The sequence below is a fragment of the Sporichthya polymorpha DSM 43042 genome, assembly GCF_000384115.1.
In the GTDB taxonomy this organism is placed as follows: domain Bacteria; phylum Actinomycetota; class Actinomycetes; order Sporichthyales; family Sporichthyaceae; genus Sporichthya; species Sporichthya polymorpha.
This window is the reverse complement of record NZ_KB913029.1, coordinates 2,915,130-3,028,222: the sequence shown is the minus strand read 5'-3', so window position 1 is coordinate 3,028,222 and position 113,093 is coordinate 2,915,130. Positions and strand designations below refer to the sequence as shown.

The window sequence follows — 113,093 nt, the reverse complement described above, 5'->3', positions numbered from 1 at the left end:
GGGCAAGGGCTACAACCTGCCGGACTACCCCGACGATCCGAAGACCGACGAGGAGAAGGCCGTCCGGGCCGCGTACGACAAGGTCAAGGGCAGCGCGGTCAACCCGGTCCTGCGCGAGGGCAACTCCGACCGCCGCGCGCCCGCGTCGGTGAAGAACTACGCCCGTAAGCACCCGCACCGCATGGGCGCGTGGAGCTCGGACTCCAAGACCAACGTGGCCACCATGAGCGCCGACGACTTCCGTTCGAACGAGAAGTCCGTCGTGCTCCCGGCCGACGACACCCTGACGATCGAGCTTCACGGCGCCGACGGCTCGGTCACCGTGCTCAAGCAGGGTCTCAACGTCCTCGCCGGCGAGGTCGTGGACGGCACCGTTCTGCGGGTCGCCGCGCTGCGCGAGTTCCTGACCGCGCAGGTGCAGCGCGCCAAGGACGAGGGCGTGCTGTTCTCGGCCCACCTCAAGGCGACGATGATGAAGGTCTCCGACCCGATCATCTTCGGCCACGTGGTGAAGGCCTACTTCGCCGACGTGTTCGCCCGGTACGGCGACGACCTGGCGGCGGCCGGCCTGAGCCCGAACGACGGTCTCGGCGGCATCTACGCCGGGCTGGACAAGCTCAGCAACGGCGCCGAGATCCGCGCCGCGTTCGACGCGGCGCTCGCCGACGGTCCCGACCTCGCGATGGTCGACTCCGACCGCGGCATCACCAATCTGCACGTGCCGAGCGACATCATCGTGGACGCCTCGATGCCGGCGATGATCCGGACCTCCGGCCACATGTGGGGCCCCGACGGCAACGAGCACGACACCCTCGCCGTCCTCCCCGACAGCAGCTACGCCGGGATCTACCAGGTCGTCATCGACGACTGCCGCGCGAACGGTGCCTACGACCCGGCCACCATGGGCTCGGTGCCGAACGTGGGCCTGATGGCACAGGCCGCCGAGGAGTACGGCAGCCACGACAAGACCTTCGAGATCCCGACCGACGGCACCGTCCGCGTCAAGAACAGCGCGGGAGAGACGCTGATCGAGCACGAGGTCAGCGCCGGCGACATCTGGCGCGCCTGCCAGACCAAGGACGTCCCGATCCGCGACTGGGTGAAGCTCGCCGTGACCCGCGCCCGCGCCACCGGTGCGCCGGCGGTGTTCTGGCTCGACGAGAACCGGGCGCACGACGCCCAGCTCATCGAGAAGGTGCAGGCCTACCTGCCCGAGCACGACACCGCGGGCCTGGAGATCAAGATCCTCGCGCCGGTCGACGCGATCGCCTTCAGCCTCGAGCGGCTCCGCAAGGGCGAGGACACCATCAGCGTCACCGGCAACGTGCTGCGTGACTACCTGACCGATCTGTTCCCGATCCTCGAGCTGGGCACCTCGGCCAAGATGCTCTCGGTCGTGCCGCTGATCAACGGCGGCGGCCTGTTCGAGACCGGCGCCGGCGGCTCGGCCCCGAAGCACGTGCAGCAGCTGGTCAAGGAGAACTACCTGCGCTGGGACAGCCTGGGTGAGTTCCTCGCCCTCGCCGTCAGCTTCGAGCACCTCGCGAACGTGACGGGCAATGCGCGCGCGCAGATCCTGGCCGACACCCTCGACCGCGCCACCGGGACGTTCCTCGACGAGAACAAGTCCCCGGCCCGCAAGGTCGGCTCGATCGACAACCGCGGCAGCCACTTCTACCTCGCGCTGTACTGGGCGCAGGAGCTCGCGAACCAGAGCGAGGACGCCGAACTGGCCGCGGCGTTCAAGGGCCTCGCCGAGACCCTGGCGAGCTCGGAGGAGACGATCAACTCCGAGCTGCTCGCGGTCCAGGGCTCCCCGGCCGACATCGGCGGCTACTACCGCCCCGACGACGCCAAGGCCTCCGCGGTGATGCGTCCGTCGGCCACGTTCAACGAGGCCCTGGCCGGCCTTTAAAGCCTTACGTCCGAAGAAGTGGCTGCAATTGCAGCCACTTCTTCGGACGTTGTGGGGTGACTAGAGGTTCGCGACGTCGCCCTGCTTGGCGCGGACGGCCTCGGCGGCCTCCTTCAGCGCGGCGAGCTCGGTCTCGGTGAGGTCGCGCTCGACGACCTTCTTGATGCCGCCGGCACCGAGCTCGGCCTCGACGCCGAGGTACACGCCGGAGATGCCGTACTCCCCGTCGACCCAGCAGCAGACCGGCATGACCGCGCCGGAGTCCTCGGCGATGGCCTTGACCATGCGGGCCGCGGCGGCCGACGGGGCGTAGTACGCCGAGCCGGTCTTGAGCAGCGCGACGACCTCGGCGCCGCCGTTGCGGGTGCGCACGACGAGGTCCTCGATCTCCTCGGCGGAGAGCAGCTCCGAGAGCGGCTTGCCGTTGACGGTGCAGGCGCTCGGGACCGGGACCATCGTGTCGCCGTGCGAGCCGAGGGTCAGCGTGGTGACCGCGCCGACCTCGACGCCGAGCTTCTCGGCGACGAAGTTCGTGAAGCGCGCGGTGTCGAGCATGCCGGCCTGGCCGATGACCTTGTTCTTCGGCAGACCCGAGGCGAGCTGGGTCAGCGCGGTCATCTCGTCGAGCGGGTTCGAGACGACGACGATGACGGCGTCGGGCGAGTGCTTGACGATGTTCTCCGCGACGCCGCGCACGATCTTCGCGTTGACCTCGATGAGGTCCATGCGGCTCATGCCGGGCTTGCGGGGCAGGCCCGCGGTGATGACGACGATGTCCGAGCCGGCGGTCTTCTCGTAGCCGTCGCCGTCCGCGGTGGTGGTGGCACCGGTCAGCTTGGTCTCGAAGCCCTCGATCGGCCGGGACTGGTTCATGTCGAGCGCGAGGCCCTCGGGCTTGCCCTCGACGATGTCGGTGAGCACGACCTCGTCGAAGATGTCGTACTCCGCGAGGCGGAGCGCGGTGGTCGATCCGTAGAAGCCGGCTCCGACGACAGTGACCTTGCCCTTGCGCGCCATGACCAGCACTCCTTCATCAAACGGGGGCGACAACTTCGGGGACAGCACTCGACGACGCCCACACTTATTGTCTTGGCGTCAAGAGATTGCTCGGGAAAACCCTAGCCCGGCGATCAGGTGACCCCTCAGGCGGGGGGCGGGACCACCAGCGCCGCGAGGAGGACGCCGAGGCCCAACGCCGCGAGGGTGATGACGTCGACGAGCCGGCCGCGGACCACGAGCAGCCCGGCCGACTCGGACGGGAGCAGAGCCCGCAGCCCGGCCGCGAGGACCAGTCCCCCGGCGAACAGGACCGTCCCCCGCCGGAAGTGCTCGGAGAGGACGACGAGCACGCCCGCGGTGCAGACGGCGAGCACGCACACCAGCGGCCACTCCGCCGCCACGACCCGGCGCACGACGGACCGCGGCACCGGGCGCGGACTCGGACGGCCGGGGGTGCTCACGCCCGTCGGCTCAGATCCCGGCGGCGCGCTGCGAAACCGACTGCTCCGCGGCGAGCACGACGTTGTCCACGAGCATCGCGCGCGTCATCGGGCCGACGCCGCCGGGCATCGGAGCGATCCAGCCGGCGACCTCGGTCGCGGCGGGGTCGACGTCACCGACGAGCTTGCCGTCCTCCGAGCGGGAGGTGCCGACGTCGAGCACGACCGCGCCCGGCTTCAGCATGTCGGCGGTGACCAGGCCCCGGACGCCGGCGGCGGCCACGACGATGTCGCCCCGGCGCACGTGGGCGGCCAGGTCGCGGGTGCCCGTGTGGCACAGGGTCACGGTCGCGTTCTCGGACTTGCGGGTCAGCAGCAGCCCGAGCGGCCGGCCGACCGTGACACCACGGCCGACCACGACGACCTCGGCACCGGCGATCGGGATGACGTAGCGCGTGAGCAGCTCGACGATGCCGCGCGGCGTGCACGGCAGCGGCGCCGGTTCGCCCAGCACGAGCTTGCCGAGGTTCACCGGGTGCAGGCCGTCGGCGTCCTTGTCCGGGTCGATCAGACCGAGCACCCGGTTCGCGTCCAGACCCTTCGGCAGCGGCAGCTGGACGATGAAGCCGGTGCACGCCGGGTCGGCGTTCAGCTCCGCGACGGCCTGCTCCACCTCGGCCTGCGTCGCGGTCGCGGGCAGGTCGCGGCGGATGCTGGCGATGCCGATCTCCGCGCAGTCGCGGTGCTTGCCCGCCACGTACGAATGGCTGCCCGGGTCGTCGCCGACCAGCACCGTGCCGAGTCCGGGCGTGATGCCGTTCTCCGCAAGCTTCGCCACCCGCTGGGTGAGCTCCGCCCGGATCGCCGCCGCGGTTGCCTTACCGTCCAGGATCTTCGCCGTCACGGCCTCGATCCTAGGGGCGCCGCCCGCGTCAGCTCTTCTTGGCGTCGAGCGTCAGCAGGCCGAACGGGCTCGGCGCGTCGAAGCGGAGCTCGAGCGCAGGAACGCCGTCGACTGCGTGCACCCCGGCCCCGTCCGGGCGGTACACCCCGGTGGACGCGGCGAGCAGGTCCTTGACGGACTTCACGCCCTTCGACCCGTCCGAGACCGCGACGCCGTCGATCTTCGAGATCGCGACCGAGCGGTGCAGGATGCCGGCGTCCGTCTCACCCGGCAACGCCGGGAACGAGGCGATCGTGATCTTGTGCTTCAGCGCGACCGCGACGACCGCGAGCAGGACGCGGGCGTCGACCTCGCCGTTCTGCAGTTGCGTCTTGGCGGCGTCGGACAGTCCGACCTTCCCGGACGCGATCAGCGACTTGCCGGTGGCGACGAGCGCGTCGTGGTCGGCCTTGAGGTCGGCCGCGACCTTCGCCGCCGAGCCGGGCAGCACCTGGCGGACCTGCGTCCAGCCGCCGTCGGTGGTGAACACCGCGGCCGGGCGCGAGCGGTCGTACAACGCACGCACCGAGTCCGGCACGCCGGCCCCCGGCTCCTCGCCCGGGCCACCGACCAGCACGAGGAACGAGCAGCAGTTCTTGCCCAGGTCGAGCGGCGCGGTGCTCTCGTCCGGGTAGGTCGTCAGTGCGTCGGAGTCCTGGCCGTTCTGGATCAGCGTGTCGACCAGCGAGGCCGGGACCGCGACCGACCCGGCGCCGGCGAGGTTGTTGAGCACCCAGGCGCTCGCCTCCGCGGTCGGCGGGTTCTCCTTGACGCGGTTCTCCAGGAACCCGAGCCCACCGGCGGCGTAGGTGCCGACGGTCGCGCCCACGGCGATGATCGCGGTCGCCTGCGCGAGCCCGATCCACCGGCGGCGGCGACGCTTGCGCTCCGCCTCGGTCTCGTCCGTGCTCTTCGCCGGAGGCTCGGCCGGCGCGTCGGCGCCGCCCGCAGGGGCGGTCGTCGTCGCGTCGGTGCGCTGCGCCGGGACCAGCGGAGCCGGGCCGACCGGGGCCACCGACACCGGCGCCGCGGCGACGGGCGAGCCGTCGACCACGGCCGGGGCCGCGATCACGACGCGGTCGGCGGGCAGCGGCTTCCGGCGCCGGCGCGGGGCCGGCACGCTCTGCGCGAAGGTGGGGACGGCGACGGGCTCCGGGGTCCGGTCCTCGACGGTCTCAGCCGCCGTGGCGGCCGCAGCGGTGACCGCCGGGACGTCCGGGGCGGCGGGCGCGAGCCGGGCCGAGATCGTCTGGCCGGCGAACGGCAGCGCGCCCTCCGGACCGGCCTGGGCCGGGTCGGCCATCCAGGGCGGGAGCGTGGCCTGGGGGCCGGTCTCCGGGAGCTCGACGTCCGGGCCGAAGTCGAAGAGCCGCTCGGCCTCGTCGGCCGCCGGGTCGACCGCGGTGTCGATCGCTCCCGCGACCGCACCCGCGAGCGCACCGTTTCCGGTACTCCCCGTCACGATGGCTCGGCGCTCCGACCGCTCGTTGCTCACGCGTTCCTCCCCCGCCGCAGTTCCCCACCCGGCGTCCTATTCGCATACAAACGCCCAGGTAGCCGGACGGCAAGACAGCCATGCCGGAATGGAACGAACGGAGGATGCAAGACGAGCGGTTCGTCCTAGTCGGGGGGACAAAACGGACGACCCCTCCGGGCCACCCCGTCCCTTCCGCGGCGACGAACGGCCCGGAACCCGTCCCGGCGCGGTTCCCCGGACGGCCCCACCGGCCGGACCTCGCCGGTCACCGTCCGTGACGACCTCCCAACCCCCACTGGAGATGACATCTTCAGTGGGGGTTGGGAAGGCGCGGTCAGTGGGCGAAGTGGCGCGTCCCGGTGAGGTACATCGTGATCCCGGCGGCCCGGGCGGCGGTGATGACCTCCTCGTCCCGGACCGAGCCGCCGGGCTGGACGACGGCGGCGACGCCGGCGTCGATCAGCACCTGGAGACCGTCGGGGAACGGGAAGAACGCGTCGGAGGCGGCGACGGAGCCGGCGGCGCGCTCCCCGGCGCGGGCGACGGACAGCCGGGCGGAGTCGACGCGGTTGACCTGGCCCATGCCGACGCCGACGGTGGCGCCGCCCTTGGCGAGCAGGATCGCGTTGGACTTCACCGAGCGGATCGCCCGCCACGCGAAGGCGAGGTCGACCAGCTGCTCCGGCGAGGCGGGCTCGCCGCACGCCAGCGTCCAGTTGGCCGGGGCGTCGCCGGGGGCGTCGAGCTTGTCCATGGTCTGCAGCAGCACGCCGCCGGAGATCGGCCGGAACTCCGCGGCGCGGCCCGGCTGGATCGGCGCGGCCTTGAGGAGGCGGAGGTTCTTCTTCGACCGCAGGATGTCCAGAGCGGCCGGTTCGAAGTCGGGCGCGCAGATCACCTCGGTGAAGATCTCGGCGACCTGCTCGGCCATCGCCGCGGTGACCGGGACGTTGGTGGCGATCACGCCGCCGAACGCGGAGACCGGGTCGCACTCGTGCGCCTTGCGATGCGCCTCGGCGACGTCCGCGCCGATCGCGATGCCGCACGGGTTGGCGTGCTTGATGATCGCGACGCAGGGGTCGGCGAAGTCGTACGCCGCGCGGCGGGCCGCGTCGGTGTCGACGTAGTTGTTGTAGGACATCTCCTTGCCGTGCAGCTGCTCGGCGACGGCAAGGCCACCGGCGTCGGAGGCGTACAGCGCGGCCTGCTGGTGCGGGTTCTCGCCGTAGCGCAGGACGGCGGAGCGGGTCCAGGTCGCGCCGGCCCAGTTCGGCCACGGGGACTCCGGGTCCTCCTTGTACTGCGAACCCAGCCACGAGGCGACGGCGACGTCGTACTCGGCGGTGTGCTGGAACGCGGCGACGGCCAGCAGCCGGCGCGCCTCGAGCGTGAAGCCGCCCTCGGCGACGGCCGCCAGCACGTCGGTGTAGCGCTTCGGGTCGACGACGACCGCGACGCTCGGGTGGTTCTTCGCCGCGGCGCGGACCATCGACGGGCCACCGATGTCGATCTGCTCGACGCACTCGTCGGGGCTCGCGCCGGAGGCGACCGTGGCCTGGAACGGGTACAGGTTCACGACGACGAGCTCGAACGGCTCCACGCCGAGCTCGCCGAGCTGCGCGGCGTGGGCCTCGAGCCGGAGGTCGGCGAGGATGCCCGCGTGGACGCGCGGGTGCAGCGTCTTCACCCGGCCGTCGAGGCACTCCGGGAACCCGGTGAGCTCCTCGACCTTCGTCACCGGGACGCCGGCCTCGGCGATCCTCGACCCGGTCGACCCGGTCGACACGATGGAGACCCCGGCCGCGTGCAGCCCCTGGGCCAGCTCGGTCAGACCGGTCTTGTCGTAGACGCTGATCAAGGCCCGTCGAACCGGCCGCCGTCCGTCACTCATCTGAGTCTCCATCAGTTTTCAATCAGTTCGATGCTGCCGTGCCGAACCGCACCCGGCGGCCGTCCAGCACGAATCCTTCGCGGGCCATGCGACCGACGATCTCGACCAGCAGGCCGCGCTCGACGGTCTTGATGCGTTCGTGCAGCGAGTCCTCGTCGTCGTCGTCGAGGACCTCGACCGCGGCCTGGGCCACGATCGGGCCGGTGTCGACGCCCGCGTCGACGAGGTGCACGGTGCACCCGGTCACCCGGACACCGTAGGCGAGGGCGTCCCGGACCCCGTGGGCGCCGGGGAACGCCGGCAGCAGCGCGGGGTGCGTGTTCACGCAGCGACCGGAGAACCGGTCCAGGAACGTCGCGCCCAGGATCTTCATGAAGCCGGCGGACACGACGAGGTCCGGCTCGTGCGCCGCGACCGCGGCGGTCAACGCAGCGTCCCAGTCCGACCGCGTGGGGTGATCACCGACGCGGCAGACGAACGTCGGCACGCCGACCTTCTCCGCCCGGCGCAGACCCTCGATGTCGGTCCGGTCCGCGCCCACCGCCACCACGGTGGCGCCGTACGCCGGGTCGGCGCAGGCATCGAGCAGCGCCTGCAGATTGGTGCCGGACCCGCTGACCAGCACGACGAGGCGGGCTGCCCCCGGGGTAGAGCCGGACGCCGAGACTCCCACCTGCGCGACTGCTCCTGCCATCGGGGGTGCGAACTCCACGTTCCGGACGCCGGTCACGATATCCGCCCCCGGTAGGAGGAATTCACCTCCATGGCAAAGCGCCGGACGGAACGGGCCGAATCGGCGCACACTGACGCCGCCAGGATGATCGCGGCCTCCCTCCGGGTCGCGACACACACGCAGCGGCGGCAGCGGAAGGACTCGGCGATGTACGAGCGCGGATCGAACTCCTGGAACGACTCCTACGGATCCGGCGCGTGGAACTCCGGCGGCTCCACCGCCGGGGGCGACACCCGGCTGAACGGCTCGGCCAACGGCTCGGACCACGTCTGGTACCGGTCCCCGTCGGGTGAGGCGACTCCCCCGGCCCCGGCGTATGCGCCCCAGCACACCGCGCCGATCCCCACGCCGGCGTACCCGCTGGCGCCCACGGGTTACGACAGCTACACCGCGGCCCCGCCGGCTCCCCCGGCCGCCGCCACCTACGAGGCGACCACGTACGAGTCGGCCTACGCCCCGGCCTACAGCCCGGAGGCGACCCAGACGTTCGCGGCCGCCCCGGCGCCCGGCATCGCCGACGTCACCACCTACGACCCGGTCACCGGCCTGCCCCTGACCGAGACCGGCGCGCTCTACCCGATGCGCAACGTCGCCGGGCGGATGGCGATGGTCTTCGGCGTCCTGAGCATCCTGTTCACCAGCGTCCTGTTCCCGCTGTTCCCGCTGGCGTTCCTGTTCGCGGTCCTCGCCATCGTGCTCGGTCGCAAGGGCCGCCTGCGCGCCCGCTACGGCTTCGCCAGCAACCCCGGCAGCGCCGGCGGCGGCTTCGCGCTCGGGGTGATCGCCCTGATCCTCGCGACGGTCTGGACCGCGGCCGCCGCCTGGCTGTTCACCGCGTACTCCGCGACCGACTTTCAGAACTGCGTCCAGGACACCCACACCGTCGCCGAGGGCATGCACTGCATGGCCGACGTGGTGGCGGCGGGCTAGTCGCCGCGGGGCTGGTCCTCGGGATTGGCCTCGACGGCGTCGGACTGCGGTCCGGCGCCGTCGTCGTCCGCCAGGTCGTCGACGTCAGCAGCCGCCACGACCTCGATCGGGGTCCCGGCCGAGCCGTCCGCGGTGCGCTCCACCGTCGGCTTCGGCTCGGCCGCGGGCTTCGGCTCGGCCCCGGGCTTCTTCTGGGCCGGCTGCTTGTGGGCCGGCTGCTTCTGGGCCGGCTGCTTCTGGGTCGGGATCCGCGGCATCGGCATCATCGTGCGGCCCGCGACGCGCTCGATCGGCTGCCGGTAGTGCTCCCAGCCGATGCGGCCCGCGGCGAGGACCACGGCCGCGGCGGCGAGCTGCGCGGCGAGCAGGACGCCGACGAGCAGCCCGTTCGGGCCGAACTCGTCGAGGCGGCCCCCGGCGCCACCGGCGGAGAAGCCCGCCAGCACGCCGGCGCCCAGGCCGAGGACGACCCCGGCCACCGCGGCGGTCGCGAGCTCCTCGCGCCACCCCCGGCGCCGGCCACCCGCCGGACGGGCGAACCAGCCGACGACGCCGCCGGCGCCGACCGGGACCGCCACCAGCAGCCACGCGTACCCCGGCAGCGGGCCCGCGCCCGGCAGGGCGGCGAGCAGCGGCAGGGCGGGCAGCGCGTCGCCGTGCATCTCCCCGGTGAGACTGAGCCCGCCGTCGGCGCCGAGCGCGAACCCGGGGCCGGCGGCCAGCGAGATCACCCACAGCACGGCGTTGGGCAGCAGCGCCAGGCAGAGCAGCACGACGCCGACGCCGCCGTTCACGCCGCCGCCGACGAGGCCCAGCACGTCCGAGAACTCACCGGCGTGGACGATCAGCGAGAGCACCAGTGCCGCGGCGCCACCCGCGGCGAGAGCCAGCGCGCCGAATCCCGCGGCCCGGGCGGCGGTGCGCACCCGGTCCCCGACGCGGGCAACGGCGATGGCCCAGGGCCAGGTCTGCGGCACAACGCCGGCGATCACGCACGGGACGCCGAGGATCAGCGCGGCCCGCAGTGCGTCGGACAGGTCGACCCCGGCGCCGGCCCGGGCGCTCACCCAGGCCGCGACCCCGGCCGCGGTGGCGTGCCCGAGCAGGACGCCGCCCCCGACCATCGCCGCGGGGGCGAGCTCGTGGGCCGCGGTGGCGCGGGCGGCCCAGCCGGCCAGGCGGACCGTCAGCACGACCACGACCGCGGTGATCAGCAGCGGCGGCAGCACGAGCTCGTAGGTGCCGCTCTCGATGGGGGCGCGCTGACCCATCAGCCAGAGCGTGGCGGCCCCGCGGAAGGGCGCGGCACTGACGCCGTCGGAGACGATCGGCCCGGCCGCCCAGAGCAGGACGGTGATCGCCGAGAGCAGCGCGGTCCCCACCGCGGCCCCCAGGGCAGCGGCCCCGGCCCCCGCGGCGAGCAGCCAACGCGGGCGGGGCGTCTCCCGACCGGATCCGGGACGGGCGGAACGAAGCCGCGGCCCGGCGTCGAGACTGACCATTCGTCCACTGTGACCGTCGCGGATGTGAAGATCACGCACCGACACCACGTGTTCCGTACTACGCGCTCGGTGATCACCGCACGCGTCCTGCGGAACGGACATCTGTGACCTTGGGGGACGTTCCGACGATCGCCCCTCACCGCCCGTCACCGGTGCCTTCAATGGAAGCGTGGACCATGTCATCGATGCCACCTCCCCAGCGCTGTCCTCCGCGCTGAGCGCCCCGGCCCGCCCGCCGGTGGCCAGCTTCGTCGTCGAGGAGGACGTCGACCGCGAGCCCACGCTCGCCGAGCGCCTGCTGGGCGCCCCGGGCTGGACCTTCTCCGCGATCTGCGGCGCCGGCACGCTCAGCGTGATCTGGGCCGCCAGCTCCCCGACCGGCCTCGACCTGACCGGGGACCCGTTCGCCTGGGTGGGCCTCGCCTGCCTGGTGGCGTTCCTCGCCCGGTTCGTGGCCGCGGTCTCGCGGCGCACCTTGACCACCGCGTTCCTCGGTGTGCCGCTGATGGTCGCGGCCGTGGTCGGCCTCGAGTACGAGGAGCTCCCGCAGGAGCTGCGGTGGATGCAGGCCGAGGGCGGCTTCGAGTCGACCCTGCGTGCCCTCCCGACGGCCAAGAAGTGGGACCAGGGCGTCGCCGACGGTCTGACCCCGGGCCGCATCGGCTCCTACTGGGTCGACGGCGTCACCCGCGACAGCGCCGGCGCCGCCCAGTTCCACCTGGCCGGCCCGTTCGGCGGCACCACCGGCGCCGCGTTCACCTACCTCGTCGACGGGCCCACCGATGAGATCCGCGCTGCCAACCCCGGCGCCTCGTTCGACCACCTCAAGGGCAACTGGTACGTCGTCCGCCCCGCGAACTGACGCCCCGGCCACCCCCTGCGGCCTGGAACGCGCGTGAGCCCCGGTTCCCTCGAGGGAACCGGGGCTCAGTGCTCTGCGGCTGACGGGCGCGGAGCGCGCCGATGTCACAGCGTGGCGACGGCCTCGCGCATGAGGCGGGCGGTCTCGGACGGGGTCTTGCCGACCTTGACGCCGATGGCCTCGAGGGCCTCCTTCTTCGCCTGGGCGGTGCCGGAGGAACCGGAGACGATCGCGCCGGCGTGGCCCATGGTCTTGCCCTCGGGGGCGGTGAAGCCCGCGACGTAGGCGACGACCGGCTTGGTCACGTTGGCGGCGATGAAGTCCGCGGCGCGCTCCTCGGCGTCGCCACCGATCTCGCCGATCATCACGATGGCGTCGGTGTCGGGGTCGGCCTGGAAGGCGGCGAGGCAGTCGATGTGCGTGGTGCCGATGACCGGGTCGCCACCGATGCCGACGCAGGTGGTGAAGCCGATGTCCCGGAGCTCGTACATCATCTGGTAGGTCAGCGTGCCGGACTTCGACACGAGACCGATGCGACCGGCCTTGGTGATGTCGGCCGGGATGATGCCGGCGTTCGACTTCCCGGGCGAGATGATCCCCGGGCAGTTCGGGCCGATGATCCGCGACGCGGCGCCCTTGCTCTGGTTGTAGGCGTGGAAGCTGGCGGTGTCGTGGACCGGCACACCCTCGGTGATGACGACGATCAGCGGGACGCCCGCGTCGATCGCCTCGATGACCGCGCCCTTGGTGAACTTCGGCGGGACGAAGACGACGGAGACGTTCGCGCCGCCGTCGGAGACCGCCTCGGCGACCGAGTTGTAGACGGGCAGCGCCGCGCCGTTGAACTCGACCTTCTGACCGCCCTTGCCGGGGGTGACGCCGCCGACGATGTTCGAGCCGGAGTCGAGCATCCGCTGGGTGTGCTTGCGCCCCTCGGAACCCGTCATGCCCTGAACGACGATCTTGCTGTTTTCGTTGAGGAAGATTGCCACAGCTAGGTCCTTAGATCTGAGGGATCGTCAGCGGGCGGCGAGCTCGGCCACGCGGGCGGCAGCGCCGTCCATCGTGTCGACCATCTCGACCACGGACAGGTTCGCGTCGTTGAGGATGCGGCGACCCTCTTCGGCGTTGTTGCCGTCGAGGCGCACGACGAGCGGCTTGTTCACGGTCTGGCCCTGGCCCTCGAGGAGCGCGATGGCCTGGACGATGCCGTTGGCGACCGCGTCGCAGGCGGTGATGCCGCCGAAGACGTTGACGAAGACGCTCTTCACGGCCGGGTCGCCCAGGATGATGTCGAGGCCGTTCGCCATGACCTCGGCCGAGGCGCCACCGCCGATGTCGAGGAAGTTCGCCGGCTTCACGCCGCCGTGGGCCTCGCCCGCGTAGGCGACGACGTCGAGGGTCGACATGACCAGGCCCGCACCGTTGCCGATGATCCCGATCTCGCCGTCGAGCTTGACGTAGTTGAGGTCCTTCTCCTTGGCCTTCTGCTCCAGCGGGTCGACCGCGCTCTTGTCCTCGAGCGCCTCGTGGTCGGCGTGGCGGAAGCCGGCGTTCTCGTCGAGGGAGACCTTGCCGTCGAGCGCCATGATGACGCCCTCGGTGGTCTTCACGAGCGGGTTGACCTCGACCAGCGTCGCGTCCTCGGAGCGGAAGACGGTCCAGAGCTTCTGCAGCACGGCCTCGACGTCCGGCGCGACCTCGGCCGGGAAGCCGGCGGCCTGGACGATCTCGGCGGCCTTGGCCGCGTCGCAGCCGACGTTCGCGTCGACCGGGATCTTGGCCAGCAGGTGGGGGGTCTCGGCGGCGACCTGCTCGACGTCCATGCCGCCCTGCGTCGTGGCCATCGCCAGGAAGGTGCGGTTGGTGCGGTCGAGGAGGAAGGAGCAGTAGAACTCCGTCTCGATGTCCGCGGTCTGGGCGAGCATCACGCGGCGCACGGTGTGGCCCTTGATGTCCATGCCGAGGATCTGCTCGGCGAGCTGCTCGGCCTCCTCCGCGGTCTCCGCGAGCTTGACGCCGCCGGCCTTGCCGCGGCCACCGACCTTCACCTGGGCCTTGACGACCACGCGGCCGCCCAGCTTCTCGGCCGCGGCGCGGGCCTCCGCGGGGGTCTCGGCGACCAAGCCGCCCAGCACCGGTACTCCGTGCTTGGCGAACAGGTCGCGCGCCTGGTACTCGAACAGGTCCACGGCGGGGCCCTTCCTTCACGTATTCGGGGCAAATCCGCCGCGAGACTAGCCGCCCCTAACGAACCCGACGCGCACAGGGTTCCGCGGAGAGACCCGAATCACCGCCGCACAACGGCGGTGTCGCGACGTGAGCGCGAGCCGCGCGGCTGCGAGCGCTCCGCGGCCGGCGGCCGCGCAGAAGGTGTTTGGGCGGGGAGGAGTCCCTGTGCCCTTGACGGCCGGTGAACGGCGCCACGAGCGAAGGTCGCTGGCGGGCTGAGCCTCCCCGCGCCAGCAGGTTCGTCCGGCGCGGGGGCGGGGTCAAGGCTCTGAGCGATCTCCACGGTCTTTCCACAGGAAACCGGCGCTCCGGGACGTACCCGGACGCGAAGTCAAGAGGACGCGCGGGGCGAGTTGGAGCGGCGTTGACGCCGGCCGCGGACGGTGGTCACAGATCGGATTCGGATCGGCACGGAAAGCAGAGAGTGACCGTCGCCGGCTACGGAACGTGGGTAGATTTCACGGTAGCTCGGCGTGTCGGAACGGGTGGATTTTGCTCTTCTGCACGTCATGTCCACACCACACGGTCATGACTGGGGCCCCGGTAGTCACATCGGGTAACTTCAGCACCGGCCCCTGGTCACTTTGAGCGTTCTTTGCCGGGTGGCCGTGGGTGCATGACCGCGTGACCGTTACCGTTCGGGACTGCTGGAGTCGCAGCACTGCGCTTCAGCGGCACGAGTACCAACACCGAGTGACCGGGAGATGCCTCCGTGGCCAACGGCCGACATGCGCGTGGTGCTGAGCACCTCGACGCGCAGCTCGACCTAGACGCCTCGGCTCCGCTCTCGGTGCCGGCGCCCGAAATGCCGGTTCCGACCGGGCGGCGCCGCAAGGAGATCGCGGAGCCGGCCGCTCTCGTTACCGAGGTACCCCGTTCCGGGGCAGTTGAAGACATCGTCCCGGCCGGATCCGGCCGTCGCCGGCGCGTTCCCCCGGCGCCGGAGACCGTGCCCGCCACTGCGGCCCGCTCCGAGGCGCTCCCGGAGGCTCTGGCCGCCCAGCCGCTGCCGGCCCCCACCGGCCGCCGCCGCAAGGCCGCGGCCCCGGTCGAGAGCCTTGCCGAGATTCCCGCCGTCGCCGCGCTGCCGGTCCCCGAGGTCGCCGTCGCGCCCGGCACGGGCCGCCGCCGCCGGACCACGGCCGCGCCGGCTCCGGTGGTCGAGCCCACGATCTTCACCGCGGCCCCCGCCCCGGTCGTCGTCGCGCCGCCGGTCCTTGAGCTCGCGCTGGAGATCCCCGCCGGGCAGATTCCCGCCGAGCAGATCCTCGAGCCGGTCGTCGAACTGGCCACCCGCGCCGAGCGTCGCGAGGCGGCCCGTAAGCACGCCAAGCGCAGCGCCCGGACCCACGCGTCCAGCCGCCGCAAGGTCGTCGTCCTCCCGGCCGGTACGCCGAGCGGGACGTCGCTGATCGCCGGCGCCGCCGCGGTCGCGGTCGCCGCGGCCGGCGTGGTCGGCGCGGTGAAGGCCGGCGGCGGCGACGCCGACACCAGCGCCACGATGACCGGCGCCTCGGCCCTCGGGGTGACCGAGAGCGGCTCGCTGGTCGAGTCCGCCTCGGTGAACCGCGAGCAGGCCCGCGCCAGCCGCGAGCGCGCCCGCGACGCCCTCGCCGACCGCATCCGCGCCGCCGAGGAGCTGAAGCAGAAGCAGGAGGCGGCGGCCCGCGCCCTGGCCGCCGCGAAGGCTCGCGCCCAGCAGCTCGCGCTGATGGCGAAGAACTACAGCCTGCCGGTCCGGGGCTACCACCTCACCGCGACCTTCGGCGCCGGCGGTTACCGCTGGGCCGCCGGGCACACCGGCCTCGACTTCGCCTGCGGCTACGGCAGCCCGATCCGCGCCGTCGCGGCCGGGACCGTGATCTTCGCCGGCTACGACGGTGCCTACGGCTACAAGACCGTGATCCGGCACCTCGACGGCACCGAGAGCTGGTACGCCCACCAGTCGCAGATCCTGGTCCGCCGCGGCCAGGTCGTCGCCGGCCAGGTTATCGGCCGCGTCGGGATGACCGGCAACACCTCCGGGCCGCACCTGCACCTGGAGATCCGGGTCAACGACCGGCCGGTCAACCCCTACAACTGGCTCCGCTCGAAGGGTCTGCGCCCGTAGCGCACCCCGCGCCGGCACTCAGTGCCGGTGCTGCCCGCCGCTCACGGTGGTGTGGATCCAGCGCTGCGCGGCGGCGAACGACTCCTGCGAGGACCGGACGGCGTTGAGCGCGTGGCCGGCGCCCTTGACGACGTAGGCGTCGACCGACGGCACGTTCGGACCCAGCTTCGGGGCCTCGCTCGCGACGAGGTTCTCCGCCGTGTCGCACGGCGCCCCGAGGTCCCCGGACTCCAGGGAGCAGAACAGCGCGTCGTTGGTGCCGATCAGCAGGAACACCGGCACGCGGATGTCGAGCGGGGCCCGGAAGAACAGCGGGTAGTTGTTCAGCTCGGAGAAAGTGACGGTGCCTTTGGTGGCCTCGTCGGCGGCCAGCATGCGGTCGTCGACATTCGTGTCCGGCGCGTAGTAGGTGTCGTACCGGGTTCCCGGACGGTCCGTCAGATAGCCGGGGTCGTAACCCTTCTGGGCGTATGCCGGGTCGAGGAACGACGGGTAGAGCGGCGCCGACACGATCAGCGGCGTGTGGAACTCGCGGATGCTGTGGGTCGCTCCGGTCAGCACGACGGCGTCGACCTCGGGGTTGGCCGAGGCGGCGAACCAGCTCGTGATCGAACCGTACGAATGGCCGACGAGCACGACCTTCTCGACCGGCACGTTCTTCACCGGCGCCTGCACCTTGCCGGCCCGGAGCGCCGAGATCAGGGCGCGGACGGCCGCGGCGTTGGAGTTGACGTCGACCTGGAAGCTCGGCGGGTGCGAGCTCTCCCCCGCCCCGAGCCGGTCGATCGCGAGCGTCGCGTAGCCGGCCTTCACCGCGGCGGCCTCCCACGAGTACCGCTCGGAGCCGTCGGGGTCGGGCAGGTTCCAGTAGCGGTGGTCGTAGGTGATGCCGTGCACGAGGACCTGGACGGTCCGGGACGGGGAGTCCTTCGGCTGACAGAACCGCACGAAGATCTGCTGGTTCTCCAGCGTCGTGACGGCCGGCTCGGACGCCCCCGGCACGTACGGCACGGAGGTGAAGCTGAGCGGGACGCGGCTGGTGCGACAGACGCGTTCGGCGATGTCCTCGGCGGCGGCAGCACCGTCTGCGGCGTCGGCAGCGGTCGTCGGCAGACCGGCGGCGAGCAGGGCGGCGACCAGCCCGGTGAGCAGGCCACGACGGGACCAGCGAGAATTCATGGGGGCCTCACTCGGGAGCAGCCGCTCGCTCGGCAGGGGAGCGGTGAACTCGGAGGCTAAGGGGAACCTGAGAAACGGTCAATGTCAACCGATGTCGACCGACGTCGACCGATCCGTCCGCCTTCGTCACCGGGAGTTCTCTGTGCGCGCCCGCACGCTCGTCGCCACCCTCGCTCTGCTCGCCCTTCCGCTCGCCGCCTGCTCGGACGAGAGCAACACGCTGCTCGACGGCCCGCGGGGCAGCGTCGAGGCCCCGGCGGAGTCCGCCTCCCCCGCGGCCACCTCGCAGACCTCGGGAACCCGCACCGTCTCGCACGCGAAGGGGTCCACCGAGGTCCCGGCCGCCCCGCAGCGGATCGTCACCCTCGACTCGCCGATCCTCGACGCCACGATCTTCCTCGGCCTCAAGCCGGTCGGCGCGGTGCGCACGAGCGTCGACACCGGCCTGCCCGAGTACCTCGCCGACCGGACCGAGGGCGTCGAGATCGTCGGGGAGATCGCGAAGCCGAACCTGGAGGCGATCGCGGCGCTGCAGCCCGACCTGATCCTGTCCTCGACGCTGCGCGACGACGCCCTCTACGACAAGCTCTCCGCGATCGCCCCGACCGTCTTCACGAACGGTCCCGGTACCGAGTGGCGGGAGGACTTCCTGCTCGTCGGCGAGGCCCTGAACCGCGGTTCGGAGGCCCGGGACGCGCTGGCCGACTTCGATCGGCGCGCGTCCGAGCTCGGCGAGCGGTTGGGGCTGACGGACGCCGACGCGACGATCATGCGGTTCCTGCCCGGCGAGACCCGGGTGTACGGGCCGGAGAGCTTCTCCGGCAGTGTCCTGCGGGCCATCGGCCTCGGGGCGCCGGACCTGGCCTACGACCAGTTCGCGATCGCCCGGCTCAGCACCGAGGAGCTCACGAGCGCCGACGCGGACATCCTCTTCACCACCACCTACGGGGCCGAGGACGAGACCACCCGCGGCGAGGTCACGCCGCTGTGGGACCAGCTGCAGGCCGTGCAGAACGGCTGCCAGTTCGACGTCGACGACGACACCTGGATGGTCGGCATCGGCCTGATCGGCGCGACGGCGATCCTCGACGACCTCGAGGCCAAGCTCGCCGAGGGCGACTGCGGCCGCGACTGAGCTCAGACTCTCAACGACTGACGCGGCGGGAGCTCAGAGCTTCTCGACCGGGGCGTAGCGGAGCAGCAGACGCTTGGGCGCCCCGTCGCCGAAATCGATGGTCGCCTCGGCCTTGTCGGCGACGCCGGCGGTGGCGACCACCGTGCCCAGCCCGAACGTGTCGTGGGTGACCCGGTCCCCCACCGACAGCGCGACGATCGGCTTGCTCGGGCCCGCCTGGGCGCGCCCGGCGGGCCGGGTGGCCGGCCGCGGCGAGCCCGACGCCAGGGCCTGCAGCGGGCTGCGGTTCGCGGTGCGCCGCCAGTCGACCAGGTTCGGCGGGATCTCCTCCAGGAACCGCGACGGCGGGTACCACTGCGGGGCGCCCCAGGCACTGCGGACCTCGGCCCGGGTGACGTAGAGCCGCTCCTGCGCGCGGGTCAGGCCGACGTAGGCGAGCCGGCGCTCCTCGGCCAGTTCGACCGGGTCCCCGAGCGAGCGCATGTGGGGGAAGATCCCGTCCTCGCACCCGGTCAGGAACACGACCGGGAACTCCAGGCCCTTGGCGGTGTGCAGCGTCATCAGCGTGACCTGGCCACCGTCCTCGCCCTCACCCTCGGCGTCGGCGTCCGGCAGCTGGTCGGAGTCCGCGACCAGGGCGACCCGCTCGAGGAAGCCGGCGACCGAGCCGTCCGGGTTCGCCTCTTCGTACTCGCGCGCGACCGCGATGAGCTCGCCGAGGTTCTCGATGCGGGTCTCGTCCTGCGGGTCGGTCGAGGTCTCCAGCTCGTGCAGGTAGCCGGTCTGCTCGAGGATCGCCTCCAGCACCGTGGACGGCCCCGTCCCGGCCTCCACCAGCGTCGCGAGCTGGTCCATCAGCTCGTTGAACGCCTTCACCTGGGTCAGCGACCGGGTCGCGATGCCGTAGGCCTCCTCGCACCGGCGCAGCGCCGCCGGGAACGTGATGCGCTCCCGGCTCGACAGGGCGTCGATGCAGGCCTCGGCGCGGTCCCCGATCCCCCGCTTCGGGACGTTGAGGATCCGGCGCAGGCTGACGACGTCCTCGGGATTGGCCAGCACCCGCAGGTACGCGAGGGCGTCCCGAACCTCCTTGCGCTCGTAGAAGCGCACACCCCCGACGACCCGGTACGGCAGGCCGACCCGGATGAAGACCTCCTCGAACACGCGGGAGGCCGCATTCGTCCGGTAGAACACCGCGACGTCCTTGGGCTTCGCGAGCCCCGCGTCGGCGAGCCGATCGACCTCGGCCGCGACGAAGGACGCCTCCGCGTGCTCGTCCTCGGCGACCCAGCCGACGATCTTCTCCCCGTCACCGGCGTCGGTCCACAGGTTCTTCGGCTTGCGGTCCGGGTTGCGCGCGATGACGGCGTTCGCCGCGGACAGGATCGTCTGCGTGGAGCGGTAGTTCTGCTCCAGCAGGATCACGCGCGCGTTCGGGTAGTCCCGCTCGAACTCGTGGATGTTCCGGATCGTCGCGCCGCGGAAGGCGTAGATCGACTGGTCCGCGTCGCCGACGACGCAGAGCTCGGCCGGGGGAAGTTCTGACGGGACGTCATGTCCGTCCAGCGCCTCGGTCCCGCCGACGAGTTCGCGGACGAGGACGTACTGCGCGTGGTTGGTGTCCTGGTACTCGTCGACCAGCACGTGGCGGAACCGGCGCCGGTAGTGCTCCGCGACGTCGGGGAACGCCTGCAGCAGGTTGACCGTCGTCATGATCAGGTCGTCGAAGTCCAGCGCGTTCGCGGCGCGCAGGCGCTCCTGGTACATCCGGTAGCACTCGGCGTACGTGGTCTCGACCGGGCCGGTCGCGGTGGAGCTGTAGGTGTCCGGGTCGATCAGTTCGTTCTTCAGACCGCTGATCGCGTTGCCGATCGCCCGCGGCGTGAAGCGCTTCGGGTCGAGGTTGAGGTCGCGCACGATCATGCGCAGCAGGCGCTGCTGGTCGGTGTCGTCGTAGACGGAGAACCCGGAGGTGAACCCCAGCCGCTTCGCCTCGAAGCGCAGGATCCGTAGGCACGCCGAGTGGAACGTCGACACCCAGTTCGGCGCGGCCGACCCGACCGCCTCGGCCACGCGCTGCTTCATCTCGCCCGCGGCCTTGTTGGTGAAGGTGATCGCGAGGATCTGCGACGGCCGGACCTTCCGCACCGTGATCAGGTACGCGATCCGGCGCGTGAGCACGCGGGTCTTGCCCGACCCGGCCCCGGCGACGATGAGCAGCGGTCCGCCGGAGTGCTCCACCGCCGCGCGCTGCTCGGGGTTCAGCCCGGCGAGCAGGTCCTCCGCGGTGGGCGCGGGGCGCGCGGCCGGCCCGTCCGAACCCGACGCCGGTTCGCTCCGGTCGGCCGCCGACGGGGTCGCCGCCGCGACCCGGACACGCTTGGCCGGGGTTCCCGAGCCGGGCATCGGGAGGTCGTCGAAGAGCGTGTCCATTGCCCTCACTCTAGGTCGCGGTGCGCGGTGCGGCGGGGCCCGCACCGGGCCGCGGGATCAGGTCCAGGAGTAGGCGATGATCGCGTTGGCCGCGGCCAGCCCGAACGCGGCGAAGAACGCCGGCGGCGGGAGCGGATCCCGCTTGCGCAGCGCGTGCGTCAGGCCGACGACGGTCAGCGCGACCAGCAGTTTCACGGCGACCTTGGTGTGGTTCAGGTCGCGGTCGTCAGCCTCGTTGACCCCGACCAGCGCCAGGCCGGTGAGGAACTGGATCCCGGCGGTGTGGAAGATCACCGGCGAGAACCGGCGGTTCCCGCTCATCACCTCGAGCAGGAAGCCGGCGAGCAGCACGGCCATGCCACCCACGTGCAGCACCAAGAGGATCGCCCGCAGCGCGTCCACCTCGAAAATCCCTTCCTCGGCAGTCGATCGACCCTATGCGGTCGCTCCGACACCGCGGTCAGGCAGCTCGGTCCCTCAGATCAGCCGGCGGTCGGTCGCCCAGCGGGAGAGCTCGTGGCGGTTGGAGAGCTGGAGCTTGCGGAGGACGGCGGAGACGTGGGACTCGACGGTCCGGTCGGAGATGAACAGGTCCTTGGCAATCTCGCGGTAGGTGTATCCGCGCGCGATCAGCCGGAGCACCTCCCGCTCGCGGGACGTGAGCAGGTCGAGTTCGGGGTCGACGGCCGGGGCGGGCCCGGGGGCGCCGGGTCCGGCGAACGCGTCGAGGACGAACCCGGCGAGCCGGGGCGAGAACACGGCGTCGCCGGCGGCCACGCGGCGGATCGCGTCCGCGAGTTCGGGCCCGGTGATCGACTTCGTGACGTAGCCGCGCGCCCCGGCCCGGATCACGCCGATGACGTCCTCCGCCGCGTCCGACACCGAGAGGGCGAGGAAGCGGATCTCCGGCGCCTGCGCGAGGACCTCGCGCAGCACGGTGGCCCCGCCGCCGCCGGGGAGGTGGACGTCGAGCAGGACGACGTCGGGGCGGTGCTCCAGCGTCGCCGCGACGGCGGTGGGGACGTCCTCGGCCTCCGCGACGACGGTGATGTCCCCCGGCCCCCCGGCCGCCCCGTCCCGTTCGGCGTCGAGCTCGGCCCGGACCCCGGTCCGGAACATGCGGTGGTCGTCGACCACCACGACGCGCAGCGACCCGCTCATGCTCAGCTCTCCCCCAACCGCAGTTCGACCTCGGTCCCCTCGCCGGCCCGGCTGCGGACGACGGCTCGCCCGCCGTGGCGCTGCATGCGCCCGACGATCGAGTGCCGGACGCCCGCGCGGTCCTCGGGGACCGCGTCCGGATCGAAGCCCGGGCCACGGTCGCGCACGTAGGCGAGAACGGTGTCGCCGTCGACCTCGGCGTAGACGTCGACGGTCGTGCCGGCGTGGACGGCCGCGTTCACCATCGCCTCCCGGGCCGCGGCGAGCAGGGCCCGGCGCGCCTCGGCGGCCGGGCCGTCGAGGTCGGCGTCGCCGACGGTCACGACCTCGACCGGAACCCGGTGCGCCTCCTCGACCTCCGCCGCCGTCCGCCGGAGCGCGGCGGCGAGGGTGGAGACCTCCGCGTCCGCGTCGCGGTCGCCGTAGAGGAACTCCCGGAGGTCGCGCTCCTGACCGCGCGCGAGTCGGATCACCTCGCGTGGGTCGTGAGCCTGACGCTGGATCAGGGCGAGGGTCTGCAGGACCGAGTCGTGCAGGTGCGCGGCGAGGTCGGCGTGCATCTGGGTCCGGATGCGCTCCGCGCGCTCGTCGGCCAGGGACCGCCAGGTCCGCAGCACCCAGGGCCCGACGAGCAGTGCCGCACCGCCGAGCAGGACCGCGGCCCCGAGCACGCCGCGGCGGACGCCCCCGGGACCCCCGGCCAGCACCACGTAGGTGGCCAGACCCAGCGTGACCAGCACGGCCCCGGCCACGAACCGGACCCCGACGAGCACCCGCCGCCGCCACGACGACGGCGCCTCCGGGTCGGCGGTTCGCGCGGACCGGTCCGCCTCGTCGACCTGCCACCACACGACGGCGAGGCCGGCGACGACGGCCAGCGCCGGCCAGAGCACCATCTCGTCGACGCCCAGCCCGGTCTGCTGCAGCGCGAGCACGGCACCGAGCGCGACGGCCAGGAGCGCGACCAGCTGGCCGATCGACTCCGGTTCCGGACCCCGGACCGGCAGCCGCCGCAGCCCGCGCCGGGACGCGGCGGCCAGGCCGGGCGGCTGCGCCGCCCCGGACGGCTCGGCCAGCGGCACGACGAGCCAGAACGCGCCGTAGAGCACGACCCCGAACCCGGCGATGCCGCTCAGGACCGCGAAGGCGACGCGGACGTGCAGCGGATCCAGGCTGAGGTGGTCGGCCATCCCGCCGGCGACCCCCGCGACGAGTCGGTTCTCCCGGCGGCGGCGGTAGCGCGTGCGGGGCGAGCCGTCGGCCGCCGGACCCAGCGGGGAGCTGGTGTCCAGGCCGAGGGTGCTCGTGTCCACGTCGATGATCGTCACACGCGCGGGCGGGTCCGGGTATCCGGGACGCACCCGGGTCGCCCACGGACCCGCGGGCCCGTCACCCGGGCGAAACTCCGGGTCGGGTCCGGGCAGTTCCGGATACCCGCACGCGAGCCGGGAGAACATGCTCGATGTCATGACCGAACACCTGGGCCCCACGGCCTCCCCGCTGCCTCCGCCGACCGCGTCGGCGCCACCTCCGCCGTCGGGCCCGCGCCGGTTCCGCCGCAGCCGGTCCGACCGCGTGCTCGCCGGCGTCTGCGGCGGCCTCGCCGAGTCGCTCGCGCTGGACCCGGTCATCGTCCGCGTCCTGATGGTCGTGCTGACCTTCTTCGGCGGCGCGGGACTGATCGTCTACCTCGCCTGCTGGCTGCTGATGCCGGAGGACGACCGCGAGACCTCCCTCGCCGAGCGCGTTCTCGCCCGCGGCGGCAACAACCCGTGGCCGGTGCTCCTGCTCGCCGCGGTGCTCGGCCTGGCCGCGGTGCTCAGCCTCGGCTGGGTCGTCGACGACCGGGGGCTCCTGCTGATCGCGCTGTTCGTGATCACCGCGGTCGTCCTCGCCCGCCGCGAGACCCCGCCCGCCGCGGCCGCCCCGCCCGCCGCTTCGGCACCGGCCGGTCCGACGCCCGACCCCGAGCCGTCCTCCCCCACCGGGTGGGGTCCCGCGTACGCCGCCCCGGCCACCGGCTGGGCGCCGACCGCACCGCTGCCCCCGCTCGCACCGGCGCCCCCGGCCCCGCCGAGCGCTCCCCGGGAACGGTCGATCCTCGGCCGGCTGACGTTCTGCCTGGTGCTGGTCGCCCTCGGCGCGCTGGGGATCGCGGACCTCGCGGGGGCCGACGTGCCCGCGGCCGCCTATCCGGCCCTCGTGCTCGCCGGCGCCGGCGCCGGTCTGCTGATCGGCACCCGCTACGGCCGCGGCCGCTGGCTGATCGCGCTCGGCGTCGTGGGCGCCCTCGCGCTGCCGCCGGCGGTCTTCGTCGACGCCTACCGCGGCGGCTGGGTCGACCAGGACGAGCGCGCGATCGTGCCGCTGTCGGCGAGCGAGATCGCCCCCGAGTACGAGTACCGCGGCGGCCGCGTGCGGTTCGACTTCACGCAGGTCGACTTCGCCGGCCAGAACGTGTCCACGCACATCGAGGTGGGCGTGGGCGACGTCGAACTGATCCTCCCGCCGAACGTCGACGTCGTGACCGACGTGGAGCTGGGCATCGGGTCGGCCGAGATCTTCGACTCCGAGAACAGCGGGTTCGGCGTCTCGCGCTCCGGCCGCGACGACGGCCCGGACGGCCCCGGCGGCGGTCTGCTGACCGTCGAGATCGAGCAGGGCATCGGACACGTGGAGGTGCACCGTGCGGCGGCATGACCTGGACCCGGTCTCGCTGACCTTCGGGCTGTTGTTCGTCGGCGTCGCCGCCGGGTGGCTGGCCGTCCGGAGCGACGCGATCGAGGTGGAGGACCTGCGCTGGTTCTACACCGGCCTGCTGCTGATCGCCGGTGCCGCGGGCACCGCGATCTCTCTCCTCCGCGACCGCGCCCGGACCGTCCCGGCGGACCTCGCGCCGGAGCCTGATGCGGACGTGAGCGTCGTGGACAGCCCCGAGGCACAGTCGTAGGTTGCTGGGGAGCGGCCGCCGTCCCGGGGCGGCCTCCTTGCGGCAGGAGTTCCACCTGTGCACGCCCGAATCGCGGCGGCGACCGGTCCGTCCGACCTAATTCCGCAGGCCGACGGCAACGTCCTCGACGTCCTTCTGCTCCAGGCCCACGTTCTCACGGCGGTGTTCTGGCTGATCAGTTGCGTGCTGGTCGCCTTCCTGGCCGTCCCGGCGCTGCGCAAGGTCCCGTCCGCGTCGTTCCTGCACGAGCTCCAGGTCCGCCGGGAGCTCGTGTTCGGCGTCCTGTGGGCGACGTTCGTCCTCACGCTGGGGACCGGCACCTACCTGCTCTTCCAGCACGCGATCTACGACCCGCCGTTCTCCGGCGGCGACTTCAACGGCCTGGAGGCGCAGCCGTACGGACTGCCGTACTACTACGCGCTCTACGGCAAGATCGCGCTCTTCCTGCTGATGGGCGGCGCCTCGCTGATCCTCGCGCTGGAGGGCAGTCGCGCGGCGCAGCTCTCCGAGGCGGCCGGGGGCCCGGTCGAGGGCGCCGAGTCCGACGAGGCGGACTGGCTCGACGAGGAGGTCCTCCCCGAGGGCACCGCGCCGGTCGACGTGTCCGACGGTGCCGGCGGCACCCGGCTCGCGACCCGTCCCCTCCCGCCCGTGCGCTCGATCGCGACGCTGTGGGCCTCCGCCGGGGTCCTGGTCGTCGGGGCCGGGGGCGTCGGGTTCTGCGTCACGTTGATCAAGTACTTTCACGAGCTCGCCCGCGCCGCGGTCGTCTACGAGCAGCTCCGCCTGCGCTGACGCCGTAATTCGGGAGTGTCAGGCCGCTTCCCGGCGTTACGTTGCCCAGGACCCCCCGCCCGGGGTCGGAGACGCAGGGAGCTCGGCATGAGCATGGAGATGGCCGCCTGGACCTCGGCCTGGCGCGCGGCGAACACGGACGGTCAGCAGCCGCGGACGTTCTCGCGGGCCACCGCGCGGCGCATCCTCGGCTTCGCGCGCCCGCACCGGCGGGCCCTGATGGGCTTTCTCGCGCTGTCGGTGGTGCTCGCCCTGTTGACGGTCGCGACGCCACTGCTCGCCGGCTACGTCGTCGACGCGATCATCGAGAAGCGCTCGACCGGCGTCGTCGTCGGCCTGGCGGCCGTGATCGCGGGCATCGCGGTCGCCGAGGCCGTACTGGGCGTCGTGAACCGCCTGCTGTCGGCTCGGATCGGCGAGGGCCTGATCTTCCACCTGCGCACCGCGGTCTTCGACCACGTGCAACGCATGCCGGTCGCGTTCTTCACCCGCACCCGCACCGGGGCGCTGGTCAGCCGCCTGAACAACGACGTCATCGGCGCGCAGCGCGCCTTCTCCACCGTGCTGTCCGGTGTCGTCGCCAACACCGTGACGCTGCTGCTGACCGTCGTCGTCATGGCCCGGTTGTCGTGGCAGGTGACGGTGCTGGCGCTGGTGCTGCTGCCCGCGTTCGTCCTGCCCGCACGGCACGTCGGGCGCCGGCTCGCGGCCATGCAGCGCGAGGCCGCCGCGCACAACGCCGCGATGACCACTCAGATGACCGAGCGTTTCTCCGCCCCGGGCGCGACGCTCGTGAAGCTGTTCGGGCGTCCGCACGTGGAGTCCGCGGAGTTCGCCGCCCGCGCCGGTCGGGTGCGCGACATCGGTGTGAAGTCAGCGATGGCGCAGTGGATCTTCGTCAGCGCGCTGACGCTGGTCTCGGCCCTGGCCCTGGCCCTGGTCTACGGCCTCGGGGGCTGGTTCGCGCTCCGGGGTGATCTGGAGGCCGGCGCCGTCGTCACCCTCGCGCTGCTGCTCACCCGGCTCTACGCGCCGTTGACCGCCCTGGCCTCGGCCCGCGTGGACATCATGAGCGCGCTCGTGAGCTTCGAGCGCGTCTTCGAGGTTCTCGACCTCCCGCCGCTGATCGCCGAACCGGACGACCCGAAGCCCCTGCCGGACGGTCCCCTGTCGGTGGAGCTGTCCGACGTCCACTTCGCCTACCCGGCCGCCGACAAGGTCTCACTCGCCTCGTTGGAGGAGGTCGCGGTCCTCGACACCCGCGGCGGCGTCGAGGTACTCCACGGCGTCTCGTTCTCCGTCGAGCCCGGCGCGATGGTCGCGCTCGTCGGCTCCTCGGGCGCCGGCAAGTCGACGATCGCGAGCCTGATCCCGCGGCTGTACGACGTCGACGCGGGGTCGGTGCGCATCGGTGGCGTCGACGTCCGGGACGTCGCCGCCGCCGACCTGCGCGGCGCTCTCGGCATGGTCACCCAGGACGGGCACCTGTTCCACGACAGCATCCGCGCGAACCTGCTCCTCGCCCGCCCGGAGGCGACCGAGGACGAGTTGTGGGCGGCCCTCGACCGCGCTCGCCTTTCCGACCTGGTCCGCGCCCTGCCCGACGGCCTCGACACCGTCGTCGGCGAGCGCGGCTACCGCCTCTCCGGCGGTGAGCGCCAGCGCCTGACGATCGCGCGGCTCCTGCTCGCCCAGCCCCGCATCGTGATCCTCGACGAGGCGACGGCCCACCTCGACTCGACCTCCGAGGCCGCGGTCCAGGCCGCCCTCGGCGAGGCCCTCGCCGGCCGGACCGCGATCATCATCGCCCACCGGCTCTCCACGATCCGCGCCGCCGACGAGATCCTCGTCGTCGAGGAGGGCCGCGTCGTCGAACGCGGCCCCCACGCCCGCCTCCTCGCCGCCGGCGGCCGCTACGCCGAGCTCTACCGCACCCAGTTCGCCGACCAGGCCGCCTGACCCCTGCACGTGAAGATGACATCTGCACTGGAGATGACATCTGCACTGGAGATGACATCTCCAAGAAAGGGGTTTCGGCTTTAACGCCGAAGGGGCCACCGCCCCCCACGGTGACCCCTCCGGCGAAATTCTTGCTGCGAACCCTCTGCTGCGAACCCTGCGGGCTCAGCCGACCTTCGCGACCTCGCGGTGGACGATCGGGCGGCCGGTGCCGAGGTCGACCGCGATGCGCGGGACCGGGACGGCGACGGTCGGGACCGCGACCTCGGGCTTGCGGCCGGCGGTGCGGGCGACCGTCCGGCCGACGCTCGTGACGCCGGAGACGGTGCCGCGGACGGCGCGCTTGGCGGCGTTCACCATCACGGCGGCGACGTTGTAGGCCGCGTAGAGGCTCAGCACCAGAATGAGGATCGCGCCACCCTGCAGCACCAGCGTGCTGTTGTCGTGCACGGTGCCGTTCTCCGTGGCGAAGTCGTTCCACCCCGCGACGATGCTGGTGATCGTGCCCATGACTGCCCCTGTCCCACTGCCGACTTCCTGTCGGCGAATGGCACTGTGACGGGGCCGGAAGCGGGCCGGTTCCGTGATCGTCCGCGAACCGTCGGTATGTCCGACTTTGCCCTCATCCGTTCGTACGATGGCCGAACGGTAAGTGGCTCAGCCGCTCAGCGGCTCACTCCCACTCGATCGTGCCCGGCGGCTTGCTGGTCACGTCGAGGACGACGCGGTTGATCTCCCGCACCTCGTTGGTGATGCGCGTCGAGATCTTCGCCAGGACGTCGTAGGGCACCCTCGACCAGTCCGCCGTCATGGCGTCCTCGGAGCTGACCGGCCGCAGGACGACGGGGTGGCCGTAGGTCCGGCCGTCGCCCTGGACGCCGACGGAGCGGACGTCCGCGAGCAGCACGACCGGGCACTGCCAGATGTCGCGGTCCAGGCCGGCGAGGGTGAGCTCCTCGCGGGCGATCGCGTCGGCCTCGCGGAGGATGTCGAGCCGCTCCGCCGTGACCTCGCCGATGATCCGGATCCCGAGGCCCGGGCCGGGGAACGGCTGACGCCACACGATCTCCGCCGGCAGGCCGAGCTCCTCGCCGACCCGGCGCACCTCGTCCTTGAACAGCGCGCGCAGGGGCTCGACGAGCTGGAACTGCAGGTCGTCCGGAAGCCCGCCGACGTTGTGGTGGCTCTTGATGTTCGCCGCGCCCTCGCCGCCGCCGGACTCGACGACGTCGGGGTAGAGCGTCCCCTGCACGAGGAACTCGACGGTCTCGCCGTGCGCACCGGCGTCGGCGACGACCTCCCGCGCGGCCTGCTCGAAGACGCGGATGAACTCGCGCCCGATGATCTTGCGCTTCTCCTCGGGGTCGTGAACCCCGGCGAGGGCGTCGAGGAACCGCTTCTGCGCGTCGACGACCTTCAGCGAAACCCCGGTGGCGGCGACGAAGTCGCGCTCGACCTGCTCGGCCTCGCCCTTGCGCAACAGCCCGTGGTCGACGAAGACGCACGTGAGCTGGTCCCCCACCGCGCGCTGCACGAGCGCGGCGGCGACGGCGGAGTCGACTCCGCCGGACAGGCCGCAGACGAGACGCCCGGACCCGACCTTCTCGCGGATCGCGGCGACGGTCTCGTCGACGATGTTCACCATCGTCCACGTCGGGCGGATGCCGGCGACGTCGTGCAGGAACCGCTCGAGCACTCCCTGCCCGTGGGCGGTGTGGACGACCTCGGGGTGGTACTGGACGCCGGCGAGGCGCCGGGCCCGGTCCTCGAACGCCGCGACCGGCGCCCCGGCGGAGGTCGCGAGCACCTCGAACCCGGCCGGGGCCTCGTGAACGGCGTCGCCGTGGCTCATCCAGACGGTCTGCTCCTCGGGCTGGCCCACGAGCAGGTCGCCGGGGGCGGTGACGCGCAGCGGCGTCCCACCGAACTCCGACAGGCCGGTCCGCGCGACGGTGCCACCGAGGGCTTGGGCCATCGCCTGGAAGCCGTAGCAGATGCCGAAGACGGGGACGCCGGCGTCGAACAGCGCCGGGTCCACCCCGGGCGCGCCCTCGGCGTAGACCGACGACGGACCTCCGGAGAGCACGATCGCGGCCGGCTTCTTCGCGAGCATCTGCTCGACCGGCATGGAGTGGGGCACGATCTCGGAGTAGACGCGCGCCTCGCGCACCCGGCGCGCGATCAACTGGGCGTACTGCGCGCCGTAGTCGACCACCAGGACCGGACTTTCCGCGACACCGATCGATGAGTCCAAAACCCCGGTCCTCCCACGAAACTACTGACGCGATCCTTCCACAGCGCGCCGGGAGCGGACCGCGACGGCCACCACCGCGACCAGCGCCACACCCGCGCCCGCCAGGACCGCCGCGTTCCCCGCGTCGGACACCCAGGTGGTGACCGAGCCCGACCAGTCCCCCACCAGCGCGATGGGCCCCTCGGGCGGGTCCGCACCCTGCTCGATGCGGATCTCGTACCAGCCGTAGTACGCGACGTACGCCCCCGCGAGCACCGCCAGCGCCCCGGCGGCGAGGTTCACGTACGGCAGGACGCGGCGGATCCGCGCCAGCATCGTCTGTCGCGCGAGCGCGACGACGACGGTCAGCACGACGAGCACCGACGCCATACCCGCCGTGTAGGCGCCGAACACGACGAGTCCGCCGACGAGGTCGTCGTCGGAGAACGTGCCGACGACCGAGACCAGGAACGCCGGGATCGTGCACGAGAGCGAGACGACGGCGTAGGAGACGCCGAAGGCGAACATCGCGGGGATCCCGCCGTCCGCGCGCACGCCCCGCACGGCGGGCAGGCGAAGCTTGGGGCTCCAGCCGCGCATCATCGCGATTCCGGCCGGCACGAGCGCGAACCCGATCCCGACGCTCAGCCACGGCGTCCACCGCTGGACGGTGACCGCGGTCTGCGAGATCAGCAGTCCCGCGATCCCGAACACCAGCGCGAAACCCGCCGCCACCACCGCCGCGACGACGGCCGCGCGGGCGAGCGTGGGCCGGCCGGATTCCCTTGCCCCGTCGGCGTTCTCGGCGTCACCCGGCCCCGCGAGGAACACCGACAGGTACGCCGGCAGCAGGGCGAAGCCGCAGGGGTTGAACGCCGCGACGGTACCGGCGCTGAAGGCGAACCCGACCGGGGCGTCGAGCACGTCCGACCGGCCCTCAGGTGAGCCGGGCGGCGCGCAGAATGGCGTCGGCGTCGAAGTCCCGGAACCACTTCCGGCTGACCTTGCCCTGCGCGTCGACGACGAGGACGGTCGGCTGGTTCGTCACCTTGTAGTGCAGCCAGGTCTTGCCGCTCGCGTCCCACACCATCTCGAGGCCTTCGGTGCCGGTGTCGGCGAGGAAGCCCCGTGCCTGGTCGACGTCGTCCTGGGCCCCGAGGCCGAGCACCGTGATGCGGTCGCCGTACTCCTGCTCGAACGCGATCAGGTCCGGTGCCTCACCGCGACAGAACGTGCAGTGCGGGGCCCAGAACCACAGCAGCATCGGCTTTCCGGCCGGGGCGAGGCTGCGCAGTGCGACCTTCTCGTTGCGCGCCACGCGCACGACGTCGACCGCAGGCAGCGCCGTGTTCGTCCGGGAACCGGTCTCGGCTTCCGGCGCGGTCGTCATCGGCCCGGTCGCCGGGTCGACGATGGCCGCGGCCGTGGGCATGCCGGACGTACGGTCGCTGGCCTCGTCGGCGTCGTCCCCGCACGCGGCCAGCAGCAGCGCCGTCGCGATCGCCGGTGCGGCCCACCGCACCGTGCGCGTCCTGCCGGCCATCGCTCACTCCTCTCGGCTGCGGCCGAGCCTACGTCGGCGAGCTGAGCGCGACACGCGCGGGAGATCGCCCGGCGTGACCTTTTCGCGCCTGGCTCGTTGCACTGATCACGATCGCCGGCAGCGACACCTCACGGTGACGCCCGGCGACCGGCGGCGAGAGCAGCTCGCGCGCCGCGCGCTCCGCGCGCGCAGGCGCTTCGGTGAGCGCCCGCCGCCGCAAGGAGGTGCCCGACCCCGTCCAAACCGGGGGCGGGCACCTCGTGCTTTGCGGTCCGGGCGACGGCCGGCTCAGGGCGCCGGGTCGGTCGTCGCCTGACCGCGGCGGGACGCGCCGCCGCCGTCGGCGGCGAGCCGGTGCAGGACCGTCACCAGGTGATCGATCTCGGCGCACGTGTTGTAGAACGCGAGCGACGGCCGGACCGTCGCCTCCAGGCCGTACCGACGCAGGATCGGCTGCGCGCAGTGGTGGCCCGACCGCACCGCGATGCCCTCGGCGTTCAGGGCGGAACCGACCTGCTCCGGGGTGTAACCGTCGAGTACGAACGACATCACGCTCGCCTTGTGCGGCGCCGTCCCGATCAGAGTCAGCCCGGGGACGTCCTTGAGCAGCCGCAGGCCGTACTCGAGCAGCGAGTGCTCGTAGGACGCGGCGTTCTCGAACCCGATGCGCTCCAGGTAGTCCAGCGCCGCACCGAGCCCGACCGCGTCGGCGATCGTGCCGGTGCCGGCCTCGAACTTCATCGGGGCGTGGTGGAACAGCGACCGCTCGAGCGTGACGTCGCGGATCATGTTGCCGCCGGTCTGGTACGCACCCATCTCCTCCGCGACGTCGTCACGGACGTAGAGCGCGCCGACGCCGGTCGGGGCGAAGATCTTGTGGCCCGAGAACGCGAAGAAGTCCGCGCCGAGGTCCTGAACGTTCACCCGCAGATGCGGCACCGACTGCGCACCGTCGACGAGCACCTTGGCTCCCGCGCGGTGGGCGAGTTCCGCGACCTCCTTGACGGGGACCACGGTGCCCAGCGCGTTCGAGACCTGCGTGATCGCGACGAGCTTGGTCCGGTCCGAGAGCAGATCGGTGTAACGGTCCATCAGAATCTGGCCGGCGGAGTCGACCGGGATCACCTTCAGCACGGCGCCGGTCTGCTTGACCAGCTCCTGCCACGGGACGATGTTCGCGTGGTGCTCCAGGTGGGAGATCACGATCTCGTCCCCGGCGCCGACGTGCCTGCGGCCCCAGGCCGCCGCGACCAGGTTGATGGCCTCGGTCGCCCCGCGGACGAACACGATCTCGTCGCTCGAGGAGGCCCCGAGGAACCGGGCCACCTTGTCGCGCGCGCCCTCGTACGCATCGGTCGACCGCGCCGCGAGCTCGTGCGCCGCCCGGTGGATGTTCGAGTTCTCGTGCGCGTAGAAGTACGCGAGCCGGTCGATGACCGCCTGCGGCTTCTGCGTCGTCGCCGCGTTGTCGAACCAGACCAACGGCCGGCCGTTCACGGTCTCGGACAGGATCGGGAAGTCCCGCCGGACCGCCTCGACGTCGAACTCGCCGTGGCCGGGGTGCGGGACCGGCCGACCACCCTCGGCCCGGGGCGCGGTGTACGCGAGCGGCGCACCGGCTGCCGACGGATAACCCGAGGCCTCGCCCAGGAACGAGTACGGCGTCGACGGCGCGGGAATCTCCGGCAAGGAAGGCACGACGACGTTCGTCGCGCCGAACGGCGAGGCGAACTCGGGAGCCGGCTCGAGGGCGTGCGGACGCCCGTCCCCGGCGCGCGAGTTCGGGGCGCGCCCGTCGGAGAGCTCGGGGGCCGGGAAGTCCGCCGAGCCCGGCGCGGCCGGGGTCTGCGGCTGGGCTTCCGACGCCGGGGCCGGGGCCGGCTGCCCGAGCGCCCGAGCGGCGAGGGCCGCGAGGCTCGGGACGTCCGGCAGGCCTGGGACCTCCACGTCGGTGTCCCCGAACGGGTTGCCCTGGCGGTGCACCGCGGAGTCGGCGTACTGCGTCCCACCGGTCGTCGAACCGCCCGTGGTGCCGGGCTTCGTCGCCGCCGGCGGGACGGACGCCATCGCACTGCCCGGTAACGCCGGACCACCGACGGGGACCGCCTCGACGGGCGGCGGGACCGGCGACAGCCACGGCGGGGTGTACTCCCCGTGCGCGAGCGGGACCGACGCGTACTGCGCGGCGCCGGTCGTCGAGGCACCACCCGCACCCGGCGGGTCCAGGCGCGGCGGGCTGGGCAGCCCGGCCGCGCTCGGGGTGTCCAACGCGGCCGGGGTCGGCCCGAGGGCGTTGACTTCTGACGGAGCCTCAGCCAGGAGGCCGTCCGGCGCACCGGGCGCTCCGGCGGTGCCGCCGAGTGCACCAAAGAACTCGGCGGCCATCCGGGTCAGCGTCGCCTCGTCGGGCAGGCCGGCCGGCACGGGACCGGGGAGATCCCCCAGACCGGCGGTCACTTCTTGGCGTACTTGTCGTCGTACGCGTGGTACTTGTCGACCGCGACGCCGTCGAGCACGCCGAGCGCGCTCTCGGTCAGAACCGCGAGCGAGCAGTACAGCGAGATCAGGTACGAGGCGATCGCGTCACGGGTGATGCCCATGAATCGCACCGACAGGCCCGGGCTCTGTTCGCCGGTGAGGCCTGGCTGATACAGCCCGACGACGCCCTGGCGCCGCTCACCCACTCGGAGCAGCAGGATCGAGCTCGTGCCGTCGGCCGCGATCGGCACCTTGTCCGACGGCACGAGCGGCAGGCCGCGCCACGTCAGGAACTGCGAGCCGAACATCGAGATCGTCGGCGAGTTCGTCCCGCGCCGGGTGCACTCACGCCCGAAGGCCGCGATCGTCCGCGGATGCGCGAGGAAGAACGACGGCTCCTTCCAGACCTTGACGAGCAGCTCGTCGAGGTCGTCGGGGGTCGGCGTCCCGTTCCGCGAGGTGATCCGCTGGTGCGGCGCACAGTTGGTGAGCAACCCGTAGTCCGGGTTGTTGATCAGCTCGCCCTCCTGGCGCTCCTTGATGGCCTCGATGGTGAGGCGGAGCTGCTCGGCGATCTGGTCGTACGGGCTCGAGTACAGGTCGGAGACGCGCGTGTGGACGTCCAGCACGGTCGCGACCGAGTTGAGGAAGTACTCCCGCGCGTTCTCGTCGTAGTCGACGAACGACTGCGGAAGCTCCGACTCGTCACGTCCGGGGCAGGCGACGTTGACGGTCTCGTCGGTGTTCCGGACGCGGTTGAGTCGGTAGATGCCCGCCTCGACCGGGACCCACTGCAGCAGGTGGACGAGCCACCGCGGCGTGATGAGGTCCATCTGCGCCGGCGTCTTGGTCGCATTCGCGAGCTGCCGAGCGGCGGAGTCGGAAAGGGCGCGGGGTTCGGACACCGCGGTCATCGGCAGGCTCCTGATCTCGACTCGGGTTCGGTGCGCCCCAAGATCATTCACCCGCATCAGGTCCGGACAAAAGAGCCGCACGGAAACGACTGCGTGAACTCCGCCGCCGCGATCCCGTTGACATGTGACCTTTTGGTTACCTATCTTCGAGCCATGGCCGACGACGAGTTGGGCAGCGTCTTCAAGGCGCTGGCCGACCCGACCCGGCGATTCCTGCTCGACCTCCTCTTCGCGCGCGACGGCCGCACGCTCACGGAGCTGGAGTCCGAGTTGGAGATGACGCGCTTCGGCGTCATGAAGCACCTCAAGGTGCTCGAGGACGCCAACCTCGTGGTGACGCGGCGCTCCGGCCGGGAAAAGCTGCACTTCCTCAACCCGGTGCCGATCCGTCAGATCCACGACCGCTGGATCGACAAGTTCACCAAGCAGAGCGTGACCGCGCTCCTCGACCTCAAGACCTCACTGGAGCGACCCACATGACCACTGCGACCGAGACGACCGGCGTCTTCAAGGTCTACATCCGCGCGACCCCGGAAGCGATCTGGACCGCGATCACCGACCCCGAGTGGAGCGTCAAGTACGGCTACGGGGGTTACGTCAGCTACGACCTTCAGCCCGGCGGCGCCTACTCCGTCCGGCCCGACGAGGAGATGCTCGCCGCCGGCAAGGAGATGGGCTTCGCGATCCCCGACGTCATCGTCGACGGCGAGGTGATCGAGGCCAACCCGTACACGCTGCTCAAGCAGAGCTGGCGCATGATCATGGACTCCACGACCCTCGACGAGGGCTTCACGACCCTCACCTACGAGATCGAGCAGCTCTCGGCGGGGTACTGCTCGCTCACGCTGATCCACGAGTGCCCGGCCCACCCGGCCACGCTGCGCATGGTGAGCGGCCTGAACGAGGCCCCGCCGGACCAGGGCGGCGGCGGCTGGCCCTGGGTCCTCTCCGACCTCAAGTCGCTGCTGGAGACCGGCTCCCGCATGTGAGGCCCAACTTCTGCGGCGTGGCGCGCCCTTCCCGTCCTCCGGATGGGCGCGCCGCGCCGCAGAAGTGCGTCCGGGGTCAGCGCACCGGGACGATGTCCGGGGCACCCATGCGGGCGGCGTCGGCGGTGTGATCGTCGGGTTGGTCCTGGGACTCGCGCTCGGCGGCCACCCGAGCGGCGTAGTACGCGACCTCGACCGCGGTCTGTTCCGGGGTCCAACCGAGGTCCGGCGCCATCAGGGCGGCACACTCCTCGGCGGCGCTCAGGCCGCGGTCGAAGGTCTCGACGGAGATCCGCGTCCGCCGGGTGAGGACGTCGTCGAGGTGACGCGCCCCCTCGTAGCGGACGGCGTGGACGACCTCGGCGCGCAGGTGCTCGTCGGCACCGCCGATCGGTTCAGCCAGCGACGGATCGGCGTCGGCGAGCGCGAGGACCGACAGAACGTCGGAGCCGTAGCGGCGCAGCAGGTGCTCGACGCGGGCCACGTGCAGGCCCGCCGCGGTCGCGATGCGCTCGCGGGAGTTCCACGCCGCCTGGTAGCCCGCGGCCCCGAGCAGCGGGATCCGCTCGGTGCACGACGGCGGCACGCGCTCGTCGAGGGCGTGCACCGCGGCGTCGACGGCGTCGCGGGCCATCACCCGGTAGGTCGTGTACTTGCCGCCGGCGACGACGACCAGGCCCGGCACCGGGTGCGCGACGACGTGCTCCCGCGACAGCGCGGAGGTGTTCTCCGACTCCCCCGACAGCAGCGGCCGCAGCCCGGCGTAGACACCCTGGACGTCGGCGCGCTGCAAGGGCGTCGTCAGCCACTTGTTGGCCTCGGCGAGCAGGTAGTCGATGTCGCCGCGACTGGCGGCCGGGTGGGCCTTGTCGAGGGCCCAGTCGGTGTCGGTCGTCCCGATGATCCAGTGCCGCTTCCACGGAATGATGAACAGGACGCTGTTCGCGGTGCGGGCGATGATCCCGGTCGAGGAGTGGATGCGGTCCCGCGGCACCACGAGGTGAACGCCCTTGGACGCGCGGACGTGGAACTGCCCGCGCTCTCCGACCATCGCCTGGGTCTCGTCGGTCCAGACCCCGGTGGCGTTGACGACCTGCTTGGCGCGGACCTTCCACTCCAACCCGGACTCGGTGTCGCGCACCCGGGCCCCGACGACCCGCTCCCCCTCGCGCAGGAAGCCGACGACCCGCACCCGTGACGCGCAGTGCGCGCCGTAGGCGGCCGCGGTCCGGACGAGGTTCACGACGTACCGGGCGTCGTCGACCTGGGCGTCCCAGTACTGGATGGCACCGACCAGCGCGTCGGACCGCAGTGACGGAGCCGCGCGCAGAGCCTGACGCCGCGTCAGGTGACGGTGCCGCGGGACGCCGGTCTCCCCCGGGGCGACGGCCGCCAGCGTGTCGTACAACGCGATGCCCGCGCCGACGTACGGCCGCTCCCAGTGCTTCGTCAGCGGGTACAGGAACGGCACCGGGCGCACGAGGTGCGGCGCGATCTCGGTGAGCAGCAGCGACCGCTCCAGCAGCGCCTCGCGCACCAGGCGGAAGTCGAGCATCTCCAGGTAGCGCAGCCCGCCGTGGATCAGCTTGCTCGAACGGCTCGACGTCCCGGCACCGAAGTCGCGCACGTCGACGAGCCCGACGTCGAGCCCGCGCGTGACCGCGTCCAGCGCCGTCCCCGCGCCGACGATGCCGGCCCCGACGACGAGCAGGTCCAGTTCCCGTCCGGCCAGCGCCGAGCAGGCCGCCGCGCGCTCGGCCGGCCCGAAAGTCGGAGTCCCCACCCGCTCAGCGTAGGCGGTGGACGGCCGCCACCGCGGAGGAGCACTCCGACGTTCCCAGCCGAAGGATCTAGCGTGGACGCCCATGACCCCCGAGCACGCCCGGACGCTGCGCGCGCTGCACCGTCCCGGCGACCCGCTCCTGCTCCCGAACGCCTGGGACGCGGACACGGCCCGACTGGTCGTCGAGGCGGGCTACCCCGCGGTCGCGACGAGCTCCGGGGCCGTCGCGGCCGCCCTCGGGTGCTCCGACCACGAGGCGGCCCCCGCCGACGCCATGCTCGACGCCGCCGGCCGGATCACGGCCGCGGTCGACGTCCCGGTCACCGTGGACGCCGAGGCCGGGTACGGGCTGGAGCCGGACGTCCTCGCCGACCGCCTGCTCACCCTCGGCGCCGCCGGGTGCAACCTCGAGGACACCGACCACAAGACCGGCACGCTGCGCCCGATCACCGAGCAGGCGGCGTTCCTGCGCGCCGTCCGCCGGACCGCCGGCCGGGCGCTCGTGCTCAACGCCCGAATCGACGTCTTCGTCGCGAGCTTCCCGGACCCCGGTGCGGACCAGGCCGAGTTCCTCGACGAGGCGCTCGACCGCGCGGCGGCCTACCTCGACGCCGGCGCGGACTGCGTGTACCCGATCCTCGTCCGGTCCGCCGACCTGGCGGCGCAGTTCGTCAGCGCCGTCGGCGCCCCGGTGAACCTGCTCGCGCACCCCATGACGTTCCCGCCGGACGCCGCCCGCGCCGCCGGCGCGGCCCGGATCTCCCTCGGTACCGGCCTGTGGCGGGCCCAGCGGCTCTGGCTCCGCGAGCAGCTCGGGGAGCTCCGCCTCGGCCGCTTGCCGAACTGATGCCGAGACCGACGCGGACCTGACCCGTCGTCAGGAAGTGACGACGACCTCGACGCGCTGAAACTCCTTGAGCTCGGAGTAGCCGGTGGTGGCCATGGCGCGGCGGAGAGCGCCGACGAGGTTCATCGAACCGTCGGGCTGACGGGCGGGGCCCTGGAGGATCTCCTCGAAGGTCCCGATGGTGCCGACGTGCATGCGGGTGCCGCGCGGGAGAGCGGCGTGGTGGGCCTCGGCGCCCCAGTGCCAGCCCTGCCCCGGGGCCTCGACGGCGCGGGCGAGCGGAGAGCCGATCATCACCGCGTCCGCGCCGAGCGCGAGCGCCTTGGTGATCTCGCCCGAGCTCGTCATGCCGCCGTCCGCGATGACGTGGACGTAGCGGCCGCCGGACTCGTCGAGGTAGTCGCGGCGGGCGGCGGCGACGTCGGCGATCGCGGACGCCATCGGCACCGAGATGCCGAGCACCTCCGCGGTCGTGTGCGCGGACCCGCCCCCGAAGCCGACGAGCACACCGGCGGCGCCGGTCCGCATCAGGTGCAGCGCGGCCTGGTAGGTCGCGCAGCCACCGACGATGACGGGCACGTCGAGCTCGTAGATGAACTGCTTGAGGTTCAGCGGCTCGGCCCGGTGCGAGACGTGCTCGGCCGAGACCGTCGTGCCGCGGATGACGAACAGGTCGACCCCGGCGTCGACGACCGCGCGCCAGTACTGCGCGGTGCGTTGCGGCGAGAGCGCGGCCGCGGTAGTGATGCCCGCGTCGCGCATCGTCTTGATGCGGGCGCCGATCAGCTCCTCCTTGATCGGCTCCGCGTAGATCTGCTGCAACCGCGCGGTCGCCGCGTGGTCGGGCAGCGAGACGATCTCGGCCAGCAGCGCGGCCGGGTCGTCGTACCGCGTCCACAGACCTTCGAGGTCGAGCACGGCGAGGCCGCCGAGGTTGCCGATCCCGATCGCGGTCTCCGGGGAGACCACCGAGTCCATCGGCGCGACCATGATCGGCAGGTCGAAGTGGTACGCGTCGATCTGCCAGGCGACCGAGACCTCTTCCGGATCACGGGTACGCCGGCTCGGCACGATCGCGACCTGGTCCAGGCCGTAGGCCACCCGGCCGCGCTTCCCGCGGCCGATCTCAATCTCAGTCACAGGTCACCGTGAGTGGTAGTTGGGAGCCTCGACGGTCATCTGCACGTCGTGGGCGTGGCTTTCCTTCAGACCGGCGGAGGTGATCCGCACGAACGTCCCGCGCTCGTGCAGCTCGGACACCGTACGCGCACCGACGTACCCCATCGACGTCCGCAGGCCACCGGCGAGCTGGTGCACGACGGCCTCGAGCGGGCCGCGGTAGGGCACCTGGCCCTCGACGCCCTCGGGGACGAGCTTGTCGTCGGAGTGCACGTCGTCCTGGAAGTACCGGTCCTTCGAGTAGGACCGAGTCGCGCCGCGCGTCTGCATGGCGCCGAGCGACCCCATGCCGCGGTAGGACTTGTACTGCTTGCCGTTGATGAACAGCAGCTCGCCGGGGCTCTCCTCGACACCCGCGAGCAGGCTCCCGAGCATCACGGTGTCGGCGCCGGCCACCATCGCCTTGGCGATGTCGCCGGAGTACTGGAGGCCACCGTCGCCGATCAGCGGCACGCCCGCCGGCCGGGCGGCGAGCGAGGCCTCGTAGATCGCGGTCACCTGCGGGACGCCGATGCCGGCGACGACGCGGGTCGTGCAGATCGAACCCGGGCCGATGCCGACCTTGATGCCGTCCGCACCGGCGTCGATGAGCGCCTGCGCACCCTCGCGGGTGGCGACGTTGCCGCCGACGACGTCGATCTCCGTGCCGTTCGCGTCGAGCTCGCGGCGCAGCCGGGCGACCATCTCCAGGACCGCGCGGGAGTGCCCGTGCGCCGAGTCCACGACGAGGAGGTCGACGCCGGCCTCGACGAGCGCCATCGCGCGCTTGTACGAGTCCTCACCGACACCCACCGCGGCCCCGACGACGAGGCGGCCGGAGGCGTCCTTCGTGGCGTGCGGGTACTTCTCGGTCTTCGCGAAGTCCTTGACGGTGATCAGGCCCTTGAGGCGACCGGAGTCGTCGATCAGCGGGAGCTTCTCGATCTTGTGCTCGCGCAGCAGCGCGAACGCCTCCTGCCGATCGGTCCCGACTGGGGCCGTGATCAGCGGGGCCTTCGTCATCACATCGCGGACGATGCGCGAGGAGTCGCTCTCGAACCGGATGTCGCGGTTGGTCACGATGCCGAGCAGCACGCCGTCCCCGTCGACGACGGGGACGCCGGAGATGCGGTACCGGCCGCACAGCACGTCGACGTCACCGATCGTGGCGTCCGGGCTGATCGTGATCGGCTGCGCGACCATGCCGGCCTCGGAGCGCTTCACGACGTCGACCTGCTCGGCCTGATCGCTGATCGAGAGGTTGCGGTGCAGCACGCCGACGCCGCCCTGACGGGCCATCGCGATCGCCATGCGCGCCTCGGTGACGGTGTCCATCGCCGAGGAGATCAGCGGCACCTTGAGCGAGATCCGCCGCGAGAGCCGACTGGTGGTGTCGACGTCGTTCGGCAGGACGTCGGAGGCACCGGGCAGGAGCAGGACGTCGTCGAAGGTGAGGCCCAAGCGCGCGAACTTGGCCGGGTACTGCGTCGAGGGGTCCGAGGGGGAGGTCACGTGGTGGGCACCTTCTCACTCGCAGCGGGGAGTGCCCTTCATGCTACCCGCGCGGATTTGTCCGCCCGGCCGCGCGCGGTGTGCCCTGCCTTACGGGCTACTTACTTGTCCCCGCCGAGGATCTCGTCGAGGATCGGCGCCCACGTCGGCGCGCGCATCTCCTCGATCGGGAGGTCCGGCAGCGGCTCGAGCTTCTGCTCGGCGCGGTCGGCGACCTTGTCCTTGGCCTGCTTCAGGTCGTCCTTCGGGGACGTCGGCAGCTTGTCGGTCGGGTTCACCCGCGGATCGAGGACCTCGCTCGGCTTCTTGTCCGGCGTGAACATGCCCTCGCCCGGAACGACGTCGACGCGGTCGCCGCCCTCGGACTCCGGCGCCGCGACGGCCTCGTCGGACTCGTCGGAAAATGCCTGGTGCCAGCGGTCGCGCAGCTCGATCAGGTTGGCGCGCAGCGACGAGAACTTCTGCGGGTCCCCGGCGCCCTCGATGCCCGTCCGGGCCTTCTCCAACAGCTCACGGGCCTCGCGCAGGTCGTGGTCGGCCAGCGCCTTGTCGGCGTCGGTGAGCATGCGCGAGATCCGCTCGGAGTCCGAGCGCTGCGGCGTGACCTGCTCGGTCACCGAGCCGACGACACGGCGGATGTTCTCCAGCGGGCCACCGTCGCCGGTGACCGCGGCGGACACCCCGCCGAGCCCGAGGACGAGCGAACCGACGGTGACGACCGCGGCCGCCCGGTGAGCGACGAGGAACCTCGCGCGGCCCGCACTCCGGCGCGGCAGGACGAGCGGCTCGGCGATCGGGGGCGCCGGCACGAGGGCAGGTCCGGCGGCGAAGATCTCCTCGGCGTACGCCGGGGTCTCCTCGAGCAGAGTCGTGAGCGGGCCGGGGCGGGCGTCGATCTCGCTGACGTAGGCCGCGAGAAGCCCCGCGATGGGGTCGTCCGCAGTGTCGACGCGCTGCCGGGCACCCAGGGCGTCGAGCAACAGGTCGTCGGCGTGCAGAGCCGCGAACTTCAGTTCCTCGGACATCAGGCCGTGGCCTCCTCAGCGGCGTTGGCGGCTTCCTCGGCCGCCAGGGCGCGCAGTCGGTTGAGGGCGCGGTGCTGAGCGACCCGGACGGCGCCGGGCGTCATCCCGAGCGCACGGCCGGTCTCCTCGGCGGAGAGTCCCACCGCGACGCGCAGCACGAGCAGTTCCTGGAGGTTCTCGGGCAGGCGCGAGAGCAGGTCGCGGGCGTGGGCGGCGTCGGCGGCCGCCAGCGCCGCCTCCTCGGGCCCGAGCGCGGTGTCGGTGCGCTCGGGAACGTCGGCCGTGGGGGTGGCGGCACGCATCGCGGCCCGCTGGACGTCGGCGACCTTGCGTGCGGCGATGCCGAAGACGAAGGCCTCGAACGGGCGGCCCTCGTCCCGGTAGCGCGGCAGTGCGGTCAGCACGGCGATGCAAGCCTCCTGTGCCGCGTCGTCCGCGGCGTACTCGGCGCCGGGCAGGCGACCGAGTCGTCCCCTGCAGTACCGGAGCACCATCGGGCGGATCGTCGCGAGCAGCGCGTCCATGGCGCCGCGGTCTCCCGCAATGGCGGCCGCTGCCAGGTCGCGCAGATCGATCCGATCCGTCCGACTTCCCATCGGATCCGGATCGGACGGCGTTACGCCGGCGACCGCCATGTGACCATTTTGCTACCTCACGAGCCCTCGGCGCAGCGCGATGGCCACAGCGTGGGCCCGATCCGCGGCCCCGAGCTTGCGGAAAAGCCTTCTGGCGTGCGTCTTCACGGTGTCCTCGGACAAATAAAGTCCGCGGCCGATCTCCGCGTTGGACTGCCCCTCGCACATCCCGGCGAGGACCTCCAGCTCACGTTCCGTCAACGCCGGTGGCGGACTGTGATCACCGTCGCTGTCCGTCCCGCTGCCGTTGCTGTGCGGCTCGGTCAATGCCTGGCCGACCGCGACCCGCACCTCGGCCCGCGTGGCGTCCTTCCGCAGATAGCCGCGGGCCCCCGCGGCCACCGCCGCGACGACCGTGGCGTCCGGGTCCTCGGGCCGCGTCAGCAGCAGCACGCGCGCGGAGGGATCGGCCGCGCGGATCCGGCGCACCGCACCCGCTCCCCCGCGCTGTGTCAGCGCCGCGTCCACGAGGACGAGGTCCGGCGGCTGCGCCCGGACGTGCTCGATCGCCTCGTCCTCGGTGGCCGCCATGACCACCTTCTCCACACCCTGAACCCCGTTCACCGCGCGCCGCAGCTGCTCGCGGATCAGCGGGGAACCGTCACACACCAGGACCGTCGACATGGCACCTCCTCGGCGGAACGTATCGCCCGCTTCCCCCGGGACACGGGCTATTGCGCCATTCCGGTTAAGGGGTGTTTCGCGCTCCGCCATCGAGGATCGGGACAACTCCGGGTGAATCCGGACAAACTCGCGTCTGGAATCGGGAGAGTCCGGACTTAACGCAGGCGACCCGGCCCCCGTGCGGGGACCGGGTCGTGGCTGGTGCGTGGGTGGTGCCTGACGGTGCGTCGATCAGTGGCCGTGACCGTGGCCGTGGCCACCGGCGTCGGGGGCCTCCTCGGCCGGCTTCTCCGCGACGAGGGTCTCGGTCGTCAGCAGCATGCTGGCGATCGAGGCGGCGTTCTGGACCGCGGAGCGGGTGACCTTGACCGGGTCGATGACGCCCTGCGCGACCAGGTCGCCGTACTCGCCGGTGGCGGCGTTGAAGCCCTTGCCGGACTCCCGGACCTTGGCGACGACGACGTAGCCCTCGAAGCCGGCGTTCTCGGCGATCCAGCGCAGCGGCTCGTCGACCGCGCGGCGGACCACCTGGACGCCGGTGGCCTCGTCACCGGTCAGGCCGAGGTTGTCGTCGAGCACCGTGGATGCGGTCACCAGGGCCGCGCCACCGCCGGAGATGATGCCCTCCTCGATCGCGGCGCGCGTCGCGGAGACGGCGTCCTCGATGCGGTGCTTGCGCTCCTTGAGCTCGACCTCGGTGGCCGCGCCGACCTTGACGACGCAGACGCCGCCGGCGAGCTTCGCGAGGCGCTCCTGGAGCTTCTCGCGGTCCCAGTCGGAGTCGGTGTTCTCGATCTCCGCACGGATCTGCGAGACCCGGGCGGCGATGTCGTCCTGGTTGCCCTGACCCTCGACGATCGTGGTGTCCTCCTTGGTCACCACGACGCGGCGGGCCTGGCCGAGCACCTCGAGGCCGACCTGGTCCAGCTTGAGCCCGAGCTCGGGGCTGACGACCTCGGCGCCGGTGAGCACCGCGATGTCCTCGAGCATCGCCTTGCGGCGGTCACCGAAACCGGGGGCCTTGACGGCGACCGAGGTGAACGTGCCGCGGATCTTGTTGACGACGAGCGTCGACAGGGCCTCGCCCTCGACGTCCTCGGCCACGATCACCAGCGGCTTACCGGCCTGCGCGACCTTCTCGAGGATCGGGAGCAGGTCCGCGATCGAGGAGATCTTGCCGGAGTTCAGCAGGATGTAAGCGTCCTCGAGGACGGTCTCCATGCGCTCCGCGTCGGTGACGAAGTACGGCGACAGGTAGCCCTTGTCGAACTGCATGCCCTCGGTGAACTCGAGGTCCACGCCCATCGTGTTCGACTCCTCGACGGTGATGACACCGTCCTTGCCGACCTTGTCGAACGCGTCGGCGATCAGGTCACCGACGCTGCGGTCCTGCGCGGAGATCGTGGCCACGTTGGCCATGTCGTCGCGGGTGTCGACGCTGCGCGAGTTCTCGAGCAGACGCTCCGAGAGCGCCTTCGTCGCCGCGTCGATGCCCTTCTTCAGGCTCATCGGGTTCACGCCGGCCGCGACCGTGCGCAGGCCCTCGTGCACCATCGCCTGCGCGAGCACGGTCGCCGTGGTCGTGCCGTCGCCGGCCACGTCGTTGGTCTTGGTGGCGACCTCCTTGGCGAGCTGCGCGCCGAGGTTCTCCCACGGGTCGTCGAGCTCGACCTCACGCGCGACGGTGACGCCGTCGTTGGTGATCGTCGGAGCGCCGAACTTCTTGTCGATGACGACGTTGCGGCCCTTCGGGCCGAGCGTCACCTTGACGGCGTTGGCGAGGGCGTCAACGCCCCGTTCGAGGCTGCGGCGTGCGGCCTCGTCGTACTGCAGGATCTTCGGCATCGCCGGGACTGTCCCCTCTGACTACGTCTGGCTCTGGTGATCGAACGGACCGACCGTCCGACACGACCGCCCCGGGGCCCGGTGTGACGGGCCGACCGGGGCGGACGGGTGTTCGGCGGACTGCTTGCTGCGACTACTTGCTGATCTTCGCGAGCAGGTCGCGCGCGGAGAGGATCAGGTACTCCTCGCCGCCGTACTTGACCTCGGTGCCGCCGTACTTGCTGTAGAGCACGACGTCGCCGACCGCGACATCGAGCGGAAGGCGCTGGCCCTCCTCGAAACGACCCGGGCCGACCGCGATGACCTCGCCCTCCTGGGGCTTCTCCTTGGCGGTGTCCGGGATGACGAGACCCGAAGCGGTCGTGGTCTCAGCCTCGAGCGGCTTGACGACGACGCGGTCCTCGAGCGGAGTGATCTTGGTGGTCATTCCTGCTGACCTTCCCCTTCTTACGAACGTGGGGTCACCTGAATGCGAATGGGTGTCCAGTGGACGCGTTCCGGACTGCCGTCGCGGGGGTCAGGCCGGGGTGCGAGTGTGTTGGCAGACTCCAGGGGAGAGTGCCAACGCAGACCCTATGCAAGCGTTAGCACTCAGTCAACTTGAGTGCCAACAGTCGGGGGGCTTCGCCCCCCGACGGCCCCCCGAAAAGCATCGCGGCTGCTCGCCCAGGCGCGAAAGGCTGGCGGGGGGCTTCGCCCCCCGCACCCCCTCGCGGACGACGGAGGTTCTGTGGACCTAGCGGTGTTCCGGGCGCTGCAGGGCTCGGACGGGGCGACGGTGCTCGCGGAGCTGGCGGGGGCGGGGCCGCTCGACGACGCCGCGGCGCTGCGGCTCGGGACCCGGCTGCGGCGGGAGCATCCGGCCGAGTTCGTCGCGGCGGCGCTGACCCAGGCGCGGCTGCGCGAGCGGGCCGTCGCGAAGTTCGGGCCGGCCGCGGCGCGGATGTGGTTCACCCCCGCCGGGCTGGAGCAGGCCACCCACCCGGTCGTCGCCGCACACCGTGCGGCCCGCGTCGCCGCCGCGCTCGGCCCCGGGGCGCCGGTGTTCGACCTCTGCTGCGGGATCGGGACCGACTCGCTCGCTCTGCGCGCCGCCGGGCTGACCGTCACCGCCGTCGACGCCGACACCCTCACCGCCGCGGTGGCGGCGGCCAACCTCACCCTCGGCTCCCCCGGCACTGGAGATGACATCTCCACTGCCGGGGTCGTGGTGGGAGACGTCCGGGAGGTCGACCTCGGGGGCGCGGCGGTGTTCGTGGATCCGGCCCGGCGCGCGGCGCGGGGCCGCGTGTTCGATCCGGACGCGTACTCGCCACCGTGGTCGTTCGTGCGGGAGCTGCTGCGGCGGCCGGCGACGGTGGCGAAGGTGGCCCCCGGCATCCCCCACAACCTGCCCGAGCCGGGCGTCGCGATCGAGTGGGTGTCCCTGCGCGGCGAGGTGAAGGAGGCCGCGCTGTACTCCCCGGGCCTCGCGGCCGGCCTGGCCGACGGCGCGCGGCGGCGCGCGACGCTCCTGCCGGGAGGGCAGACGCTGAGCGCGGCCGGGCCCGACAGCGAGGAGGAGCCACCGCCGGTCGGCGACCCCGGTCGGTTCCTGTACGAACCCGACGGGGCGGTGATCCGCGCCCACCTGGTCGGCGCCGTCGTCGAGGCGGTCGACGGCCGGCTGCTGGACCCGACGATCGCCTACGTCACCGCGGACACCCACGTGCCCACGCCGTTCGCGACCGCGTACGAGGTCACCGACGTCCTGCCGTTCTCGGTGTCCCGGCTGCGCGCGGTGCTGCGCGAGCGCGGGGTGGGTGTCGTGGTCGTGAAGAAGCGCGGGGTGGACGTCCTGCCCGAGCAGTTGCGCCGCGACCTGCTGCGGGGCGCGCGCGGCTCCGCCGAGGCGACCGTGGTGGTCACCCGGCACGGCAGGGGCCGGATCGCCCTGCTGGTGCGCCCGGTCAGTCCGCCGCTATCGGATCCAGCACCCGGCGCATGATCAGCGCCGCGACGCCGTCGGCGTAGTAGCGCGGCCGTTCGGCGATGCGCTCGAAGGCGCGCTTGGAGTACAACCGGATCGCGGCCGGGTTGTCGGCGCGCACCTCGAGCAGGACCTCGGAGCAGCCGCGGTTCTGAGCCTCCGCCAGCAGAGCGTCGAGCAGGAGGGCTCCGAGTCCGCTGCCCTGCTGGTCCCGGCGGACTGCCACGGTCTGGACGTCACCGGTGCCGTCGATCGCGGCCAACCCGACGTAGCCGACGATCTCCTCGCCCTCCACCGCCGCCCGGTACCAACGGGTCTCGGGGATGCCGGCGAGCTCACCCCAGAACGTCTCCGCCGACCAGGCGTCGACCCCGAACAGGTCGGCCTCGATCGCGGTGAGCGTCTCCACGTCCCACCAGCGGATCGGCCCCAGGTCCGCCACGGGGACCTCAGCCCCCGACGCGCTTGCGGGCCCCGGGTTCGACGGCGTCCGGCTTGCGCAGGTACAGCGGCTCCAGCGGGAGCGTCTCGCGACCGGCGGCGAGGTGCTCGGCGACGATCGCGGCCAGGTCGGCCGGGTCGGGGTACAGCGGCGGGCGCGCGCCGGGGAACGCCTCCGGGTAGAGCACGCCGCCCTCGCCCACCACCGGGCCGGAGTAGGGCACCTCACCCGGCTTGTCGACCGCCGGGCCGGAGACCCGCTGCCCGTCGGCGTAGCCGGCCCAGTAGACCTCCTTGCGCCGGGCGTCCGTGGCGACGACGAACTCGCCGTCGACGATGCGGGCGGCCGCACGGGCGAGGACGTCGAGCGAGCAGATCCCGTACGCCGGGACGCCGAGCGCGTGCGAGAGGGCGCGGGCCGTCATCAGACCGACGCGTAGCCCCGTGTACGGCCCGGGGCCGACGCCCGCAGCGACCCCGTCGAGCTGACGGGGCTTCACACCAGCCCGGGTCAGGACGGCCTCGACGTGGACGGCGAGCAGCTCGTTGTGCCGCCGGGCGTCGACGACGGATTCCGCCGCGAGGGTCTCCCCGTCCCGCCAGAGCGCGACCGAGACCGCGGGGGTCGAGGTGTCCAGAGCCAGCAGCAGCACGCGCGCAAGCGTAGGTCAGGCTCCGGAGGGCACGCACAGCGCCGCCGCGAGGTCGGTCCCGGCCCACCGGTCGCCCACCGCGGTGACGGTCACCGTGCGGATTGCGGCGCTCGGGTCGTCAGGGTCCGCCCCGGGCGGCGGCTCGGCCTGCCGCGTGAGCACGATCTCCAGCCGGTCGGCGGAGAGGTCCTCGACCAGCCCCGCACCCCACTCGACGACCGTGACCGAGTCCGCCAGCGAGTACTCCAGGTCGAGGTCCGCGACTTCGAGGGCGTCGGCCATCCGGTACGTGTCGACGTGGACGAGCGCGGGGCCGGCCCCGTCGGCCGGGTGCACCCGGGAGATGACGAACGTCGGCGACGCCACCCGACCCCGGACACCGAGCGCGGCACCGAGGCCCTGCGTCAGCGTCGTCTTGCCCGCGCCGAGGTCGCCGGTGAGAACGAGGAGATCCCCCGCGCGCAGCACGGACGCCAGCCGCGCGCCGAGCGCCTGCATGTCGGCGGCGGTCGGGATCTCCAGCACCAAGGGGGAGGTCATGACGACGATCCTGACGCAGGCTTGCGCCGCTTGCCCGTCGGGGCGGCGGTCAGGCGCACGCGCTCCAGCAACCGGCGCAGCGCGGCGTTGACCTCCTCGGGATCCTCGAGCTGGACGAGGTGACCGGAGTGCGGCAGCACCAGCAGCTCCGCCTCCGGGAGGATCCGTGCCATGGCCCGGCTGTGGTCCGCGGGCGTGAGCATGTCCCGCTCGGCCGCGACGATCAGCGTGGGGCACGTCTGCAGCACCGGGAGCGCGGCCTCCTTGTCGTGCCGGTCGAACTCGGCGAAGAACTCGGCGAAGACGTCCAGCGGCGTGGACGACAGCAGCCGACCGGCGAACCGCACCAGCGACGTGGGGACGTCGGCGCGCCCGAACGACAGCCGGCGCGTGATCATCAGCCCGATCCCGCGGTCGGCCTTCATCCCGCGGCGCACGGCGAGCGGGTGGGTGGCGACGCGGTTGACGACGGTCGGCGCGACCGGCCACATCCGCTGCACGAGCGCGGCGGGCAGGCCGAGGGTCATCTCCGCGAGCCGGCCCGGCGAGGTGGTGAGCAGCGCGACGCCGACGATCCGGTCACCGAAGAGCTTCGGGTGAGCGTCGGCGTAGCCCATGACGACCATCCCGCCGAGCGAGTGCCCGACGAGGACCACAGGACCCTGCGGGGCCACAGCCTGCAGGACCGCGTGGAGGTCGTCGGCAAGTTGCTCGATCGTGGCGTGCTCGGGAGCCCCGCGCCCGGACCGGCCGTGCGCGCGCTGGTCGTAGAAGACCAGCCGGCCCAGGTCGCGCAGGTCGCGACGTTGGAAGTGCCAGCAGTCCATCGGCAGGCAGAAGCCAGGGAGGAAGACGATCGTCGGGGCGCCGACGGGAGCGCCGTCCGGCTCCTCGACCTCGACGACGAGTTCGACCCCGTCGTTCGCGGTCACGAGAATCGGGTCGGTGTGCAGCGCGCCGAACGGCTCCTTGCGCAACGGGTCCGGGCGGGCGGCGGCGCGCGCCCGGGCGTAGCGCCGGGCCCCGGCCGTGGCGAGAGCGCCGCCGGCCATCAGACCCGCACTGACCGCCCAGCGCAAGGCACCTGACCCCGCGTCAGCTGCTGCTTCGGTGACTCCGAACGGTTCGGCCGAACTCATGCGCCGGTGTACACCCGCGGAATTCGCGCCCCGATGCCGGTGACGACCTCGTAGGTGATGGTGCCGATCGTGTCGGCCCATTCCTGCACCGTGGGTTCACCGCCGTCGCCGGGGCCGAACACGAGCACCTCGTCGCCGGCGGTCACGTCGAGGTCCCCGAGGTCGAGCACGACCTGGTCCATGCAGACGCGACCGGCGATCGTGACGCGCCGTCCGCCGACCAGCATCGGGCCACGGCTGCTCGCCGTCCGCGGGATGCCGTCGGCGTAGCCGATCGGCACGATGCCGAGTCGGGTCGGCCGGTCGGTGACGTAGGTGTGGCCGTAGGAGACGCCCTGGCCCGCCGGGACCGCCTTGGTGAGCAGCAGGCGCGCGGCGAGCGTCATCGCCGGCCGGAGGCCGTAGTGCGCGGAGTCGCCGAGTTCCGGGATCGGTGAGAACCCGTAGGCCGCGATGCCGGGGCGGACCAGGTCGAAGTGGGCCTCGGGCACGTTCACGACACCGGCGGAGTTCGCGAGGTGGCGCACCTCCGGCCGGACGCCCGCCCGCTCGGCCGCGGCGACGGCCGCGGTGAACGCCTCGACCTGAGCCGCGATGCTCGGGTGCCCGGGCTCGTCGGCGCACGCGAGGTGGGACCAGATGCCGACGACCTGCACACGGCCGGCCGCCTGCTCCTTGAGGGCGGCGCCGACGACGTCGTCCCAGTCGGCCGCCGTGGCGCCCCCGCGGCCGAGGCCGCTGTCGATCTTCAGGTGGAGTCGGGCCGTGCGCCCCGCGGCCTCGGCGGCGGCGGCGACCTGCTCGACGGCCCAGACCGCGTTCGCGGACAGGTCGACGTCGGCGGCAACCGCGGGCGCCAGGTCAGCGCCCGGCGCGATCAGCCAGCACAGCACCCGGGCGTCGTCGGGGCCGATCCCGGCCGCCCGCAGACCGACGGCCTCCTCCAGCACCGCCGCCCCGAGCCAGGTCGCGCCGCCGGCGATCGCCGCCCGGGCGACGGGGACCATGCCGTGGCCGTAGCCGTCAGCCTTGACCACGACCATGACCTCGGCCGCGCCCGCGTGACCACGGAGCGCGACGACGTTCGAGCGCACGGCGGCCAGGTCGACGCGCGCCTGCGCGTTCCCCAGGGGCGGGCTGGAATCGCTCATCGCTCCCCATCCTTGCACCGCGACACGCCGGGTGCCGCGCACCGGGCGTACGCACCGGACAAACGCGCCGGGGACGAACGGGACACCGGGCCGCATCCCCGGACAGAAACGCGAGAACACATCACGTTTCTGTCACGGGAGGCCCTCGTCCGTTTGAAGGATGTCCAAATCATCCGAACGCCGAGCAACCGTGACCCAGGTCATGTCGTCTCATGGTGCACAGAGCGGACGGTAACCGTCCGCCCCCTTGGGGAGGGGGTTCGGCCATGGCGCAGAACCAGATCCGCATCGAGCGCAAGACCCTGGCCAAGAAGGGCAAGGGGACCAGCGCCCAGCAGTCGCGCCGCGACCCGAGCTCGCTCGATCTCCGCAGCCCGTCCGGGCGCAAGCTCCCGTACTAGAACGCTTCCGGGCACCGCCGGGGTCGTTCAGGCCCCGGCCACGTGCCGCCAGGCGGCCGGCAGGGCCGCCGCGATGTCCGTCGCCGTGACCGGGCCTGGGGCCGAGATCTCGGCCTCCGCCTCGTCCGGCTCCGCCGCGAGGCGGGCCGCCAGTCCGTGCAGGTAGGCGGCCGTCGCCGCCGCGTCGGCCGGATCCCGTCCGGCCGCGAGCAAGGTGCCGGCCAGGCCGGCCAGCACGTCACCGCTCCCGGCGGTCGCCAGCCGCGGGGTGCCGGTCGGGTTGACCCGGACCGGACCGTCCGGCGGGACGACGACGGTCGTCGAGCCCTTGAGCAGGACCGTCGCCCCGTACTGCTCGGCCGCGCGCCGGGCGTGCGCCAGCCGGGCGGCCTCGACCGCCGGCCCCTCGACCGCGACGCCCTCGGCCGTCAGCAGGCGCCCGAGCTCGCCCGCGTGCGGCGTCAGCAGCGTCGGAGCCGATCGCTCCAGGCCGCCGGCTTCGGCGAGCAGCGTCAGGCCGTCGGCGTCGACGAGCACGGGGACGTCGCTGCCCAGGACGGCGTCGAGGCGGCGGCGCGCCTTCGCGCCGGTGCCCAGTCCGGGTCCCACGACCCACGCCTGGACGCGGCCGGCGTCGCTCGCCAGGCCCTCGGTCACGACCGCCTCCGGCCAGGCCGCCCGGACGGCGTCGGCCACGCGACCCGGCCCGGCGAACCGCACCATGCCCGCGCCGGCCCGCAGGGCGCCGCCGACCGCGAGCACCGCGGCGCCCGGATAGGTCTTCGAGCCCGCCACGACGCCGACGACACCGCGGCGGTACTTGTCGGCGGTGGGGAGCAGCCAGCCGAACGGCACGAGGACGTCGGCGTCCTGCAGCGCGCAGGCGGCCGGGTCCGGCAGGTGGTCGCCGAGGCCGATGTCGACGAGCGTCGTCGCCCCGGCGTGGCTCGCGCCCGGTTCGATCAGCAGCCCGGGCTTCCAGGTCCCGAACGTGACGGTGACGTCGGCGTGCACCGCGACGCCGGGGACCTCGCCGGTGTCCGCGTCGACGCCGCTGGGCAGGTCGACGGCCACGATCAGCCCGCCGCCGAGCTCGGCCCGGGAAACCAGCTCGGCCGCGCCCGGCCGCAGACCGCCGGACCCGCCGATGCCGACGATCCCGTCGAGGACGAGGTCGGCGTGGTCGAGCACGGCCGCGTCGGGAGCCACCCGCCCGCCCGCGCCACGGAACGCCGCGAGCCCGCGGGCATGGGCGCGGTCCGGGTGAAGCAGCAGCGCGTCGACGCGCGCGCCCCGGCGGGCGAGCTGGGCGCCGGCGTAGAGGGCGTCCCCGCCGTTGTCGCCGCTGCCGACCAGCAGGACGACGCGGGAGGCGTAGACCCGCCCCAGCAGGCCCGCGCACGCGGTGGCAAGGCCGGTCGCGGCCCGGTTCATCAGGACGTCCCCGCCCTGCCCGGTCCTGCGCAGCTCGGCGATCAGGGCCGCCTCGGCGGCCCGGACGTCGGCGACGGAGTGCGCGGTCCGCATGACTACTCCTGGGACGGGGGTTGGTGCTCGGGGGTGGCCGCGGGCGGCGCGAACGGCGGCCCGAGCCCGCTGGAGGCGGCGGCGCCGATCGGCGGGGTCCCCCACCCCTCGGCGACCACCATCGCCGAGGCGACCCCGGCGTCGTGGGACAGCGAGATGTGCCAGGCGGAGACCCCGAGCAGCCGTGCCCGCTCGGCGACCGTCCCGCGGACCGTCAGCGTCGGCCGGCCGCTGCGGTCGGACAGGATCTCCGCGTCGTGCCACAGGAGCCCGCTCGGGGCGCCGAGGGCCTTCGCGATCGCCTCCTTGGCGGCGAACCGGGCCGCGAGGGACGCGGTCCCCCGCGTCAGCTCGGCCGGGGTGAACAGCCGGGGCCCGAGCCCCGGCGTCCGCGCCATCGCGGTCGCGAACCGGCCGATGTCGCAGACATCGATGCCGACTCCCACGATCACAACGCGAACCCTAGTGGCGTGCTCCTGCGGGATGGCGCGGGCTACTCGACGGTGACCGACTTCGCGAGGTTGCGGGGCTGGTCGACGTCGTAGCCCTTGACCGTCGCCATCTCGCAGGCGAAGACCTGCAGCGGGACCGTGGAGACCAGCGGCTGCAGCAGCGTCGGGACCTGCGGGATCCGGATCAGGGTGTTCGCGTACGGGACGACGGCCTCGTCGCCCTCCTCCGCGATGACGATCGTGTGGGCGCCGCGCGCGCGGACCTCCTGGATCGAGGACACGATCTTGTCGTGGAGGCGGTGCCGCGCCGACGGGGACGGGACGGTGACGACCACCGGCACGCCCTCCTCGATCAGCGCGATCGGGCCGTGCTTGAGCTCGCCGGCCGCGAAGCCCTCGGCGTGCATGTACGCGAGCTCCTTGAGCTTGAGCGCTCCCTCGAGCGCCACCGGGTACCCCACGTGGCGGCCGAGGAACAGCACGGACTTCTTGTCCTTGAGCGTGCGGGCGAGGGCGCGCACCGGCTCGATGGTCTCGAGGACCTTCTCGACCGCGGCGGGCATCTCGTTGATCTGGTCCATGACGGTGGCGATCTCGTCGCCGAACTTCGTACCGCGGACCTGCGCGAGGTAGAGCCCGACGACGTAGCAGGCGACGATCTGCGCGAGGAACGCCTTCGTCGAGGCGACGGCGATCTCCGGACCGGCGTGGGTGTAGACGACCGCGTCGGACTCGCGCGGGATCGTCGAGCCGTTGGTGTTGCAGATCGCGAGGACGCGCGAGCGCTGCTCGCGGGCGTGCCGCACGGCCATCAGGGTGTCCGCGGTCTCGCCGGACTGCGAGATCGCGATGACCAGCGTCGAGCGGGACAGGATCGGGTCGCGGTAGCGGAACTCGCTCGCGAGCTCGACCTCGCAGGGGATGCGCGTCCAGTGCTCGATCGCGTACTTGGCGATCAGGCCGGCGTGGAAGGACGTCCCGCAGGAGACGATGACGACCTTGTCGACCTCGCGGAGCTCCTCGTCCGACAGGCGCATCTCGTCGAGGACGAGCTGCCCGTCGAGACCGACGCGGCCGAGCAGGGTGTCGGCGATCGCCTTCGGCTGCTCGGCGATCTCCTTGAGCATGAAGTAGTCGTAGCCGCCCTTCTCGGCGGCGGCGGCGTCCCAGTCGACGTGGAACTGACGGACGGCGGCCGGCGTCCCGTCGAAGTTGGTGACGGAGACGCCCTCGCGGCGCAGCTCGACGACCTGGTCCTGGCCCAGCTCGAGCGCCTCACGCGTGTAGGCGATGAACGCGGCGACGTCGGAGGCGAGGAAGTTCTCGCCTTCCCCCAGGCCGACGACGAGCGGGGAGTTGCGGCGGGCGCCGACGACGACGTCCGGCAGGTCCGCGTGGACGGCGACGAGCGTGAACGCGCCCTCCAGACGCTGGCACACGCGGCGCATCGCCTCGGCGAGGTCGCGGCCCGCGCCCTCGAACTCCTGCGAGAGCAGGTGCGCGACGGTCTCGGTGTCGGTGTCCGAGCTGAGCTCGCAGCCGGCGGACTCCAGCTCGTCCCGGAGCTGGGCGAAGTTCTCGATGATCCCGTTGTGGATCACCGCGACCCTGCCGGTGCAGTCGCGGTGCGGGTGGGCGTTGCGGTCCGTCGGGCCGCCGTGGGTCGCCCAGCGGGTGTGACCCATCGCGGTCTGCGACGCGGGCAGCGGCTCCTCCGCGAGCAACCCGACCAGATTGCCGAGCTTGCCCGCTTTGCGCGCGACGCTCAGCTCACCGTTGGCGACCAGGGCCACGCCGGCCGAGTCGTAGCCCCGGTACTCCAGGCGTTTGAGCCCGGCGAGCACCACGTCGAGCGCATCCCGACCGACGGTCTCGCCGCCGACATACCCCACGATCCCGCACATGATGATCAGCGTAGAGGCAGACGCCGCGCCGGACGGGCCGAACGACTCCAGCCGGGGTCCCCGACCCGTCCGCGGCGGCCCCTCGGGTCCGGGATGCCCGACTCGTCCCGCCCGCCCGGGGGACCGGCGGGGGACCGGTCGGAGTGATTGAGGTCAGGACAGCGGCAGGTGCAGCCGGACCGCGTCCGCGAGGCGGTCCGCGACGCTCTGCGCCTGCTCGGCGGAGGCGGCCTCGACCATGACGCGGACGACGGGCTCGGTCCCGCTCGGGCGCAGCAGGACGCGCCCGCTGGTGCCGAGCTCGGCCTCCGCGGCCGCGACGGCCTCGGCGAGCCCCGTGCTGCCCGCGATCCCGCCCCGGTTCACGCCCTTCACGTTGACGAGCACCTGCGGGAGCCGGGTCATCACCGCGGCGAGCTCCGCGAGACTCCGGCCGGTGGCCGCGACCCGGGCGAGCAGGTGCAGCCCGGTGAGGACGCCGTCGCCGGTGGTCGCGTGCTCGAGCATCACGACGTGGCCGGACTGCTCGCCGCCGAGGGTGAAGTTGGCCGCGCGCATGGCCTCCAGGACGTACCGGTCCCCCACGGCGGTGTCGACGACCTTGATCCCGGCGTCGGACATCGCCAGCCGGAACCCGAGGTTGCTCATGACGGTGACGACGACGGTGTCGTCGGCGAGGCGCCCCGCCTCCTTCATCGCCAGGCTCAGGATCGCGAGGATCTGGTCGCCGTCGACGAGGTTGCCCGCGGCATCGACCGCCAGGCACCGGTCGGCGTCGCCGTCGAAGGCGAGCCCGGCCGCGGCGCCGTGGGCGACGACCGCCGCCTGCAGGTCCTCCGGGTGGGTCGACCCGCACGCCTCGTTGATGTTCAGGCCGTCCGGCTCGCTGTGCAGCGTCACGACCTCGGCGCCGGCGGCGCGCAGCAGCGCCGGGGCGACCTCGGAGGCCGCGCCGTTCGCGCAGTCGAGAACGACCGTCATGCCGTCGAGCCGGTTCGGCGCGGTGGTCAGCAGGAAGTCGAGGTAGCGGCGCAGCGCGTCCGCCTCGTCACGCACCCGGCCGACGTCCCCGCCCGTCGGCCGCGTCCAGTCGGCGTCGAGCAGCGCGGCGATCTCGTCCTCGGTCGCGTCGGGGAGCTTGTGGCCACCGCGCGCGAAGAACTTGATGCCGTTGTCCGGCGCCGGGTTGTGCGAGGCGGACAGCATGACGCCGAGGTCCGCCGCCAGCGCCGCGGTCAGGTGCGCGACGCCGGGCGTCGGCAGCACGCCGACCCGGACGACGTCCGCCCCGGCGCTCGCGAGGCCGGCGACGACCGCGGCCTCCAAGAACTCCCCCGACGCGCGGGGGTCACGGCCGACGACCGCCAGGGGCCGCCCACCCGCCGTCCGCTGCGCCGAGAGCACCCGGGCCGCCGCGGCGGACAGGTCGAGGGCCAGCTCCGCCGTCAGGTCGACGTTCGCGACCCCGCGGACGCCGTCCGTGCCGAACAACCGACCCATGTCGAACCCCTTGATCGCGCGCGTGCCTGGTGCCGAACCCGGCCATGATCGCCTACACGATGGCGCAGGGGGCCGAAAACGCACACGACCCGCGCCCCAACGGGACGCGGGTCGGAACGAAAGCGCTGAATTACCGCTTCGAGTACTGCGGAGCCTTGCGGGCCTTCTTCAGACCGTACTTCTTGCGCTCGGTGGCGCGAGGGTCACGGGTGAGGAAGCCGGCCTTCTTCAGCGTCGGGCGGTTGTGCTCGGCGTCGGCCTCGTTGAGCGACCGGGCGATGCCGAGGCGCAGCGCGCCGGCCTGGCCGGAGACGCCGCCGCCGTGCAGCCGGACGAAGACGTCGTAGCTGTTCTCCAGCCCGAGGCTGACCAGCGGCTCCTTGACGATCTGCTGGTGGACCTTGTTCGGGAAGTAGTTCTCGAGCTCGCGGCCGTTGATCTTCCACTTGCCGGTGCCGGGCACGATGCGGACGCGGGCGACCGCCTCCTTGCGACGACCGGTCGCCGCGCCGGGCTCGATGTTCGAGACCGGGGTGATCGTGGGCGCGGACTCGGTCGTGTAGGACTCGGGCGCGTTCTCCTCGAGGTCGGCGACCTCAGGGGTCTCGGCGGCTTCGGTGCTCACTGGCTCACCTGCGTGATCTCGAACGGAACGGGCTGCTGCGCCTGGTGCGGGTGCTCCGGCCCGGCGTAGACCTTCAGCTTGCGGAGCTGGGCGCGGCCCAGCGAGTTGTGCGGGAGCATCCCCTTGACGGCCTTCTCAACGGCCTTGCGGGGGCTGGTCTCCAGGAGCTCGGAGTAGGCGACACCGCGGATACCGCCCGGGTACCCGGAGTGGCGCCACGCCTTCTTCTGGTTGAGCTTGTCGCCGGACAGCGAGACCTTCGCCGCGTTGATGATCACGACGAAGTCACCGGTGTCGACGTGCGGCGCGAAGGTCGGCTTGTGCTTCCCGCGCAGCAGCTGGGCGGTCTGGCTGGCCAGCCGGCCGAGCACGACGTCCGTGGCGTCGATGACGTGCCACTGGCGCTGGATCTCGCCGGGCTTAGGGCTGTACGTGCGCACGTGAAAAGCCTTCGGTTCGCGGGGTTCGGAATCGGGTCCTACCGGACCCACCGGTGGTGCGGCGCCACAGAGAACTACAGGCGCTCCGCAACGACGGGCCAGCCTACCCGGCGCCTGCCCCCCGGGCAAAACCGGGGATCGGTCCGCGCTCAGCGGGGACGAACCACCCGGGTCTCGTCCCAGACCGGCTCCGCCGACTCGTAGACGACGCCGTCCGACCCGAAGACCAGAAAACGGTCGAACGAGCGGGCGAACCAGCGGTCGTGCGTGACCGACACCACGGTGCCCGAGTAGCTCGCGAGCCCCTCCTCCAGGGCCTCCGCGGAGTCCACGTCCAGGTTGTCCGTGGGTTCGTCGAGCAGCAGGAGGGTGGCCCCGGCGAGCTCCAGCAGCAGGATCTGGAAACGGGCCTTCTGGCCGCCGGAGAGCGTCCGGAACAGCTGGTCGCCGGCCTGATGCAGCTCGTAACGGCGCAGCGCCCCCATCGCCTCGCCGCGGGGCAGGGCGTGCCCGGCGAGGATCTCGACCAGCGTGCGGGCCGCGAACTCCGGATGGTCGGACGTCTGTGAGAAGTGGCCGGGCACGACCCGCGCCCCCAGCCGGGCGACCCCGGTGTGCGCGACGCCGCCGTCCCCGTCGGGCAACGCGCCGAGCAGCCGCAGGAAGTGCGACTTGCCGGACCCGTTGGACCCGAGCACCGCGATCCGCTCGCCGTAGCAGAACTCGACGTCGAACGGCTTCATCAGCCCGGTCAGCTCGAGGCGCTCGCACGTCACCGCGCGGACGCCGGTCCGGCCGCCGCGCAGGCGCATCGTGACGTTCTGCTCGCGGGGGCGCTCCTCCGGCGGGCCGGCCGCGTCGAAGCGCTCCAGTCGCTTGATCGCGGCCTGGTACCGGCTGGCCATGTCGGAGTTGTAGGCCGCCTTGTTCTTGTAGAAGAGCATCTGCTGCCGCAGCCGCTCGCGCTGCTCGTCCCAGCGGCGACGGAGCTCGTCGAGCCGGGAATGCCGGTCCAGCCGGGCCTGGTGGTAGCTGTCGAATCCGCCGCCATGCACCCACGCGGAGCCACCCTCGACCGTGACGATCCGGTTCGCCGTCCGCGCCAGCAGCTCGCGGTCGTGGCTGACGAACAGGACGGTCTTTCCCGTCGCGGCCAGCTGTTCCTCCAGCCAGCGTTTCCCGGGGACGTCGAGGTAGTTGTCCGGCTCGTCGAGCAGGAGGACCTCGTCCGGCCCGCGCAGCAGGGCCTCCAGGGCGAGGCGCTTCTGCTCCCCACCGGACAGGGACACCAGGTCCCGCCACTGCGCGCGCTCGTAGGGCGTCCCGAGCGCGGCCTGGGTGCAGACGTCCCAGAGCACCTCAGCCTCGTAACCGCCCGCGTCGGCCCAGTCCGCGAGGGCCTGGGCGTAGCGGAGCTGGGTCCGCTCGTCGTCGCGCTCCATCATCAGCAGCTCGGCGGCGTCGAGCTCGCCGGCAGCCGTCCGCACCCGGGGTGAGGACACCGACACCAGCAGGTCCCGGACCGTGGCCTGGGAGCTGTTCTCCGTGCCGTTCTCGGAGCTGTCGCGGTGGCCGATGAACTGGCGCATCACGCCGAGCCCGCCGCTGCGGGTGACCGTCCCGGCCTGGGGGTCGAGGTCACCGGCGATCAGGTTCATCAGCGTCGTCTTGCCGGAGCCGTTCGCCCCGACCAGTGCCACCTTCGCGCCGTCCCCGACGCGGAAGGAGACCTCGTCGAGCAGCAGCCGGCCGTCGGGCAGGCGGTGCTGGAGGCGGCTGACGTCGACGTGGCCCACAGCGCGCAGTCTGGCGGACCGTCAGCCCCGCGGGCGACGGGTTTCTGCGACGCGGGCGGTGAGGTCGGCGTCGGGGGGATAGCGGACCTCCTCCAACGTCAGCCCGTGCGGCGGGACGACCTGGACCGCGGAGTCCTTCTCCCGCGACGAGAGCACCGCGGCCGGCCACTCGACGGGGCGGCGCCCCTCCCCCACGGCGAAGCTGGCCCCCACGAGCGCGCGGACCATGTGGTGACAGAACGCGTCCGCCTCGACGTCGGCGACGAGCAGCCCCGCCTCCGGGCCCTCGGTCACCCGGGACCAGCCGAACCGGATCAGGCGCCGCACCGTCGACTGGCCCTCGCGCAGCTTGCAGAACGCGGCGAAGTCGTGCTCCCCCGTCAGGTGCCGCGCAGCAGCGTCCATCGCCGCGACGTCGAGCACGCGCGGATGCCAGAGCACATCAAGCCGGCGCAGCGGGTCGACGCCGCCGGGGGCGTCCCCGACGCGGTAGGCGTAGCGGCGGGAGAGCGCGCCGAAGCGGGCGTCGAACCCGGGCGGGGCCGGCGCGGCCGCGAAGACGCGCACGTCACGCGGCAGGAGCCCCGCCAGGCGCCGGACCAGGGCTTCCCCGGGTGTGGCGCGCATCCGGCCCGGGACGGCCTCCCAGTTCACGACCGGCACGTCCACGTGGGCGACCTGTCCCCGGGCATGCACCCCCGCGTCCGTGCGGCCGGCGACCGTCAGCAGCGGCGCGGCCGGCAGCCGCAGCACGGTCGTCAGCGCCGCGGCGAGCACGCCCGCCACCGTGCGCTGGCCGTCCTGCACCGCCCACCCGGCGAAGGCCGTGCCGTCGTAGGCGATCGCGAGCCGAACGCGAACGCCCCCACCCTCGGAGAGGGCGGGGGCGTCGGCGTCGTTCGTCTGGGTCAGGACTTGTCCTCGGCGGTGGCGTCGTCGTCGCCCTCGGCCTGAGACGTCTGCGCCGCGGCCTCGACCTGGTCCGAGGTCTCGCCCTCGGCCGGGGTGTCGCCGGCCTCGACCACGGGGGTGCCCTCGGCCTCGTCGACCGGCTCGGCGCTCGAGGTCTCGACGACGTCGGCCGCCGTGGGAGCCGCCGCGGACGCGGCCGCCGGGGCCGCCTTCTCCTTGACCGCGCGCTTGGTGGCGCCCTCGGCCTCGCCGACCGCGGTCTGAGCCACCGTCAGCGGCTCGACCAGCTCGATGACCGCCATGGGGGCGTTGTCGCCCTTGCGCGGGCCGAGCTTGGTGATGCGCGTGTAGCCACCCGGGCGGTTCTCGTAGCGCGGGCCGATCTCGGTGAGCAGCACGTGCGCGACGGACTTGTCGCGGATGGTGCGCATGACGATGCGGCGGTTGTGCAGGTCGCCGCGCTTCGCCTTGGTGATCAGGCGCTCCGCGACCGGGCGCAGCCGACGCGCCTTCGCCTCGGTGGTGGTGATCCGGCCGTGCTCGAACAGCGCGGTCGCGAGGTTCGCGAGGAGCGCCTTCTCGTGCGACGCGCTGCCGCCGAAGCGGGGACCCTTGGTGGGCTGAGGCATCTTCGTCTGCTTTCACTCGGAGGAAGGTTCACCCCACGCCGCTCCACGGGCCGTGGGGGTGGCGGGGGCCGAATGGCCCCCGCCGGTTTCACGAACTAATACTGCTCGGTTTCCGCATAGCCCTGGTCGTCGTCGTCGAGCGAGAAGTCGGTGACGACGGTGCTCGGGTCGAACCCGGGCGGACTGTCCTTGAGAGCAAGACCCATGCCGTGGAGCTTGGCCTTGACCTCGTCGATGGACTTGGCGCCGAAGTTGCGGATGTCGAGGAGGTCCGCCTCGGAGCGGGAGACGAGCTCGCCGACCGAGTGGATGCCCTCGCGCTTGAGGCAGTTGTACGAACGGACCGTCAGCTCGAGCTCCTCGATCGGGAGCGCGAGGTCGGCGGCCAGGGCGGCGTCCGTCGGGGACGGGCCCATGTCGATGCCCTCGGCGTCGACGTTCAGCTCGCGGGCGAGGCCGAACAGCTCGACGAGGGTCTTGCCGGCGGACGCCATCGCGTCGCGGGGCATCATCGACGGCTTGGTCTCGACGTCGACGATCAGCCGGTCGAAGTCCGTGCGCTGCTCGACACGGGTCGCCTCGACCTTGTAGGTGACCTTGAGGACCGGCGAGTAGATCGAGTCGACCGGGATCCGGCCGATCTCCTGGCCCGCCTGCTTGTTCTGCTGCGCCGAGATGTAGCCACGGCCGCGCTCGACGGTCAGCTCCATGTCGAGCTTGCCCTTGCCGTTCAGCGTGGCGAGCGCGAGCTCGGGGTTGTGGACCTCGACGCCGGCCGGCGGCTGGATGTCACCGGCGGTGACGTCACCCGGGCCCTGCTTGCGCAGGTACATGACGACGGGCTCGTCGTGCTCGGAGGAGACGACCAGTTCCTTGATGTTCAGGATCAGGTCGGTGACGTCCTCCTTGACGCCCGGCACGGTCGTGAACTCGTGGAGCACACCGTCGATGCGGATGCTCGTCACGGCCGCCCCCGGGATGGAGGACAGCAACGTGCGGCGCAGGGAGTTGCCGAGGGTGTAGCCGAACCCCGGCTCCAGCGGCTCGATGACGAACCGGGACCGGTGTTCGGAGACGACCTCTTCGGACAGGGTGGGGCGCTGTGCAATCAGCACGGGAATTCCTTTCCGCAGCGACCGCTATATGAAGCTGCAGATTCACCGACCGAACGGAGTTCGGTCGGAATGGGTGTGTTGCTCGATTGATTTCTTGGGGGTCGTCGGGGGGCGGAGCCCCCCGACTGTGCTTTTCGCTGTTGATCTTTTGGGGGTGTGGGGGCGGAGCCCCCACTGTCAGACGCGGCGACGCTTGGGGGGACGGCAGCCGTTGTGGGGCGACGGCGTGACGTCCTGGATCGAACCGACCTCGAGGCCGGTGGCCTGGAGGGAGCGGATCGCGGTCTCGCGGCCCGAGCCCGGGCCCTTCACGAACACGTCGACCTTGCGCATGCCGTGCTCCTGCGCACGACGGGCAGCCGACTCGGCGGCCATCTGCGCGGCGAACGGCGTCGACTTGCGCGAGCCCTTGAAGCCCACGTGGCCGGCGCTGGCCCACGAGATCACGTTCCCGTTCGGGTCGGTGATCGAGACGATCGTGTTGTTGAACGTGCTCTTGATGTGGGCATGCCCGTGAGCGACGTTCTTCTTCTCCTTGCGCCGGACCTTCTTGGCGCCCTGCTTGCGTGACTGTGGTGGCACTGACTGCTCCTACGAGGACTGGGAATCGAGGCTGAAGAAGCCGGGGGGCGTGGGGGGCGGAGCCCCCCACTGTTACTTCTTTCCGGGCTTCTTCTTGCCGGCGATGGCGCGGCGCGGGCCCTTACGGGTACGGGCGTTGGTGTGCGTGCGCTGGCCGTGCACGGGCAGGCCGCGGCGGTGCCGGAGCCCCTGGTAGCAGCCGATCTCGACCTTGCGACGGATGTCGGCGGCGACCTCGCGGCGGAGGTCACCCTCGGTCTTGTAGTTGGCCTCGATCCAGTCGCGGAGCTTCACCAGCTCCTCGTCGCCGAGGTCCTTGGCGCGCATGTTCGGGTCGATGCCCGTGCCGGCGCAGGTGGCCTGCGCGCGGGTGCGGCCGATGCCGTAGATGTAGGTGAGCGCGATCTCCAGACGCTTCTCGCGTGGGAGGTCGACGCCGACGAGGCGTGCCACTAGGTACTTCCTTCAACTTCGACGGAGGTCTGAGCACATCGGTCCGGGAAGAAGTCCCGGCCCCGGCCTCCGTGCCGGGGGTTCAGCGGCGAGCGCCGCTGTCGATGCGCAAATTCATTAGCCCTGGCGCTGCTTGTGGCGCAGGTTCTCGCAGATGACCATGACGCGACCGTGCCGGCGGATCACCTTGCACTTGTCGCAGATCTTCTTCACGCTCGGGTTGACCTTCATGGCTTCTCTCTTGGGGCCGCGGGGCTGGCTTACTTGTAGCGGTAGACGATCCGACCGCGAGTCAGGTCGTAGGGCGAGAGCTCCACGACAACCCGGTCGTCCGGCAGGATCCGGATGTAGTGCATCCGCATCTTGCCGCTGATGTGCGCCAGGACCTTGTGGCCGTTGTCCAGCTCGACCCGGAACATGGCGTTCGGGAGCGATTCGACAACCGTGCCCTCGATCTCGATGGCACCATCCTTCTTCGGCATAGCCTCCGCGTTTCGGTCTCGTACTGTGCGTCACGCATGGAACAGCCCACGGCAGTGATCGTTCCGGGGGCCGACGGGCGAGTCTACGTCACGCGAGTCGGCAGGGCGAAATCGGGCCGGTCCGCGGGTCAAGCCGGTGCGGCTGCCCGAATTGCGCCGATTCGTTCCTTCCCCCCGTCGAGGGCGGTCAACACCCACGGCCCGTCCTCGGTGACGGTGAACGTGTGTTCGAAATGGGCGGAGAACTTCCCGTCGACGGTGCTGACGGTCCAGCCGTCCGCGAGCGTCCGCGTCCGACGGTCCCCGAGGTTGATCATGGGCTCCACCGCGAGGACGAGACCCGGGCGGATCTTCTCCAGCCGGTCGGCCACCGAGTAGTTCGGCACCTGCGGCGGCATGTGCATCTCGCTGCCGATGCCGTGCCCGACGTACTCCTCGACGATCCCGTAGTCGCCCTGGCTCTCGACGTAGGCCTGAATCGCGTCACCGATGTCGTTGATCCGGCCGGTGAGGGTGGCCGCCGCCATCCCCCGCCACAGCGACTCCTCGCACACGCGCAGCAGCTCGAGGTGCTCGGGCGCCACGTTCCCGACCGGGATCGTGAGCGCCGCGTCACCGTGCCAGCCGTCGACGATCGCGCCGCAGTCGATCGAGACGACGTCGCCGTCCCGGATCACCCGCGGCCCGGGGATGCCGTGGACGACCTCGTCGTTGACCGACGTGCACAGCGTCGCCGGGAAGTCCTGGACCCCCGGACCACCCGGGACGCCGATGAACGACGGGATGCCGCCCGCGGCGCGGATGTTCTTCTCCGCGATCGCGTCGAGGTCCTTGGTGGTCATGCCCGGCTCGACGCTGGTGCGCAGCAGCTCGAGGGTCTCCCCCACGAGCAGGCCGGCCACCCGCATCTTCTCGATCTGCTCGGGCGTCTTGTACTCGATCCCGCGCCGCCGTCGGAACACGTCGGCCCCTCAGCTCTCCATGCGGTGCAGCGCGGCGATCGCCCGCTCGGTGACGTCCTCGACCGTGCCGGTCGCGTCGACCCCGACGAGGATCGAGCGGTCGGCGTAGTAGTCGACGATCGGCGCGGTCTGCTCGTTGTAGACCTCCAGCCGGTGCCGGATGGTCGATTCCTTGTCGTCGTCGCGCTGGAACAGCGCACCCGAGCACCGGTCGCAGACGTCCTCGACCGTGGTCGGGTCGAACTCGACGTGCCAGATCTGGCCGCAGTCCCGGCAGGTGCGCCGGCCGGCGAGACGCCGGACGACCTCCTCGTCGTCGACGACGAGCTCCATGACCATGTCGAGGCCACTGCCCATCTCGTCGAGCATCGCGTCGAGGACCTTGGCCTGGGCCACGTTCCGGGGGAACCCGTCGAGCAGGTACCCGTTCTCCGCGTCGGGCTCGCTGATGCGGTCCTTCACCATGGCGATGGTGATCTCGTCCGGGACGAGGTCGCCGGCGTCCATGTACTTCTTGGCCTCAGCGCCGAGCGGCGTTCCCTGGCTGACGTTCTTGCGGAAGATGTCACCGGTCGAGATCTTCGGGATCGACAGGTGCGCCGCGATGAACTCCGCCTGGGTACCTTTCCCCGCGCCCGGGGGACCCACAAGGACGATGCGCATCTACCGCAGGAATCCCTCGTAATTGCGCTGCTGCAGCTGGCTCTGGATCTGCTTCACGGTGTCCAGGCCGACCCCGACGATGATGAGGATGCTCGCACCACCGAACGGGAACTGCTGCGTCGCGCTGCTGCCGAGAATGCCGATCGCCACCATCGGAATGAGCGCGATGACGCCCAGGTAGAGCGCACCCGCGGTGGTGATCCGGTTGAGCACGTAGTCGAGGTACTCCTCGGTCGGCCGGCCCGCCCGGATGCCCGGGATGAAGCCGCCGTACTTCTTCATGTTGTCCGCGAGCTCCTTCGGGTTGAAGGTGATCGCGACGTAGAAGAAGGCGAAGAAGACGATCAGGACGAAGAACGAGGCCATGTAGATCGGGTGGTCCCCGGTCGTGAAGTACTTCTGGATCCAGAGGGCCCAGCCACTGTTCTTGTCGTCCGAGATCTGGGTCGCCAGCGCCGGCAGGTAGAGCAGCGACGAGGCGAAGATGACCGGGATGATGCCGGCCTGATTGACCTTCAGCGGGATGTAGGTGCTGGTCCCGCCGTACATGCGGCGGCCGATCATCCGCTTGGCGTACTGCACCGGGATGCGGCGTTGCGCCTGCTCGACGAACACGACCGCGGCGACGAGCACGAGACCGGCGGCGCAGACGCAGATGAAGACGAACCAGCCCTCGACGACCTTGATCTGCCACAGCTGCTGCGGGAAGGTCGCGGCGATCTGCGTGAAGATCAGGACGGACATGCCGTTGCCGACGCCCTTGTCCGTGATCATCTCGCCCATCCACATGATCACGCCGGTGCCGGCGGTCATGATGGCGACCATCGTGACGATCCCGAACCAGCCGATGTCCTCGTGGATCAGCGGCAGGTCACAGCCCTGGAGCAGTCGTCCGGGCTGACGCGCGATCGCGATCAGGGCGGTCGACTGCAGGATCGCGAGCGCGATCGTCAGGTACCGGGTGTACTGCGTCAGCTTCGCCGTGCCGGCCTGGCCCTCCTTCTTGAGGGTCTCCAGGCGTGGAATGACCACGACGAGCAGCTGAATGATGATGCTCGCCGTGATGTACGGCATGATCCCGAGCGCGAAGATCGCCAGCTGGAGCAGCGCCCCGCCCGAGAACAGGTTGATCAGGCCGTAGATCCCACCCTCGTCCAGCGCCGGTTCCAGGCAGGTGTTGATGGCCTGGGTGTCCACCCCCGGCGTCGGCACCTGCGAGCCCAGACGGAAAAGCAGGATGATGCCGAGGGTGAACAACAGCTTCTTGCGCAGGTCAGGCGTACGAAACGCCTGGGCGAACGCGGTGAGCACGTTTCCTCCTGCGCGGACTTACGGGGCGGGTGTGCGGCCTGGCGGGGTCGGGACTCGTACGGAGGCTAACTCACGGACCGCTCAGGCGAGCGGCGTGACCGTGCCGCCGGCGCCCGTGATCTTCTCCCGAGCCGAACCCGAGACCGCGTGCACCGTCACCTGCAGCGCCACGGAGAGCTCCCCTGTTCCCAGGATCTTGACCGGGGAGTTCTTCCGCACCGCGCCCTTCGCGATCAGGTCGTCGACCGTGACCTCGCCGCCGGACGGGTAGAGCGCCGCCAGCTTGTCGAGATTGACAACCTGGTACTCGGTCCGGAACGGGTTGGTGAAGCCGCGCAGCTTGGGCAGCCGCATGTGCAGCGGCATCTGCCCACCCTCGAACCGGGCCGGGACCTGGTAGCGGGCCTTCGTGCCCTTGGTACCGCGGCCGGCCGTCTTGCCCTTGGAGCCCTCACCGCGACCCACGCGGGTCTTCGGCTTGTGGGCACCCGGGGCCGGGCGCAGGTGGTGAACCTTGAGCGTCATGGACCTAGACCTTCTCTACCGTGACGAGGTGCCGCACGGCGTTGATCATGCCGAGCGTGACGGGATCGTCCTCGCGGATGACCTCCTGGGAGATCTTGCGGAGGCCGAGCGAGCGCAGGGTGTCGCGCTGGTTCTGCTTGCCGCCGATGACGGAGCGGACCTGGGTGATCTTCAGCTGAGCCATCTCAGGCCCCCGTTCCCGCCGCCCGGGCGCGGAGCATCGCCGGCGGAGCGACGTCCTCCAGGGGCAGGCCACGACGGGCTGCCACCGCCTCCGGCTTCTCCAGCCGGCGCAGCGCGTCGACCGTGGCGTGAACGATGTTGATCGAGTTGTCCGAGCCCAGCGACTTGCTCAGGATGTCGTGGACGCCGGCGCACTCCAGGACGGCGCGGACCGCACCGCCGGCGATGACGCCGGTACCCGGGCTGGCCGGGCGCAGCATGACCACGCCGGCGGCCTTCTCACCCTGGACGGGGTGCGGGATGGTGCCCTGGATCCGCGGGACCTTGAAGAAGTTCTTCTTGGCCTCCTCGACACCCTTGGCGATCGCCGCGGGCACCTCCTTGGCCTTGCCGTAGCCGACGCCCACGGTGCCGTCACCGTCGCCGACGACGACCAGCGCGGTGAAGCTGAAGCGCCGGCCACCCTTCACGACCTTGGCGACGCGGTTGATGTCGACGACGCGCTCGACGAACGCGCTCTTCTCCTGCGAGCCGCCGCCGCGACGGTCGTCGCGACGATCGCGACGGTCGCCGCCACCGCCCTGGCCGCCGCCGGCCCCGCCACCGGGGCCTCGACGCTGTTGACCGGGCATCAGAACTCCAATCCAGACTCGCGGGCGCCGTCGGCGAGCGCGGCGATCCGGCCGTGGTAGCGGTTGCCACCCCGGTCGAAGACCACCGCAGAGACTCCCGCGGCCTTCGCACGCTCGGCGACGAGCTCGCCGACCTTGCGCGCCTTTTCCGTCTTGTCGCCCGCTGCGGTCCGCAGCGAGGCGTCCATGGTCGAGGCCGACGCCAGGGTCACGCCGGCGGTGTCGTCCACCACCTGCGCCACCATGTGGCGGCTGGACCGGTTCACGACGAGACGCGGACGCGTCGCCGTGCCGGAGACCTTCTTGCGGACCCGAAGGTGACGGCGCTTGCGGGCCACCCCCTTGCGGGAGATGCCCTTGCCGATCTTGACGCTGACAGCCATGGCTACTTGCCAGCCTTTCCGACCTTGCGGCGAATGACCTCGCCGGCGTAGCGCACACCCTTGCCCTTGTACGGGTCGGGCTTGCGCAGCTTGCGGATGTTCGCGGCGACCTCACCGACGAGCTGCTTGTCGATCCCGGCGACCGAGAACCTGGTCGGGGACTCGACGGCGAAGGTGATGCCAGGAGGCGCCTCGACGGGGACCGGGTGGCTGAAGCCCAGTGCGAACTCCAGACCGGAGCCCTTCGGCTGGACGCGGTAGCCGACGCCCGCGATCTCCATCTTCTTCTCGTAGCCCTGGGTCACGCCGATCACCATGTTGTTGATCAGCGTGCGAGTCAGGCCGTGGCGCGACCGCGAGTCGCGGTCGTCGTCCGGACGCGTGACGGTGAGGACGTTGTCCTCACCCTTCTCGACCGTGATGGGCGAGACCACGGTGTGCGTGAGGGTGCCCTTGGGGCCCTTCACGGTGATCTCCGAGCCCGCGATGGTCACCTCGACGCCGGACGGGATCGGGATCGGAAGCCTGCCGATTCGCGACATGTGGTGCTCCTCCTCCCGTTACCAGACGTAGGCGAGGACTTCCCCGCCCACACCCTGCTTGACGGCCTGCTTGTCGGTCAGCAGGCCGGACGACGTCGAAATGATGGCCACGCCGAGGCCACCGAGGACCTTGGGCATGCCCGTCGACTTGGCGTAAACGCGCAGACCCGGCTTCGAGATGCGGCGCAGGCCGGCGATGGCACGCTCCCGGCTCGGGCCGTACTTCAGCTCGAGCGTGAGGCGCTTGCCGGGGACACCCTCGACCTCGTCGACGGTCCAGCCGGCGATGTAGCCCTGCTGCTGCAGGATCTCCGCGATGTGCGACTTGATCTTGCTGTAGGGCATCGACACGGTGTCGTGGTACGCGGTGTTCGCGTTGCGCAGGCGCGCGAGCATGTCCGCGATCGGATCGGTCATCGTCATGTCGGCTCCCCCTTACCAGCTGCTCTTCGTGACACCGGGCAGCTCGCCGCGGTGGGCCATGGTGCGCAGGCACACGCGGCAGAGGCCGAACTTGCGGTACACCGAGTGCGGACGACCGCACCGCTGGCACCGGGTGTAGGCGCGCACGGCGAACTTCGGCTTGCGCGCCGCCTTGGCGATCAAAGACTTCTTGGCCATGAGGTCGGGTCTCCTTACCGCGTCTCGGCGAACGGGAAGCCGAGGTGACGCAGCAGCGCGCGACCCTCGTCGTCGTTGGTGGCCGTCGTGACCACCGTGATGTCCATGCCGCGAACGCGGTCGGTCTTGTCCTGGTCGATCTCGTGGAACATCGACTGCTCGTTCAGGCCGAACGTGTAGTTGCCGCGGCCGTCGAACTGCTTCGGCGAGAGACCACGGAAGTCGCGGATGCGGGGCAGCGCGACCGACAGCAGACGGTCGGTGAACTCCCACATGCGGTCGCCGCGCAGCGTGACGTGCGCGCCGATCGGCATGCCCTCGCGGAGCTTGAACTGCGCGATCGACTTGCGGGCCTTGGTGACCTGCGGCTTCTGGCCGGTGATGGCCTCCAGGTCGCGGACGGCGCCGTCGATCAACTTGGAGTCGCGGGCCGCCTCGCCCACGCCCATGTTCACCACGACCTTCACCAGGCGCGGGATCTGCATGACGTTCGCGTAGTTGAAGTCGTTCTGCAGCGCGGGGACGATCTCCTCGCGGTACCGCAGCTTGAGGCGGGCCGGAATCTTCTCGACGCGCTCTTCGGTGGCCGTCATCAGATGTCCTTCCCCGTGCGCTTGGAGACCCGGACCTTGCGGCCCTCCTCGTCGCGGCGATAGCCGACGCGGGTGGGCAGGTGGTCCTCGGGGTCGACGAGCATCACGTTGGAGACGTGGATCGGCGCCTCCTGGGTGACGATGCCGCCGCTCTGAGCGCCGCGGAGGCCGGTGGTCACCTTGGTGTGCTTCTTGATCCGGTTGACGCCCTCGACGAGGACCTTGTCAGCCTCGGGGTAGGCCTGGATGACCCGGCCGCGGACGCCGCGGTCCTTGCCGGAGATCACCTGGACGGTGTCGCCCTTCTTGATCTTCATAGGTCAGAGCACCTCCGGAGCGAGCGAGATGATGCGCATGAAGCGCTTGTCCCGCAGCTCGCGGCCGACCGGGCCGAAGATGCGCGTGCCGCGCGGGTCCCCGCCGTCCTTGATGATCACGGCCGCGTTCTCGTCGAAGCGGATGTAGGAGCCGTCGCCGCGGCGACGCTCCTTGGTGGTCCGGACGATGACCGCCTTGACGACCTCGCCCTTCTTCACCCCGCCGCCCGGGATCGCGTCCTTGACGGTGGCGACGATGATGTCGCCGATGCCCGCGTAGCGCCGACCGGAGCCGCCGAGAACGCGGATGCAGAGAAGTTCCTTCGCACCCGTGTTGTCGGCGACGCGCAGTCGCGACTCCTGCTGGATCACTGCCTACTCCTGGTTGTCGTGCCGGTTCTCAGGGGCGCCGGTGGCGGCTGAGCCTGGCCGAACTGTGTAGCTCCGGACGTTCTCGGTCACTTGGCCTTTTCGAGGATCTCGACCACGCGCCACCGCTTGGTGGCGGACAGCGGCCGGGTCTCGGCGAGGAGAACGCGGTCGCCGACGCCGGCCTCGTCGTTCTCGTTGTGGGCCTTCAGCTTGTTGGTGCGGCGGATGACCTTGCCGTAGAGCGGGTGCTTGACCCGGTCCTCGACAGCCACGACGACCGTCTTCTGCATCTTGTCGCTGACCACGAGGCCCTCACGGACCTTGCGGAAGCCGCGCTGGGTGGACTCACTCATCAGGCAACGCCCTCGAACGTCGTGATGCCGAGCTCGCGCTCACGCATCGTCGTGTAGATCCGTGCGATCTCCTTCTTGATCGCACGCAGCCGGCCGTGGCTCTCCAGCTGACCGGTGGCGGCCTGGAAGCGGAGGTTGAACAGCTCCTCCTTGGCCTCCTTGAGCTTGCTGAGCAGCTCGGCGTCGTCGAGCTCACGCAGCGCAGCGGCGGCCTTGTTGGTCGGCGAGGTGGTCGCCGGCGTCGTCTCCTCAGCCATCAGCCCTGCACCCCCTCGCGGGTGACGAACCGGCACTTCATCGGCAGCTTGTGGATCGCGCGGCGCATGGCCTCGCGAGCGATGGGCTCCGGAACGCCGGACAGTTCGAACATCACACGACCCGGCTTGATGTTCGCGACCCACCACTCCGGCGAACCCTTGCCGGAACCCATGCGGGTCTCGGCAGGCTTCTTGGTCAGCGGGCGGTCCGGGTAGATGTTGATCCAGACCTTGCCGCCACGCTTGATGTGGCGGGTCATCGCGATACGGGCCGACTCGATCTGACGGTTGGTCACGTAGGCCGGCTCGAGAGCCTGGATGCCGAAGTCACCGAACGCGACCGTGTTGCCGCCCTTGGACGCGCCGTGGCGGTCCGGGTGGTGCTGCTTACGGTGCTTGACGCGACGTGGGATCAGCACGGTTCAGCTCTCCCCTCCCGCGCCCTCGGGCGCGGACGCAGCCTCGGCCGGAGCCGTGGTGGTGGCAGTGGGCTCGGTGGCGGGCGCCGACTCGACGGCCGGGCCACGACCCGGGCGCTCGCCGCGCCGCGGACGACGGTCCGGACGGCTGCGGGCGCCGGCGGCGGCCGCAGCGCGCTGCTGGGCCTCGCGCTCGGCGCGGGTGCCGGTGACGTCACCCTTGTAGATCCACACCTTCACGCCGATGCGGCCGAAGGTCGTGCGCGCCTCGAAGAAGCCGTAGTCGATGTCCGCGCGCAGCGTGTGCAGCGGGACGCGACCCTCGCGGTAGAACTCCGAGCGCGACATCTCGGCGCCACCGAGGCGGCCCGAGCACTGGACCCGGATGCCCTTGGCGCCGGCCTTGGTGGCCGACTGCAGCGCCTTGCGCATCGCACGGCGGAACGCGACACGGGAGGCCAGCTGCTCCGCCACGCCCTGCGCGACGAGCTGCGCGTCGACCTCCGGGTTCTTCACCTCGAGGATGTTGAGCTGAACCTGCTTCGAGGTGAGGTTCTCCAGGCGGGTGCGGATGTTGTCCGCCTCCGCGCCCTTGCGGCCGATGACGATGCCCGGACGCGCGGTGTGGATGTCGACGCGGACCCGGTCGCGGGTGCGCTCGATCTCGACCTTGGAGATCCCGGCCCGCTCCATGCCCTTGGTGAGCATGCGACGGATCGCGACGTCTTCCTTCACGTAGTCCGCGTAGAGCTTGTCGGCGTACCAGCGGCTCTTGAACTCGCTGGTGATGCCGAGCCGGAACCCGTGCGGATTGACCTTCTGGCCCACTATCGGGTCCCTCCCTTGCCAGCGGCGACTTTGGAGCCGCCATTCGACGCAGTGGACGTCACGACGATCGTCACGTGCGAGCTGCGCTTGCGGATGCGGTAGGCGCGGCCCTGGGCGCGCGGACGGAACCGCTTCATCGTCGGGCCCTCGTCCACGTACGCCTCGCTGATCACCAGCGTGCGCGGGTCGAGGTTGAAGTTGTTCTGCGCGTTGGCGATGGCGCTGGCGAGCACCTTGCCGACCGGCTCGCTCGCGGCCTGCGGCGAGAACGCGAGCAGTGCCTGCGCCTCGGCGGCCGGCAGCCCGCGGATCATGTCGACGACACGACGGGTCTTCATCGGCGCGATTCGCAGGTGCCGGACGCGCGCAACGGCGCTGTCGGGCCTGCCCCCACTCAATGTGGATGCCATCGCTATCCCTCAGTTCTCTCTACTCAGCTCTCGGCGGCTCTTAGCGGCGGCGGGACTTGCGGTCGTCCTTCTCGTGACCGCGGAACGTCCGGGTCGGCGCGAACTCGCCGAGCTTGTGACCGACCATCGACTCGGTGACGAAGACCGGCACGTGCTTCCGGCCGTCGTGCACGGCGATCGTGTGACCGAGCATCTCGGGCACGATCATCGACCGGCGCGACCAGGTCTTGATGACGTTCTTGGTGCCCTTCTCGTTCTGCACCTCGACCTTCTTGGCGAGGTGGTCGTCGACGAAGGGACCCTTCTTCAGGCTGCGGGGCATTACTTACGACCCTTTCCGGTCTTGCGACGACGGACGATCATCGAGTCGCTGGCCTTCTTCTCGGCGCGGGTACGGCCCTCGGGCTTGCCCCACGGGCTGACCGGGTGGCGACCACCGGAGGTCTTGCCCTCACCACCACCGTGCGGGTGGTCCACCGGGTTCATGACGACACCACGGACGGTCGGGCGCTTGCCCTTCCACCGCATGCGGCCGGCCTTGCCCCAGTTGATGTTCGACTGCTCGGCGTTGCCGACCTCGCCGACCGTCGCGCGGCAGCGCGCGTCGACGTTGCGGATCTCGCCCGACGGCATGCGGAGCTGCGCGAAGCGCCCCTCCTTGGCCACGAGCTGCACGCTGGTCCCGGCCGAGCGGGCGATCTTCGCGCCGCCGCCGGGCCGGAGCTCGATGGCGTGGATGACCGTACCGACAGGGATGTTGCGCAGCGGCAGGTTGTTGCCGGGCTTGATGTCCGCCCCGGGACCCGTCTCGATGCGGTCGCCCTGACTGAGCTTGGTCGGGCAGATGATGTAGCGCTTCTCCCCGTCCGCGTAGTGCAGGAGCGCGATGCGCGCGGTGCGGTTCGGGTCGTACTCGATGTGCGCGACCTTGGCCGGCACCCCGTCCTTGTCCGCCCGACGGAAGTCGATGACGCGGTAGGCGCGCTTGTGGCCACCACCCTGGTGACGGGTGGTGATCCGGCCGGCGTTGTTGCGGCCGCCCTTGCTGTGCAGCGGGCGGACCAGCGACTTCTCCGGCGTGGAGCGCGTGATCTCGACGAAGTCGGCGACGGAGGCGCCGCGGCGACCCGGCGTGGTCGGCTTGTACTTACGGATACCCATGGCTAGCTGACCGGCCCTCCGAAGATGTCGATCCGGTCGCCCTCGGCAACCGTCACGATCGCGCGGCGGGTGGCGTTGCGCTGGCCGTAGCCGAAGCGGGTGCGCTTGCGCTTGCCCTGCCGGTTGATGGTGTTGACGCCGGTGACCTTGACGCCGAAGACCTTCTCGACCGAGATCTTGATCTCGGTCTTGTTGGCGTCCGGGTGCACCAGGAACGTGTACTTGTTCTCGTCGAGAAGGCCGTAGCTCTTCTCGGAGATCACGGGCGCGAGCAGGATGTCGCGCGGGTCCTTGTAGGTCGAGCTCATGCCGACACTCCTTCAGCGGCCGCAGCCTTCTTCCCGCCCGAGAGGAACGCCTCGAGCGCGCCCTGCGTGAAGACGATGTCGTCGGCGCAGAGGACGTCGTAGGTGTTCAGCTGGTCCGGGGCGATGACGTGGACGCCGGGGACGTTGCGGACGCTCTTCCACCCGACCAGGTCGGTGCGCTCGACGACCACCAGCGCCTTGCCGGCGTCGCCCACGTGGGAGAGGGCCTCGACCGCGGCGCGGGTCGACGGGGTCTCCCCCGCGACGAGCGACGCGAGCACGTGCACCTTGCCGCCCCGGGCCCGGTCGGTGAGGGCACCACGCAGGGCGGCGGCCTTCATCTTCTTCGGGGTCCGCTGCGAGTAGTCCCGCGGCACGGGACCGTGCACGACGCCACCGCCGGTGAACTGCGGCGCGCGGGTCGAACCCTGACGGGCGCGACCGGTGCCCTTCTGGCGGTACGGCTTCTTGCCACCACCGGAGACCTCGCCGCGGTTCTTGGTCTTGTGCGTGCCCTGACGCGCGGCGGCCTGCTGCGCCACCACGACCTGGTGGATCAGCGGGATGTTCACGGTGACGTCGAAGATCTCCGCAGGGAGTTCGACGCTGCCGGACTTGCTGCCGTCCGGCGAGACGACATCAACGGACTGGGTGCCGGAGCTCACTTCAGCTCACCCTTCGAGGGGTTGCCCTTGGCGGGCGTCTTGACGAGCACGAGGCCGCCGGCCGGACCGGGGACCGCGCCCTTGACGAGGATCAGGTTGTTCTCGGGGTCCACCGCGTGGACGGTCAGGTTCTGGGTGGTGGTCCGGACGTTGCCCATCCGGCCGGCCATCCGCAGGCCCTTGAACACGCGCGCCGGGGTGGCGCAGGCGCCGATCGAACCCGGCGAGCGGTGCTTGCGCTGGGTGCCGTGCGCCGCGCCGAGGCCCTTGAAGCCGTGACGCTTCATGACACCGGCGGTGCCCTTGCCCTTGCTGGTGCCGACGATGTCGACCAGCCCGCCCTCTTCGAAGACGTCGACGGTCAGCTCCTGGCCGACCTCGAAGCTGCCCGCGTCGTCGGTGCGGATCTCGGCCACGTGCCGGCGCGGGGTGACCCCGGCCTTGCGGAAGTGGCCACCCTCCGGCTTGTTCACCTTGCGCGGGTCGATCTCCCCGAAGCCCAGCTGGACCGCGGAGTAGCCGTCACCCTCCGGGGAACGGACGGCGGTGACCACGCACGGGCCCGCCTTGACCACGGTGACGGGGACGACCCGCCCGCGGGCGTCGAAGACCTGGGTCATGCCCAGCTTCTCGCCCAGCAGTCCGCGAACGTTCATGGTGATGCCTCCCCTCCGGGTCTAAAGCTTGATCTCGATGTCGACGCCGGCCGGCAGGTCGAGACGCATGAGCGAGTCGACGGTCTTCGGCGTCGGGTCGAGGATGTCGATGAGGCGCTTGTGCGTGCGCATCTCGAAGTGCTCGCGCGAGTCCTTGTACTTGTGCGGCGACCGAATCACGCAGAACACGTTCTTCTCGGTCGGCAACGGCACCGGGCCGGCCACGTGAGCACCAGTACGCGTCACCGTGTCGACGATCTTGCGCGCCGAGGAATCGATGACCTCATGGTCATAGGCCTTGAGCCGGATGCGGATCTTCTGTCCCGCCATGGCAGGGTCGCCGTCCTTCAATCTGCTTGCGTTCGAAAAATCATGGTCACCGACCCCCGAGGTCGGGTGTGTCGGCCGTCTGGGCAACCTGCGTAGTCTGCCCCAGCCTCACCGATGCGCCAAATCGGCGCGTGTCGAGCGGGCCCGAGTCGGAGAGACCGACACGCACTTCGTCGGTCTCTCCGACTCGCCGCCGAGACGAAGTCTCGGCGGAACAAGCTCTTGCTCTTGTCCTTAGTTCTCTTGCGGGGGGTGTGGGGGGCGCAGCCCCCCACTGTCTACTTGATGATCTTGATGACCTTGCCGGCGCCCACGGTGCGGCCACCCTCGCGGATCGCGAAGTTGAGGCCCTCCTCCATGGCGATCGGCTGGATCAGGGACACCTTCATCTGGGTGTTGTCGCCCGGCATGACCATCTCGGTGCCCTCGGGCAGCTCGACGACGCCGGTGACGTCCGTGGTGCGGAAGTAGAACTGCGGCCGGTAGTTCTGGAAGAACGGCGTGTGCCGGCCACCCTCGTCCTTGCTCAGGATGTAGACCTGGGCCTCGAACTCGGTGTGCGGGGTCGTGCTGCCCGGCTTGATGATGACCTGGCCGCGCTCGACGTCCTCGCGCTTGATGCCACGGAGGAGCAGACCGACGTTCTCACCGGCCTGGCCCTCGTCGAGCAGCTTGCGGAACATCTCGATGCCGGTGACGGTCGTCGACTGCTTCTCCGGCCGGATACCGATGATGTCGACCTGCTCGTTGACCTTGAGCACGCCGCGCTCGATGCGGCCGGTGACGACGGTGCCGCGACCGGTGATGGTGAAGACGTCCTCGACGGGCATGAGGAACGGCTTGTCGATCTCACGCTCGGGCTGCGGGATGGACTCGTCCACGGCCTTCATCAGGTCCTGAACGCTCTGCACCCACTTCGGGTCGCCCTCGAGCGCCTTGAGCGCCGAGACCGGAACCACCGGGAGGTTGTCGCCGTCGAACTCGTAGCTCGACAGGAGCTCGCGGACCTCGAGCTCGACGAGCTCCATGATCTCGGGGTCGTCGACCATGTCGGACTTGTTGAGCGCGACGACGATCGCCGGGACACCGACCTGACGGGCCAGGAGCACGTGCTCCTTGGTCTGCGGCATCGGGCCGTCGGTGGCGGCGACGACGAGGATCGCGCCGTCCATCTGGGCCGCACCGGTGATCATGTTCTTGATGTAGTCGGCGTGGCCGGGGCAGTCGACGTGCGCGTAGTGGCGAGCGTCGGTCTGGTACTCGACATGGGCGATCGAGATTGTGATGCCGCGGGCCTTCTCCTCCGGCGCCTTGTCGATCTCGTCGAACGGCGTGTACGGGTTCAGGTCCGGGTACTGGTCGTGCAGCACCTTGGTGATCGCCGCGGTCAGAGTGGTCTTCCCGTGGTCGATGTGGCCGATCGTGCCGATGTTGACGTGAGGCTTGGTCCGCTCGAACTTGGCCTTCGCCACTGGACTCTCCTTCAGGACTTGTTCTTCAGGTACGTGCGCACTGTCTTCGGGGGTGCACGGAGGGCCGGAGCCTCCCGTGGGTCGAGCTACTTACTCGCCGCGAGCCTTCTTCACAATCTCGTCCGCCACGTTGCGCGGCACTTCGGCGTACGAGTCGAACTGCATCGTGTAGTTCGCACGCCCCTGGGTCTTGCTCCGGAGATCCCCGACGTAACCGAACATCTCCGACAACGGCACGAGCGCACGAACGACGCGCATGCCGAAAGCTTCCTCCATGGCCTGGATCTGACCACGGCGGGAGTTCAGGTCGCCGATGACGTCACCCATGTAGTCCTCGGGCGTACGCACCTCGACGCTCATCATCGGCTCGAGAAGAACCGGGTCGGCCTTGCGGGCGGCCTCCTTGAAGGCCATCGAGCCCGCGATCTTGAAGGCCATTTCCGAGGAGTCGACCTCGTGGTAGCCACCGTCGAGCAGGGTCACCTTGACGTCGACCATCGGGTAGCCGGCGAGCACGCCGAACTCCATGGCCTCCTGGCAACCGGCGTCGACCGAGGGGATGTACTCCCGCGGGATACGGCCACCGGTGACCTTGTTCTCGAACTCGTACCCGCCGTCGCCGCCGCCGGTCGGCTCGATCGCGATCTGGACCTTCGCGAACTGGCCGGAACCACCAGTCTGCTTCTTGTGGGTGTAGTCGTAGCGCTCGACGGCCTTGCGGATCGTCTCGCGGTAGGCGACCTGGGGCTTGCCGACGTTCGCCTCGACCTTGAACTCGCGGCGCATGCGGTCGACGAGCACCTCGAGGTGCAGCTCGCCCATGCCGGCGATGATCGTCTGGCCGGTGTCCTCGTCGGTCCGGACCTGGAAGGTCGGGTCCTCCTCGGCCAGGCGCTGGATGGCGACACCCAGCTTCTCCTGGTCGCCCTTGGACTTCGGCTCGATCGCGACCGAGATGACCGGGGCCGGGAACGTCATCGACTCCAGGATCACCGGGGCCTCGGGGCCGCACAGCGTGTCACCGGTCGTCGTGTTCTTCAGACCCATGACCGCGACGATGTGGCCGGCGGTGACCTTCTCGATCTCCTCACGCTTGTTCGCGTGCATCTGGTAGATCTTGCCGATCCGCTCCTTGTTCCCCTTGGTGCTGTTCAGCACCTGGGTGCCCGCGGTGAGCGTGCCGGAGTAGACGCGGATGTAGGTCAGCTTCCCGAGGTGCGGGTCGCTCATGATCTTGAACGCCAGGGCCGAGAGCGGGGCGTCGTTCGCCGGCTCGCGCTCGATGACCTCGTCCTCCTTGCCGACCGCGTGGCCCTGCACGGCGCCGATGTCGAGCGGCGACGGCAGGTAGCGGACGACCGCGTCGAGCATGGGCTGCACACCCTTGTTCTTGAACGCGGTGCCGCACACGACCGGAGTGAGGTTGCCGGCGATCGTCGCCCGGCGGGTGCCGGCGATGATCTGCTCCTCGGTGGGCGAGGTGCCCTCGAGGTAGAGCTCCATGATCTCGTCGTCACCCTCGGCCAGGGTCTCGATGAGCCGGTCGCGCCACTCGCGCGCAGCCTCGAGGTGGGTGTCCGGGATGTCGACGGTCTCGTACATCTCGCCCTTGGCGGCCTCTTCCGGCCACATCAGGGCCTTCATGCCGACGAGGTCGATGACGCCCTTGAAGTCCGCCTCGGCGCCGATCGGGAGCTGCAGGACCAGCGGGGTCGCGTTCAACCGCGACACCAGCATGTCGACGCAGCGGTGGAACTCCGCGCCGACGCGGTCGAGCTTGTTGATGAAGCAGATGCGCGGGACGCCGTAGCGGTCCGCCTGACGCCACACGGTCTCGGACTGGGGCTCGACACCGGCGACACCGTCGAACACCGCGACCGCGCCGTCGAGCACGCGCAGGCTGCGCTCCACCTCGACGGTGAAGTCGACGTGGCCCGGGGTGTCGATGATGTTGATGGTGTGGCCGTCCCACTGGCAGGTGGTGGCCGCGGAGGTGATGGTGATCCCCCGCTCCTGCTCCTGCTCCATCCAGTCCATGACGGCGGCGCCCTCGTGGACCTCACCGATCTTGTAGGTGATGCCCGTGTAGAACAGGATGCGCTCGGTCGTCGTGGTCTTGCCCGCGTCGATGTGCGCCATGATCCCGATGTTGCGGACCGAGGCGAGGTCTACGCCGGCGGTGCTGACTGCCACTTGAGTTCGTTCCCCCTACTACCAGCGGTAGTGCGCGAAGGCCTTGTTGGACTCCGCCATCTTGTGGGTGTCCTCGCGTCGCTTGACGCTCGCGCCCAGGCCGTTGCTGGCGTCGAGAATCTCGTTCATGAGGCGCTCGGTCATGGTCTTCTCGCGGCGCGCGCGGGAGTACGTGATCAGCCAGCGCAGCGCGAGGGTGTTGGAGCGGCCGGCCTTGACCTCGACCGGGACCTGGTAGGTCGCGCCACCGACGCGGCGGCTGCGGACCTCGAGGGTCGGCTTGACGTTGTCGAGGGCGCGCTTGAGCGTGACGACCGGGTCGTTGCCGGTCTTCGCGCGGCAGCCCTCGAGGGCGCCGTAGACGGTGCGCTCGGCGACCGAGCGCTTGCCCGAGAGCAGCACCTTGTTGACCAGCTGGGTGACCAGCGGCGACTGGTAGACCGGGTCGACGATGACCGGGCGCTTAGGCGCGGGGCCCTTGCGAGGCATTAGGACTTCTCCTTCTTCGCGCCGTAGCGGCTGCGCGCCTGCTTGCGGTTCTTCACGCCCTGGGTGTCGAGCGAGCCGCGGATGATCTTGTAGCGCACACCCGGGAGGTCCTTCACACGGCCGCCACGCACGAGCACGATCGAGTGCTCCTGCAGGTTGTGGCCGACGCCGGGGATGTACGCCGTGACCTCGATCTGGCTGGTGAGGCGGACGCGAGCCACCTTGCGCAGCGCGGAGTTCGGCTTCTTCGGGGTCGTGGTGTAGACGCGGGTGCACACGCCGCGACGCTGGGGACAACCCTTCAGCGCAGGGGTCTTGGTCTTGGAGACCTTGTCCTGCCGGCCCTTCCGGACCAGTTGCTGGATGGTGGGCACCGCTTCTCCGTCTTCTTCGAGGTGTTGAGCTTCTCGCGGTCGCCGTCCGAACGGAGGCGACCCCCGCGGTCGGGTGTGTCGGACCCGTCCACACGTCCCTGCCGGAAAGAAATTCGACCGGGATGCGGTCCTGGCGACGAAGGCCGGCCGGACCGGAGACCGCGCAGGACGCTGGACGCACGCGCGCATGCCTGGGCGAGGCCCAGACACGAGGGGAGACCTTACCACCACGCGGGAAGCGGTCCAAAAGTGAATCCGCCTTCGGCTCTTGGAGGCCCTCACGAGAGCCGGTAGACCGTCCATCCCGGGTTCGAATAGGCGACCCGACCGGCCTTCGCAAGCGCGTCCAGGGCGTCGGTGTCGACGGTCCACTCCGCGCTCTCCTGCGCCTGAACGGCCAGGTAGTCGGGCGCGAACTTCCGTACGAGCGGGTCGTCCACGCGGCCGGCGAGCGCGGCGCGCATCGCCTCGAGGCGCTCGGTGTACGGGATCGAGAAGTTGTAGAGCCAGCCGATGTAGCCCGTGACGATCGGCCGTCCGCCGAGCGCGGAGATCGGGTTGTTCGGCCGGTCCGTGGTGAGAAACACGTCGTCGGGTTCGGTGGACTCCCGGACCCAGGCGGCCACGGCCTCGTCCTCCGGGCTCGCGAACCGGTCGGAGAGCCCGAACTCGTAGGTGATCGAGAGCGCCCCCGGGGCGGCGACGACCGCCGCGAGCGGGACCGCGGCCAGCAGCGTCCACCGCGAGGCCCGGTAGGCCAGCATCGCGAGGTAGCCCGCGAACAGCGCCCCCATGAAGTACACGTAGTAGAGAAGCTTGAGGTTGTCGTACTCGAACGGCTGGAACGCGTAGACCTGGCTGACGGCCAGCACCGCCAGGAACGGGACGCACCAGAGGAGCAGGCCGATCTCCCGCCGCCGGAGCAGCACGAGCGGGATGACGAGGAACAGCAGCCCCATCAGGCCGAAGTTGCGCCACCAGAACTCGCCGACCAGCTGCCCCTCCGGCTTCACCCACGCCCAGTGGAAGCGGCCGCCGGTGCCGTGATCGTTGGCGAGCTGCTGCCAGGCGAGCTGTGGCAGCGCGAGCACCAGCGCGAGCGCGAACGCCGCCAGCTGCGGCCGCGGCAGGCCGCGGCGGGCCAGGGCCGCCTCCCCCGTCAGCACGACCAGCACGCCCAGGCACACGAGGAAGCTGTGCGGGTGCGCCATCGGCAGCAGGCCGATCGCGACGCCGGCGATCAGCAGCAGCCGGGTGCTGACCGGCGAGGCCCCGCCGATGCGGGAGGCCTGCAGCAGGCGGAACACCACCAGCGCCACGCCCAGGCCGAACAGGATCGTCCGCTGCGGGAGCAGGGCGTGCGCGACGAGGTTGGTCACCTCGGCCCCGCTGTCGGACAGCGTCGTGTAGTCGCGCGGGAGGTCGCCGAGGAACTCGATCAGGCCCCGGTCGCTCTCGCGCCAGTCCGACCAGGCCTCGCTCAGACCCATCGCGCTGCCGGTGCAGAGGAACAGCACCAGCGTCGTGACGGCCGCGCCGAGGTGCTCGAAGAGCCGGAGCGAGAAGCCGAGCACCAGCTGGCAGATCGCGAGCGCGAGCAGGATCCCGGGCAGGAAGAAGCTCAGGTGCAGGCTCAGGCCGGAGCGCATCAGCAGCCCGGACAGCAGGTCGATGAGGAACGGGTAGGTCAGCCGCTCCCCGCTCGCGATCGGCAGGTCCATCGTCAGGGAGTCGGACTCCGCGACGTTGCTCGCGATCGCCGCGTGCACGCCGTAGTCCGCCCAGGACGAGCCCGCGCTGTAGATCCCGTCGTTCTCGCTGATCAGGCTGTGGGTCCAGAACAGCCGGCCCAGCCCGACGACCGTCACAGCCGTGACGGCGCCCCAGAGGATGCGGTCCCCGCGCGAGGCCAGGCGGGCGAACCCCTCCGCCCGCGGTCGGCGCGGCCACACCAGTGCCACCGCGCCGGCGGCCGCCGCGACGGTGGTCAGGACGATCGCCGAGACGACCGGCAGGACGAGGGCGAGCAGGAACGCCAGCCAGGTCCACCCGACGAGGCCGACCACGACGCTCATGGCGACGTACTCGAAGACGTAGAAACGCAGGGGCAGGCGCCACACCGCGGCGGCGCCGAACGCGAGCGCGGACGCGAGGAGCAGCAGCCCGGTCATCGCCGCCCCCGGGCCGGGCGGCTCACCGCCACGTGTTGAGCCACATGCGGTCCTGGAGTTGGGCGTCGGTCAGCGGGAATCCGTAGGTCAGCGGCGAGAACCACAGGAAGACGAGCAGGGCGAGCGCGACGATGCCGGCGTAGCCGATCAGCGACGCCCGGGAGGCGAAGCGCCAGGCCCGGCCCTCGGGCTCGTCCGCGACCGCGGAGTTGACGTTGCTCCGCGCCTCCACCGGGACCGGGTCGGGCACCCAGCGGGCGAGGATCCCGACGCCGTAGACCGCGAAGGCCAGGCTGAACAGCAGCGGGAAGAAGTAGTGGTAGAGGAACATCGGCCGGTCGATGAAGGCGAACGGCAGGTAGCTCCCGACGTACGCGACGACGAGCATCGCCAGGCGGCGGCGGTGCGGCCGGTACAGTGCCGGCATCAACGCCCAGGCGACGAGGGTCCCCGCCACCCCGACGAGCGTCCCCCACCAGACGACGGGGTTGCCGATCAGGTAGAGGTACCGGTGCTTGCCGCCGTCCTCCTCCGGACCCAGGTAGTAGTAGATCGACCGCTTCTCGAACGGCCAGACCTTCCAGTCCGACTGGTACGGGTGCGTCCGGTCCTTCAGCGCCTTCTCGTACTCGTGGGTGGCGCGCTGCATCTCGAAGAAGCTCGCGACCATGCCCATCGAGGCGTCGGAGTCGTAGTTCGGGTTGCCCCGCAGCGTGGCCTGGAACTCCTCGGACATGAACCGGTCGCCGTCGCCGCTGTTCGGCAGCAGCGGGGTGTGGATCGCGTAGGAGCCGAAGAACACCGCGAACGGCACGACGACCAGCACGGCCGCCTGGGCCAGCCAACGCCGCCACGGCACCCGATGCTGGACCGTCGTGACCAGGCCGATCAGGCCGACCGCCCCGAGGATGCACAGGCCGGTCACCTTCGTCGACACGCAGGCGCCGATCAGCAACGCCGCGACGGTGAGCAGGATCCAGTGTTTGCGTCCCGTACTGCGCCGGGCCGCGAGGAAGACGGTGATGCCCGCCATCCCGAAGAACAGCAGCATCGAGTCGAGCAGGATCAGCCGCGACTCCAGCGCGAGGGCGTTGTCGAGCAGGAGCGCGCTCGCCCCGAGCGTCGCGACCTTCCGGCCCGCGCCGAGCTCCTTGAGGAAGTAGTAGAAGACGACGATCAGCGCCGCGCCGGCCAGCGCCGGCAGCACGCGGAGTGCGACCGCGGGGTCCAGCGACTCCGGGGTGGGCGTCGCGCCCTCGGGCACGTCGTGCGCCGCGTCGATGCCGAGCAACTTGGCCCACCCGGCCAGCAGCAGCTTCGCGAGGGGAGGATGCGGGTCGAAGTAGTACGAACCGTCCGCGTAGCGCAGGGCGGCGTCGCGGAAGTAGACCTCGTCGAAGACGATCGCCCGCGGCCGGGTCAGCCACAGGAAGCGCGTGAGCACCGCAAGACCGGCGAGCACGTAGATTTCAGTCGGGACACGCAGCAACCGAGAAAGTATCCGGGCCGGGAATCCCTCGGCCGACGACGCCGTCGCGGACCGGGGGGTGGAAGCGTGCACCGACCCTCCTTCGCCCCGGCGTCGACACCGGAGGGCGCGTTGGACAGACTTTCCGACCGGCATCCGCACCGGATGTCCGCCATGCTTTCGAGCATTGTTGAGGACAGCCGACCGCAGACGAACGAGGGGGGCCTGTTGACGTCGCCGGCTCCCGTGCTCGACGTGGTCGTCCCGGTCTACAACGAGGAGATCGACCTCGAGCCCTGCGTGCGGCGCCTGCACGGCCACCTGGTCGAGAACCTGCCGTACACGTTCCGCATCACGGTCGCGGACAACGCGAGCACGGACACGACCCTCGAGCTCGCCGAGCGGCTGGCGACCGAGTACCCGCACGTGCGGGTGGTCCACCTGCCCGAGAAGGGCCGCGGCCGGGCGCTGCGCCAGGTGTGGCTGGAGTCCGACGCCCAGGTCCTCGCGTACATGGACGTCGACCTCTCGACCGACCTCGCCGGCCTGCTCCCGCTGATCGCGCCGCTGGTCTCCGGGCACTCCGACGTCGCGATCGGGACACGACTGCACCCGGGCTCGCGGGTCGTCCGCGGGGCCAAGCGGGAGTTCATCTCCCGCAGTTACAACCTGATGCTCCGCCACACCCTGTCGGCGAAGTTCAGCGACGCGCAGTGCGGGTTCAAGGCGATCCGCCACGACGTGGCCCAGGCCCTGCTCCCCCACGTCGAGGACAACGCCTGGTTCTTCGACACCGAGCTGCTCGTGCTCGCCGAGCGCGCCGGCCTGCGGATCCACGAGGTGCCGGTCGACTGGGTGGACGACCCGAACTCGACCGTGCACATCTACACGACGGCCCGCGACGACATCCGCGGCATCGTCCGGCTGATTCGCGCCTTCGCCCGCGGCAAGGTGCCCCTGCACGACCTGAGCGTCCAGCTCGGTCGTTCCCCGCTGGAGCCTGTCACGCCGGGCGTGCCCACCGGGCTGACCCGTCAGCTGGTCCGGTTCGCGGCCGTCGGGGTGCTCTCGACGCTCGCGTACATCCTGCTGTTCCTCGCCCTGCACTCCCCGCTGGGCGGTCAGGGCGCGAACGCGACCGCGCTGCTGATCACGGCCGTCGGCAACACCGCGCTGAACCGGCGGTTCACGTTCGGCATCCGCGGCCGGGCCCGGCAGGCGCAGCATCAGGCTCAGGGCCTGATCGTGTTCGCACTCGCCCTCGGTCTGACCAGCGGCACGCTCGCCCTGCTCCACGCCACGACCACCGATCCCGGGCGCAACCTCGAACTCGCCGTCACCGTGGCGGCGAACGCGATCGCCACCTTGATGCGGTTCCTGCTGCTCCGCCGCTGGGTGTTCCGCCGCACCTGATGACGCTCGAGGGGCTTCGCGACCGCACCACCGCCGCGCCGGGGGCGCGGGAGCTCCTCCTCCGGTGCACCCTGCTGTGCCTGGCGGCCCGCGCGGCGCTGCAGGTGATCGGGGTCGTCTCCGTCGACCGGCACGGCGGCGACTGGGTGGGCGCCTTCTTCGACCTGTGGTCGGCGTGGGACGCCCCGCACTACCTGCGACTGGCCGAGGTCGGGTACCGCCCCGAGGGCAGCGGCGGCGACGACCCGCTGTTCATCGTGTTCTTCCCCGGCTACCCCGCCGCCGTGGCCGTCGTGGACCTCCTGGTCGGCGACCTCGTGCTCGCGGGGCTGACCGTCTCGTTCGCCGCCGCCGTCGCCGCCTGCTACCTGCTGCACCGGGTGACCTTCGACTACGCGGGCCGGGCCGCCGCCGACCGGGCCGTCCTGCTCCTGCTCGCATCGCCCACGGGGTTCTTCCTGTTCGCGCCGTACACCGAGTCCCTCTTCCTCGTCGGGGCGCTCGGCGCCGCTCACGCGCTCCGCTCCGGACGGTGGCCGGTGGCGGCGGCGGCCGGGGCGTTGGCCACCGGCACGCGGGTGGTGGGCGTCGCGGTGCCGGCCGCGATGGCGTTCGTGGCTCTGCGTGCGGACGGAACGCCCGGCGTCCGGTTGCGCCGGCTGGCCTGGAGCGCCGCGGGCGGCGCCGGGTTGCTCATCTACCTGAGCATCAATCAGATCGTCCACGGCAGCCCGTTCCACTTCCTCGACGTCCAGCGGACCCACTGGCACCAGGAGCGGGTCTGGCCGTGGGTCCCGATCCGCGACGCGGTCGAGGGCCTCACCACCGAGGGCAACGACCACCTGCAGTTCGTCCTCGCGAGCCGCCTGGTGGCCGCGGCCGTCGTCGTCCTGCTGCTCGTGCTCGGCGCGCGGCTGCTGCGGGTCGGCGACCTGGTGTTCACCGTGGTCGCCTTCGCCGTCACGATGTCGGCGTCCTGGCTGATCAGCCTCCCCCGCTACGCCCTCGTGCTCTGGCCGCTGTTCGTCGTCCTCGCGCTGCGCACCGCCTCGCGCCGGGTGTTCGTCCCCGTGCTGGCCGCGAGCGTCCTCGTCCAGGGCTGGCTCTTCTACCGCTACGCCGGCGGCCAGTTCACCTACTGAGTCGCGTGCCGGTCGGGGGGTCGATCGGCTCCGAACACGACCGTGCCACGTCGTAGAACGCGTACACCTCGTCGCGGTACGCCTCGACGAAGTCCCCCGGGAACAGGCCGGGGTTGGCGTCGAACGCGGCGGTGCCCAGCTCGGCCGGGCCGACCTCCACGTAATCGACCCCCGAGCCGGCCAGCGCGCGGCAGGCGGCGGCGGAGTCCGCGGCGCCGTACACGGCGGCGATCCGCTGCTCACGCGGCCGGTGGTCGTAGCCCATGATCTCGGCCCACGGCCGGAAGCCGGCGAGATACACCTTCCGCCCGGCCAGCGTCGGAGTCGTGTACACCTCGCCGAACGCGGTCAGGAACACCGCGTCGGGCGCGGTCTCGTCGCGGATCCACTCCAGGGCCGCGGCCCGGTCCCCCACCACCTCGTAGCGCGGGTCGTTCTTCAGCGTCAGGTAGTCCAGGACGCCCGACGCCAGCAGGAGAGTGCCCGCGAGGGCCGCGGCCACCACCGCCACCGGCCGCGCGAGGCTCCACAACCACGTCACGAACCGCACGAAGGCGTAGGCGACGAACAGGTTGACGAGCAGCTCCCACAGGTTGAAGACCTTGTGGTTGTGGCCGCCGAGCTCCCGGCCGAACGCGACGACGTTGCCGAGCACGAACACCGACATCACGGCGACGAGAACCCGGCGCTCCCGCGGTCGGCACAGGACGGCCCCGGCGATCAGCAGCGGCAGCGCGACCCCGAGGTTCAGCCACCAGTAGCGCGCGAAGTCCCACCACGACCGGGGGTCCACCGGGTGAAAGTCCTCGACGAGGTAGCCCAGGTGGAACGAGACCGACCCGCCGGTGCCGAAGCCGCCGTTCAGCCAGACCAGCTGCGGGAACGCCACCACCGCCCCGGTCACCAGGAACGGCAGGGACCGGCGCAGCGCGCGGTGCAGCAGACACAACGCGCCGGCGAGCCCCAGCGCGACCACCACGACGATGCCGTTGAACCAGAACGCCCCGCCGACTCCGAGCCCGAGCCCGATCGCCGCCGTCCGACCGGCGAGCGGGCCGTCCTCGCGCCGGTCCGCCAGCAGTTCCGTCAGCAGCACCAGGACGGCGAACAGCACCACGACCAGAGCCACCATCAGGTGCGTCTGCGTCAGATAAGGGTTCAGCGTCATGAAGATCGAGATCTCGTCGCCGTTGTACGGCCCGCCGCCGTCGTAGCCGACGTGGTCCCAGAGGGTGCCGGGTCGTAGACCGTCCGCGCCCTCGGCCTCGAGGTACCGCAGGAACGCCAACGAGGAGTTCGTGGCGAACAGGACGGCCGCGATCACGCCGATCGCGCTCGACCGCCACAACAGCCGCCCGAACTCGACGAGCAGCACGCAGATCGCCGCGAAGGCGATCGCGCCGGGGACGTTGAACGCGAGACCGATCGGCAGACCCGCCCGCTCCAGCGTCCCGACGTAGAAGTCGAACCCGAAGTGGTAGCGGATCGGCTCACCCGCGAAGATCGGCAGCTCCGGCGGGAAGTTCGCGCCCTCCGAGAACGAGCGCGCGATGCCCATGTGCAGCGAGGTGTCGCCCCAGGTGTTCAGGGACACCGCGAGCGGGTCGCCGGACAGCCGCGCGCGCATGACCCAGACCGCGACGCCGAGGACGACGGCGAGGCCGAGCAGCTCGGGCCATCGCATCCGCAGCGCGGCCGGTCGCAGGCCTCGTTGCCCGGCGACGACGAGCGCGGCGTTGACCGCGGTCGCGACCCACACCCCGACCCCGGTCGCGTCGTCGGACCCGAGGCCGTGCGCCGCCCACGCGGCCGCGAACGCGACCCAGGCGGTAAGCACGGTCCCGGCCGCGAACGCCCCGGCCAGGCGGGCGAGGACCGGCAGGCGCGGCCAGAGCCGCTGCACGACGGCGAGGCCGCCGAGCCAGGTGAGCAGGAGGTAGAGGACGACCACGCGTCAGTCGCCGTTGTGCTCGCGGGCGTAGTCGATCAGCCAGTTCCACGCGAGCACGAGCCCGACCGCCATCACGAGCGCGATCACCAGGCTGACGACGCTGCAGATCCGCGCCGCCCGGATCACGCCGAGACCGCCCAGGCGTCCCCCGGAGTCCACGACCTGCCGCCGGGCCGAGGGCGCGAGCGCCAGGGCGAGCACCGCCATCGGCGTCCCCAGCCCGCAGAACAGCATCCCCGGCAGCGACCCGACGCCGAGCATCCCGACCACCGCCGCCGACCGGGCTGTCGGGAGCGCCTCGGTCTCGACCTCCTCGGTCTCGACCTCGTCGTACTCGGGCTCGCCGTGGTCCGACCCGTCGGTCACGTGCTGCTCCAGTCGACCGACTCCCCGATCGACCACTCCCACGCCGACAGGAAGAGGACGAACGCGATCACCGCCAGGACGGTGATGCCGATCGTGATCCAGCTGCAGATCACCCCGGCCCGGATCAGCCCGTCGCCGGTGAGGCTCCCGCCGGAGGTCGCGAGCTCCCGCCGCGCACCCGGGGCCAGGCACAGCGCCACGATCGCGGGGACGACCCCGAGGCAGCACGTGAAGAACACGACGATCGACCCGATGCCGGTGACCGCCACCCAGATCGACCGCTCGGAGTTCCGCGGCGGCACCGGGTACCCGTATCCCGGCGGCGAGCCCCACTGGGGCTGGCCCCACTGCGGTTGGCCCCACTGCGGTTGGCCCCACTGCGGTTGGCCCCACTGCGGTTGGCCCCACTGCGGTTGGCCCCACTGGGGTTGACCGCCCTGCGGCTGGCCCCACTGGGGTTGACCCGCCTGCGGCTGTTCGGGTTCATCCGCCATGGGCCCATCCTGCCGAACCGGGCGCCGTCCTCGGTGTGTCAGCCCTTGCCGGTCTCGGCGGCGTAGCGCGCGGTCGAGGCGGCGACGGCGTCGAGGTTCGACTGCGCGAGCTCCGGCCGCACCGCGGCCGCCCGGGCGGCCGCCTCCCGGGTGCTGTACGCCTGCCCCTGGAACTCGGGCATCACGTGGCGGGCGAACAACTCGTAGCTGTTCGCCTTGCGCGCGGGGTTCGCCCAGTCGTGGTTGAGCTGCAGGTACGCGCCGAAGCCGCCGTTGGACTGCTTCCACAGCCGCTCGATCTGCTCGCCGGCCTCGTCCGGGGTGCCGATCACGCCGATGCCGGAGGAGTTCACGAAGTCGATGTGGTCGCGTACCGAGGCGCCGTCACCGACGTCCATCTGCGGGAACGCGGCCACCTTCTGGAAGTAGTGGAACCACTTCATGATTCCGTGCTCGACGTCGGCGTAGGCCTGCTCCTTGGTCTCGGCCAGGTGCATCAGCCCGACCAGGCGCCAGGCCGAGCGGTCGACGGTCGTCCCGTAGTGCGCCGCCCGCTCCTCCATGACGTCCCAGTGGTGGGCGAGAACGTCGAACCCCGCGGCCATCGTGGCCCCGATCGAGAGCAGACCGAGGCCGTAACGGCCGGCCAGGCGCGGCCCGGACGGGGACGCGACCGCGGCGATGGCGATCTCAAGGTCGCTGTAGGGCCGCAGGTGCAGTCGCGCGTCGCGCAGGATCCAGCGGTCGTTCTCGAAGTTCACCGGCTCGTCGCTGCGCAGCAGCCGCACGATCAGGTCGGTCGCGTCGTCGAGCAGCTCGCGGGTGCGGGGCATGTCGAGCCCGATCATGGCCGCGTCCGACGGCAGCGACCCGGGGCCGAGTCCCAGCATGAAGCGGCCCCGCGTCAGGTGGTCGAGCAGCACCGTGCGCTCCGCCACCCAGAGCGGGTGGTGGTAGGACGCCGAGATGACGCCGGAGCCGAGCCTGATGCGCCGGGTGCGCTCGGCGGCGGTGGCGATGAAGATCTCCGGCGACGCGATGATCTCGCTGCCCGCCGAGTGGTGCTCGCCGATCCAGGCCTCGTCGAAGCCGAGACGGTCGAGTTGTTCGACCGTCGCCAGGTCGCCCTCGAGCAGCAGCGTGGGGTTCTCCCCCGGCGGGTGGAAGGGGGCCATGAAGATTCCGAATCGCATCCGCCGGTCGTCCATCGCAGTCCTCCGTCGCACTGGTCGGACTGCCACCTTCTCGCAGCCGCCCCGCTGCGGGTACTCCCCAGAAAGAGGGAGGCGGCCGTCCCCGTGGGGACGACCGCCTCCGTAGGCGCGGTGACGCCGTGAATCAGTTGCCGTAGCCGCCGAAGTCGTAGTCCTCGAGGCGGACGGCCTCGCCGGACCCGGTTCCGAAGGTGGCGTACTCCGGCTCCTCGTACCCGGTCATCGAGTACATCGCAGCCTTCGCCTCCTCGGTGGGCTCGACCCGGATGTTGCGGTAGCGCGGCATGCCGGTACCGGCCGGGATGAGCTTGCCGATGATGACGTTCTCCTTGAGGCCCAGCAGCGGGTCGCTCTTGGCGTGGATCGCCGCGTCGGTGAGGACACGGGTCGTCTCCTGGAACGACGCCGCCGACAGCCACGACTCGGTGGCCAGCGAGGCCTTGGTGATACCCATCAGCACCGGGCGACCGGAGGCGGGGGTCCCGCCCTCGGCGACGACGCGACGGTTCTCCTCCTCGAAGCGCGAACGCTCGACGAGCTCACCCGGCAGCAGCTCCGCGTCGCCGGACTCGATGACCGTCACGCGGCGCAGCATCTGCCGCACGATGATCTCGATGTGCTTGTCGTGGATCGATACGCCCTGCGAGCGGTAGACCTCCTGCACCTCCTCGACCAGGTGCTCCTGGACGGAACGCTGGCCGAGGATGCGGAGCACCTCGTGCGGGTTGGCCGCGCCCATGACGAGCTTCTGGCCGACGTCGACGTGGTCGCCCTCCTCCACCAGGAGGCGGGACCGCTTCGAGACCGGGTACGCCCGCTCCTCGCTGCCGTCGTCGGGGACGACGACGACCTTGCGGGCCTTGTCGGAATCCTCGATACGGACGCGACCGGCGACCTCCGAGAGCGGAGCCAGACCCTTGGGCTGGCGCGCCTCGAAGAGCTCGACGACACGCGGCAGACCGTGGGTGATGTCCTCACCCGCGACACCACCGGTGTGGAAGGTACGCATCGTCAGCTGGGTACCGGGCTCACCGATCGACTGGGCGGCGATGATGCCGACCGCCTCACCGATGTCGACGAGCTTGCCGGCGGCCAGCGACCGGCCGTAGCACATCGCGCAGGTGCCGACCTTGGACTGGCAGGTCAGCACCGAGCGCACGCGCACGGTGTCCACCCCGGCCGCGATCAGGTCGTCGAGCAGGATGTTCGTGACGTCCGTGCCCGCCGGCGCGGTGACGCCGCCGTTGCCGGCGACCTCCTCGGCCAGGTTGCGCGAGACCACGTTCGTGTCGACATGGTCGAGCTTGCGGAGTACGCCGTCGGCACCCGGCGCCGCGATCTTGCAGAGCAGGCCGCGCTCGGTGCCGCAGTCCTCCTCGCGGATGATGACGTCCTGCGACACGTCCACCAGACGACGGGTCAGGTAACCCGAGTCGGCGGTCCGCAGGGCGGTGTCGGCCAGACCCTTACGAGCGCCGTGCGTGGAGATGAAGAACTCCAGCACGGAGAGGCCCTCGCGGAAGTTCGACTTGATCGGCCGCGGAATGATCTCGCCCTTGGGGTTGGCGACGAGACCACGCATACCGGCGATCTGCCGGACCTGCATCATGTTTCCGCGGGCGCCCGAGTCGATCATCATCGCGATCGGGTTGGTGCGGTGGAAGTTCTTCTCCATCGCGGACGCGACGACGTTGGTCGCCTGGGTCCAGACCTCGATGAGCTCCTGACGACGCTCGTCGTCGGTGATCAGACCCTTCTCGAACTGCTTCTGGATCTTCTCCGCGCGCGACTCGTAGTCCTCAAGGATCTGCTGCTTGTCCGGCGGGGTGATGACGTCGCCGATGGAGACGGTCACACCGGAGCGGGTCGCCCAGTGGAAGCCGGCCGCCTTGAGGGCGTCCAGCGTCGCCGCGACCTGGACCTTCGGGTACCGCTCGGCCAGGTCGTTGATGATGATCGACAGCTGCTTCTTGCCGACCTCGGTGTCGACGAACGGGTAGTCCGCCGGGAGCGCCTCGTTGAACAGGGCGCGACCGAGAGAGGTCTCGAGCAGGACCGGCTCGCCGGGCTGCCAGCCCTCCGGCGCCGTCCAGCCGCGCGGCGGGACGACGTCCTTCAGCCGCAGCTTGATCGTCGCCTGCAGCGCCAGCTCGCCGGTGTCGTAGGCCATGATCGCCTCGGCTACCGAGCCGAACACCCGGCCGGAGCCGGGCAGCTCGCCACGGTCACCGGTCAGGAAGAACAGACCGATGATCATGTCCTGCGTCGGCATGGTGACCGGCTTGCCGTCGGACGGCTTGAGGATGTTGTTCGAGGACAGCATCAGGATGCGGGCCTCGGCCTGGGCCTCCGCGGACAGCGGCAGGTGCACGGCCATCTGGTCACCGTCGAAGTCGGCGTTGAAGGCCGAGCAGACGAGCGGGTGGATCTGGATGGCCTTGCCCTCGATCAGCTGCGGCTCGAAGGCCTGGATGCCGAGGCGGTGCAGCGTCGGCGCACGGTTCAGCAGAACCGGGTGCTCGGCGATGACCTCTTCGAGGACGTCCCACACGACCGGGCGGGCGCGCTCGACCATGCGCTTGGCGCTCTTGATGTTCTGCGCGTGGTTGAGGTCGACGAGGCGCTTCATGACGAACGGCTTGAACAGCTCGAGCGCCATGGCCTTCGGCAGACCGCACTGGTGCAGCTTGAGCTGCGGGCCGACGACGATGACCGAACGGCCGGAGTAGTCGACGCGCTTGCCGAGCAGGTTCTGCCGGAAGCGACCCTGCTTGCCCTTGAGCATGTCGGAGAGCGACTTCAGCGGACGGTTGCCCGGCCCGGTGACCGGACGACCGCGGCGGCCGTTGTCGAACAGCGCGTCGACGGCCTCCTGCAGCATGCGCTTCTCGTTGTTGACGATGATCTCCGGCGCCCCGAGGTCGAGCAGACGCTTGAGGCGGTTGTTCCGGTTGATCACGCGGCGGTACAGGTCGTTCAGGTCCGAGGTGGCGAAGCGGCCACCGTCGAGCTGGACCATCGGACGCAGGTCCGGCGGGATGACCGGGATGCAGTCCAGGACCATGCCCATCGGCGAGTTCCGCGTCGACAGGAACGCCGAGACGACCTTGAGGCGCTTGAGCGCGCGGGTCTTCTTCTGGCCCTTGCCGGTGCGGATGATCTCGCGGAGCTTCTCGGCCTCGGCCTCGAGGTCGAAGGACTCCAGGCGCTTCTGGATCGCCGCCGCGCCCATGCCGCCGTCGAAGTACATCGCGAAGCGGTCCCGCATCTCGCGGTAGAGCATCTCGTCGCCCTCGAGGTCCTGGACCTTGAGGTTCTTGAAGCGGTTCCAGACGTCGTCCAGGCGGTCGATCTCGCGCTGGGCGCGGTCGCGGATCTGCTTGAGCTCGCGCTCGGCGCCTTCCTTGACCTTGCGCTTGGCGTCGGACTTGGCGCCCTGCTCCTCGAGCTCGGCCAGGTCGGCCTCGAGCTTGGCGGCGCGGGCCTCCAGGTCGGAGTCGCGGCGCTGCTCGATCTGACCGCGCTCGACCGAGATCTGCGCCTCGAGCGAGGTGAGGTCGCGGTGGCGCGCCTCCTCGTCGACCCACGTGATCATGTAGGCCGCGAAGTAGATGACCTTCTCCAGGTCCTTCGGCGCCAGGTCGAGCAGGTAGCCGAGCCGGCTCGGGACACCCTTGAAGTACCAGATGTGGGTGACCGGAGCGGCCAGCTCGATGTGGCCCATCCGCTCACGACGCACCTTGGCGCGAGTGACCTCGACGCCGCAGCGCTCGCAGATGATGCCCTTGAAGCGGACGCGCTTGTACTTGCCGCAGTAGCACTCCCAGTCCCGGGTCGGACCGAAGATCTTCTCGCAGAAGAGCCCGTCCTTCTCCGGCTTGAGCGTGCGGTAGTTGATGGTCTCGGGCTTCTTGACCTCGCCGTGCGACCACTGGCGGATGTCGTCCGCCGTCGCCAGGCCGATGCGGAGCTCGTCGAAGAAGTTGACGTCGAGCACGTTGTCCCCAGTTCTCGAACTAAAGAGTGATCAGGTCGGCGGAGGGGGCGGGGGCGCCGAGAGGGCGACCCCGCCGACCGCTAGACCTCCTCGACGCTGGACGGCTCGCGCCGTGACAGGTCGATCCCGAGTTCCTCTGCCGCACGGAACACGTCCTCGTCGGTCTCCCGCATCTCGATGGACATGCCGTCGCTGGAGAGCACCTCGACGTTCAGGCACAGCGACTGCATTTCCTTGATGAGGACCTTGAAGGACTCCGGAATGCCGGGCTCCGGGATGTTCTCGCCCTTGACGATGGCCTCGTAGACCTTCACGCGGCCGAGCACGTCGTCGGACTTGATGGTGAGGAGCTCCTGCAGGGCGTAGGAGGCGCCGTAGGCCTCGAGGGCCCACACCTCCATCTCGCCGAACCGCTGGCCACCGAACTGCGCCTTACCACCCAGGGGCTGCTGGGTGATCATCGAGTACGGGCCGGTCGACCGGGCGTGGATCTTGTCGTCGACCAGGTGGAGCAGCTTCAGGATGTAGATGTAGCCGACCGAGATCGGGCTCTTGAACGGCTCGCCGGAGCGGCCGTCGAAGAGCTGCGCCTTGCCGTCCTCCCCGATCAGCCGCACGCCGTCACGGGTCTTGAGCGTCGACCCGAGGAGACCGGTGATCTCCTCCTCGCGGGCGCCGTCGAAGACCGGGGTGGCCACGTTGGTGCCGGGCTCACCCACGTCCGCGCCGATGCCGCGCAGCCGGTCCTTCCACTCCTGCCCCTCCTCGGAGCCGGAACCCTCGACCTGCCAGCCGGTCTTGGCCACCCACCCGAGGTGGGTCTCCAGGATCTGGCCGATGTTCATGCGCGAGGGCACACCGAGCGGGTTGAGCACGATGTCGACCGGGGTGCCGTCCGAGAGGAACGGCATGTCCTCGACCGGGAGGATCTTGGCGATGACGCCCTTGTTGCCGTGGCGGCCGGCGAGCTTGTCGCCGTCCGTGATCTTGCGCTTCTGCGCGACGTAGACGCGGACCAGCTGGTTAACGCCCGGGGGCAGCTCGTCCCCCTCCTCGCGGTCGAAGACGCGGACGCCGATGACCTTGCCGGACTCACCGTGCGGCACCTTGAGCGAGGTGTCGCGGACCTCGCGCGCCTTCTCACCGAAGATCGCGCGGAGCAGGCGCTCCTCGGGGGTCAGCTCGGTCTCGCCCTTGGGCGTGACCTTGCCGACGAGGATGTCGCCGGTCGTGACCTCGGCGCCGATGCGGATGATGCCGCGGTCGTCGAGGTCGGCGAGGACCTCCTCGGAGACGTTCGGGATGTCCCGGGTGATCTCCTCGGGGCCGAGCTTGGTGTCGCGGGCGTCGACCTCGTGCTCCTCGATGTGGATCGAGGAGAGGACGTCGTCCTGCACCAGTCGCTGGGACAGGATGATCGCGTCCTCGTAGTTGTGGCCCTCCCACGGCATGAAGGCGACCAGCAGGTTCTTGCCGAGCGCCATCTCGCCGTTCTGGGTGCACGGACCGTCGGCGATGACCTCGCCGGCCACGATGCGGTCGCCCTCGTGAACGATGGGCTTCTGGTTGATGCAGGTGCCCTGGTTCGACCGGCGGAACTTCGCCAGGCGGTAGGTCGTGTAGGTGCCCTCGTCCTCCATCACCTGGATGTAGTCCGCGGAGACCTCCTGCACGACGCCGGGCTTGGTGGCCACGACGACGTCGCCGGCGTCCTTGGCCGCGCGGTACTCCTGGCCGGTGCCGACGAGCGGCGCCTCGGCGCGGAGCAGCGGGACCGACTGACGCTGCATGTTCGAGCCCATCAGGGCGCGGTTCGCGTCGTCGTGCTCCAGGAACGGGATCATCGCCGTCGCGACCGACACCATCTGGCGCGGCGAGACGTCCATGTAGTCGACCTCGGCGGCCGGGATGAACTCGACCTCGCCACCCTTACGGCGGACCAGGACGCGGGCCTCGGCGAACGTGTTGTCCGGGTTCAGCGGCGCGTTGGCCTGCGCGATGACGTGCAGGTCCTCCTCGTCGGCGGTCAGGTAGTCGATGTCGTCCGTGACCTGACCGTTCTTGACCTTGCGGTACGGGGTCTCGACGAAGCCGAACGGGTTGATCCGCCCGTAGGTCGCGAGCGAGCCGATCAGACCGATGTTCGGGCCTTCCGGCGTCTCGATCGGGCACATGCGGCCGTAGTGCGACGGGTGGACGTCACGGACCTCGAAGCCCGCGCGCTCCCGGGACAGACCACCGGGACCCAGCGCCGACAGGCGGCGCTTGTGGGTCAGACCCGCGAGCGGGTTGGTCTGGTCCATGAACTGCGACAGCTGGCTGGTGCCGAAGAACTCCTTGATGGAGGCGACGACCGGCCGGATGTTGATCAGGGTCTGCGGCGTGATCGCCTCGACGTCCTGGGTGGTCATGCGCTCACGCACGACGCGCTCCATCCGGGCCAGACCCGTGCGGACCTGGTTCTGGATGAGCTCGCCGACGGTGCGCAGACGCCGGTTGCCGAAGTGGTCGATGTCGTCGACCTCGACGCGGGCGTTGCCGCGGGCGCTCGGCATCTCCGTCTCGCCGGCGTGCAGCGCGACCAGGTACTTGATGGTCGCGACGATGTCCTGCTCGGTGAGCACACCGTTCGGCAGCGGCTGGTTCAGCGCCAGCTTCTTGTTGACCTTGTAGCGGCCGACCTTCGCGAGGTCGTAGCGCTTCGGGTTGAAGTAGAGGTTGTCCAGCAGGGTTTGCGCCGCCTCACGCGTCGGGGGCTCGCCCGGGCGCAGCTTGCGGTAGATGTCGAGCAGGGCCTCGTCCTGGGTGGAGGTGTGGTCCTTCTCCAGGGTGGCCATCATCGACTCGTACTGCCCGAACTCCTCGCGGATGCGGGCGTCGTCCCAGCCCAGCGCCTTGAGCAGCACGGTGACCGACTGCTTGCGTTTGCGGTCGATGCGCACGCCGACCGCGTCCCGCTTGTCGATCTCGAGCTCGAGCCAGGCACCCCGGGACGGGATGACCTTGGCCGAGAAGATGTCCTTGTCGGACGTCTTGTCGATCGCCTTGTCGAAGTAGACGCCCGGGGAGCGGACGAGCTGCGAGACGACGACACGCTCGGTGCCGTTGATGATGAAGGTGCCCTTGTCCGTCATCAGGGGGAAGTCACCCATGAAGACGGTCTGGCTCTTGATCTCGCCGGTCTCGTTGTTCGTGAACTCGGCGGTGACGAAGAGCGGGGCGGAGTAGGTGAAGTCCCGCTCCTTGCACTCGTCGATCGAGTTCTTGGGCGGCTCGAACCGGTGGTCCCGGAACGTGAGCGACATGGAGCCGGAGAAGTCCTCGATCGGGGAGATCTCCTCGAAGATCTCCTCGAGCCCCGACTGGGTCGGGACGTCGTCGCGGCCGGCCGCGACAGCCGCGTCGACGCGCGCCTGCCAACGGTCGTTGCCCAGCAGCCAGTCGAACGAGTCGACCTGCAGGGCGAGAAGGTTCGGGACTTCCAGGGGCTCGCGAATCTTCGCGAAGCTGATGCGCCGAGGGGCGTTGGTGGCCGAGGGGGTGAGCGAGGCGGTGCGCGAGGCGGCCAAGAGTGGTCCTTCCGATGGCTCGCGGTCGGTTCAGCGCATGCACAACCACCTGTGTCAAGAACAGAGGTGATCACGGCAGACAGCGCAAGGGGGCAGTTTAGCCTCACGGCAAACCGCTGTCCAGAGCCGCAGGTGAACCTACGGGCCCCTCGCGCGAGCGCGAGAACTCGCGAACGCACCGAAAGGATGAGGGTGCGGGAGCGCCCAGTCAAGAGATCAGGCCAACAGTGTGGACGCGTCGCGGCCGGGCAGTTGGACGGATCCGGACAATACCGGACGCGCCAGCGGGGCGCGTTCGTGCAGGTCAGAGCGCTGCGGCCGGGTCGACCCCGACGTCGGACCCCCCGAAGGACCCCGCCGGCGGGACGATCCCGTTCTGCGCACACCACTGCCCGGGTGGACGCTGCCGGGCCCGCGGGACGCCGTCGCTCGGCATCATCTGGAGCGGGATCGGGGGCAGCGGAGGGAGTTCGGTATCACGTTCGGCGGCCAGTTCGTCGGCGTCCTTCTCCTCCGACATGCCGATCGGACCCACCCGCTGGGCGTTCAGGAACTGCCGCACGACCGGCTCGGTGGAGCTGAGCAGCATCTCCCGCGGCCCGAACATCGCCAGGTGGCGGTGGTAGAGCAGACCGATGTTGTCCGGGACGGTCCGAGCGGTGTTGATGTCGTGGGTGACGATGAGGATCGTCGCGCCGATCCGCTGATTCAGGTCGACGATGAGCTGGTTGAGGAACGCCGTGCGGACCGGGTCGAGGCCGGAGTCCGGCTCGTCGAACAGAATGATCTTCGGGTCCAGCACCAGCGCCCGGGCCAGACCGGCCCGTTTGCGCATCCCGCCGGAGAGCTCCCCCGGCAGCTTGTCCTCGGCCCCCACCAGACCGACCAGGTCCATCTTCTCGCGCACGACGGCCCGGATCTCGGACTCGGACTTGCGGGTGTGCTCCCGCAGCGGGAACGCGACGTTGTCGTAGAGGTTCATCGAGCCGAACAGCGCGCCGTCCTGAAACAGCACGCCGAACAGCTTGCGGACCTCGTAGAGGTCGCGCTCCTTGAGCCGGCAGATGTCCCGGCCCTCGATCACGATCGAGCCGGCGTCCGGCCGCAGCAGCCCGACCAGGGTCTTGAGCAGCACCGACTTGCCGGTCCCGGACGGGCCGAGCAGGACCGAGATCTCCCCCGCCGGCAGCGTGAGCGTCACGTCGCGCCAGATCACCTGCCGCCCGAAGCTCTTGGTGAGCCCGCGGATGTCGATCTCGACGCCCATGGCGGCGAAGTGTAAGGGGAACGCCGACGGGCGGCCGCCGAGATCGGCGACCGCCCGTGCGGTGAAGCTGGTGGTGCTGGAGAACTACTTGAGGGAGATGCTGGCGCCGGCGCCCTCGAGGGCAGCCTTGGCCTTCTCCGCGGTCTCCTTGTTGACCTTCTCCAGGACCTTGGAGGGGGTGCCGTCGACGAGGTCCTTGGCCTCCTTGAGGCCGAGGTTCGTGAGCGCGCGCACCTCCTTGATGACCTGGATCTTCTTGTCGCCGGCGGACTCGAGGACGACGTCGAACTCGTCCTGCTCCTCCGCGGCCGCGGCGTCGCCGCCACCACCGGCCGGCGCCGCGGCGGCCACGGCCACCGGAGCGGCGGCGGTGACGCCGAAGGTCTCCTCGAACTGCTTCACGAACTCAGAGAGCTCGATCAGCGTCATCTCCTTGAACGCGTCGAGCAGTTCGTCGGTGCTGAGCTTCGCCATGATCGGCGGTCCTTCCATTCGGTCGAGCGTGGGCTTCGGGGGTTCAGCTCTCGGCGGGTGCCTCGGGCTCGGAGGTCTCTGCGACGGGGTCTTCCGCCGCGACCGGGCTCTCGGCAACGGCCTCGGCCGACGCCTCGACAGCGGGTTCTTCGGTGGCCGGAGCGGCGGCGGCAGCGCCACCGGTCGCCTCGACCTGCGCACGCAGGGCCTCGACGGTCCGCGCGGTCTTCGACAGCGGCGCCTGGAACAGGGCCGCGGCCTGGGACAGCGAGGCGACCATCGCGCCGGCGAGCTTGGCGAGCAGGACCTCGCGGGACTCGAGGTCCGCGAGCTTGGTGACGTCCGCCGCGGACAGCGCCTTGCCGTCCAGGACGCCGCCCTTGATCACCAGGAGCGGGTTCGCCTTGGCGAAGTCCCGCAGACCCTTCGCGACCTCGACCGCGTCGCCGTTGACGAACGCGATCGCGGACGGACCGGCGAGGAGGGACTCGAACGCGTCGACCCCGGCCTCCTTGGCCGCGATCTTCGTCAGGGTGTTCTTGACGACGTGGTACTCGGCGTTGCCGGAGAGGCTGCGCCGCAGAGCCTTGAGCTGTGCCACGGTGAGACCGCGGTACTCGGTCAGCACCGCCGCGTTGGAGTTGCGGAACGCGTCCGTCAGCTCCGCCACTGCGGCTGCCTTGTCGGGCCGGGCCATGGCCCTCCTTCCTTCGGGTGCGACCGCAGGTCGGTTCCGGGCCCGGACACACGAAACGCCCCGGCGCAGGCCGGGGCGCGGAAGTCCCACGGGCAGGAAGGCGAACCCTCCACCCATCCAGGTGGAATCACCTGGCGTCACCTGCGCGGGCCGCCCGGAGTACGGGGCCTTCGGTCACCGAAGTGACAACCTGCGGTCTTTGGCTGCCGCCAGAGTACGGACTCCGACGGCCGGGGGTCAAAACGGCCCCGCGGCCCGGTCCCGTCAGGTCGGGTTCAGCTCGCGCGGCCGGTGCCGGCGTCGGTCCGCTCCAGGTGCCGGCGCAGCTGCTCGGCGAACTGCTCGGACAGGTCCGAGGAGAAGTTCTCGCCGAGCGAGCGCTCCAGCTGCTCGGAGAGCTGAGAGTTGAAGTCCTCGCCGAACTGCTTCGAGAAGTCCTCCCCGAAGGCGTCGCCCAGCTCGCCGCCGAGCGCGTCGGAGAGCAGGGCCTCGGCGTCGAACTTCTTCGCGTCGGCCGGGACGTCGACCTTCACGTCGGAGCCGAAGTCGGTGAACTTCATCGTCATCTTGACCTCGCCGAACATCGGCAGGGTCACCGCGAGCTTGCGGGCGCGGTAGTCGCCGTCGACCCAGGCGTCCACGGTGACGGGCTCGGACAGGCCCATGGACTCGCGGATGCTGTTCTCGAGCTGCTCCTCCAGCTGGCGGCTGAGCTCGTTCGAGTGCGTCGAGGACTTCTTCTCGGTCACCGTGCCGGTGCCCTCGGGCGCGATCTTCGCCCGGTAGTGCGTGGTCTTGACGCCGTCGACGGTCTCGGTGCCGACCTTGGTGACGTCGTCGGTGTCGAGCATCTTCTCCAGCTGCTCGACCGGGTTCGCCATCGTCGGGTCGATGCCGGCGATGTCCGCGCCCTCGGACTTCGCCTCGTCCAGCGGGAGCGAGATCCAGCCGGGTTCTCCGTCCGCGCCGGTCCCGAGGCCCGGGATCAGGCCGCCCTTGGTGACCTTGAGGTACATCACGTCGTCGACCAGGCGGAACTCGGTGCCGGCCGGGACCGAGATGCCCATCATCTTCATCGAGTCGAAGACCATCCGCGCGGCGGGCTGATCGCCGCCGCGGTACGCGCCGGAGCCCTTCACCGAGACCCCGGAGCCGGTGACCTCGAAGGTGTAGGCGGCGCTGTCCCTGGCCGCGGCGTCCGCGACCTTCTGGATCGCGGGCACCGGCGTCATCGACTCGAGCTCAGCAGCGGCTCGGTCGGTGGCGCTGTCGGAGCCGTTGCAGCCGGCCAGGCCGGCGACGGCGAGGACGGCCACCGTGGACACGGCGGCGGCGCGGAAGCGGTGGGTACGGCGCGCACTCACGTTTCGGTCATCTCCCAGGTCGGACGCAGGCCCAGTGTGCCTGCTCTGCTGAGACGAGAAGGCCCGGTGCGGCGTTCCGCACCGGGCCAAATCGTGATCGCGCTTCGGGATTCAGGGGGCAAAGTCCCTGGTCAAACCCCTGGCGAGCAGGTCAGACGGTCTCCTCGACCGTCTCCTCCGTGAGGTTGCGAACCTTGTTCGGGTCGACCGGGATGGCCGGGCCCATCGTCGTGGAGAAGACCGCCTTGCGCAGGTAGCGGCCCTTGGCGGCGGACGGCTTGAGCCGGAGCACCTCGTCCAGGGCGGCGGCGTAGTTCTCGACCAGCGCGACGTCGGAGAACGAGGTCTTGCCGATGATGAAGTGCAGGTTCGCGTGCTTGTCGACGCGGAACTCGATCTTGCCGCCCTTGATGTCGTTGACGGCCTTGGCGACGTCCATCGTGACCGTGCCGGTCTTTGGGTTCGGCATCAGGCCACGCGGGCCGAGCACGCGACCGAGGCGGCCGACCTTGCCCATCAGGTCCGGGGTGGCGACGACGGCGTCGAAGTCCAGCCAGCCCTTGCTGATCTGGTCGATCATGTCGTCCGAACCGACGTAGTCGGCGCCGGCGGCGGTGGCCTCGGCGGCCTTGTCGCCGTTGGCGAGGACCAGGACGCGGGCGGTCTTGCCGGTGCCGTGCGGCAGGTTCACGGTGCCGCGGACCATCTGGTCGGCCTTGCGGGGGTCGACGCCCAGGCGGAACGCGACCTCGACGGTCGAGTCGAACTTGGTGGTGGAGGTCTCCTTCGCCAGCCGCGCGGCGTCCAGCGGGGCGTAGAGCTTGTCCTTGTCCACCTTCGGGGCGGCGTTGTTGTAGGCCTTGCTGCGCTTCATGACTTCTCCTGGGAAAAAGGCGTGGTACGGACGGGCTGCAGCGGCCCTCCCACGTGGATCGGTGTGCTGCGGTGGTGCAGGTCCTGCTCGGGTGCCGCTCAGGCCTCGACGGTGATGCCCATGGAGCGGGCGGTGCCGGCGATGATCTTCTCGGCGGCGTCGATGTCGTTCGCGTTCAGGTCGGGCATCTTCGTCTCGGCGATGCTGCGGACCTGGTCACGGGTGAGCTTGGCGACCTTGGTCTTGTGGGGCTCGCCGGAGCCCTTCTCGATCCCGGCGGCCTTGAGGATCAGGCGCGCGGCCGGCGGGGTCTTCGTGATGAACGTGAACGAGCGGTCCTCGTAGACCGAGATCTCGACGGGGACGATGTCGCCCCGCTGGTTCTCCGTGGCCGCGTTGTAGGCCTTGCAGAACTCCATGATGTTCACGCCGTGCTGACCCAGCGCGGGGCCGACCGGCGGCGCCGGCGTCGCAGCTCCGGCCTTGATCTGGAGCTTGATGATCGCCGAGAGCTTCTTCTTGGGAGGCATTTGCTTCTCTTCTTCTGGGGGGTCGTCGGGGGGCGGAGCCCCCCGACTGTGTTAATTCTTCTGGATCTGGCTGAACGACAGTTCGACCGGGGTCTCCCGGCCGAAGATCTCCACCAGACCCTTGACCTTCTGGGCCTCGGCGTTGATCTCGTGGATCGTGGCCTGCAGGGTGGCGAACGGGCCGTCGATGACGGTGACCGAGTCGCCGATGTCGAAGTCGAGCACCTGGATCTTGGTCGCGGCGGTGCCCTTGGTGCCCGCGGCCTTCGCCGGCTCCGGGGCGAGGATCTTCATGACCTCGTCGAGGGTGAGCGGCGACGGCTCGTGCGTGTGGCCCACGAAGCCGGTGACGCCCGGGGTGTGCCGGACGGCGGACCAGGACTCGTCGGTGAGGTCCATCCGGACCAGCACGTACCCGGGGAACTTGTTCCGCCGGACGTTCTTGCGCTGGCCGTTCTTGATCTCGACGACCTCTTCCTGCGGCACCTCGATCTGGAAGATGTAGTCCTCCATGTTGAGGCTGGCCGTGCGGTTCTCGAGGTTCGCCTTCACACGGTTCTCGTAGCCCGCGTAGGAGTGCACGACGTACCAGTCACCGGGGGCGGCGTAGAGCGCGCGGCGGAACTCCTCGACCGGGTCGAGCTCCTCCTCGTCCTCCTTCGGGCCCTCGGCGGGCGCCTCGGCGCTCTCGAAGGCCACCTCGGGGGCGGCAACCTCGGGGGCGGCGGTCTCGGGGGCGGTCTCGGGAGCGGCCGTCTCCTCGACCGCCTCAGCTCCCTCGACGTCGGCCGACGCCGGAACGTCGGCGGCGTCCTCCGCGACGGAGGCGTCGTCGAAGCTGTGGGGCGAGTCGGACACAGGAGAGCCTTTCGAGATGTCAGCGGTGGAGCAGGTCGGGCAGGGGGCCTACCCGAAGATCTTGAGCACTGCCTTGCTGAAGCCCAGGTCCAGCACGGAGACGTACGCGATCATGATCGTCACGAACACCATGACCACCGCGGTGTAGGTGATCAGCTCCTTGCGCGTGGGCCAGATGACCTTGCGCAGCTCCGCGACCACCTGGCGGTAGTAGAGGCCGGTGCGGGCCGGCAGGCGCTTGAGCCCCCCGCGGCCACCGTCGGATGCCGGGCGCTCAGGCGTCGCCTCAGCGGTCTCCGTCACTCGTCCTCACCTGGATCCTCAACCCGGCCCCCGCGGTGCGGAGGTTGTCCGACGCCCCGTGCGGGGCGCCGGTTTTCGTTGCGCAGGGCCGGAGGGACTCGAACCCCCAACCGCCGGTTTTGGAGACCGGAACTCTACCAATTGAGCTACGACCCTAAGCGGTGCGCGAGCCGTACGCGGGCGTGCCAAGGCAACGGTGCGCTCACCGAGGGGCGAGTCTAAGGGGCATCCCGGACCGGCGTCGAACCGAGGCGCGTCCCGCGCTCGAACCGTGGCCGATCCCATGGCACTCCGGGCGTCATGGAGTCCCGCCGAGGTGGAACGATGAACCCATGACCGCGACCCCTTCCTTCCCCCGGATCAGTGCGCGAATTTCCGGGATCACCGAGTCCGCGACCCTCGCCGTGGACGCCAAGGCCAAGGCCCTGCAGGCGGCCGGGCGGCCCGTGATCGGCTTCGGCGCGGGCGAGCCGGACTTCCCGACGCCGGCTTCCATCGTCGAGGCGGCCGTCGCCGCGTGCTCCGACCCGCGTAATCACAAGTACAGCCCCGCGGGCGGCCTGCCCGAGCTCAAGGAGGCGATCGCGGCCAAGACGCTGCGTGACTCCGGGTACTCGGTCTCCGCGTCGCAGGTCCTGGTGACGAACGGCGGCAAGCAGGCGGTCTACGCCGCGTTCGCGACCCTGCTCGACCCGGGCGACGAGGTGCTGCTCCCGGCCCCGTTCTGGACCACGTACCCCGAGGCCATTCGCCTGGCCGGCGGCCTGCCGGTCGAGATCGTGGCCGACGAGACCCAGAACTACCTGGTGACGGTCGACCAGCTCGAGGCCGCGCGCACGTCGCGCTCGAAGGTGCTGCTGTTCTGCTCGCCGTCGAACCCGACCGGCGCCGTGTACAGCCCCGAGCAGGTCCGCGAGATCGGCCGCTGGGCCCTCGAGCACGGCATGTGGGTCGTCACCGACGAGATCTACGAGCACCTGATCTACGGCGACGCGAAGTTCTCCTCGATCCCGGTCGAGGTGCCCGAGCTCGCCGACCGGTGCGTGGTGCTGAACGGCGTCGCGAAGACGTACGCGATGACCGGCTGGCGCGTGGGCTGGCTGATCGGGCCGGCGGACGTGGTCAAGGGCGCGACGAACCTGCAGTCGCACGCCACCTCGAACGTGGCGAACGTCTCGCAGCGGGCCGCCCTCGCGGCGGTCACCGGGGACCTGTCCGCGGTCGCGCAGATGCGCGAGGCCTTCGACCGCCGCCGCCAGACGATGGTGCGGATGCTCTCGGAGATCCCCGGGGTGACCTGCCCCGAGCCGCTGGGTGCGTTCTACGCCTACCCGTCGGTCGCCGGGGTCCTCGGCAAGGAGATCCGGGGCCAGCGGCCGTCGACGACGACCGAGCTCGCCGAACTGATCCTCACCGAGGCCGAGGTGGCCGTGGTGCCGGGCGAGGCCTTCGGGACGCCGGGCTACCTGCGGCTGTCGTACGCGCTCGGCGACGACGACCTGGTCGAGGGCGTCTCCCGGATCGCCAAGCTGCTGAGCGAGGCGAGCGCCTGACGACCGCTCCGGCGGGGCGGCGGGACCTGCGGACGCTGCCCAAGGCGCATCTGCACCTGCACTTCACCGGGTCGATGCGGCACGCCACGCTGCTCGACCTGGCCGCGCTCCACGGCCTCCGGCTGCCGGACCAGCTCCGGCGCCGGGAGCCGTTGGAGCTCGAGGCGACCGACCAGCGGGGCTGGTTCCGCTTCCAGCGGCTCTACGACGCCGCCCGGGCAGCCGTGCAGACCGAGGACGACATCCGGCGCCTCGTGCTGGAGGCGGCGCAGGACGACGCCGCCGAGGGCTCCGGCTGGCTGGAGCTCCAGGTCGACCCGTCGACCTACGCGCGGCACCTGGGCGGCCTGACGCCGACCGTCGAGCTGATCCTCGACGCCGTCCGGGACGCCGCGGCCGCGACCGGGGTGGGGATCGGGTTGATCCTCGCGGCCAACCGCACCCGGCACCCGTTCGACGCCCGCACGCTGGCCCGGCTCGCGGCGCGCTACGTCGACGCCGGCGTCGTCGGCTTCGGGCTGTCCAACGACGAGCGCCGCGGCCGGGCGGCGGACTTCGACCGGGCCTTCGAGATCGCCCGTGGCGCCGGACTGGCCGCCGTCCCGCACGGCGGGGAGCTCGGTGGTCCAGCGGAGGTGCGGGACTGCCTGCGGGCCCTGCGCGCGCACCGGATCGGGCACGGGGTGCGCGCCGTCGAGGACCCGGCGCTGCTCGAGGAGCTCGCCGCGGCCCGGATCACCCTGGAGGTGTGCCCGGCGTCCAACGTCGCGCTCGGCGTCGCCGACGACGCGGCCGCGGTGCCCGTCCGCACGCTGATGACCGCGGACGTCCCCATCGCCCTCGGCGCCGACGACCCGCTGCTGTTCGGGTCCCGGCTCGTCGACCAGTACCGAATCGCCCGCGACGTCCACGGCTGCACCGACGCCGAACTCGCCGACCTCGCCCGGCACTCCGTCGAGGGCTCCCTCGCCCCGGAGGAGACCAAGTACCGCCTCCGCGGCCGCATCGCCGCCTGGCTCGCCGAGCCCCCGCCCCCCGTGCAGTGGAGATGACATCTCCACTGCAGACCGCCCCCTGCACTGGAGATGTCATCTCCACTGCAGGTCGGCTGTGCACTGGAGATGTCATCTCCAGTGCAGGGGTCAGAGGGTGTGGCCGACCAGGACGGGCTCGTGGTGGAGCTCGATGCCGAAGCGGTCGAGGACGCCGGCGCGGACGGCGCGGGCGAGGGTCAGCAGGTCCGCCGCGGACGCGCCGCCGCGGTTGGTCAGCGCCAGCGTGTGCTTGGTCGAGAGGGTCGCGCGGCCGCCGGTGAGCTCGGCGCCGAAGCCCTTGGAGAACCCCGCGTGCTCGATCAGCCAGGCCGCGGAGGTTTTCACCAGGCCGTCGCCTGCCGGGTAGCGCGGGGCGTCGTCCGGAAGCGCGGCGCCCGCCACCGCGGAGGTCAGGATCGGGTTGGTGAAGAACGAGCCGGCGCTCCACGTGTCGTGGTCGTCGGGGTCGAGCACCATGCCCTTGGACCGGCGCAGGCCCAGGACCGCGGCGCGGACGTCGGCGACCGGCGCGGTGCCGCCGACCTCGACCCCGAGGGTGCGGGCGAGCTCGGCGTAGCGCACCGGCGCACCCGTGCCGCCCGCGGTGAGGCGGAACTCCACCGCGGTGACGACGAAGCGGGACGTCCGCTTGAACAGGCTGTCCCGGTACGCGAAGCCGCAGTCCGCGGGGGCGAAGCGGCGCTCGGTGCCGGTCTCCCGGTCGAAGGTCCGGACCGCGGTGATCACGTCGGCGACCTCCTGGCCGTAGGCGCCGACGTTCTGGATCGGGGTGGCCCCCACGCTGCCCGGGATGCCCGACAGGGCCTCGATCCCGGCCCAGCCCTGCTCGACCGTGTACTCGACGAGGGCGTCCCAGTTCGCGCCGGCCTCGACAAGAACGTCGACGCTGTCGTCGGAGCCGTCGTCCGCTCCCCCACTGACCGCCAGGCCGTCCCCGACCATCCGGGCGACGGTCCCGGCGAAACCGTCGTCGGTGACCAGCAGGTTCGACCCGCCGCCGAGCACCATCACCGGCTCGTCGCCGGCCTCGGCGAACAGGGCCGCGAGTTCGTCCACGCCCGCCACGTCGACCAGCCGCGCAATCGGACCACCGACGCGGAAGGTGGTGAGCTCGGCGAAGCTGGTCACGGCAGCCGGACGGTGGCGATCGCCTTCGCCAGCACGGTCGCGCCGTCGTAGGTGGCCTTGATCGTCACCTTGACCAGGTTGTCGTCGAGCTTCTCGGTCACCGCGGCGCTGACCTCGACGGTCGCGCCCTCCTCCGCGTCCGTCACCGGGACGGGGCGGGTGAACCGGACGCCGAACTCGGTGAGGGCGCCGGGGTCGCCGGTCCAGTCGGTGACGACGCGGACGACCGTGCCCATCGTGAGCATCCCGTGGGCGATGACGTTCGGCAGGCCGACCTCGGTGGCGATCCGCTCGTTCCAGTGGATCGGGTTGAAGTCGCCGGAGGCGCCGGCGTAGCGCACCAGGTCGGCGCGGCGGAACGTGAAGCTCCGCGTCGGCAGCTCCGTGCCCTTCTCCACGCTCGCCCAGGTGGGGGCGCTCATGCCGACTCCCCCCGGCAGACCAGCGTCGAGGTCGAGGTCACGACGTGCTCGCCCGCCTCGGTCGCGGACACGCAGTCGACGGTGAGGACGTCGTTGCCGGCCAGGTGCTTCACGGCCCGGATCTCGACGGTCGTGACGAGCCGGTCGCCCGGGCGCAGCGGCCGGGCGTAGCGGAAGTTCTGGTCGCCGTGGACGACGTTCTGCAGCTCGATGCCGAGGTCCGCGAGCACGGCGAAGGCGCCGTCGAGCGCGAAGACGATCGGGAACGTCGGGGGCGCGAGAACGTCCGGGTAGCCCAGGGCCTGGGCGGCCTCCGGGTCGCGGAAGACCGGGGACGGGTCACCGATCGCGTCGGCGAACTCCCGGATCTTCTCCCGGCCCACCTCGTACGGGCGGCTGGGCGGATAGGTACGACCGACGAGCGAGGGGTCGACGGGCATGACGGCGAGCGGCGCGCCGAGCGGCTAGCGGGTCTCGCGGTGCAGGGTGTGCCGGCGCTCGCGCGGGCAGTACTTCTTCATCTCGAGCCGGTCGGGGTCGTTCCGCCGGTTCTTCTTGGTGATGTAGTTGCGCTCCTTGCACTCCGTGCAGGCCAAAGTGATCTTCGGCCGGATGTCCTGCGACTTGCTCGCCACGGTCGTGCCTCTCTACGTCTGCTCGCGCGATCTATTGCGCAACTACTTGCGTCCGGTAGCGGTGACCGGACTTGAACCGGTGACACAGCGATTATGAGCCGCTTGCTCTACCAACTGAGCTACACCGCCGCTGCTGCCGGGCGTCCCACCGAGGGAACAACCAGCTCAGAGCCCCTTTACGGAATCGAACCGTAGACCTTCTCCTTACCATGGAGACGCTCTGCCGACTGAGCTAAAGGGGCAAGGCTCGTAGAGGTTACACGCTCCGAGGGCGTGCTCCCCAATCGGTTCCCACGGTACGTCTCACGGCCGTTCACGAAGCACCCGGGACCGCCCCCGGACCACTGGTCCGAGCGGGTGGCGGTGAGCCACGACACCGCCGGGCAGTGCTCACGATTCGCCCAAACCGCCGACGCGGACCGGCGCGGTCCTGCTGAGGTGGCGGAGTGACGGCGGGGGTGCAGACGGCGGTGTCGACCGCGCGACGGACGCGCGTGCACCTCGACGACGCCGGCCCGCTGCCGATGCGCGGGGTGCTCGCGGCGGTCGCGGACTCCGCGGCGGCGCTCGGGCTCGGCGGGTTCGCCCGCACCGACGCCTACGGTCTGACCGTCGAGATCGAGGGCCCGGCCGAGCAGGTCGCGCACTTCCTGGCGCGGATCGCCGGCGGCCCGCTCGGCGCCTGCTGGTCGCCCGGGGGTGAGCTCGCTCCGCTCGGCGCGACCGAGTTCGCGGTCCTCGCGGTCTCGGCCCAGCGAACCGCGGCGACCGCCCACCGCGGGTCCGACGTGGCCCTGTGCCCGACGTGCGTGGACGCCCTGTTCGACAAGACCTCGCCGCACTTCCTCGACCCCACCGTCGGCTGCTCGGTGTGCCGGCGCGGCGACGTCGGCGCGGGTGCGGCGGCACCCCGCAGTGAGCTGCGCCTGACCGACCCCGCCGGCCGCCCGATCGAGGGCGTCCCGCTGCGCAGCGCGATGGCGCTGCTGCTGGTCGGGGGCCGGATCGTCGCCACGCTGGACGCCGACCGCACCCGGCTCTACGCCGACGCCACCCGGCCCGCCGCGGTCGCCGCGCTGACGGCCGCGGCGGGGCCCGCCGGCAGCGTCGTCGCGCTGTGCCCGGACCTGGAGTGGGCGCGCCGGCTCGCCGTCGTCGACGACGACGAGGCCGCGGCGCTGGCGTCACGCCGCAGCCCCGTCCTGCTGCTGGAGCCGCACCTGGTCGGGCCGGCCCGCGACCTGGTCCCGACCGGCGGCCCCCTGCCGGTGACCTTGCCGGGCTGCGGGCTCACCCACCTCCTGGCCCGGGCGGCGGCCCGGCCCCTGGCCTATCTGGACCGTCCGGCGGGCGCCGACCCCGGCCCGGCCGTGGGCATCCTCTTCGCAGAACCGGTCATCTGACTCCAGAGGGGTCGGTAGCGCCGCGTAGCGACCGGTAACAGTGCGTAGCGATCTGTAGCGGCCCGGGGCAAGTCGGGACATCGGCCATTCGGCCCCTCAAGTGGGCCTGACCAGGCGCCGAATTTCCCCGCGATAGGTACGGGAGGCCAGCTCCCGTGATCCCCCCGGGCCACTCCCGAGGGGTTGTCCTCATCGCGTCGCCCGCCCGCGGCCCATCCCACCTGGAGCCTGTAATGACGCACGCCCACGCGGAGTCGCCCGTCGACTCGCAGCCCGCCGGGAGCCTTCTCGGCGACCTGGCCCGCTTCGTCGGCCTGGTCACGCTCACGCTCGCCCTCGTCGTCGGCGCCCTGATCGGGCTCGGCGGCACCTCGCAGGCCGCCCCGAAGTCGAACGCTTCGGTCAACTCGGCCAGCGTCAAGGTCCTGCGCAGCTCGGTGATCCACCTGACGAACGTCGCCCGCAAGTCGCACGGCTGCCGCCCGCTCAAGCACAACAGCAAGCTGCAGAAGGCCGCCCAGCGGCACGCGAACGACATGAGCAAGAAGCGCTACTTCTCCCACAACTCGGCCAACGGCACGGTGTGGTGGAAGCGGATCATGAAGGCCGGCTACAAGGACCCCGCCGGCGAGAACATCGCGCGCGGCTTCTCCTCGACCAGCGCCGTCGTCCGCGCCTGGCTGAACTCCCCGAGCCACCGGAAGAACATCATGAACTGCCAGTTCCGCACGATCGGGATCGGCTTCAACACGAACGGTGACTACTGGGTCCAGGACTTCGGTTACTGACCGGCCCCGGCCGACCCCGGCCGATCATGGCCGCAGCATCGTCGGTAAGCACCTCAGCGGAGCGCCGCCCCACGGGGCGGCGCTCGCTGCGTTGACCGCTCAGGTGGCACCGTCTCCCGAAAGCGCACTCCAGCACCCCGAAACGCCCCGCCGACGGTGCTTCCTGATCCCGAAAGCGCACCACAGCACCCCGGCACGCCCGGACCGGGTGCCACCTCCACCCCCTGCGCAGATCGGCACCGACCCACCCGACGGCACCCGTGCCTATCTGCGCACTCTGCGCACTCTGCGCACTCTGCGCACTCTGCCACTCTGCGCCCGCCACCCCGGAGCGGCCGGGGCCCGCCGGGGCGGCCGGGGCGGCCGGGCGCGTGCGGGGGCGGTGCCGGCGCGCGTTTTAGCCGGCCCGGCGGGTCCCCACCGGGCGTCCGTGTGGGTGACGGCACAGAGATCCGATGTCCGGTTTGAGGCGTTAAGCACAGCGCACATCGTCAAGCGCCGCCTAAGTTTCGGACCTTCTCCCCGGAACGACGCACCCATCGCCCTTCACTTGACCTGCAGGAACGCGTTCCGAACAGGTCCGGAGGGGACGGGGAGGTCCCCGCTCGGGCGCTGACGGTTCCCGGGGGACGCCGAATCGCCACGCCCGGGACCTGAAACGTTCGTACGCATTCCGGCGATTGATCCATATGGGTTACTCCGGCGCGCCGGGGGGCTCCCAGCCGAGGAGAGGCGCGCGCCGCGGGATCGGCGCCGCCACCCACACCGACTGGCAACGGAGGACACGCAGGTCATGGGCACGACGAGCGGGCACCGGCGGATCCTCGGGATCACGCCGTTCGCTGCGCCCGACGCTGCCCTGGCGGTCGCGGTCGCCCGCGCCGGTGCCACTGGCGTCCTCGACCTCGGGGCGGACCGCGAGACCGCGCTGACCGCCCTCGCCGAGGCCACCTCGTGGTGGCGCGGCCCGCTCGGTGTCCGCGTCGGCGCCGCCT

At 71.1% G+C, this 113,093-nt stretch carries 115 protein-coding genes, 3 tRNA genes and 1 pseudogene (2 of these 119 cut by a window edge); 21 read left to right on the top strand and 98 right to left on the bottom strand.

Annotated elements, in window-relative coordinates:
* Nucleotides 1-1,915: the 3' portion of an NADP-dependent isocitrate dehydrogenase gene (locus SPOPO_RS0114815; RefSeq protein WP_019875635.1), read on the top strand. It extends 296 nt beyond the left edge of the window; 1,915 of the gene's 2,211 nt are visible here — the last part of the coding sequence; its start codon lies off the left edge, out of view; the stop codon is at nt 1,913-1,915.
* Between the two features lie 60 nt (nt 1,916-1,975).
* On the opposite strand, the gene mdh is transcribed toward SPOPO_RS0114815, so the two are convergent.
* The 6 genes from mdh to purN all read right to left on the bottom strand — a co-directional run bounded on the left by mdh (nt 1,976) and on the right by purN (nt 8,359).
* On the bottom strand, nt 1,976-2,932 hold the full coding sequence (gene mdh, locus SPOPO_RS0114810; protein ID WP_019875634.1) for a malate dehydrogenase: 957 nt from the start codon (nt 2,930-2,932) through the stop codon (nt 1,976-1,978).
* Nucleotides 2,933-3,057: 125 nt separating this feature from the next.
* Nucleotides 3,058-3,375: a DUF3017 domain-containing protein gene (locus tag SPOPO_RS29705; protein WP_084671121.1), complete on the bottom strand. Its 318-nt coding sequence runs from the start codon at nt 3,373-3,375 to the stop codon at nt 3,058-3,060.
* 10 nt (nt 3,376-3,385) lie between these two features.
* Nucleotides 3,386-4,258, bottom strand: a complete 873-nt coding sequence (locus SPOPO_RS0114800; RefSeq protein ID WP_019875631.1) for a bifunctional methylenetetrahydrofolate dehydrogenase/methenyltetrahydrofolate cyclohydrolase — start codon at nt 4,256-4,258, stop codon at nt 3,386-3,388.
* Between the two features lie 28 nt (nt 4,259-4,286).
* Nucleotides 4,287-5,792 carry a hypothetical protein gene (locus tag SPOPO_RS0114795; protein ID WP_028984795.1) on the bottom strand — a complete coding sequence of 502 codons (1,506 nt, stop codon included), beginning with the start codon at nt 5,790-5,792 and terminating at the stop codon, nt 4,287-4,289.
* Nucleotides 5,793-6,108: 316 nt separating this feature from the next.
* Nucleotides 6,109-7,665 carry a bifunctional phosphoribosylaminoimidazolecarboxamide formyltransferase/IMP cyclohydrolase gene (purH, locus tag SPOPO_RS0114790; RefSeq protein WP_033385063.1) on the bottom strand — a complete coding sequence of 519 codons (1,557 nt, stop codon included), beginning with the start codon at nt 7,663-7,665 and terminating at the stop codon, nt 6,109-6,111.
* Nucleotides 7,666-7,687: 22 nt separating this feature from the next.
* Complete coding sequence (purN, locus tag SPOPO_RS0114785) at nt 7,688-8,359, bottom strand: phosphoribosylglycinamide formyltransferase (RefSeq protein ID WP_051098600.1); 672 nt, start codon at nt 8,357-8,359, stop codon at nt 7,688-7,690.
* Between the two features lie 186 nt (nt 8,360-8,545).
* Here purN and SPOPO_RS34385 point away from each other — a divergent pair, with 186 nt between their 5' ends.
* A complete protein-coding gene (locus SPOPO_RS34385) occupies nt 8,546-9,328 on the top strand; it encodes a hypothetical protein (RefSeq protein ID WP_156869903.1) in 783 nt (260 codons plus the stop codon).
* On the opposite strand, the gene SPOPO_RS0114775 is transcribed toward SPOPO_RS34385, so the two are convergent.
* Nucleotides 9,325-10,830, bottom strand: coding sequence for a cell division protein PerM (locus SPOPO_RS0114775; RefSeq protein ID WP_019875628.1), 1,506 nt, complete (start codon nt 10,828-10,830; stop codon nt 9,325-9,327). The two genes, SPOPO_RS34385 and SPOPO_RS0114775, sit on opposite strands and share 4 nt — an antisense overlap.
* 169 nt (nt 10,831-10,999) lie before the next feature.
* Here SPOPO_RS0114775 and SPOPO_RS0114770 point away from each other — a divergent pair, with 169 nt between their 5' ends.
* Nucleotides 11,000-11,692, top strand: coding sequence for a hypothetical protein (locus tag SPOPO_RS0114770; protein ID WP_019875627.1), 693 nt, complete (start codon nt 11,000-11,002; stop codon nt 11,690-11,692).
* Nucleotides 11,693-11,796: 104 nt separating this feature from the next.
* Here the strand turns inward: SPOPO_RS0114770 and sucD are convergent, their stop codons facing one another.
* Entirely contained in the window at nt 11,797-12,684 is an 888-nt protein-coding gene (gene sucD / locus SPOPO_RS0114765) for a succinate--CoA ligase subunit alpha (protein ID WP_019875626.1), read from the bottom strand.
* A gap of 27 nt (nt 12,685-12,711) precedes the next feature.
* Nucleotides 12,712-13,884 carry an ADP-forming succinate--CoA ligase subunit beta gene (gene sucC, locus SPOPO_RS0114760; protein ID WP_019875625.1) on the bottom strand — a complete coding sequence of 391 codons (1,173 nt, stop codon included), beginning with the start codon at nt 13,882-13,884 and terminating at the stop codon, nt 12,712-12,714.
* A gap of 752 nt (nt 13,885-14,636) precedes the next feature.
* Between sucC and SPOPO_RS35665 the strand changes: the two genes are divergently transcribed.
* Nucleotides 14,637-16,034, top strand: a complete 1,398-nt coding sequence (locus SPOPO_RS35665) for a M23 family metallopeptidase (RefSeq protein ID WP_084671118.1) — start codon at nt 14,637-14,639, stop codon at nt 16,032-16,034.
* Nucleotides 16,035-16,052: 18 nt separating this feature from the next.
* Here SPOPO_RS35665 and SPOPO_RS0114750 read toward each other — a convergent pair whose 3' ends face one another.
* The gene (locus SPOPO_RS0114750) at nt 16,053-17,213 is read right to left on the bottom strand and encodes an alpha/beta hydrolase (RefSeq protein WP_019875623.1); all 1,161 of its coding nucleotides are present in this window, start codon (nt 17,211-17,213) and stop codon (nt 16,053-16,055) included.
* Between the two features lie 142 nt (nt 17,214-17,355).
* On the opposite strand from SPOPO_RS0114750, the gene SPOPO_RS0114745 reads away from it, so the two are divergent.
* Nucleotides 17,356-18,348: an ABC transporter substrate-binding protein gene (locus tag SPOPO_RS0114745; protein ID WP_033386575.1), complete on the top strand. Its 993-nt coding sequence runs from the start codon at nt 17,356-17,358 to the stop codon at nt 18,346-18,348.
* A gap of 33 nt (nt 18,349-18,381) precedes the next feature.
* On the opposite strand, the gene pcrA is transcribed toward SPOPO_RS0114745, so the two are convergent.
* From pcrA to SPOPO_RS0114725, 4 genes are all read right to left on the bottom strand, one after another.
* Nucleotides 18,382-20,781 (bottom strand): DNA helicase PcrA, encoded by a 2,400-nt coding sequence (gene pcrA, locus SPOPO_RS0114740; RefSeq protein ID WP_019875621.1) that lies wholly within the window; start codon nt 20,779-20,781, stop codon nt 18,382-18,384.
* Between the two features lie 57 nt (nt 20,782-20,838).
* Nucleotides 20,839-21,183 (bottom strand): hypothetical protein, encoded by a 345-nt coding sequence (locus SPOPO_RS0114735; RefSeq protein WP_019875620.1) that lies wholly within the window; start codon nt 21,181-21,183, stop codon nt 20,839-20,841.
* 75 nt (nt 21,184-21,258) lie between these two features.
* Nucleotides 21,259-21,942 carry a LuxR C-terminal-related transcriptional regulator gene (locus tag SPOPO_RS0114730; RefSeq protein WP_019875618.1) on the bottom strand — a complete coding sequence of 228 codons (684 nt, stop codon included), beginning with the start codon at nt 21,940-21,942 and terminating at the stop codon, nt 21,259-21,261.
* A gap of 2 nt (nt 21,943-21,944) precedes the next feature.
* The gene (locus SPOPO_RS0114725; RefSeq protein WP_211210904.1) at nt 21,945-23,411 is read right to left on the bottom strand and encodes an ATP-binding protein; all 1,467 of its coding nucleotides are present in this window, start codon (nt 23,409-23,411) and stop codon (nt 21,945-21,947) included.
* Here SPOPO_RS0114725 and SPOPO_RS29690 point away from each other — a divergent pair.
* The 4 genes from SPOPO_RS29690 to SPOPO_RS0114705 all read left to right on the top strand — a co-directional run bounded on the left by SPOPO_RS29690 (nt 23,410) and on the right by SPOPO_RS0114705 (nt 27,646).
* Nucleotides 23,410-24,642 carry a PspC domain-containing protein gene (locus tag SPOPO_RS29690; protein WP_169577201.1) on the top strand — a complete coding sequence of 411 codons (1,233 nt, stop codon included), beginning with the start codon at nt 23,410-23,412 and terminating at the stop codon, nt 24,640-24,642. The two genes, SPOPO_RS0114725 and SPOPO_RS29690, sit on opposite strands and share 2 nt — an antisense overlap.
* The gene (locus SPOPO_RS29685) at nt 24,629-24,892 is read left to right on the top strand and encodes a hypothetical protein (protein WP_019875615.1); all 264 of its coding nucleotides are present in this window, start codon (nt 24,629-24,631) and stop codon (nt 24,890-24,892) included. The genes SPOPO_RS29690 and SPOPO_RS29685 overlap by 14 nt, the downstream gene beginning before the upstream one ends.
* A gap of 57 nt (nt 24,893-24,949) precedes the next feature.
* The gene (locus SPOPO_RS0114710) at nt 24,950-25,687 is read left to right on the top strand and encodes a hypothetical protein (protein ID WP_019875614.1); all 738 of its coding nucleotides are present in this window, start codon (nt 24,950-24,952) and stop codon (nt 25,685-25,687) included.
* An 87-nt stretch (nt 25,688-25,774) separates the two neighbouring features.
* The gene (locus SPOPO_RS0114705) at nt 25,775-27,646 is read left to right on the top strand and encodes an ABC transporter ATP-binding protein (protein ID WP_019875613.1); all 1,872 of its coding nucleotides are present in this window, start codon (nt 25,775-25,777) and stop codon (nt 27,644-27,646) included.
* A 165-nt stretch (nt 27,647-27,811) separates the two neighbouring features.
* Here SPOPO_RS0114705 and SPOPO_RS0114700 read toward each other — a convergent pair whose 3' ends face one another.
* From SPOPO_RS0114700 to SPOPO_RS0114675, 6 genes are all read right to left on the bottom strand, one after another.
* Complete coding sequence (locus SPOPO_RS0114700; RefSeq protein ID WP_019875612.1) at nt 27,812-28,156, bottom strand: hypothetical protein; 345 nt, start codon at nt 28,154-28,156, stop codon at nt 27,812-27,814.
* Between the two features lie 163 nt (nt 28,157-28,319).
* Nucleotides 28,320-29,900, bottom strand: coding sequence for a glutamine-hydrolyzing GMP synthase (gene guaA / locus SPOPO_RS0114695; RefSeq protein WP_019875611.1), 1,581 nt, complete (start codon nt 29,898-29,900; stop codon nt 28,320-28,322).
* A gap of 21 nt (nt 29,901-29,921) precedes the next feature.
* Nucleotides 29,922-30,803: a cytochrome c biogenesis CcdA family protein gene (locus SPOPO_RS0114690; RefSeq protein WP_019875610.1), complete on the bottom strand. Its 882-nt coding sequence runs from the start codon at nt 30,801-30,803 to the stop codon at nt 29,922-29,924.
* 13 nt (nt 30,804-30,816) lie between these two features.
* A complete protein-coding gene (locus tag SPOPO_RS32870) occupies nt 30,817-31,422 on the bottom strand; it encodes a TlpA family protein disulfide reductase (protein WP_019875609.1) in 606 nt (201 codons plus the stop codon).
* Between the two features lie 288 nt (nt 31,423-31,710).
* Nucleotides 31,711-33,879, bottom strand: coding sequence for a family 2A encapsulin nanocompartment cargo protein cysteine desulfurase (locus tag SPOPO_RS0114680; RefSeq protein WP_019875608.1), 2,169 nt, complete (start codon nt 33,877-33,879; stop codon nt 31,711-31,713).
* Nucleotides 33,876-34,814 (bottom strand): family 2A encapsulin nanocompartment shell protein, encoded by a 939-nt coding sequence (locus SPOPO_RS0114675; RefSeq protein ID WP_019875606.1) that lies wholly within the window; start codon nt 34,812-34,814, stop codon nt 33,876-33,878. Before SPOPO_RS0114675 ends, SPOPO_RS0114680 begins: the two co-directional genes overlap by 4 nt.
* A gap of 153 nt (nt 34,815-34,967) precedes the next feature.
* On the opposite strand from SPOPO_RS0114675, the gene SPOPO_RS0114670 reads away from it, so the two are divergent.
* Complete coding sequence (locus tag SPOPO_RS0114670; protein WP_019875605.1) at nt 34,968-35,294, top strand: ArsR/SmtB family transcription factor; 327 nt, start codon at nt 34,968-34,970, stop codon at nt 35,292-35,294.
* Nucleotides 35,291-35,803 carry an SRPBCC domain-containing protein gene (locus tag SPOPO_RS0114665; protein WP_019875604.1) on the top strand — a complete coding sequence of 171 codons (513 nt, stop codon included), beginning with the start codon at nt 35,291-35,293 and terminating at the stop codon, nt 35,801-35,803. The genes SPOPO_RS0114670 and SPOPO_RS0114665 overlap by 4 nt, the downstream gene beginning before the upstream one ends.
* Nucleotides 35,804-35,879: 76 nt before the next feature.
* Here the strand turns inward: SPOPO_RS0114665 and SPOPO_RS0114660 are convergent, their stop codons facing one another.
* On the bottom strand, nt 35,880-37,586 hold the full coding sequence (locus tag SPOPO_RS0114660) for a glycerol-3-phosphate dehydrogenase/oxidase (RefSeq protein WP_019875603.1): 1,707 nt from the start codon (nt 37,584-37,586) through the stop codon (nt 35,880-35,882).
* Nucleotides 37,587-37,668: 82 nt separating this feature from the next.
* Between SPOPO_RS0114660 and SPOPO_RS0114655 the strand changes: the two genes are divergently transcribed.
* Nucleotides 37,669-38,433 carry an isocitrate lyase/PEP mutase family protein gene (locus tag SPOPO_RS0114655; RefSeq protein WP_019875602.1) on the top strand — a complete coding sequence of 255 codons (765 nt, stop codon included), beginning with the start codon at nt 37,669-37,671 and terminating at the stop codon, nt 38,431-38,433.
* 30 nt (nt 38,434-38,463) lie between these two features.
* Here the strand turns inward: SPOPO_RS0114655 and SPOPO_RS0114650 are convergent, their stop codons facing one another.
* From SPOPO_RS0114650 to groES, 7 genes are all read right to left on the bottom strand, one after another.
* Complete coding sequence (locus SPOPO_RS0114650) at nt 38,464-39,573, bottom strand: GuaB3 family IMP dehydrogenase-related protein (protein ID WP_019875601.1); 1,110 nt, start codon at nt 39,571-39,573, stop codon at nt 38,464-38,466.
* 3 nt (nt 39,574-39,576) lie between these two features.
* Nucleotides 39,577-41,103, bottom strand: a complete 1,527-nt coding sequence (guaB, locus tag SPOPO_RS0114645) for an IMP dehydrogenase (RefSeq protein ID WP_019875600.1) — start codon at nt 41,101-41,103, stop codon at nt 39,577-39,579.
* A gap of 101 nt (nt 41,104-41,204) precedes the next feature.
* Nucleotides 41,205-42,128, bottom strand: coding sequence for a hypothetical protein (locus SPOPO_RS0114640; RefSeq protein ID WP_019875599.1), 924 nt, complete (start codon nt 42,126-42,128; stop codon nt 41,205-41,207).
* Nucleotides 42,128-42,724 (bottom strand): RNA polymerase sigma factor ShbA, encoded by a 597-nt coding sequence (shbA, locus tag SPOPO_RS29675; protein ID WP_051098594.1) that lies wholly within the window; start codon nt 42,722-42,724, stop codon nt 42,128-42,130. Before shbA ends, SPOPO_RS0114640 begins: the two co-directional genes overlap by 1 nt.
* Before the next feature lie 51 nt (nt 42,725-42,775).
* Nucleotides 42,776-43,387: a response regulator transcription factor gene (locus SPOPO_RS0114630; RefSeq protein WP_019875597.1), complete on the bottom strand. Its 612-nt coding sequence runs from the start codon at nt 43,385-43,387 to the stop codon at nt 42,776-42,778.
* A 231-nt stretch (nt 43,388-43,618) separates the two neighbouring features.
* Nucleotides 43,619-45,232, bottom strand: a complete 1,614-nt coding sequence (gene groL, locus SPOPO_RS0114625) for a chaperonin GroEL (protein WP_019875596.1) — start codon at nt 45,230-45,232, stop codon at nt 43,619-43,621.
* Nucleotides 45,233-45,365: 133 nt separating this feature from the next.
* Complete coding sequence (gene groES / locus SPOPO_RS0114620; RefSeq protein WP_019875595.1) at nt 45,366-45,659, bottom strand: co-chaperone GroES; 294 nt, start codon at nt 45,657-45,659, stop codon at nt 45,366-45,368.
* A gap of 303 nt (nt 45,660-45,962) precedes the next feature.
* Between groES and SPOPO_RS0114615 the strand changes: the two genes are divergently transcribed.
* Nucleotides 45,963-47,219: a THUMP-like domain-containing protein gene (locus SPOPO_RS0114615; RefSeq protein ID WP_028984792.1), complete on the top strand. Its 1,257-nt coding sequence runs from the start codon at nt 45,963-45,965 to the stop codon at nt 47,217-47,219.
* On the opposite strand, the gene rimI is transcribed toward SPOPO_RS0114615, so the two are convergent.
* The 5 genes from rimI to alr are packed head-to-tail and all read right to left on the bottom strand — an operon-like array spanning nt 47,182 to nt 51,125.
* Complete coding sequence (gene rimI / locus SPOPO_RS0114610; protein ID WP_019875593.1) at nt 47,182-47,643, bottom strand: ribosomal protein S18-alanine N-acetyltransferase; 462 nt, start codon at nt 47,641-47,643, stop codon at nt 47,182-47,184. The two genes, SPOPO_RS0114615 and rimI, sit on opposite strands and share 38 nt — an antisense overlap.
* 7 nt (nt 47,644-47,650) lie before the next feature.
* A complete protein-coding gene (gene tsaB / locus SPOPO_RS0114605) occupies nt 47,651-48,295 on the bottom strand; it encodes a tRNA (adenosine(37)-N6)-threonylcarbamoyltransferase complex dimerization subunit type 1 TsaB (RefSeq protein ID WP_019875591.1) in 645 nt (214 codons plus the stop codon).
* Nucleotides 48,296-48,310: 15 nt separating this feature from the next.
* A complete protein-coding gene (tsaE, locus tag SPOPO_RS0114600; RefSeq protein ID WP_019875590.1) occupies nt 48,311-48,835 on the bottom strand; it encodes a tRNA (adenosine(37)-N6)-threonylcarbamoyltransferase complex ATPase subunit type 1 TsaE in 525 nt (174 codons plus the stop codon).
* Nucleotides 48,832-49,974, bottom strand: coding sequence for an alpha/beta fold hydrolase (locus tag SPOPO_RS29670; protein ID WP_084671109.1), 1,143 nt, complete (start codon nt 49,972-49,974; stop codon nt 48,832-48,834). Before SPOPO_RS29670 ends, tsaE begins: the two co-directional genes overlap by 4 nt.
* Nucleotides 49,971-51,125 (bottom strand): alanine racemase, encoded by a 1,155-nt coding sequence (gene alr / locus SPOPO_RS0114590; RefSeq protein ID WP_019875587.1) that lies wholly within the window; start codon nt 51,123-51,125, stop codon nt 49,971-49,973. Before alr ends, SPOPO_RS29670 begins: the two co-directional genes overlap by 4 nt.
* A gap of 266 nt (nt 51,126-51,391) precedes the next feature.
* Between alr and SPOPO_RS35900 the strand changes: the two genes are divergently transcribed.
* On the top strand, nt 51,392-51,526 hold the full coding sequence (locus SPOPO_RS35900) for a hypothetical protein (protein ID WP_019875585.1): 135 nt from the start codon (nt 51,392-51,394) through the stop codon (nt 51,524-51,526).
* A 27-nt stretch (nt 51,527-51,553) separates the two neighbouring features.
* Here the strand turns inward: SPOPO_RS35900 and SPOPO_RS0114580 are convergent, their stop codons facing one another.
* From SPOPO_RS0114580 to SPOPO_RS0114365, 44 genes and pseudogenes are all read right to left on the bottom strand, one after another.
* Nucleotides 51,554-53,053, bottom strand: coding sequence for a bifunctional ADP-dependent NAD(P)H-hydrate dehydratase/NAD(P)H-hydrate epimerase (locus tag SPOPO_RS0114580; RefSeq protein ID WP_019875584.1), 1,500 nt, complete (start codon nt 53,051-53,053; stop codon nt 51,554-51,556).
* A gap of 104 nt (nt 53,054-53,157) precedes the next feature.
* Nucleotides 53,158-53,505 (bottom strand): annotated as a pseudogene (locus SPOPO_RS29665) (holo-ACP synthase); the annotation flags it as partial.
* Between the two features lie 41 nt (nt 53,506-53,546).
* Entirely contained in the window at nt 53,547-55,409 is a 1,863-nt protein-coding gene (gene glmS / locus SPOPO_RS0114570; RefSeq protein WP_019875582.1) for a glutamine--fructose-6-phosphate transaminase (isomerizing), read from the bottom strand.
* 153 nt (nt 55,410-55,562) lie between these two features.
* Entirely contained in the window at nt 55,563-56,909 is a 1,347-nt protein-coding gene (glmM, locus tag SPOPO_RS0114565) for a phosphoglucosamine mutase (protein ID WP_019875581.1), read from the bottom strand.
* A gap of 130 nt (nt 56,910-57,039) precedes the next feature.
* Entirely contained in the window at nt 57,040-57,534 is a 495-nt protein-coding gene (gene rpsI, locus SPOPO_RS0114560; protein ID WP_019875580.1) for a 30S ribosomal protein S9, read from the bottom strand.
* The gene (gene rplM, locus SPOPO_RS0114555; protein ID WP_019875579.1) at nt 57,531-57,974 is read right to left on the bottom strand and encodes a 50S ribosomal protein L13; all 444 of its coding nucleotides are present in this window, start codon (nt 57,972-57,974) and stop codon (nt 57,531-57,533) included. Before rplM ends, rpsI begins: the two co-directional genes overlap by 4 nt.
* 149 nt (nt 57,975-58,123) lie before the next feature.
* Entirely contained in the window at nt 58,124-59,770 is a 1,647-nt protein-coding gene (locus SPOPO_RS0114550) for an ABC-F family ATP-binding cassette domain-containing protein (protein WP_019875578.1), read from the bottom strand.
* Between the two features lie 21 nt (nt 59,771-59,791).
* Nucleotides 59,792-60,577 (bottom strand): tRNA pseudouridine synthase A, encoded by a 786-nt coding sequence (locus tag SPOPO_RS0114545; RefSeq protein ID WP_019875577.1) that lies wholly within the window; start codon nt 60,575-60,577, stop codon nt 59,792-59,794.
* A 101-nt stretch (nt 60,578-60,678) separates the two neighbouring features.
* A complete protein-coding gene (rplQ, locus tag SPOPO_RS36065; protein ID WP_019875576.1) occupies nt 60,679-61,311 on the bottom strand; it encodes a 50S ribosomal protein L17 in 633 nt (210 codons plus the stop codon).
* A gap of 95 nt (nt 61,312-61,406) precedes the next feature.
* Nucleotides 61,407-62,426 carry a DNA-directed RNA polymerase subunit alpha gene (locus SPOPO_RS0114535; protein ID WP_019875575.1) on the bottom strand — a complete coding sequence of 340 codons (1,020 nt, stop codon included), beginning with the start codon at nt 62,424-62,426 and terminating at the stop codon, nt 61,407-61,409.
* Between the two features lie 177 nt (nt 62,427-62,603).
* Nucleotides 62,604-63,008, bottom strand: coding sequence for a 30S ribosomal protein S11 (rpsK, locus tag SPOPO_RS0114530; RefSeq protein WP_019875574.1), 405 nt, complete (start codon nt 63,006-63,008; stop codon nt 62,604-62,606).
* Nucleotides 63,009-63,080: 72 nt separating this feature from the next.
* Entirely contained in the window at nt 63,081-63,461 is a 381-nt protein-coding gene (gene rpsM / locus SPOPO_RS0114525; protein ID WP_019875572.1) for a 30S ribosomal protein S13, read from the bottom strand.
* 117 nt (nt 63,462-63,578) lie between these two features.
* Nucleotides 63,579-63,692: a 50S ribosomal protein L36 gene (rpmJ, locus tag SPOPO_RS0114520; protein ID WP_018682809.1), complete on the bottom strand. Its 114-nt coding sequence runs from the start codon at nt 63,690-63,692 to the stop codon at nt 63,579-63,581.
* Between the two features lie 29 nt (nt 63,693-63,721).
* Entirely contained in the window at nt 63,722-63,943 is a 222-nt protein-coding gene (infA, locus tag SPOPO_RS0114515) for a translation initiation factor IF-1 (RefSeq protein WP_019875571.1), read from the bottom strand.
* Between the two features lie 128 nt (nt 63,944-64,071).
* Nucleotides 64,072-64,905 (bottom strand): type I methionyl aminopeptidase, encoded by an 834-nt coding sequence (gene map, locus SPOPO_RS0114510; protein ID WP_019875570.1) that lies wholly within the window; start codon nt 64,903-64,905, stop codon nt 64,072-64,074.
* 9 nt (nt 64,906-64,914) lie between these two features.
* Entirely contained in the window at nt 64,915-65,568 is a 654-nt protein-coding gene (locus SPOPO_RS0114505) for an adenylate kinase (protein ID WP_019875569.1), read from the bottom strand.
* Entirely contained in the window at nt 65,569-66,879 is a 1,311-nt protein-coding gene (secY, locus tag SPOPO_RS0114500) for a preprotein translocase subunit SecY (protein WP_019875568.1), read from the bottom strand.
* Between the two features lie 81 nt (nt 66,880-66,960).
* On the bottom strand, nt 66,961-67,404 hold the full coding sequence (gene rplO / locus SPOPO_RS0114495) for a 50S ribosomal protein L15 (protein WP_019875567.1): 444 nt from the start codon (nt 67,402-67,404) through the stop codon (nt 66,961-66,963).
* Nucleotides 67,405-67,408: 4 nt separating this feature from the next.
* Nucleotides 67,409-67,588: a 50S ribosomal protein L30 gene (rpmD, locus tag SPOPO_RS0114490; protein WP_019875566.1), complete on the bottom strand. Its 180-nt coding sequence runs from the start codon at nt 67,586-67,588 to the stop codon at nt 67,409-67,411.
* Between the two features lies 1 nt (nt 67,589).
* Nucleotides 67,590-68,219: a 30S ribosomal protein S5 gene (gene rpsE, locus SPOPO_RS0114485; protein ID WP_019875565.1), complete on the bottom strand. Its 630-nt coding sequence runs from the start codon at nt 68,217-68,219 to the stop codon at nt 67,590-67,592.
* On the bottom strand, nt 68,219-68,602 hold the full coding sequence (gene rplR, locus SPOPO_RS0114480) for a 50S ribosomal protein L18 (RefSeq protein ID WP_019875564.1): 384 nt from the start codon (nt 68,600-68,602) through the stop codon (nt 68,219-68,221). The genes rpsE and rplR overlap by 1 nt, the downstream gene beginning before the upstream one ends.
* A gap of 2 nt (nt 68,603-68,604) precedes the next feature.
* Complete coding sequence (rplF, locus tag SPOPO_RS0114475; protein ID WP_019875563.1) at nt 68,605-69,144, bottom strand: 50S ribosomal protein L6; 540 nt, start codon at nt 69,142-69,144, stop codon at nt 68,605-68,607.
* 18 nt (nt 69,145-69,162) lie between these two features.
* The gene (rpsH, locus tag SPOPO_RS0114470) at nt 69,163-69,567 is read right to left on the bottom strand and encodes a 30S ribosomal protein S8 (RefSeq protein WP_019875562.1); all 405 of its coding nucleotides are present in this window, start codon (nt 69,565-69,567) and stop codon (nt 69,163-69,165) included.
* Between the two features lie 12 nt (nt 69,568-69,579).
* A complete protein-coding gene (locus SPOPO_RS0114465) occupies nt 69,580-69,765 on the bottom strand; it encodes a type Z 30S ribosomal protein S14 (RefSeq protein ID WP_019875560.1) in 186 nt (61 codons plus the stop codon).
* Between the two features lie 14 nt (nt 69,766-69,779).
* Nucleotides 69,780-70,358: a 50S ribosomal protein L5 gene (rplE, locus tag SPOPO_RS0114460; protein ID WP_019875559.1), complete on the bottom strand. Its 579-nt coding sequence runs from the start codon at nt 70,356-70,358 to the stop codon at nt 69,780-69,782.
* Nucleotides 70,358-70,675, bottom strand: a complete 318-nt coding sequence (rplX, locus tag SPOPO_RS0114455; RefSeq protein ID WP_019875558.1) for a 50S ribosomal protein L24 — start codon at nt 70,673-70,675, stop codon at nt 70,358-70,360. Before rplX ends, rplE begins: the two co-directional genes overlap by 1 nt.
* 3 nt (nt 70,676-70,678) lie before the next feature.
* Complete coding sequence (gene rplN / locus SPOPO_RS0114450; protein ID WP_019875557.1) at nt 70,679-71,047, bottom strand: 50S ribosomal protein L14; 369 nt, start codon at nt 71,045-71,047, stop codon at nt 70,679-70,681.
* 86 nt (nt 71,048-71,133) lie between these two features.
* A complete protein-coding gene (gene rpsQ, locus SPOPO_RS0114445; RefSeq protein ID WP_019875556.1) occupies nt 71,134-71,400 on the bottom strand; it encodes a 30S ribosomal protein S17 in 267 nt (88 codons plus the stop codon).
* Entirely contained in the window at nt 71,400-71,657 is a 258-nt protein-coding gene (rpmC, locus tag SPOPO_RS0114440; RefSeq protein ID WP_019875555.1) for a 50S ribosomal protein L29, read from the bottom strand. The genes rpsQ and rpmC overlap by 1 nt, the downstream gene beginning before the upstream one ends.
* Nucleotides 71,657-72,076, bottom strand: coding sequence for a 50S ribosomal protein L16 (rplP, locus tag SPOPO_RS0114435; RefSeq protein ID WP_019875554.1), 420 nt, complete (start codon nt 72,074-72,076; stop codon nt 71,657-71,659). The genes rpmC and rplP overlap by 1 nt, the downstream gene beginning before the upstream one ends.
* Before the next feature lie 3 nt (nt 72,077-72,079).
* A complete protein-coding gene (gene rpsC, locus SPOPO_RS0114430) occupies nt 72,080-72,904 on the bottom strand; it encodes a 30S ribosomal protein S3 (RefSeq protein ID WP_019875553.1) in 825 nt (274 codons plus the stop codon).
* A complete protein-coding gene (gene rplV, locus SPOPO_RS29660) occupies nt 72,904-73,314 on the bottom strand; it encodes a 50S ribosomal protein L22 (protein WP_051098368.1) in 411 nt (136 codons plus the stop codon). Before rplV ends, rpsC begins: the two co-directional genes overlap by 1 nt.
* Nucleotides 73,315-73,354: 40 nt before the next feature.
* Nucleotides 73,355-73,636 (bottom strand): 30S ribosomal protein S19, encoded by a 282-nt coding sequence (rpsS, locus tag SPOPO_RS0114420; RefSeq protein WP_019875551.1) that lies wholly within the window; start codon nt 73,634-73,636, stop codon nt 73,355-73,357.
* Nucleotides 73,636-74,475: a 50S ribosomal protein L2 gene (gene rplB, locus SPOPO_RS0114415; protein ID WP_019875550.1), complete on the bottom strand. Its 840-nt coding sequence runs from the start codon at nt 74,473-74,475 to the stop codon at nt 73,636-73,638. Before rplB ends, rpsS begins: the two co-directional genes overlap by 1 nt.
* A 2-nt stretch (nt 74,476-74,477) precedes the next feature.
* A complete protein-coding gene (rplW, locus tag SPOPO_RS0114410; RefSeq protein ID WP_019875549.1) occupies nt 74,478-74,783 on the bottom strand; it encodes a 50S ribosomal protein L23 in 306 nt (101 codons plus the stop codon).
* Entirely contained in the window at nt 74,780-75,448 is a 669-nt protein-coding gene (rplD, locus tag SPOPO_RS0114405) for a 50S ribosomal protein L4 (protein WP_019875548.1), read from the bottom strand. Before rplD ends, rplW begins: the two co-directional genes overlap by 4 nt.
* Nucleotides 75,445-76,104 (bottom strand): 50S ribosomal protein L3, encoded by a 660-nt coding sequence (gene rplC, locus SPOPO_RS0114400; protein WP_019875547.1) that lies wholly within the window; start codon nt 76,102-76,104, stop codon nt 75,445-75,447. The genes rplD and rplC overlap by 4 nt, the downstream gene beginning before the upstream one ends.
* 21 nt (nt 76,105-76,125) lie before the next feature.
* Complete coding sequence (gene rpsJ, locus SPOPO_RS0114395; protein WP_019875546.1) at nt 76,126-76,434, bottom strand: 30S ribosomal protein S10; 309 nt, start codon at nt 76,432-76,434, stop codon at nt 76,126-76,128.
* A gap of 278 nt (nt 76,435-76,712) precedes the next feature.
* A complete protein-coding gene (gene tuf / locus SPOPO_RS0114390; RefSeq protein WP_019875545.1) occupies nt 76,713-77,906 on the bottom strand; it encodes an elongation factor Tu in 1,194 nt (397 codons plus the stop codon).
* 90 nt (nt 77,907-77,996) lie between these two features.
* Nucleotides 77,997-80,099 carry an elongation factor G gene (fusA, locus tag SPOPO_RS0114385; protein ID WP_019875544.1) on the bottom strand — a complete coding sequence of 701 codons (2,103 nt, stop codon included), beginning with the start codon at nt 80,097-80,099 and terminating at the stop codon, nt 77,997-77,999.
* Between the two features lie 18 nt (nt 80,100-80,117).
* The gene (gene rpsG / locus SPOPO_RS0114380; protein WP_019875542.1) at nt 80,118-80,588 is read right to left on the bottom strand and encodes a 30S ribosomal protein S7; all 471 of its coding nucleotides are present in this window, start codon (nt 80,586-80,588) and stop codon (nt 80,118-80,120) included.
* Complete coding sequence (gene rpsL, locus SPOPO_RS0114375; protein WP_019875540.1) at nt 80,588-80,962, bottom strand: 30S ribosomal protein S12; 375 nt, start codon at nt 80,960-80,962, stop codon at nt 80,588-80,590. The genes rpsG and rpsL overlap by 1 nt, the downstream gene beginning before the upstream one ends.
* 278 nt (nt 80,963-81,240) lie before the next feature.
* A complete protein-coding gene (locus SPOPO_RS0114370) occupies nt 81,241-83,133 on the bottom strand; it encodes a hypothetical protein (RefSeq protein WP_019875538.1) in 1,893 nt (630 codons plus the stop codon).
* A 22-nt stretch (nt 83,134-83,155) separates the two neighbouring features.
* Nucleotides 83,156-84,694 (bottom strand): phospholipid carrier-dependent glycosyltransferase, encoded by a 1,539-nt coding sequence (locus SPOPO_RS0114365; protein ID WP_169577200.1) that lies wholly within the window; start codon nt 84,692-84,694, stop codon nt 83,156-83,158.
* Nucleotides 84,695-84,775: 81 nt separating this feature from the next.
* Between SPOPO_RS0114365 and SPOPO_RS0114360 the strand changes: the two genes are divergently transcribed.
* On the top strand, nt 84,776-86,014 hold the full coding sequence (locus SPOPO_RS0114360) for a glycosyltransferase (protein WP_033385054.1): 1,239 nt from the start codon (nt 84,776-84,778) through the stop codon (nt 86,012-86,014).
* Nucleotides 86,014-87,156 (top strand): mannosyltransferase family protein, encoded by a 1,143-nt coding sequence (locus SPOPO_RS0114355; protein ID WP_019875532.1) that lies wholly within the window; start codon nt 86,014-86,016, stop codon nt 87,154-87,156. Before SPOPO_RS0114360 ends, SPOPO_RS0114355 begins: the two co-directional genes overlap by 1 nt.
* Here the strand turns inward: SPOPO_RS0114355 and SPOPO_RS0114350 are convergent.
* From SPOPO_RS0114350 to SPOPO_RS0114275, 15 genes are all read right to left on the bottom strand, one after another.
* Entirely contained in the window at nt 87,146-89,107 is a 1,962-nt protein-coding gene (locus tag SPOPO_RS0114350; protein ID WP_019875530.1) for a hypothetical protein, read from the bottom strand. The genes SPOPO_RS0114355 and SPOPO_RS0114350 overlap by 11 nt on opposite strands.
* A gap of 3 nt (nt 89,108-89,110) precedes the next feature.
* Nucleotides 89,111-89,473: a hypothetical protein gene (locus SPOPO_RS0114345; protein WP_019875528.1), complete on the bottom strand. Its 363-nt coding sequence runs from the start codon at nt 89,471-89,473 to the stop codon at nt 89,111-89,113.
* Complete coding sequence (locus SPOPO_RS34380) at nt 89,470-89,967, bottom strand: DUF4190 domain-containing protein (RefSeq protein WP_156869897.1); 498 nt, start codon at nt 89,965-89,967, stop codon at nt 89,470-89,472. Before SPOPO_RS34380 ends, SPOPO_RS0114345 begins: the two co-directional genes overlap by 4 nt.
* A 38-nt stretch (nt 89,968-90,005) precedes the next feature.
* A complete protein-coding gene (locus SPOPO_RS0114330) occupies nt 90,006-91,175 on the bottom strand; it encodes an LLM class flavin-dependent oxidoreductase (RefSeq protein WP_019875524.1) in 1,170 nt (389 codons plus the stop codon).
* A 130-nt stretch (nt 91,176-91,305) separates the two neighbouring features.
* Nucleotides 91,306-95,178, bottom strand: coding sequence for a DNA-directed RNA polymerase subunit beta' (locus tag SPOPO_RS0114325; RefSeq protein WP_019875523.1), 3,873 nt, complete (start codon nt 95,176-95,178; stop codon nt 91,306-91,308).
* 80 nt (nt 95,179-95,258) lie between these two features.
* Entirely contained in the window at nt 95,259-98,747 is a 3,489-nt protein-coding gene (rpoB, locus tag SPOPO_RS0114320) for a DNA-directed RNA polymerase subunit beta (protein WP_019875522.1), read from the bottom strand.
* A 304-nt stretch (nt 98,748-99,051) separates the two neighbouring features.
* Nucleotides 99,052-100,014 (bottom strand): ABC transporter ATP-binding protein, encoded by a 963-nt coding sequence (locus SPOPO_RS0114315; RefSeq protein WP_019875521.1) that lies wholly within the window; start codon nt 100,012-100,014, stop codon nt 99,052-99,054.
* Between the two features lie 84 nt (nt 100,015-100,098).
* Nucleotides 100,099-100,488, bottom strand: a complete 390-nt coding sequence (rplL, locus tag SPOPO_RS0114310) for a 50S ribosomal protein L7/L12 (RefSeq protein WP_019875520.1) — start codon at nt 100,486-100,488, stop codon at nt 100,099-100,101.
* Between the two features lie 43 nt (nt 100,489-100,531).
* On the bottom strand, nt 100,532-101,185 hold the full coding sequence (rplJ, locus tag SPOPO_RS0114305) for a 50S ribosomal protein L10 (RefSeq protein ID WP_028984787.1): 654 nt from the start codon (nt 101,183-101,185) through the stop codon (nt 100,532-100,534).
* Between the two features lie 275 nt (nt 101,186-101,460).
* On the bottom strand, nt 101,461-102,549 hold the full coding sequence (locus SPOPO_RS0114300; RefSeq protein ID WP_019875518.1) for an SCO4651 family lipoprotein: 1,089 nt from the start codon (nt 102,547-102,549) through the stop codon (nt 101,461-101,463).
* Between the two features lie 151 nt (nt 102,550-102,700).
* Complete coding sequence (gene rplA, locus SPOPO_RS0114295) at nt 102,701-103,423, bottom strand: 50S ribosomal protein L1 (RefSeq protein WP_019875517.1); 723 nt, start codon at nt 103,421-103,423, stop codon at nt 102,701-102,703.
* 98 nt (nt 103,424-103,521) lie between these two features.
* On the bottom strand, nt 103,522-103,953 hold the full coding sequence (rplK, locus tag SPOPO_RS0114290; RefSeq protein ID WP_019875516.1) for a 50S ribosomal protein L11: 432 nt from the start codon (nt 103,951-103,953) through the stop codon (nt 103,522-103,524).
* 51 nt (nt 103,954-104,004) lie between these two features.
* Nucleotides 104,005-104,829, bottom strand: coding sequence for a transcription termination/antitermination protein NusG (gene nusG / locus SPOPO_RS0114285; RefSeq protein WP_425424158.1), 825 nt, complete (start codon nt 104,827-104,829; stop codon nt 104,005-104,007).
* Between the two features lie 30 nt (nt 104,830-104,859).
* A complete protein-coding gene (gene secE, locus SPOPO_RS0114280) occupies nt 104,860-105,114 on the bottom strand; it encodes a preprotein translocase subunit SecE (RefSeq protein WP_019875514.1) in 255 nt (84 codons plus the stop codon).
* An 83-nt stretch (nt 105,115-105,197) separates the two neighbouring features.
* Nucleotides 105,198-105,270: transfer RNA gene (locus tag SPOPO_RS0114275), tRNA-Trp, on the bottom strand.
* Between the two features lie 176 nt (nt 105,271-105,446).
* Between SPOPO_RS0114275 and SPOPO_RS0114270 the strand changes: the two genes are divergently transcribed.
* Together SPOPO_RS0114270 and SPOPO_RS0114265 are read left to right on the top strand one after the other, a co-directional pair.
* Nucleotides 105,447-106,667, top strand: a complete 1,221-nt coding sequence (locus tag SPOPO_RS0114270; protein ID WP_019875513.1) for a pyridoxal phosphate-dependent aminotransferase — start codon at nt 105,447-105,449, stop codon at nt 106,665-106,667.
* 26 nt (nt 106,668-106,693) lie between these two features.
* Nucleotides 106,694-107,719, top strand: a complete 1,026-nt coding sequence (locus tag SPOPO_RS0114265; protein WP_425424157.1) for an adenosine deaminase — start codon at nt 106,694-106,696, stop codon at nt 107,717-107,719.
* 90 nt (nt 107,720-107,809) lie between these two features.
* Here the strand turns inward: SPOPO_RS0114265 and SPOPO_RS0114260 are convergent, their stop codons facing one another.
* The 6 genes from SPOPO_RS0114260 to SPOPO_RS0114235 all read right to left on the bottom strand — a co-directional run bounded on the left by SPOPO_RS0114260 (nt 107,810) and on the right by SPOPO_RS0114235 (nt 110,149).
* Nucleotides 107,810-108,850, bottom strand: a complete 1,041-nt coding sequence (locus SPOPO_RS0114260; RefSeq protein WP_019875511.1) for a UDP-N-acetylmuramate dehydrogenase — start codon at nt 108,848-108,850, stop codon at nt 107,810-107,812.
* A complete protein-coding gene (locus tag SPOPO_RS35205) occupies nt 108,847-109,272 on the bottom strand; it encodes a MaoC family dehydratase (protein ID WP_019875510.1) in 426 nt (141 codons plus the stop codon). The genes SPOPO_RS0114260 and SPOPO_RS35205 overlap by 4 nt, the downstream gene beginning before the upstream one ends.
* On the bottom strand, nt 109,269-109,712 hold the full coding sequence (locus tag SPOPO_RS0114250; protein ID WP_019875509.1) for a MaoC family dehydratase N-terminal domain-containing protein: 444 nt from the start codon (nt 109,710-109,712) through the stop codon (nt 109,269-109,271). Before SPOPO_RS0114250 ends, SPOPO_RS35205 begins: the two co-directional genes overlap by 4 nt.
* Before the next feature lie 24 nt (nt 109,713-109,736).
* Nucleotides 109,737-109,907: a 50S ribosomal protein L33 gene (gene rpmG, locus SPOPO_RS0114245; RefSeq protein WP_019875508.1), complete on the bottom strand. Its 171-nt coding sequence runs from the start codon at nt 109,905-109,907 to the stop codon at nt 109,737-109,739.
* 56 nt (nt 109,908-109,963) lie between these two features.
* Nucleotides 109,964-110,036 (bottom strand) — tRNA-Met (locus SPOPO_RS0114240).
* 40 nt (nt 110,037-110,076) lie between these two features.
* A tRNA-Thr gene (locus SPOPO_RS0114235) sits at nt 110,077-110,149 on the bottom strand.
* A gap of 204 nt (nt 110,150-110,353) precedes the next feature.
* On the opposite strand from SPOPO_RS0114235, the gene SPOPO_RS0114230 reads away from it, so the two are divergent.
* The 3 genes from SPOPO_RS0114230 to SPOPO_RS0114220 all read left to right on the top strand — a co-directional run.
* The gene (locus SPOPO_RS0114230) at nt 110,354-111,310 is read left to right on the top strand and encodes a carbamoyltransferase HypF (RefSeq protein WP_033385050.1); all 957 of its coding nucleotides are present in this window, start codon (nt 110,354-110,356) and stop codon (nt 111,308-111,310) included.
* 233 nt (nt 111,311-111,543) lie between these two features.
* Nucleotides 111,544-112,098 (top strand): CAP domain-containing protein, encoded by a 555-nt coding sequence (locus SPOPO_RS0114225; protein ID WP_051098366.1) that lies wholly within the window; start codon nt 111,544-111,546, stop codon nt 112,096-112,098.
* A gap of 793 nt (nt 112,099-112,891) precedes the next feature.
* On the top strand, nt 112,892-113,093 hold the beginning of the coding sequence (locus tag SPOPO_RS0114220) for a type I polyketide synthase (RefSeq protein ID WP_019875506.1). 7,106 nt of this gene lie beyond the right edge of the window; only the first 202 of its 7,308 coding nucleotides appear in the window; the start codon lies at nt 112,892-112,894; its stop codon lies off the right edge, out of view.

Bases quoted from the DNA above. Each gene is read 5' to 3' on its own strand.
- groL (WP_019875596.1), bottom strand. From the start codon at position 45,232: ATGCCGAAGATCCTGCAGTACGACGAGGCCGCACGCCGCAGCCTCGAA.
- SPOPO_RS35205 (WP_019875510.1), bottom strand. From the start codon at position 109,272: ATGAGCGCCCCCACCTGGGCGAGCGTGGAGAAGGGCACGGAGCTGCCG.
- SPOPO_RS0114775 (WP_019875628.1), bottom strand. From the start codon at position 10,830: ATGGTCAGTCTCGACGCCGGGCCGCGGCTTCGTTCCGCCCGTCCCGGA.
- glmS (WP_019875582.1), bottom strand. From the start codon at position 55,409: ATGTGCGGGATCGTGGGGTATGTCGGCGGCGAGACCGTCGGTCGGGAT.
- rplQ (WP_019875576.1), bottom strand. From the start codon at position 61,311: ATGCCTCAGCCCACCAAGGGTCCCCGCTTCGGCGGCAGCGCGTCGCAC.
- rpsE (WP_019875565.1), bottom strand. From the start codon at position 68,219: ATGCCCGGTCAACAGCGTCGAGGCCCCGGTGGCGGGGCCGGCGGCGGC.
- rplK (WP_019875516.1), bottom strand. From the start codon at position 103,953: ATGCCTCCCAAGAAGAAGCTCTCGGCGATCATCAAGCTCCAGATCAAG.
- SPOPO_RS0114250 (WP_019875509.1), bottom strand. From the start codon at position 109,712: ATGCCCGTCGACCCCTCGCTCGTCGGTCGTACCTATCCGCCCAGCCGC.
- SPOPO_RS0114580 (WP_019875584.1), bottom strand. From the start codon at position 53,053: ATGCGGACCGCGCACTCCGTCGCCGACGTCCGGGCCGCCGAGGCGGCC.
- SPOPO_RS35900 (WP_019875585.1), top strand. From the start codon at position 51,392: ATGGCGCAGAACCAGATCCGCATCGAGCGCAAGACCCTGGCCAAGAAG.
- rplO (WP_019875567.1), bottom strand. From the start codon at position 67,404: ATGACGCTCAAGGTTCACCACCTGCGCCCGGCCCCGGGTGCCCACAAG.
- SPOPO_RS0114750 (WP_019875623.1), bottom strand. From the start codon at position 17,213: ATGAATTCTCGCTGGTCCCGTCGTGGCCTGCTCACCGGGCTGGTCGCC.
- SPOPO_RS0114675 (WP_019875606.1), bottom strand. From the start codon at position 34,814: ATGACCGCGGTGTCCGAACCCCGCGCCCTTTCCGACTCCGCCGCTCGG.
- SPOPO_RS0114370 (WP_019875538.1), bottom strand. From the start codon at position 83,133: ATGACCGGGCTGCTGCTCCTCGCGTCCGCGCTCGCGTTCGGCGCCGCC.
- SPOPO_RS0114225 (WP_051098366.1), top strand. From the start codon at position 111,544: ATGACGCACGCCCACGCGGAGTCGCCCGTCGACTCGCAGCCCGCCGGG.
- shbA (WP_051098594.1), bottom strand. From the start codon at position 42,724: ATGGGAAGTCGGACGGATCGGATCGATCTGCGCGACCTGGCAGCGGCC.
- SPOPO_RS29690 (WP_169577201.1), top strand. From the start codon at position 23,410: ATGACCGAACACCTGGGCCCCACGGCCTCCCCGCTGCCTCCGCCGACC.
- SPOPO_RS34380 (WP_156869897.1), bottom strand. From the start codon at position 89,967: ATGGCGGATGAACCCGAACAGCCGCAGGCGGGTCAACCCCAGTGGGGC.
- rpsS (WP_019875551.1), bottom strand. From the start codon at position 73,636: ATGCCCCGCAGCCTGAAGAAGGGTCCCTTCGTCGACGACCACCTCGCC.
- SPOPO_RS0114700 (WP_019875612.1), bottom strand. From the start codon at position 28,156: ATGGGCACGATCACCAGCATCGTCGCGGGGTGGAACGACTTCGCCACG.
- SPOPO_RS0114725 (WP_211210904.1), bottom strand. From the start codon at position 23,411: ATGACATCGAGCATGTTCTCCCGGCTCGCGTGCGGGTATCCGGAACTG.
- SPOPO_RS0114670 (WP_019875605.1), top strand. From the start codon at position 34,968: ATGGCCGACGACGAGTTGGGCAGCGTCTTCAAGGCGCTGGCCGACCCG.
- SPOPO_RS0114465 (WP_019875560.1), bottom strand. From the start codon at position 69,765: ATGGCCAAGAAGTCTTTGATCGCCAAGGCGGCGCGCAAGCCGAAGTTC.
- SPOPO_RS0114360 (WP_033385054.1), top strand. From the start codon at position 84,776: ATGCTTTCGAGCATTGTTGAGGACAGCCGACCGCAGACGAACGAGGGG.
- rplV (WP_051098368.1), bottom strand. From the start codon at position 73,314: ATGGCATCCACATTGAGTGGGGGCAGGCCCGACAGCGCCGTTGCGCGC.
- rpsG (WP_019875542.1), bottom strand. From the start codon at position 80,588: ATGCCTCGCAAGGGCCCCGCGCCTAAGCGCCCGGTCATCGTCGACCCG.
- rpsQ (WP_019875556.1), bottom strand. From the start codon at position 71,400: ATGAGTGAGTCCACCCAGCGCGGCTTCCGCAAGGTCCGTGAGGGCCTC.
- SPOPO_RS0114505 (WP_019875569.1), bottom strand. From the start codon at position 65,568: ATGCGCATCGTCCTTGTGGGTCCCCCGGGCGCGGGGAAAGGTACCCAG.
- SPOPO_RS0114315 (WP_019875521.1), bottom strand. From the start codon at position 100,014: ATGGGCGTCGAGATCGACATCCGCGGGCTCACCAAGAGCTTCGGGCGG.
- glmM (WP_019875581.1), bottom strand. From the start codon at position 56,909: ATGGGTCGGTTGTTCGGCACGGACGGCGTCCGCGGGGTCGCGAACGTC.
- tsaE (WP_019875590.1), bottom strand. From the start codon at position 48,835: ATGACCTCCCCCTTGGTGCTGGAGATCCCGACCGCCGCCGACATGCAG.
- purH (WP_033385063.1), bottom strand. From the start codon at position 7,665: ATGAGTGACGGACGGCGGCCGGTTCGACGGGCCTTGATCAGCGTCTAC.
- SPOPO_RS0114330 (WP_019875524.1), bottom strand. From the start codon at position 91,175: ATGGACGACCGGCGGATGCGATTCGGAATCTTCATGGCCCCCTTCCAC.
- rplX (WP_019875558.1), bottom strand. From the start codon at position 70,675: ATGAAGATCAAGAAGGGCGACACCGTCCAGGTGATCTCCGGCAAGGAC.
- SPOPO_RS32870 (WP_019875609.1), bottom strand. From the start codon at position 31,422: ATGGCCGGCAGGACGCGCACGGTGCGGTGGGCCGCACCGGCGATCGCG.
- SPOPO_RS0114730 (WP_019875618.1), bottom strand. From the start codon at position 21,942: ATGAGCGGGTCGCTGCGCGTCGTGGTGGTCGACGACCACCGCATGTTC.
- infA (WP_019875571.1), bottom strand. From the start codon at position 63,943: ATGCCGAAGAAGGATGGTGCCATCGAGATCGAGGGCACGGTTGTCGAA.
- SPOPO_RS0114655 (WP_019875602.1), top strand. From the start codon at position 37,669: ATGACCCCCGAGCACGCCCGGACGCTGCGCGCGCTGCACCGTCCCGGC.
- rplC (WP_019875547.1), bottom strand. From the start codon at position 76,104: ATGAACGTTCGCGGACTGCTGGGCGAGAAGCTGGGCATGACCCAGGTC.
- purN (WP_051098600.1), bottom strand. From the start codon at position 8,359: ATGGCAGGAGCAGTCGCGCAGGTGGGAGTCTCGGCGTCCGGCTCTACC.
- rplJ (WP_028984787.1), bottom strand. From the start codon at position 101,185: ATGGCCCGGCCCGACAAGGCAGCCGCAGTGGCGGAGCTGACGGACGCG.
- rpsJ (WP_019875546.1), bottom strand. From the start codon at position 76,434: ATGGCGGGACAGAAGATCCGCATCCGGCTCAAGGCCTATGACCATGAG.
- rplF (WP_019875563.1), bottom strand. From the start codon at position 69,144: ATGTCGCGAATCGGCAGGCTTCCGATCCCGATCCCGTCCGGCGTCGAG.
- rplA (WP_019875517.1), bottom strand. From the start codon at position 103,423: ATGAAGCGCAGCAAGGCCTACAACAACGCCGCCCCGAAGGTGGACAAG.
- SPOPO_RS0114640 (WP_019875599.1), bottom strand. From the start codon at position 42,128: ATGTCCGAGGAACTGAAGTTCGCGGCTCTGCACGCCGACGACCTGTTG.
- SPOPO_RS29670 (WP_084671109.1), bottom strand. From the start codon at position 49,974: ATGAGTTCGGCCGAACCGTTCGGAGTCACCGAAGCAGCAGCTGACGCG.
- SPOPO_RS34385 (WP_156869903.1), top strand. From the start codon at position 8,546: ATGTACGAGCGCGGATCGAACTCCTGGAACGACTCCTACGGATCCGGC.
- rplR (WP_019875564.1), bottom strand. From the start codon at position 68,602: ATGGCTGTCAGCGTCAAGATCGGCAAGGGCATCTCCCGCAAGGGGGTG.
- mdh (WP_019875634.1), bottom strand. From the start codon at position 2,932: ATGGCGCGCAAGGGCAAGGTCACTGTCGTCGGAGCCGGCTTCTACGGA.
- alr (WP_019875587.1), bottom strand. From the start codon at position 51,125: ATGAGCGATTCCAGCCCGCCCCTGGGGAACGCGCAGGCGCGCGTCGAC.
- rpmC (WP_019875555.1), bottom strand. From the start codon at position 71,657: ATGGCTGAGGAGACGACGCCGGCGACCACCTCGCCGACCAACAAGGCC.
- SPOPO_RS0114630 (WP_019875597.1), bottom strand. From the start codon at position 43,387: ATGTCGACGGTCCTGGTGTGTGACGGTTCCCCGCTGATCCGCGAGCAG.
- groES (WP_019875595.1), bottom strand. From the start codon at position 45,659: ATGACCACCAAGATCACTCCGCTCGAGGACCGCGTCGTCGTCAAGCCG.
- rpmD (WP_019875566.1), bottom strand. From the start codon at position 67,588: ATGGCTCAGCTGAAGATCACCCAGGTCCGCTCCGTCATCGGCGGCAAG.
- rplL (WP_019875520.1), bottom strand. From the start codon at position 100,488: ATGGCGAAGCTCAGCACCGACGAACTGCTCGACGCGTTCAAGGAGATG.
- rplB (WP_019875550.1), bottom strand. From the start codon at position 74,475: ATGGGTATCCGTAAGTACAAGCCGACCACGCCGGGTCGCCGCGGCGCC.
- pcrA (WP_019875621.1), bottom strand. From the start codon at position 20,781: ATGGACACGCTCTTCGACGACCTCCCGATGCCCGGCTCGGGAACCCCG.
- SPOPO_RS0114705 (WP_019875613.1), top strand. From the start codon at position 25,775: ATGAGCATGGAGATGGCCGCCTGGACCTCGGCCTGGCGCGCGGCGAAC.
- rplW (WP_019875549.1), bottom strand. From the start codon at position 74,783: ATGAGCTCGACCTACAAGGACCCGCGCGACATCCTGCTCGCGCCCGTG.
- SPOPO_RS0114355 (WP_019875532.1), top strand. From the start codon at position 86,014: ATGACGCTCGAGGGGCTTCGCGACCGCACCACCGCCGCGCCGGGGGCG.
- rplE (WP_019875559.1), bottom strand. From the start codon at position 70,358: ATGACGGCCACCGAAGAGCGCGTCGAGAAGATTCCGGCCCGCCTCAAG.
- SPOPO_RS0114270 (WP_019875513.1), top strand. From the start codon at position 105,447: ATGACCGCGACCCCTTCCTTCCCCCGGATCAGTGCGCGAATTTCCGGG.
- rpsH (WP_019875562.1), bottom strand. From the start codon at position 69,567: ATGACGATGACCGATCCGATCGCGGACATGCTCGCGCGCCTGCGCAAC.
- SPOPO_RS0114665 (WP_019875604.1), top strand. From the start codon at position 35,291: ATGACCACTGCGACCGAGACGACCGGCGTCTTCAAGGTCTACATCCGC.
- rpmJ (WP_018682809.1), bottom strand. From the start codon at position 63,692: ATGAAGGTCAACCCGAGCGTGAAGAAGATCTGCGACAAGTGCAAGGTG.